Genomic DNA, 115343 nt, shown 5'->3' with positions numbered 1-115343 from the left:
TGCTGAGTCGCCAACTCCCGTACCAAGAACCATTAGCCGTGGAACGATGGCCTGAAACTGAATACCAAGATTTTTATCTTGCGCAAACAAATTGGCATATTTGGTCATGAACCAAAGCGCACGTTTAGAACTGGCGTAGCCACCCGTCATTTGAGAACCAGACTCAGCGGCACCACTAGATCCCACTAAAACTCGGCTGCCTGGATCAAGTGGTTTTTTTAATACCGCTTGAAACCAGAAAAAGGCTGCTTTGACATCGGTTTCCCAATTTATAGAAAACTCTTCCCAAGTTAATTCATCCAGAAGCCCCATTCGCGGCGCCGCTCCAGCATTTAACACAAGGACATCTGGACGAATGTCTGCAATGATACGGTGTGCCGCAGCTTCATCCGTAATATCCGCGGAAATGGTATAAACACCTAGCCGTTCAGCGGCTGCATCAAGATCTTTTACATTACGTGCAACCACAGTTACTTTTGCACCTTGATCAACCAGTGCTTCAACTAGACCTAAACCGAGACCACGACTACCACCAGTGACCACGACTTTTTTGTCTTTCAGATTCATGACGATTTCTCCAATGTCTAATAAAGTGACGTACTACTAAAACGATTGGAGCCTTGGAAAAGAGTCAAAAAGCCTCTAAATTATTTTAATTTGATCTAGCGACGTACTTTCGACTCTACTTTTTATATCCGTTGATGGGTCGCTGATCAGTCTGATCATGTGGATGTGTATTGATAACTTGCGATGATGAGGCAGGTGTGGAATCGAAAGATAGTTGAGTGATTTTTTTGGCAGGACATGATTTTTATCATCTACGCTTAAATGTGTTGAATCACTTTAAATCATCATCTACAGCCGAAAAGGCAGGATAATGTAGTGGCTACTTGGCCATACTAGGCAAAATTACAACATCGATTAGAAGGGAATATGGGGGTAGGAAAAATTTGAGCAAGATGAAGAAATAAAATAAAGCTCTCAACGGAGAGCCTATCTGTAAAATTACACATGCAATTGAATAAGTGACATTACTCAATTTTGAGATGTGCCATTTTTTAAACAACAAAAATATATGATTTTAATTTCATACGCTCAGCGGCAGTGTTAAGTAAATATGGTGCAATGAAGCGATGCGGAACTGTCATCATTTTCAAGGTGGGTGTTGAGAACCATTTATGACCGCGGCTAAAGAAAGAAGAGAAGATCACCTGAGATTTGATCAGGTTGATGACCATACATATTTGAATATCAACTGAATCAGAGTGAACAACCATCATGATTAAATCATCTTGCTTGATCATTGTTGCTGATTCTAGTGATTGCCAGTGTGATTCAGATTTAGATTTAAATCCCAAGGTATTCCATGACTGACTAACGATCTGATTGATTGCTGGAGGAGCATTGGCAAAAATCTCATATGCCCATTTTTCAGCGCTGTACTTTTTAGTCATCATGGGAGTCGGAATATCAATGCTAAAAGCATCTTCATAGCCAATATTTTCTAAAGGACATACTTCACGTGCTAGATCTGGAATACGGATTGCTTGTGCTTTCATGGCATTCTCCTTAAGGCATTTGGCTCATCAACAATAGCTATATGCTCAATGGCGAATGGGTTTGAGTATGATGATGAGCCTAATGGTTTATTTATTTGGGGTTAATATCAGCTCTGCATCAGCGGCAACATATCGCACATAGCGGTAATCTCGAATAAAGCTAATCTTGCCTTCTTGCCATTCCAGCCACATGATATAACTTGGTTTGAGGTCTATACGGTTTTCAAAGACAGCAATGACCTCGCGATCTCCAAGCCATGCGGGAACTAGCCAGATATGGTCAATTTTTGCGTAGGCACCAAAGAACATGGAGACATCGGCAGCGCCAACACGGACAGGATGAGTAGACTGACTGAGTTTGACATCATCAGAAAGTAATGCTTTTAGCCCATTCCAGTCGCGTAGGTTAAACAGCTTTACATAGTTTGCTACTGCATCAGATGTTGGTCGGGCAATTTGTGCTTCCTCAGTGGTTATGTTGATTTCGCGCAGTCGAGCACGTCCACGGGAAAGATGGGCTTTTACTGAGTCTACTGAGAGATTCAGTAGGGTAGCAATGTCTACAAGAGGCTCATCAAGAACGTCTTTAAGAATGATGACACTGCGCTGAAGTACTGGGAGTTGCATAAATCGTGAAACTGCCATTTTAATTGTTTCCTCGCGCATCAGCATCTCCATCGGATCAGAGGTATTTATATCTTCAATATCGTCAGTAACACTATCCACAGCTTCTGTTATTCGAATGGCTCGACTTCGAAGTAAGTCAAGTGCTCGGTTATGTGCTACGCGGAATAACCAGGCACGTAACATCTGAAAATCTTGTATTTTGTCAATCACAAGCAATGCCCGAGCAAGCGTATCCTGAACGACATCTTCACCTTCAATGACAGAGCCCATCAGTCGCGAACAGTAGCGATGCAGTTCAGGGCGAAGCTGTTCTGCCAGATTAATCAGTTGGGTCTGTTGCATGTTAGGCTTAGGATCATGGTCTTTATTCAAATTGTCTCACCATTCAATCATGGTCACAGCGGTATGGCCGCTGCAACCTAAAAGGATAATATTCATATCAATGACCTGACTGTTTTGTCATTTTGCGGTCACTGTAATTTGTTGTTGAACAAAGATTTCTATTGAGCATGAATCAAGTGCCTTTAGATCCGCCAATAAGGTTAATTTCTATCTGCACAGCACCACGTTAATGTTTTTGTTTAGATAAGCTATTACTAAAACGATTGAGGAATATAAAAAGAGTCAAAAAGTTGTAAATAATTTTAATTTTGTTTGAAGCTGCTGCAGTTATTTTATGTGTTTTATTGATATTTTGCAGGATCATTCTTTTTTATCATGAGATTTAATCAGTTATTTTTTATAGTCTGGCTCAAACTTTTTATGAGTCCGATCCTGTTTTTATTAAAAAGACGATTATAGATTTTACGGACAGAAAGAACATCGCTTATTTCTGCATTAGCGTATTATTCGTCAGCATCTGGAAGTATAAGTACCAAGAAAAAGTGCTTGGTTCTGCTTGTTATTGTGGGTCACCAGATTAAAAGCATGGATTGGTGCAGTTGATAAAACAATACACAGCAGGTCTTATTTTTATATGTAATTACTATATTTTTGACCCTGTTCTGCTTATACTGTGCAGCAATTAAGATATTTCATTTTTTGCACGTCATAAGTACTTTTGATATTGAGTACATGATTGTGTACATATTTTTAGAGTAGTGTATGGCAGTAGCTAAGAAATCCGTTAATATCAACAATATACGTAATTTTTCGATTATCGCTCATATCGACCACGGCAAGTCGACACTTGCAGACCGTTTCATTCAAATGTGTGGTGGATTGCAAGACCGTGAAATGCAGGCTCAAGTCCTAGACTCTATGGAGCTTGAGCGTGAACGTGGGATTACCATTAAAGCGGCTTCTGTAACCTTGTACTATACCCATCCAAATGGGCAAGAGTATCAATTAAACTTTATTGATACACCGGGGCACGTGGATTTCTCTTATGAAGTATCGCGTTCTCTTGCTGCCTGTGAAGGTGCATTGTTGGTTGTCGATGCTGCACAAGGGGTTGAAGCGCAATCTGTTGCAAACTGCTATACCGCAATTGAGCAGGGTCTAGAAGTACTACCCGTCCTGAATAAAATCGATTTACCACAAGCAGAACCTGAACGTGTTATTCATGAAATCGAAGAAATTATCGGTATTGAAGCAACACATGCACCAACATGTTCGGCAAAAACAGGTCTAGGTGTAGAGTCTGTTTTAGAGACATTGGTTGACATTATTCCAGCACCGCAAGGTGACCGTGACGCGCCTTTACAAGCCTTAATTATTGACTCTTGGTTTGATAACTATTTAGGTGTGGTATCACTTGTTCGTATCAAACAAGGTCGTGTGCGTAAAGGCGATAAAATGTTGATGAAATCAACAGGTCAATCGCACATCATCACTTCTGTTGGTATTTTTAATCCAAAACATACCGATACAGGTATTTTAGAAGCGGGTGAAGTTGGCTTTATCATTGCAGGGATCAAAGACATTTTTGGTGCGCCAGTTGGTGATACGATTACCTTGGCAACCACACCTGATGTTGCAACTTTACCGGGTTTTAAAAAGGTAAAACCACAGGTTTATGCGGGTTTATTCCCAATTGATGCCAGTGATTTTGAACCATTCCGTGAAGCGCTACATAAGTTACAAATTAACGATTCTGCGTTGTTCTTTGAACCTGAAAGCTCAGATGCTTTAGGTTTTGGTTTCCGTTGTGGCTTCTTGGGAATGCTACACATGGAAATTGTACAAGAACGTCTAGAGCGTGAGTATGATTTAGACTTAATCAGTTCAGCGCCTACCGTAATCTATGAAGCATTGATGAAAAATGGTGAAACGATTTATATCGATAGTCCATCTAAAATGCCTGATGGTTCAACGGTTGAAGATTTACGCGAGCCGATTGCTGAATGTCATATTTTAGTGCCTCAAGAATACTTGGGCAATGTCATGACCTTATGTATCGAGCGTCGTGGTGTGCAAAAAGATATGAAATTCTTGGGTAATCAAGTATCGATTACCTTTGAAATTCCAATGGCAGAAGTGGTTATGGATTTCTTTGATAAATTGAAATCTTGCTCACGTGGCTTTGCTTCATTGGATTACAATTTTGTACGTTTTGAGAGTTCATCTCTAGTTAAGGTCGATGTGTTAATTAATGGTGATAAGGTTGATGCTTTGGCAATGATTTGTCATCGTAATGATGCACGTCACCGTGGTATTGCTTTAGTTGAAAAAATGAAAGACTTGATTCCGCGTCAAATGTTTGATGTGGCGATTCAAGCTGCAATAGGTGCACAAATCATTGCACGTTCAACAGTTAAAGCGATGCGTAAAAACGTATTGGCTAAATGTTATGGTGGTGACGTTTCTCGTAAGAAGAAACTGTTATCGAAACAAAAAGAAGGTAAGAAACGCATGAAGCAAGTGGGTAGTGTTGAAATCCCACAAGAAGCGTTCCTTGCTGTGTTAAAAGTAGAAAGATAAAAACTAGAGGTTTTATTGCTCATGGATTTTGATTTTAATTTAATTCTCGTTCCTGCAACGCTTATATTTTTTGGGCTATGGTTACTGGATAAGTTTGTACTGAAACAACGTGCAACAAAAGGTAAGGGGAATGAAAATGTCATCATTTCATGGGCATATGATTTCTGGCCTGTTCTAGCAGTGGTTTTGGTGTTGCGTTCATTCTTATTTGAACCGTTTAATATTCCTTCTGATTCTATGGTACCGACTTTAGAAACAGGTGATTATATTTTGGTGAATAAGTTCCAGTACGGTGTGCGTTTACCAATCACCAATACCAAGATAATTGATATTGGTGAGCCACAACGTGGTGATGTTGCTGTTTTCCGTTATCCAGAAAATCCAAAAATTAGTTATATCAAACGTATTATTGGTTTACCGGGTGACCATCTTGAATTCAATAATGGTCAACTTACAATCAATGGTAAAAATGTTGAGCAAGTACCTACTGAGTTTAGTCGTGAAAAAGATATTTTAGATACGCCTAAGTCAATCTACTATTATGAAACGATGGGTACACATAAGCATTTAGTTCGTTTGCTGGAAGGTCAAAATACTTTGATTTCAGCATTTAATTATGCACAGAAAAAACAAGACCTACCTTATGTAGCAACTGCAAATGACCGCTTTGTAAAATCAAATGGTCAAAGTTGGGAAGTGACTGTTCCAAAAGGCCATTATTTTGCCATGGGTGATAACCGTGACCAAAGTGCAGACAGTCGTTTTTGGGGCTTTGTACCTGAAGAGAACTTAACTGGTCATGCAATCTATGTGTGGATGCATAAGGAACCTGGTTTAAAAATGCCTTCATTTAGTCGCAATGGTGCAATTAACTAATCGGCTACAGTTTTTAGAAAATCAAATAAAGGTCAATTTTTATTGACCTTTATTTTTATCTGTTAAAGCTATAAAGTTGTCTTGATTTATAAGAAAAATGAAATAGAACAAATGATTTAAACTAGCAACTTGATGCAGTTTCAAGGATAATAGCGCGGTAAAGTTTTTTATCACACCAGGGTTTGCAGTGGATAAAAAATTTATAACAATTGAAAATGATCAGTGGGTCTGCAGCAGTGTATTTGACTCAATTATATGATTATTTTCAATTGCGATTAAAGATTATTCATTCTGAGCTGTTGGATAAAAAAAATGCGTAAAAATCAACAAGGCGCTTCATATATTGGAATTTTATTGGGGATAATTGCTTTAGCTTTTATGTTGAAAATCATAGTTGCTGTATGGCCTTTATACTGGGATGATCGTGTGATTAATAATCAAATTGTAGAGCAGATCAAGAATAGCTCTGCTGAAATCACACCAATGAAATTTGCAACAGAAGTTGATAAACGGTTAGAAATGAACAATATCCGAGATACTAAACTTGAGGATATTGCGACTGTATCAACTAAAGATGGTTTACAAGTGACTAAAAAATATGAAGTACGAAAAAATTTCATGCTGAATATAGATTTAGTCCTCACTTTCGAGAAGAGTTTTGATCAAAGGTCAGTTGAAAGTAAGTGATCCTCGCTTACAGAGTAGAATCGGTTACCAGTTTAAACAATACGAGTTATTACAACTCGCGCTGACTCATCGCTCGGTGAGTCACAAATACAACTATGAGCGCCTAGAGTTTTTAGGTGATGCATTGTTGGGTATGATCATCGCAAACTACTTATATCATGCGTATCCTCATGAAAATGAAGGGCGTTTGACGCGTATGCGCGCAACTTTGGTACGCCAAGAAGCACTGGGTAAAATTGCCAATGATTTAAAGTTAAGTCAAAGTTTAATTTTAAGTACAGGTGAATTGAAATCAGGTGGTCATCATCGTGAGTCAATATTAGCAGATACAGTTGAAGCAATTATTGGCGCAATTTACACTGAAACGCGGGATTTGCCTTTGTTGGAATCGATTGTATTAAAATGGTATGAACCCTATTTAGATCATATCGAACCGACAGATCAACTTAAAGACCCGAAATCACGTTTACAAGAATATCTACAAGCTCGTAAAAAGCATCTCCCAGTTTATGAGGTCGTAGATATTCAGGGTGATGCACCTAACCAGCATTTTAAAGTAGAATGTACAGTAGATGGCTTGCCTAAAATGATGGGTGAGGGATCAAGTCGCCGTTTTGCAGAACAAGCAGTCGCGGCGGATTTTTTAAAGATATTGGAGCAGTAAACTGCATGAGTACACATTCCGATCACAATGATGCTGATCACGAGCCGTCTGAAAGCGGTAATGAGTTAATTAATCAATTTTTTAGCTCACAAGGTACAGAAATCCCTTCGGATTACCGAAGTGGATTTGTTGCAATTGTAGGGCGCCCAAACGTGGGTAAATCGACATTGATGAACCATTTATTGGGTCAAAAATTGTCAATTACTTCACGTAAGCCACAAACGACGCGCCATAAAATCATTGGTATTGATAGTCGTGAAAAGTCTCAGGCTGTATTTGTTGATACGCCGGGGATGCACAAGAAAGAAGTGCGTGCGATCAATAAAATGATGAACAAAGCTGCACATTCTGCATTGCGTGATGTCAATTTGGTTCTATTTGTTTTAGATGCCCAGAAATGGACACCAAATGATGACTTGGTTTTAGAGAAACTGCAAAATGCAGAAATGCCAGTCGTTTTGATTATCAATAAAATCGATACCTTAGAAAATAAGCGTATGATTTTACCGTTGATCCAAGAACGTGCGAAGTTGATGAATTTTGCTGAAATTGTTCCTGTTTCAGCATTACGTGGTGCAAACTTGGATCATTTGCGTGAAGCGATTGAAAAGTATCTACCATTCCAGCCACCATTATACTCTTTAGAACAGTTAACTGACCGTTCAGAACGTTTTCTTGCCAGTGAAATCATTCGTGAGAAAATTATGCGTCAGTTAGGCGAAGAGCTGCCTTATGATTTAACGGTTCAAATTGAATCATTTAAAACAGAAGAAGCGACAGTGAATGAAAAAACGGGTCGCCCAAAAGCTGCATGTACTTATATTGATGCCACAATTTTTGTTGATCGCCCTGGGCAAAAAGCCATCGTGATCGGTGAAAAAGGTGCTAAGCTGAAGAAAATTGGTATGGATGCTCGTGTCGACATGGAAAAAATGTTTGAGCAAAAAATCATGCTAACACTTTGGGTGAAAGTTAAAGGTGGTTGGTCTGATGACGAACGTGCTTTAAAAAGTTTAGGCTACAGCGATATTTAATTGACTTTTTGGGAACTGAAATGATTCGAGTTATAGCAATTCTTGCTTGCATAATCATGTTACAAGGCTGTATCACTAAAATTGTGACAGTTCCCGTCAAAGTTGCTTATAAAACCACAAAAGGTGTGGTTAAAGGCACTGCTGCGGTTGTAGGCGCTGTTATTCCTGATGGGGATGATGACGATGATAAGAAAAAACAAAAGGATGATTAAGTTCAAGCTAGATGCGTAATGAAATCTTGCATGGTTATTTAATCCATCATCGAAAATATAGAGAACGTAGTCATATTGTGCACTTATTTACACAAGAGCATGGTCGTGTCGACGGTATTCTTAGACAAACCCCACCGCCACAATACCAACCGATTACTTTGCAAGCATCGGGAAAATCCGAGCTTAAAAACTTTTCAAAACTCGAAATACTCAATCAACCGATTTTCTTTTATGGGGATGCTTTCTTTTCGGGCTTTTATTTAAATGAACTGCTGCTTCGTTTATGTCCGCTTGAAGAAATGATGTCTGAAACATTTCAGCAATACCATTTAACTTTACAACATTTACAAAAATTGGCTGAACATCCACAAGCTGATTTATTTCTTCGACAAATTTTACGCCAGTTTGAACACGCACTGTTAGAAGAGTTGGGCTATCCACTGGATTATGGGCATGATTCAAATCAACAAGAGATTATGCTGACCCAACGTTATCAATTTCAATTGGCCGAAGGCTTTACACCAGTGTCATATACCTCGTCTGGGACGTTGCTGGGCCAACAAATTCTAAGCATGGCAAATTATGAAAAGGGTAGGGATTTTAGCCCAGAGCAGTTACAATTATTGGCTAAACTCTATCGACAAATGATTACTTCACTTTTAGGTGATCGACCATTAAAAAGTCGTCAGCTTTGGGTTCAAAATGCTCAATCTAAAACGTTGAGCCGTTAATTTTAATTTATTGGTTAATTAGGAGAATGTTATGGCTGCATTGCTAGGTGTAAACATTGACCATGTTGCAACCCTCAGACAAGCACGTGGAACGACTTATCCTGATCCTGTGAAAGCTGCATTAATTTGCGAACAAGCAGGGGCGGAAGGCATCACTTTACACTTACGTGAAGATCGTCGTCATATTCAAGATGATGATGTGCGCCGTATGCGACCTGTATTGACGACAAGAATGAACTTGGAAATCGCTGTAACTGATGAAATGGTTGCATTTGCAAAAGAGATTCAACCGCATCATGTGTGTTTTGTGCCAGAGAAACGTCAAGAAATCACCACAGAAGGTGGTTTAGACGTGCTTGGGCATTTTGAAGATGTTAAAGCTGCGACTCAGGCATTAACTGCAATTGGTTGTGATGTATCTTTGTTTATTGATGCTGATTTTGCACAAATCGATGCTGCAATTGCTTGTGGTGCACCCACTATTGAATTACATACGGGTGCTTATGCAGACGCTAAAACTGCTGAAGCTCAACAGATTGAACTCGAAAGAATTATTAAAGGTACTGAGTACGCAGCATCTAAAGGTTTGGTCGTCAATGCTGGTCATGGTTTGAATTTGGACAATGTGGCTGCAATTGCTGCAATTCCTCAGATTCATGAACTCAATATTGGACATTCGATTATTGCCGAAAGTGTTTTTGTCGGTTTGGAACAAGCAGTGAAGGACATGAAGGCCGCACTTCATGCAGCTGGTTAATTTAATTTTTGATTTACGTTGTTGAATATTGATCATGTCGAATATGAATTATGATGAGCTTATGCAACCTGTAATTGCTTTTTTAGGCTGTGAAACGCCAAAGGCATGGTTGGATGAGGCATTGAACAATCTCCCATTGCTCATGCAGGATCATGCGAATTGTGAAAAGAAAGCGGCTGGAACAGCAATGAACTTGATGTTTCGCTACAGTTTTTTTACCGATTTGCAGATCAAATTAGCGCAACTTGTGCGTGAAGAAATGTTGCATTATGAACAAGTTTTAGAGTTTATGAGCAAACGTGGTCAAGAATGGAAAGGTCTGAGTGCAGGTCGTTACGCAGGTGGTTTGCGTAAAGAAATTCGTACTTATGAACCAGAAGCTTTGATTGATGTTTTGGTGATTGGTGCGTTTGTTGAAGCACGTTCTTGTGAACGATTTTATGCCTTAGCACCATTGGTAGATGATGAGTTGGGTCGTTATTACCGTTACTTGCTGAAATCTGAATCTCGTCACTATGAGGACTATTTAGCTTTGGCTTTAGATGTTGCTAAAACTGCTAAATTAAAAGATCCAGAAGAGGATATTCAGCAACGCATCGAATTGATCCGTGAAGTAGAGAAGGATTTGATTTTAACGCCTGATAAGACTTTCCGTTTCCATAGCGGTGTGCCAGTTTAACTGCTTGTCTGATTAAAAACTGAATTTAAAAAATAGACCAAAGCATTGCTTTGGTCTATTTCGTTGTGCTGTTTAAGAAAAACCAAATGGAATTGTTGCTTTAAGCAGTTTCGATACCTGTCCAGCCTGCATCTGGATAACGTTCACCTTGTATCTGATCAGGTGCAAAAAGTTGATCAAGTTGCAGAATTTGTTCAGTCGTGAGGTTAATCTGATTGGCTGCAAGGTTATCCTGTAAATATTTTGAATGTCGTGTTCCAAAAATTGGCGTGACATGAGCATGTTTGCACAGTAACCAAGCTAAGGCAATTTGTGCATTGCTGTGTTGCCATGACTGGCATAAATCACTAAATTTTTTCAGTAATAGCTGGTTTGACTGAAAGGCTTCACCCTGTAATCTGGGTAAGTTTTTTCTGAAATCATTTTCAGGCATAGTTTCTGGATTTAAATCTGCAGTGAGAAATGCCCGTCCTAATGGACTATAAGCAACAAATTCAACATTCAGTTGCTGACAAGTGTTTAATAAACTTTGTTCAGGTTCACGTGACCAGAGTGAATATTCACTTTGGACTGCTGCAACAGGCGCAATAGCACAGGCTTTTTCTAAGGATTGTGCTGAGATTTCAGAAAAGCCAAAACTTTTGATTTTGCCTTCTTGAACCAAATCTGCAAGCGTACCAGTAACATCTTCAATTGGGATTTCAGGTTGTCGTCGATGACAATAATATAAATCAATTTGTTCAATACCTAAGCGTTTTAACGAAGCCTCACAGGCACTACGGATATAATCTGGCGTATTATCAATACGGCGTTTATAGTGATTTTCAGCACGTACAATACCAAATTTAGTCGCGATTACCATTGCCTCTCGTTCAGTTCGATAGTGTGCAATAAATTGCCCCAATAACTGTTCATTGTGTCCATGGCCATAAGTATCCGCAGTATCAAAAAAATTAATACCTGCATGAAATGCTTGTTCCAAAATTTGTAATGAGTTTTGATCATTAGTTTGACCATAAAACTCACTCATTCCCATACAACCTAAACCCATTGGTGAAATTTTAAGATGTGTTTGACTTAATTTTTTCATTTTGATTGACCTTTAATGATGAGGTGATCTTTAGCCCATGAATCATGTAACCATTTTTCAGTTTTGCGGTGGCCAGGAAAACTGGCCCAGACAATATCTCTTTCAAAAATAATGGGCCGTTGATTTTTACCAATAATGACCCAAAACCAGCGACCATCATTTAAGTTGCGCATTTTGACTTTTATGCCCGCAATCTTTTGTGTTTTTCCATTGATGTGCACGTTTTCATCATGCTGATCGATCCAATGAATCTCTCGATGTTGCAGTAAGTCTGGTGCATAGTGCTGTAAAAAGTCATCACTGATTTTTTGCGCTTGCGCTTTTGTGGGTAAATGACCGTTGAGAAGGCTTTCATCTAAATATGAAAATCCTTTTAAAGCGCCTGTTTGATCCGATAAATAACTGAAATTTTCGCCATTCAGTTTGAGTAATGGTAATTTCTGATAGCGGACCAATTGCACATGCTGTTGGTCGCTCAGCACATCTTGTTGATACACTTTTTGATAATGCGAAGGTAAAAATTCAGACAAAAATTGAGTCATATTATTAACCTGCGTTCTTGTGATTATTGCTGCTGGATCATTTGCAGAACATGATGTGATCAGTAGTGTACTACTGAGAATGAATGCATATTTCATATGATTGACGCCCTAAAAAGTTGAATTTTTATTTGAGGGGATCACGGCAATAGCTTCGACTTCAACCAAAACATCTGGATGAAATAATTGTGCAACACCAATCAGGCTACTTGCTGGTGGTAATTCAGAATGAATAAATTGATCGCGAACTTTACGAATTATTGTAAGCTGATCAGGTTGTAAATTACGGACATAAATGGTTAGTTTGACCAGTTGTTGAGTACTCACATTCGCTTGATGTAATGTTTTTTCAATATTTTGAAAAACCAAGAACAGTTGTTGTTCAAGACCGGCTTGTAAGATATCGCCATTTTCTGTGATAGGGACATGCCCAGATAAGTACATCGGTTGCCCCTGTTCTACAACGATTGCTTGTGAAACATTGGGAATTGTGGCGTATGTTGGGTTGATAGGGCGTAATAAGGTATTTGGTGCTGATGCGTGCTGCTGCTGCATGGTGACCTCAGATGAATTTTTATTTTGTGCATGTGTGAGAGGACTGTTAAAGAACAGACCCAATAAAATAGCGAATATGTAAAATTGAGATGACATATTTTGAGCCTATGAAAAAACACTAGAGAGATTGTGCTTAAATTTCATTTTTTATAGAATAGTCATTATTGATGGTTTTAAATTCCAAAAATGAAATGTTGGATGATCTGAGTTTATTTATCGCAATTGTTGGGGCGGGAAGTTTTAATCGGGCTGCGCAACAACAGAATGTACCTGCTGCTACACTGACACGTCGCTTGCAAAAATTAGAAGAGAGTTTGGGGTGTAAGCTATTACACAGAAACAGCCGAGGTTTGAAATTGACTCAGGAAGGCCAGCGTTACTACGATCGCTGTCAGCCCTTAGTTCGGGCGCTACTGCAAAATACCCATGAAATAAAAGAAGAAACTACACAGGTTAAAGGTCAAATCAAAATTCTAGCACCAATGAATCTAGCCATATTTCCGTTAAAACAGTTTTGGAATACTTTTCTACAAAGATATCCAGAAATTGAACTCGAATTACAACTGGACAATGCTTTAGATGATTTAATGGTGCGAGGTGCCGATCTCGCCTTACGTGTAGGTAAAATGGCCAATAGTGCCTATATTCAAAAGCGCTTGGGGAGCATTCAAACCTGTATTGTGGCATCACCAGATTATTTAGATCGGCATCTCATTCAGACACCACAAGATTTAGATCAACAAGACTGGTTATTGGCATCTCCCTTAGAACAACTTGAACTTAGGCAACATCAACACAGTCATACCTTTAAAATTCAGTCCTATCGTTTGAAAGTGAATGAAATCAGTTTATGTGTAAATCTAGCAGAGCAGGGACTAGGATTAAGTTATGTTCCACTGACTCAATGTGAAGATGCCTTGAATTCAGGCAGATTAAAACGGGTACTTCCTGATTGGCAATTACCGATTCGAGACGTTTATGCTGTATGGCAGGCGCAAAAAGTCATGCCTGCTCGTGTACGCGTTTTTATTGAAGAGTTAGCTGAATTTTTCCAGCAACAAACATGGAATGATACTAACTTATAAAAGTGAATGGGTATTCTTGTCTATTTGTCACATGCTGTGTCTAGTCCTGAAATAAAAAAAGCCCACTTCAATGAGTGGGCTTTTAGAATTTGGCTCTCCAACCTGGGCTCGAACCAGGGACCTGCGGATTAACAGTCCGTCGCTCTACCGACTGAGCTATTGGAGAATCTGAATGCGATTATAAGGATATATCTTTATGGGTCAAGCCTTTCCTGTCATCTTTTCTTCATTTGTACACTGTATGGTTTTTATTTGAGCAATCTATAGATAATTTAAAAAAATTGATTCTGACAGTTGCAATAGTGAAACGGTCTTGTTAGATTAAAACCATAAAGAGTGTTTAAGTTTGACTTAAACAGTGTGGATTTAAAACCAACTTGCCAGCACTAAATGGCTAAATAGGAGACAGCGAATGAATACGCTTACTATTTCTCAAATTTTTGAAAATTTCTCAGTCTACCAAGAAAATTACCTTTCAATCTTGCAAGATCCTGAACAATATTTTATCCAAGTTGAACAAGCCTATTTAGATGTTTGGCCATTTACTGAAAAAAAACTGTATTTGGGCGATCTGTTGCAGCTTTGGTTTAGTGAAAAATGGCTCATTAATACACCATGTCGATTATTAAATTCATCCAGTCAGATTTCATCAAGTTCAGACACGCAAGCTACTCAAAAACCAGTTCAACGGACACAAGATTTTTATCTGTTCCAATTAAGTGGAAGTACCTTATCAGGTTCTAACCATGCGCAAATCTGGTCAGTTTCAGAACAAAAAGTGCTTTATGTTTCTTTGGATCGCATCTTTAAATATTACTGCTATTTTGAATCGATTGAACGCCCAAAAAACCATCCTCAAAATCCGTTTAAATTGTTTCAACAAGCGATTTAATCAACGCATTGAGAACGCTTTTAAGTGTGACTTTAAATCTGCTTAAAAGCTTCAATTGCTCGAATACGACTTTGTTTTAAATCCACAATTGGCTTTGGATAATTGAGCTCAATATTGGGATTTTTTGCATAAGGTTCATGAATGGTTTTTGCGTCTAAATGTGCAAGTTCTGGAACCCACTGTCGAATGTAGTCACCTTGTGCATCGAATTTCTGCGATTGGCTGATAGGGTTAAAAATACGGAAATAAGGTACGGAATCAGTTCCTGTGGATGCACACCATTGCCATCCACCGTTATTGGCAGCCAAATCCCCATCAATAAGATGTTGCATAAACCATTGCTCACCTAAACGCCAATCAATCAATAGGTTCTTGGTGAGAAACATGGCGACAACCATGCGGATCCGATTATGCATCCAACCTGTGTGAAGTAACTGGCGCATACCTGCATCGACGATAGGAATCCCTGTCTGACCAGTTTGCCAAGCGCTTAAATCATTTGCAGCATCGCGCCATTGTAGCTGCTGTGTGGGCATTTTAAAGGGCAAGTGCTTTGACACACGCGGGAAATCAAACAGAATATGCTGATAAAACTCACGCCAAAGTAGCTCATCGAGCCATATTTGTTGACCAACATCATCAATAGAAAAATGTCCAAATTGTGCTCGAAAGAGGGCATTGAAACATTGTCGAATTGAAAGGATGCCTATATTTAAATAGGCTGAAAGCTGGCTGGTGGCTTCAATTTGGGGGAAATCACGTTCGAGTTGATAATGACGGACTTTATTTTCAATAAATTCATCCAAGACATTCAAGGCATATTGTTCGCCAATTTGCCACTGTTTGTTGATCTGATTCGGATCGAATGTAAAACCAAGCTCGGCCAAAGTCGGCAGGCTATTGTTATTCAACTCGCCCACATCTATTGCATCATTTAAGGCTTGAGTCTCTGGAATAGGGAAGCATTGTGGGATCGAAATGCTCAGTTGTTCATAGCAGTATTTTTTAAATGCACCGAAGACTTGATAGGGTTGATTGGATTTATTGCGAATTGAACCGACAGGGAACAGAGTGCGATCATGATATAAAACCAAATCACGGTTACTTTGATTCAGTTGTGTTTGAACTTGGAAATCTCGATTTAATTCATTAACACCGCACTCAATATTGGCGTGTACATTTTCAATGTCCAGTTTTTGACACAGTTGATCGATCTCTGTTGCAATGTTTTCCCATAAGGGGATGCTGCGGATAATCAGCGGAATTTGAATAGAAGCAAGTTCTTGTTGAATGGCTTGAATTTGACGTAAATAGAAATCAAGCTTAATCGGTGCATCGTCATGCATTCGCCATTGTTCAGGTGAAAGAATCACCAGTGCAATTACAGGACCGCTTTGCGCTGCATGCCATAGGGCAGTATGGTCTTGAATACGTAAGTCTTGACGGAACCAAAGAAGTTGTTTTTGCATAGGATTGATAGGAATGGATTCATTCACACTAGGTTTTCATCAATTTAAACCAATACGTATAAAAAAGGCAAAGTAAAAACTTTGCCTTTTCGATCAGATCAAGCAGATCTTAGTGGTGATGACCACCTGCACCGTGTACATGACCGTGCTCTAATTCTTCTGGAGAAGCATCACGAACTTCTGCGATTTCAACTTCAAAAGTAAGATCTTGGCCAGCTAATGGGAAGTTAGCATCAACGATGATGTTGTCGCCTTCGATTGCTTTAACAGTAACGATTTGAACACCATCATCAGTTTGAGCTTGGAACTGCATACCAGCTTCAATGTTCTCAACACCTTGGAACATTTGAGCAGGAACTTCTTGAACGAGGTCAGGGTTGTATTCGCCATAACCTTCAGCAGCTGGGATAGTTACTGTAAATTTGTCACCTACAGTTTTACCTTCTAAAGCTTTTTCTAAACCAGGAATGATGTTACCTGCGCCATGTAAATATGCAAGTGGTTCACCTTGTGATTTATCGAGAGTTTCACCCTCAGCGTTAGTCAGCGTATAGTGGAAAGAAACCACGTTGTTATTTGCAATAGCAGTCATGTTATTGATCCATTCGGTAATCGATAATTTTAAGGCTACATCATAAAGTGAAAAGCAATTTTTGTAGACTAAAATTACTAAAAAATTGCATTTTCATCTGTATTTTGACCATTTTTTCATAAATATGGGCAAAAACTTAAATTTCAATGCAATTTTATTTTTGGCGCGATTTTTCGTGTAACAAAATCTTTAGCTGTTAACAAGCCTGCATGAGCATAGCCATATATCGTCGCTTGATGAATACGATATAAAGACACATACATCGATTTTGCCACGAAACCTTGAACATTGACCTGACCAAGTAGCTCACCGACCGCTTTATTTTCACTGAGTGATACCAGTGAGCCTTTGTCTGCGAACTGGAACATTGGCTGTGGTCGCCCTTTGATACGTGCATTCATTGCATCTACAAGAAACGAAGCTTGTTGACTTGCGACTTGTGCACGTGGACCAAGTGGTGCTTCTCTTGCATCTAAGATACAGTGGGCGCAATCACCAAAGGCAAAAATGTTTGGATCAGCCTGAGTCTGTAAGGTTGCGTATACGTTTAAACGCCCCATGCGATCTTTTTCAAAGCCTGCTAAGTTGGCAATTACTTTAGGGGTTTTTATCCCTGCTGCCCAAACTTTTAATTGTGCTTCTACGGATGTGCCATCACTAAAATAGACTTTTTCAGCATCTACTTTTTCAACACGTTTGCCCGTTAATACATCTATTTTCATTCGTTGTAATTGCTGTGTGGCATGCTCAGCCATTTTTTCAGAAAGTGCAGGTAAGATACGATCAGCGCCTTCAACCAAAGTAATTTTGACATTGTTTGGGTTAATTTTATTTAAACCATATTTATAAAAGTTCTGTTTGGCTTGAACCAACTCAGCTGAAAGTTCAACACCTGTTGCGCCTGCACCAATCACGGCAATGTGTAATTCACGATCAATATTTTTATTTTGAGCATCTAAATACAAGTGCAGTAAGTCCTGTTGGAAGACTTCTGCTTGTTGGCGACTGTCGAGATAATGACAAAACTCTTTAACCCCAGGCGTATTAAAATCATTGGAGACTGAGCCGACAGCCAGAATTAAGGTGTCATAATGCAGGGTGATTTGCTCTTGATTGGATTCATATTTACTGGTTTGGGTTTTGCTGAGCTCGATGGTTTTGTTATCACGATCTAAATGTTCAAAACGACCCAAGACAAATTCATAGTGATGCTTGGCTGCATGCGCATAATAATTGGTTTCTTCATCACTTGGGTTCATGGTGCCAGCTGCAATTTCATGCAGCAATGGTTTCCAGATATGGGTGAGTTTTTGGTCAACAAGGGTGATTTTGGCTTTTTTACTCTTTCCAAGCGTATCACCGAGTTGTGTCACCAGTTCTAAACCACCAGCGCCACCACCAACAATCACGATATGATGTAGATTTGACATAGAAAACCTAAATTGTTGTTATGAAAATAGAATGGCATAAATATGCCATTCTATTTAATTGTTTAGGTTTTTTTTGTATTACAGGTTACATAATTATAATAAATCTAACTAAATTGGTTGGTTTTAATTAAATTCCAAAAATCGACTTGATCCATTCCATTAAACGTTCAAACCAAGAGGCTTGTTCAATATGCACTTCATCTTCAATATCAAAACTTTGAATCAGTTGATTGTTTTGGTAAACATTCACTTTTGCCAAATGCATGATCTTTTCTAAAGGTGCGGTAAGTGATGTCTCATTCAGTTCAACATTCAAATGGGTTTGAGTTGTTGTAAGCGGTTCAACTGCTGCCAAGAGACCATTTGCCTCAGTTTTCATGATACGGCTATTTACAACATCAAAAGTCGCTAAATCAATTGGTGTCGCATCGTTATATAAAGATGTGGTAATGAGTTGAGGTTTTTTTGCTTCAACCTTAAACATTTTTAAGGTGGATTTAACTACAGGAAGCTCAGCAATCAATTGTTTGTCTTTAATTGCGACTTCATCACGGGTGTAGGCATAGCCCAAGTTTAACAGTTTATGTGCAATTTCCGCGCGTTTAACTGCACTTTTTGCACCCATCACCACCACAATTAAACGACGATCAGGAGACTCTGTAATAGCAGAAGGACGATGCGCTGTCAGTGCTAAGTTATAGCCGGCTGCTTTAGTAAAACCCGTTTTTAAACCATCTACACTTGGATCAGACTTTAAAACAAGGTTGGTGGCATGATGAAAATGTTGGTTATAACTAAAACTTGGCATCACTGAATAATGCATATATTCAGGGGTTTGTGATGTGACTGCTTGACCTAAGATCGCCATATCATGTGCTGACGAAAAATGATCAGGCATGGTAATGCCCGGAGGGTTGGCAAAATGAGTATCCTTCATTCCCAAGGCTTGTGCTTCTTGGTTCATACGAGCAACAAATGCAGGTACACTACCTGAGATACGTTCTGCCAGCGTTACTGCTGCATCATTGGCAGACATCACAATCAATCCAGCAAGAAGTTGGTCAATTGAGATTTGCTCACCTTGCTTCAGGTACATTTGAGATTCATCCCATTGCACGATCTGAACTACAGGGGTTGCAGTAATAATCTCTTCTTTTTTGATATGACCTGCTTTGAGTTCTTTCAACGCAATATAGGCGACCATCATTTTGGTCATGGATGCTGGGGCACGCTGTACATGACTATTATATTCAGCAATGGTTTGACCCGATTGTGTATCTAATATTGTCCAAGCTTCAGCTTCAACAGATTGCGGATTAATATTAAGTAAAGCGGCGTTAACAAACGTGGAGCAAACCAAGCCAGTTATCGCGATAAAAGAAGCAAGAATTTTCAACAGATTTACCTTTAAGCCAATCCTATGGCAAGAGTGCATAAACTTTGCGAATGCTATGCCTTTTTTGCACTCTTCGCTAGTCAGAATCGTAGAGAATTGCGACTAAAATCGCCTGACTTTGTAAAAAAATGCTAATCTAATTGGTAATTTCTCACTGTCTATTTTCGAATATATATTTATGTTGCATTATCAGATTGAATTTGACGATTATCGTCAGCACCTCATTCATGTCACATTGCGCTTTCTGGCGAACCCTACTCAAGTTTTGTCACTTCCTACATGGATTCCTGGTAGCTATTTGATCCGTGAGTTTTCTAAACATATCGAATCTGTGAAAGCCTATGATGAAGCGGGTCGTCAACTGCAAATTAATAAGTTTGAAAAAAATAAATGGCGTTTATATAACACCGACCATGAACTGATTACTGTTGAATATGATGTTTACGCCTATGACCTTTCGGTACGTGGTGCATATGTCGATCAAACCCGTTTATATGTCAATCCTGCTTGTATTTGCCTAGGGTTGCAAGACCAAGAAGAATCAGCAATCGAAGTTGAAGTATTTTTACCTGAAGAATTAAAGCATTTTCAAATTGCCACAGGTTTAGAGTCAAGAAGCTTGGTGAAAGGGCGCTATACCTTAAAAGCCAACAATTATGCACAATTGATTGATGCACCATTTGAATTGGCGGATCAAACCCGTTTTAGTTTTGAAGCGAATGGGATTCCACATGAATTTGTGGTTTCTGGTCAGCATACAATGAATGCAGCGCGTATGAAGCAAGACCTTGAAAAAATCTGTAGTACAGAAATTTCAATGTTTGGTTCAGCACCTTTTGAAAACTATACTTTTATGACCATGGCAACTGGCAATAGTTATGGTGGTTTAGAGCATCCGAATAGTACCAGTCTGATTTCGCCACGTGATGATTTTCCTAAAGCAAATGAACCTGTAGAGCCTTCTACGGATTATCAACGCTTCCTTGGGTTGTGTAGTCATGAATATTTTCATTCATGGTTGGTTAAATTTATCCGCCCTGAAAACTTTGCAAATTACGATTTAGATCAGGAAGGCTACACCTCACTGTTATGGATTTTTGAAGGTTTCACCTCTTATTATGATGATTTGATTCTGTATCGTAGTGGTGTGATTTCTCAAGCATCTTATTTAAAGTTGCTAAAAGGGCAAATTGATCGTTATCTACAGAATCCGGGACGTTTTATTCAATCTGTTTCAGAATCTAGTTTTGACGCTTGGATTAAATTTTATCGTCAGGATGAAAACTCAAATAATGCTGGAACCAGTTATTACAATAAAGGCTGTTTGGTTGCACTCAGTTTAGATTTAGGTCTACGTTTACGTGGTTCTAGTTTGGATGCGTTAATGCGCCGTTTGTATGAAAATACCCAAAAGGGCATGCAAGTCAATGAGCGTACGATTGTCGAACTGTGTAATGAACTGACTGGCGATAATTGGATCGAACAGATTAATCATTTGATTAATACCACAGATGAATTACCACTGGATCAATTGTTCCCTGAATTTGGTTTGAGCTATAGCTTGCAAAATGAAAAAGCACTTCCATTTGGTTTGAAAGTTGCTGAAAAAGCTGAGGGTGTCATCATTCAGCAAGCGCGTCGTGATGGTGTTGGCGCAAAAGCAGGTCTGTCTGCCAATGATGTGATCATTGCGATTGATGGTTTAAAAGCGTCTGAAAAACTTTTAAACCAATATGCAAAACAGCAAGGTCAATTTACGGTTTATGCATTCCGTCGTGATGAGTTTTTACAATTTGAGTTGCAAGGTGGTGAAGTTGCGTTGACTACGGTTGAGTTAACTGTATTAGATCAAGCCAAAGCTGAGAAATGGTTAAAGGCTTAATCAAGTTGTGTATCAAGAAAAACCGATGTTAAAAAAACATCGGTTTTTTTATGCCTAAAATTTAACTTGGTATGATCAATCAATTACCACGATATGTTGAATATCCATAAGGGCTAATCAAGAGAGGAATATGATAATGTTCAAGACTTCCATCAATCACAAAAACCACAGGAACTTCTGGGAAAAAAGCACGTTGGTTATTTTGTTTAAACCATTCACCTGTTTGAAAAGTAACCTTGTAGACACCTTTATCTAAGGCTTTGTTTTCAGGGTATAAGGATGAAATTCGTCCATTACTATCAGTACTTCCCTCATTAATTTTTACCCATTTATCTTTTTGTTGCGCTTCAAGAATGACTTTAACATTGCTTGAAGGTAAGCCATTTTCAAGATTTAATACATGTACGCTTAATGGGTTTTGGGCAAAACAAAGCCCAGAAAATAGGGTTGCTGAAATAGCTAAAGTTAATTTTTTCATCATCAATTTTTACTAAGACTAAAATCACTATGTTAAGGTCAAGTTGAAGTGTTGCCGTTAAAAAAATGTAAAATTATATTAATCGTTAAAATTTAACGATGTATGGGGAGTTAAATAATTTTTATTTAACAATTAGATAGATAATTAAAAAAGATAAAATAGTATTATTAAGAGGTTTTCAAATGAAATGGTCTCAAAACGAGCCTGTCTAAAAAATGATGCGTATTTTATTTAGATGCTTGCATAAGTGAGAAACCGATTTGACTGGATAAATACCCTATAAAAATTTTGACAGATTTAAACTTACATACTGTCCTTGGCGATTTATACGACTAATTATAATGTGATTTGAGGCAGTCAAAAAACTGAAGCAAACCTTAGCCTTGTGGTTTTTTAAATGGCATAGTCAAAGCTTATTGTTAAGTTTATATAAATAAAATATTAATCAACTATTTATAGTTGGTGCTTAAATCTAGTCCAGTATGTACTTTGTCGTGGTCTAACACGATGTGCAATCATACATTCGACAGTGAGAAGGAAAATATAATATGAAAAAATCTCTTTTCAACATTCCACGGATAGTTTTGTGTTGCGTTTTGCTATTGGCGACATCTGTTGCACGTGCAGACGGTACAGGCAAGCTACAGTTTTTATATACGGCTTATTTAGATGTACCTGCCTTAATTTCAAATATGCTTGCGTCCTGTGAGCAATTTGATCCTTCGACGAGAGTTGAGTTACAACGATTGTATGATCAGTGGAATCAAAAGCATGGACGTTATCAGAAAGAGTTGCAACAGCTCTTATTTAAGTTGCTTAGCGAACAAATGGGAGAAGCAAAAGCACAGGAGTTCATTGTCCACCTTAAAACAGAAGTTCAGAATGAGTTAGGAAATATGTATTTTCCGCAGAATCATACGTGGACTGACAACTGGTATTGTACAAAGGGACTACCTGATGAATTGGCAGGAAAGGGCTTAATGTTGGATTACGCAGACTATGTAAAGGAACTCAAGCAGAATCTAGATGAACTTAAGCAGAAAGTAAAATAACGACACCGCCCTAATTTTAAGCGGCTTTTTGATTTTGAAATCAGTCAAAGTCGCTAAGTCGATAAATCAGCAATGATTTATTTCAACCGAAATCTGCAACAACAGTAAAACGAGACAAATAAGCTAAAGCGTCATCCATTTTTATATTCATTATTCCCAGTTAAAAGAAATCAACATATTTGTCATTAAACTTTCTAACTGTATATTTTAAAATCATTCAACAATAAATTTATTCTAAATTTTGAATTCATAATACAAAAAGGTAATGTCAATGAAAAAGCGTTTCTTAAAGCTCATCACAATTGCATGTGGTTTAGGCGTAGCTCCTCTTGGATTTGCTGCAAATTGTTCAAGTACAATTAGCAATAATGCTGTGGCAAACTTAACTGTCCCAGCAGGTGCAACATGTACTTTAAATAGTACATCTGTTGATGGAAATGTGAATGTACTCAATGGTGGGAGTTTGATTTTAAATAATTCTTCAGTGAGTGGAAATGTGCAAGCCAATACAGCCAAAGTATTAAAGTTAGTCAATTCTTCTGTTGAGGGGGATGTGCTTGCAGGTCAGGTATCGTCAACATTGAGTTTAAATAAATCCATGATTTCAGGAAACTTACAATGTTCCACACTGACGAAACTACAAAGCAGTATGAGCAGTGTTGAAGGTAAAACTACAGGGAAGTGTCGTTAAAGATTAAAAATATCTGTCAAAAAGCACTCAATATTGAGTGCTTTTTGACGTTTAAATTTGTGAACGATGACTTAAGCTTCGATGGCTTGTACCGCAATTTTTTTCGCTGGATCAACTTTACGACGTACCACTGGAACAGGTTCACCATAATATTGACGATCTGCAAAATAGCTTGAACGAACCATTGGAGCAGCCCAGATATTTCTGAAACCAAGCTTGTGACCGTGTGCAGTATAACGCTCAAATTCTTCTGGTGTGACAAAACGGTCAATTGGTGCATGTTCTTTAGAAGGCTGTAAGTATTGACCAATTGTCACATAATCAACACCGTGTGCATGTAGATCATCTAACAGGGCAATCACTTCTTCTTCGGTTTCACCAATACCCACCATCAAACCACATTTTGTTGGCACATCAGGGCAGTATTCTTTAAACATTTTTAATAAGTTTAAAGAATGTTGATAGTCTGAACCCGGGCGCATCGCTTTATAGAGGCGAGGTACCGTTTCGATGTTATGGTTAAATACATCTGGTGGACATTCAGTCATGATACGCAGTGCAATATCCATACGACCACGAAAATCAGGAACCAATATTTCTAATAATGTTTTTGGACTGAGTTGACGTGCTTCTTGAATACAATCAACGAAATGTTGCGCACCACCATCTAAAAGATCATCACGGTCTACAGAGGTAATCACTGCATACTTTAAACCGAGATTGGCGATGGTTTCTGCCATATGACGAGGTTCATCAGGATCAAGTGCATTTGGACGACCATGTGCAACATCGCAGAACGGACAGCGACGGGTACAAATATCACCCATGATCATAAAGGTTGCAGTACCACCACCGAAACATTCTGGAAGGTTAGGACAAGCTGCTTCTTCACACACAGTATGTAATTTCTGTGCACGTAAAGTGGTTTTGATTCGTTGAACTTCATCAGGCGCAGCCATTTTGACACGAATCCAGTCCGGCTTTCGTGGTGCTTCAACCGTGGGAATAACTTTTACAGGTATACGAGCAACTTTTTCCGCGCCACGTAATTTGACACCCTGTTCTGGTTTACGGTTCTCTGACATATTCAACTTTTCCACTGTTTTCTACGGGGGAGATTATGCTCATTATAGCGGAAATGCAAAAAGATAGGGCAAAAACACTATTCATATACTAAATGTCGTTATCACAGAATATATGCATGCGAAATACAGAAAATTGTTTTGGTTTAGGTCATAATATCGCATAAGACAAGATATAGACTGAATTTACTATAAGGAGCTTTGAATGCCACGTAAGAAAGAAGTCGTTAGTGGGAAATTTGTGAAATACGATGCGGTCGTACTTGGCTCTGGTCCTGCTGGTGAAGGCGCGGCAATGAAGCTTGCTAAATCGGGTAAGCGTGTTGCAATTGTAGATATTCGTGAGCAACTTGGTGGTAACTGTACCCATGTCGGCACCATCCCAAGTAAGGCTTTACGTCAGACAGTTTCAAGTATTATCCGTTACCAACGTGATCCAATGTTTAAAAAAGTAGGGGATTGGAAACAATTCACTATGAAGCAAGTTTTGCGTAATGCGCATAAAGTGATTCAACAGCAAGTTGATACACATTCACGTTTTTATGACCGTAACCATATTGATGTATTTCACGGTCGCGCATATATCCAAGATAAAAATACGGTGATTATTTTTAGCGAAGATGGTGTTAAAGAAACTTTAGTTTTCAAACAGCTTGTGGTTGCAACAGGTAGCCGTCCTTATCACCCACAAGGTTTAGACTTTAATCATCCGCGTGTATTTGATTCAGATAAAATTTTAGATCTGGATTATCCAATTCATAAAATTATCATTTATGGCGCAGGTGTAATTGGTTGTGAATATGCATCTATCTTTATTGGTTTAGACCATAAAGTTGACTTGATCAATACACAGCATCAGCTGCTCAGTTATCTCGATGATGAAATTGCAGATGCGTTGTCTTATCACTTACGTGAACAAGGCGTGTTGATGCGTCACAATGAGCAAATTGATCATTTAGAAACGTTTGATGATCATGTGGTCTTGTATTTGCAAAGCGGTAAAAAAATTAAAGCTGATGCCATTCTTTGGTGTAATGGCCGTTCAGGAAATACCGATGGTTTAGGTCTTGAAAATGTAGGTATTACACCAAACAGCCGTGGGCAACTTGCGGTAAATGATCAATATCAAACCGAAGTTGAAAATATCTATGCAGCAGGCGATGTTGTGGGTTGGCCGTCCCTTGCTTCTGCAGCATATGACCAAGGTCGTTGCGCTGGTTCAAATATGAGTGGCGAAGAAAATGTTAAGCCAGTGAAAGATATTCCAACGGGGATTTACACCATCCCTGAAATTTCATTCTTTGGTAAAACTGAAAGTCAGTTAACTGCTGAAAAAATTCCATATGAAGTTGGACAAGCATCATTCCGTCATTTGGCGCGTGCGCAAATTACAGGGGATACAGTTGGTGAACTTAAACTGTTATTCCATCGTGATACCTTAGAGTTATTAGGTGTGCATTGTTTTGGCAATAATGCGGCTGAAATTATCCATATTGGACAGGCGGTGATGCAAAGTGGAAACAATACCATTAAGTATTTTGTTGAAACGACATTTAACTATCCAACAATGGCAGAAGCCTATCGTGTTGCAACATTGAATGGTATGAATCGTTTGTTCTAAACAAATATTCAGAATTAAAAACCCGTAAGTCATCTTGCGGGTTTTTTATGCCATATTTAGGGTCTGTTGACATTTCATAAATGGCTTGCGTTGTAGGTTAAAATTGAGCAGGCAAGGCATGAAACGAAGAGAATAGCGAGACTATTTTCGAGTTTCATAACGCAGACTGAGATAATTTTAACCACAACCCTTCGGGACTAGCGTGTTTTTTGCCGCTACGTCGTTACGAACTACTTATTTAGAATGACTAAATTTCGTATTTCGTGCCTAGTATCGCCTAAAAAACACACGTAGTCGCAAACTTAGACGAATTATCAACAGACCCTAAAGATTTGATGTATGAACTGCATAGTCTTAAGTGGTTCAAAGGTTTATCATAGCGGCAGTTAAACTTGTGGATGACGCTATGAAAATTGTTGCAGATGAAAATCTAGCATTTACTGAATATTTCTTTTCAGAATTCGGAACCATTCATCAAGCAGCAGGACGCAATTTGACTCATCATGATGTGAATGATGCAGATGCGTTATTGGTACGCTCTATAACAAAAGTCAATGAACAGTTGATCCAAGATACAGCACTAAAATTTGTCGGTAGTGCAACCATAGGGACAGACCATTTAGATATTCCAGCATTAGAAAAGCACCAAATCGCATGGTCAAATGCGGCTGGTTGCAATGCACAAGCCGTTGCAGAATATGTCATCACGGCTTTACTGTATCTCAATCAGGATTTTCTAGATTTAGGGAAAAAGTTTACTTTAGGCATTATTGGTTTAGGCAATGTGGGAACACGATTAGCATATATGGCTCAGTTGTTGGGCTGGAATGTCATTGGCTATGATCCCTTGGTACAACGAGAAAATGTTCAGCAAGTTGAATTTGACGCTTTATTAAAGAAAGCCGATGCGATCAGCATACATGTGCCTTTAACCCAAACAGGGCCGTTTGCAACACATCATTTAATCAATGCTGATGCATTGGCGCTAATGCAGCCTGAAACCATCTTAATTAATTCTGCGCGTGGTGCTGTTGTTGAAGAAGCGGCATTAATGGCAGATATCTTAAAAACACGTCGTAAAGTGGTGTTGGATGTATTTGAACATGAGCCTGAGATTTCACAACGTCTATTGGATTTAATTACAATTGTGACGCCACATATTGCGGGTTACAGTCTGGAAGGTAAAGCACGTGGTACTCAGATGATTTATGACGCATTTTGTAAAACATTTGCCTATACCGCGCATAAGAAATTTGAATCACAATTACCGGCATGTGAACAATATTTTTATGGCAATAACATTAAACAAACGCTAAAAAAATACTTAGCTGAAATTTACAATATTCAGCGAGATGATGAAAATTTAAGAGATTGCTTAAAGGACGGCAAGGTGGATCAAAAAGCCTTTGATTACCTTCGTAAAACTTATCCTTTGCGCCGTGAATGGGCTGCTCATGGAGGGCCAAAAGCATGAGCATAGATTTTAAACCAACATGTGATATTCAGGCGCTTAAAGCACGAGCAAAACTCTATAGACAAATTCGCCAATTTTTTATTGAGCGTGATGTTTTAGAGGTTGAAACTCCGATCTTGTCTCAAGCGGGTGTAACCGATGTCCATCTGGCTTCTGTACAGGCTCAGCGTCATCTACATGGCAAAAAACAAACGCATTATTTACAAACTTCACCAGAGTTTGCCATGAAGCGTTTATTGGCGAGTGGCAGTGGCGCGATTTATCAAATTTGTAAAGTTTTTCGAGATGATGAACATGGGCGTAAGCACAATAGTGAATTTACCATGTTGGAATGGTATCGTCCGCAGTTCAGCTTGAAAGATTTAATGTTAGAAGTCACTGATTTATTGAATGTGGTTTTGGCTGAACGTTTTGGTGAAGTTCGACCAACCGTACTCAGTTATAAGCATGCATTTATTGATCGTTTGGACTTGAATCCACTGCAAGCAACGTTGCAACAATTAAAAGATGCGGCACACCGTGTAGGACTCAATCTTGATTTGGGTGATGATCGTTTAGCCTATATTGATTTGTTATTTTCTCATATGGTTGAGCCAAGTTTAGGTTTTGATACGCCGGTATTTTTAACTGATTTTCCCCCAGAATTGGCCTCTTTGGCAAAGACCAAACTGGATGAGGATGGTGAGTTCGTTGCTGCACGTTTTGAGCTCTATATTGAAGGGTTAGAACTCGCCAATGCCTATGATGAGTTGATTGATGCTGAGGTTTTGCGTAGTCGTTTTCAAGCAGATAATGCAGAGCGTGAAAAGCTGGGCCTACATGTGATGCCAATCGATGAGTATTTGCTCGCTGCTTTACCGAATATGTCGGAATGTGCGGGTATAGCTTTGGGAATTGATCGTTTGTTAATGGTGGTGATGAACCAAATGAAGTTGGAAAAGGTGATTACATTTCCTGCGGATGTGTCTTGAAATAATGTCGTTTTGGACCATAGGTAGATATTTATTCATGCTATGGTCAATGAATGATTGGATGTTATTTAAAAGAAAATACGATATCTAAAATCTAAAAACGCCTCTCATTACTGAGAGGCATTTTTTATACCGTATGATGATGATGACCTAACTCATGCTTTAAATCAGCAATCGCTTCAATACGTTTTTGAATCAACATTTCACCAATATCAGGACCTTGAATATCTGAGGGTAAATCCGATGCTTTAATCGTGCGTACAGTTTTCATTGCATCTAATAGGTAATGCGCTTGTGGGTATTCACGATTTTCTAAACCTAAACGGCCTTTAGCATCACATTCACAGGCTTGTGCAAAAGCTTCAACACGCTCAGGACGACGTAGCACATCTAAACGCTGTAATAAACGCCATAAGGTACCTGGTTTTAAGGTAAAAGCCTGATGACATTTTAAATGTTCTTTACATACTGCTAGAGCAAGCTGTTTCGTTTGAGTAGGTACACGTAAACGATCACATACATCTGTGACAGGCTGAATCCCACGTTCTTCATGCATGATATGACGAGGTAATTCATCTTTCGGTGTTAAAGCTTTGCCCAAGTCATGTACCAATACGGCAAAACGAACATCTAAAGAATAATTGGCTTTACATGCTTGCTGTAAAGACATCAGTGTATGAATACCGCAATCAATCTCAGGATGATATTCAGGTCGTTGTGGAACGCCAAACAGGGCATCTATTTCAGGAAAGAGCACTTTTAATGCACCACACTCACGTAATACTTCAAAGTAAACATCGGCATGACGTTCCATTAAAGCACGAGAGGTTTCTTTCCAAACACGTTCAGGTGTCAATGCTTCTAACTCACCAGATTCAGCCAGTTGACGCATCAATGCAAGTGTTTCATCAGCAATACGAAAACCATATTGTGCATAACGAGCAGCAAAACGAGCCACACGCAGTACGCGTAAAGGATCTTCTGCAAAAGCGTCTGAAACGTGGCGTAGGATTTTATGTGCTAAATCATCTTGTCCATGATAGGGATCGTACACTTGACCTGCTTCATCCATCGCGATGGCATTGATGGTTAAGTCACGACGAATTAAATCCTCTTCTAAGGTGACATCTGGATCGGTAAAAAACTCAAATCCATGATAACCGTGTCCCGATTTACGCTCAGTACGGGCTAGGGCATATTCTTCTTTTGTTTGGGGATGTAAAAACACAGGGAAATCTTTCCCAACGGGTTGATAACCTTGGGCAAGAAGTTGCTCTGGCGTGGCGCCAACAACAACATAATCCTTTTCGTGATAGGGATGACCGAGTAAATGATCTCTAACGGCACCGCCTACTAAATAAACTTGCATGAAAAAACCTCTATTCTTACTGCCATCATGCAACAGAATAGAGGTTTTCTCAAGTACAGAACTTGAGTGATTGACTAAAGTTCTGCGGTATTGATGTTAAATTGACTTCAAGCTTAGCCTTCAGCTTGTTGAATCTCTGCAACGGTTAAAGCTGTCATATTAACTAAACGACGTGTTGTCGCTGTAGGTGTTAAAATATGCACAGGTTTAGCAGCACCAAGCAAGATAGGACCAATAGTCACATTATTGCCTGATGTTGATTTTAACAAGTTGAATGAAATATTTGCCGCATCAAGATTTGGCATAATCAACAAGTTCGCTGAACCTTTGAAGCGTGAATTTGGGAATGCAAAATGACGAATATTTTCATCAAGTGCAGCATCTGCATGCATTTCGCCATCTACTTCTAATTCAGGTGCGATTTCAGTCAAGATTTCAAATACTTTACGCATTTTTTGTGCACTTGGATCATTTTGATCTGAACCAAAGCTAGAGTGCGAAAGTAATGCAACTTTAGGCGTCATACCGAAACGACGAACTTCCTCAGCCGCTAAAATAGTCATTTCAGCCAGCTGTTCAGCAGTCGGGTTGGTATTTACATATGTATCTGCCATAAAGATATTGCGATCTTCAAGCATTAATGCATTAAGTGTAAAGAAGTTATTACGACCTTCTTTTAAACCAATCACATTTCTCACAAAGTCTAAATGGATATCATAACTTGCATAAGTACCGCATAGCATACCATCTGCAAGACCATGACGAACCAACATTGCTGCGATCAAGGTAGAACGACGACGTGTTTCACGTTGTGCATACTCAGGCGTTACACCTTTACGTTGCATCAAGTTGTAATAGTCATCTGCAAACTTATCGTAATCAGGATTTTTTTCTTGATCTACGATGGTAATATTTACACCGTGTTCAAGACGCAAACCTAATTTTTTGATATTCGCTTCAATGACTGCAGTACGACCAACCAGAATAGGTTGTGCCAGACCTTCATCAACAGCGATTTGAATCGCACGCAATACACGAAGATCTTCACCTTCCGCATAAGCAATACGTTTAGGCGCTGTTTTCGCTTGTGCAAAAATTGGTTTCATCATCAATGCTGAATTATAAACAAATTCAGATAGACGTTGACGATAAGCCGAGAAATCCGCAATTGGACGACTTGCAACACCTGAATCCATTGCAGCTTGTGCAACAGCAGGAGCAATTTCAAGAATTAGGCGTTGATCAAGTGGACGTGGAATTAAATAATCACGACCAAATGATGCAGATTTTTCACCATAAGATGCGGCATCCGCTTCAACATGTGCCATACGTGCAATTGCATGTACACAAGCAATTTTCATTTCTTCATTAATCGTCGTAGCGCCAACATCTAGCGCACCACGGAAGATATAAGGGAAGCAAAGCGCATTGTTTACTTGGTTCGGATAATCTGAACGACCAGTTGCCATGATTACATCTGGACGTACTTCATGCGCATGTTCAGGTAAAATCTCTGGATCTGGGTTTGCCAATGCAAAGATGATTGGATCAGCCGCCATGACTTTAACCATTTCTTTGGTTAAAATGCCTGCCGCAGAAAGGCCAAGGAACATATCGGCATCTGCAATCACATCTGCAAGTTGAGTTCCCTCAATATCTTGCACATAACGCTTTTTAGACTCATCCAAGCCTTCACGTTTAGTGGTCAATAAACCGCGTGAGTCAGCAACCACGATATTTTCTTTTTTAGCACCAATTGCACACAGCAAGTCTAAACAAGAAAGTGCCGCAGCACCTGCACCTGAAGCAACAATTTTGATTTCGTCAATTTTTTTGCCATTCAATTGCAAAGCATTGAGAAGGGCTGAACCTACGATAATTGAGGTACCGTGTTGGTCATCATGGAACACAGGTATTTTCATGCGTTCACGAAGCTTTTGCTCAATATAAAAACACTCAGGTGCTTTAATATCTTCGAGGTTAATACCACCAAAAGTAGGTTCTAAAGCCGCAACGATATCCACAATTTTGTCAGGATCATTTTCAGCAATTTCAATATCAAAAACGTCTACACCAGCAAACTTTTTAAATAATACGCCTTTGCCTTCCATTACAGGCTTAGATGCTAATGGACCAATATTACCTAGACCTAAAACGGCTGTACCATTACTGACCACTGCAACCAAGTTGCCACGAGCAGTATAAAGCGCTGCTTTTGAAGGGTCTTTTTCAATTTCTAAACAAGGCGCTGCCACACCTGGTGAGTAAGCAAGCGCAAGGTCATGTTGATTGACAAGTTGCTTACTTGGCGTAACGCTAATTTTTCCTGGTGTTGGAAATTCGTGATAGTAAAGGGCTTGCTGTTTTAAAGATTGATCATCCATCTGAATCTCGATTATTACATGTTCCAGCGAGGCTGGTGGTTTGACTAAATTTCATCGAATATAACATTTGTTGAGCGATACCGACAGTCAAAAAATAGTTATTTCAAACAAAGTAATAGATATAAAGTCTAAAAAAATTAACAAATCTTTATAAGTTTATGCTGTTCCAAATATTTTGTGCTGTCGGCAGATGACAATGCTTTGGAAAAGTAAAAGCCTTGTAAAATATAACAACCGTGTTTTTGTAAAAATAGTGCTTGTTCTTTAGTTTCAACGCCTTCAGCCACCAAGGTAATGCCGATTGCATTGCCCATAGCAATAATCGCATTGACGATTGCTTCGTCTTTTTCTTGTCCAATTTTTGAAATAAAAGCACGATCTATTTTTAAGATATCAAAAGGGTAACTGGTTAGATAAGCTAAAGATGAGTAGCCTGTTCCAAAATCATCCAAAGAAATAGAAATATGGCGATCTTTTAATTGTTGTAGAAGAAAATTGACTTCTTCTGATTTATCAAACAAAGACGATTCAGTCAGTTCTAGTTCAAGCATATCACCCGAAATATTATATTTTTTAAGGGCGTAGTCGATATCTTTGACTAACTGTCCGCGGTAAATTTGTTGTGCAACAATATTAATCGATACCCTAAAATGATCAAAACCCAAGGATTGCCACTGTTGTATTTGCTTACAGGTTTCATGCAATACAATTAAACCAATATCTGAAATGAGGCTGGTTTCTTCGGCAAGCGGGATAAAAATGTCTGGCAAGATATAACCCAAAGTTGGATGTTGCCAACGGACTAATGCTTCAAAACCATAAATGCGTTGAGTTTTAACACAGATTTTAGGTTGATAATGTACGGTCAGTTCTTTGTGCTTTATGGCTTTTCTTAATTCGTTTTCTAAGTTGATCCCTTGATTGAGCAACGGCGTTTTTTTGTTTGAATAAAAATATACGGTATTTCCGCCTAAACGCTTGGCTTCGTGTAATGCTGATTCTGCATGACCATTGAGACTGTCGAGCTGTAAGCCATGCTCTGGATATAGCGCAACGCCAATAGAAATGGTGATGGTTTGTTCTTGTTCTTTAACATCAAAAGGTTGTTTAAATGCATCTAAAATATGTTGCGTATGTTGATGAATATTGATGTTATTGCTACTTAAATTATAGATCACTGCAAAATCATCATTATTTAAATAAGCGATCAGAGAGGCATTTGGACAACATAATCTTAATCTGTGAGCGACTTGTTTTAATAATTCATCACCTTCTTTATGGCTCATAAATTCATTGAATAATTTAAAACGGTCAATGTTGATGCGTAAAACTGCAAAATTTTTAAATGAATCAGAATAGTGAATTAAATAATTATGCAGTTGTTGTTTGAAATAAAAGCGATTTGGTAAATCGGTCAGGATGTCATAATGTTCTAAATACGAGAGTCGTTGTTCTTGTTTTTTACGATCAGTTAAATCGGTAATAATGCCGACATAGTTGGAAAATTTATTTTTTTCATCATAAATTGCATTGATGTGTACCCAGAGTGCAAGTTTTTTCCCAGAGGTAAAATCAATCTGTAATTCAGACTCAAATTCTCCTTTTTGAATTAAACTTTGGGTAATCACATTATACATTTGTTGGGTACGAGAATTATTGTTGATCGTGATATCAAATAAATGATTTCCAACGATATTATGTTGTTTATAATCTAAAAGTTTTTCAAAATAAGGATTTACTTCTAAGTAGCATAAATTATTATCTAAAATGAAAACACCTTCAGCCACTTGTGCTAATACATTTGCTGCGAGTTTTAGCTTTTCTTGGTCAGTCTTTTCTTTTTGAATATCGCGTTGGATTCCCACCATTCTAAGCGGTTTGTTATTAATGTTCTTAGAAACCACTTTGCCAATGTCTTGTATCCAGCACCATTGACCATCTCGTTTAACACGGTAGATTGCCTCAAAGCGCTCAGTTTTGCCTTTGAGATGTTGTTTCAGGATGGTTTTATAATTGACAATATCATCAGGATGAACATATTCATCTACGCTATTGTGTTTTAGATTAAGTTGTTTGAATTCTGCACCGCTTTTTGAGTCGGAAATCTCAAAAGTTCTTTTTTCAATATTCCAGACCCAAGAATGAATACCCGCGGTTTCATGGGCAAAAGCTAAGTTGGCCTGATGATTTTCTAAACGGTCATTCATCTGTTTAAAATCGAAAATTCGTTCTTTTACTTTTTGTTCTAATAAATGATTATGTAACTGCAATTCACTTTTCATGACCTGTGTTTTTGAGATTTCATTTTTAAGTTGTATTTCTAAGCCTTTATAGTTTGCAAGTTGTTCTTGTGATTGCTTAAATAAAAACTTATTTTTCAGGTCTAATATTTCAGAATTAATATAAATTTTATGTGAAGCATAAGTGCTAAAGAATAATAAAGAGAACCAAACAATGAAAATGGTGCTATAGATTTCGTTGGTGTTTTGAGGGAAAAGCAGAGGGAGCGTGAGCACCGGAATCGCAGATGGAACAAATAAAGCAATAAAATAACTAAATCTTTGATTGAGAAAATTCATTGCTAAAACATATGAAAAACTCAGCAAAAAGCTAGATAACAGAAATGAAAAAAATGGGTCAACCACATTTGGCATCATCATAAATTCTAAATTGATGATATAAACGCCAATCCCAAATAAGCTTCCTAAGATCAAACAAGAAAACTGAAAGAAAAGATCAATATTTTTAAATACTTGAACTTTATTTTGTTGTAACAGATAGGTAGAAGACAAAAATCCCGATAATATAAATAAAACAGTCAGAATAAACCAACCGCTTAATAATTCAGAGGAGGTTTTAAATAAGTAAAGATAAATTAAAGCGTCACAGATACACGTAAAAAATACCCAAATAAAAAATATCCGGATATCTTTGGTTATCTTTCTGATGTTCGACGAATTCACATCATATGAAAGAAGCTCTTCCTGAACATCATTCATTAGCGCTTGCACCTCTGCTATTTTTAGAATGTGTAGGTTTAACGGAGCAACTATTTAAAATTTGCTAATTAATAGTTTCTTTGGAATTAAAATACTGTGAAATCATCCAATTTGCAATTATTTTACATGACATACATCACTTTTTAAAGCTTTGATAATTCAAAATTGATAATGCAACTACAGGTGCTGTTTCAGTTCTTAAAATACGATCACCGATGCACCAATTTTTAAATCCATATTGGTTGGCCTGATCAATTTCAGCTTCATTTAAACCACCTTCAGGGCCAATTAAAAGGGCAATATCTGGGCATATGTCTTTCAGTACATCTGTCTGCTCTTTTTCAGGCGCAAGGACAAATTTACTCTGCGGTAATTCAGTTTTGATCCATTCATTTAGACTTAATGGCGCTAAAATCTGCGGAACAAGATTCATACCACACTGTTCACAAGCTGCAATCGCTATACCTTGCCAATGATCTAATTTTTTTTGATCTCGATCATATTTTAAACGCATTTCACAACGTTCTGATGTGAGCAGTTGAATTTGAGCTACGCCCAATTCCACAGCTTTTTGAATCGCATAATCCATACGATCGCCCTTACTCATGACTTGTCCAAGTAGCGCTGTAAAAGCAGGGGTACGGTTATCTGGATTAAATGAATTGACTAAAACAGAAGCAGATTTTTTAGCGACTGCTGTTAAAGTCACTTCATATTCACCCCCTTGTCCATTGAACAAGGTGGCTTTTTCACCCACTTGTGCACGCAATACTTTGACCCAATGATGAAATACTGTTTCAGTGAGTTCAACCGTAGTTTCGACAGCTAAATCAGTTTCAATATAAAAACGGGGCATGCAGTATTACTCACAAGTTGATGATGCAATTTTGATTTAAGCTAAACCGAGATCAAGTACCAATTGGCGGTTTGGCTCAGTATGATTCATGCTATAGAAGTGCAAACTTGGTGCACCTCCTGCAATAAGGCGTTCACACAGTTTGATCACAACTTCATGTCCAAAAGCTTTGATACTTGCAGTGTCATCACCATAGGTCGCAAGTTGCTTACGAATCCAGCGTGGAATTTCTGCACCTGTCCCATCTGCAAAGCGGATTAAATTGCTGGCATTGGTAATTGGCATAATTCCTGGCGCAACAGGAATATCAATTCCTTGTTTTTGGATACGCTCAACAAAATAGAAATAGGCATCTGGATTAAAGAAAAATTGAGTGATGGCTGCATTTGCACCAGCTTTGACTTTTTCTGCAAAGTGCTTAATGTCTGCATCAAAGTTGTCAGCTTGTGGATGCATTTCAGGATATGCCGCAACTTCAATTTTAAAATGATCACCGGAGTGTTCGCGAATAAAACGAACCAAATCAGTCGCATAAGGAAGCTCACCAAGGCCGACTTGACCAGAAGGTAAGTCACCTCGAAGTGCAACAATACGATCAATCCCTTGAGCTTTATAGATATCGAGTAATTCAGCAATACGTACTTTGTCATCACCAATACATGAAAGGTGAGGGGCAACAGGTGTGCCTTTACCATTAAAGTCAGCAATTGCGGCTAATGTACGTTCACGCGTCGAACCACCAGCCCCATAAGTAATCGAGAAAAACTCTGGATTTAAAAGCTGTAATTCTTGATGAACAAGCTTAAGTTTTTCCGCCCCTGCATCAGTTTTGGTCGGGAAAAACTCAAACGAAATTGGAACACGTTTGGTCATGGTTAAATCCTTTTTTATTCATACTTTTTTAATTTGTTCTAACCTCTTCGAAGTCCTTTCCTAAAAGGAGAGGACTTCGCCTTTATATTCATTAATCTGTAAATGAATATTCTTTCTCCCTAAGGGAGAAAGCGAAGGAGAGGGGGTTAAAACTTAGTACTTATAAGCCTCAGATTTAAATGGACCTTCAACTGCAACGCCCAAGTAATCTGCTTGAACTTGAGTCAATTGCGTCAATACACCACCAAAACCAACTACCATTGCAGCAGCAACTTCTTCATCTAATTTCTTAGGAATCAGTTCAACACGGATCTGTGCTGCTTTTTGATCTTCTGGAAGATCAGCAAATTTTTCTGCGAATAAGTGCATTTGACCTAATACTTGGTTTGCAAAAGAACCATCCATCACGCGTGAAGGGTGACCTGTTGCATTACCAAGGTTAACCAAACGACCTTCTGAAAGAAGAATCAGATAATCATTTTCATTTTCTGTACGATACACTTGGTGCACTTGAGGCTTAACTTCAACCCACTTATAACCACGTAAATAGTTTGTATCGATTTCAGTATCAAAGTGTCCGATATTACACACCACTGAACCTGCTTTTAATGTATCTAACATTGCAGAATCACATACGTGGTAGTTACCTGTAGTTGTTACGATCAAATCAGTATTTTGAAGAAGGTCTAGGTTAATGTCTTCTTTTTTACCTGTTTGTACACCATTTTTATATGGAGAAACAACTTCATAACCGTCCATACATGCTTGCATTGCACAGATTGGGTCAATTTCAGTTACACGTACAATCATACCTTCTTGGCGAAGAGATTGAGCAGAACCTTTACCAACATCACCATAACCAATTACTAGCGCACGACGACCAGATAACAACATATCTGTACCGCGTTTGATGGCGTCATTTAATGAATGACGGCAGCCATATTTATTGTCGTTTTTAGATTTTGTGATTGAATCATTCACGTTAATTGCAGGAACTTTTAAAGTACCATCACGGAACATTTCGTTTAGACGTTGAACACCCGTAGTCGTTTCTTCTGTAATACCATGAATTTTAGCAATAAGTTCAGGATATTTTTCATGAACAACAGCAGTTAAATCACCACCATCATCAAGAATCATGTTGGCATCCCAAGGTGTGCCATTAACATTGATTTGTTGTTCAAGACACCACATGTATTCTTCTTCAGTTTCACCTTTCCAAGCGAATACTGGAACACCAGATGCTGCAATTGCTGCTGCTGCATGGTCTTGAGTTGAGAAGATGTTACATGAAGTCCAACGTACTTCTGCGCCTAATTCAACCAGTGTTTCAATTAAAACAGCAGTTTGAATGGTCATATGAATACAACCCAGAATTTTTGCGCCAGCAAGAGGTTTTGCTGCTGAATAACGTTTACGTAAGCCCATCAACGCTGGCATTTCTGCTTCAGCAAGTTTGATTTCTTTACGACCGTAGTCAGCGAGGGAAATATCTGCAACTTTATAATCTGTAAATGAAGCATTAACCGCGTTCATCACGATCTCCTTTATATTAAAAAAATATTGATCATTCAGTTCGCGGATGCCGTTGTTGATCAGCACGAAAGTCTGACCGAATCGTCGAGCCTAGCGATTTCACATTTATGTGCCTGTGAAAAAGTCGCAGCATCCCTCGACTGGCGACTATTGTACCTAGATTTTAATAGAGTTCAAATGTAGTTGGTTAATATTCAACTAAAAGATAGAATTGTTTTTGAATCGCTAAGCTATGCAAAAATATGATCAGTATTTACTGATATATAAACAGAAATAAAATCAAGATGATGCATTTAAGCGTTTGCCAAGTGCTAGAGCTGTGCCACGATGATTGCTGTATTTTTGATTATGCTGCGTGCTTTGCTTTTTTTATCTCTAGGTTTTTTTGTTTAAAAAAGTGAATATCGGGGAGATTAAATTGATGGATATTGTAAAAATAATTGATCAGCATAGCTTTGCATTGCGACAAGCCATTGAGCAGGCTTCGCTTGAACAGCGGAAAAGTTTGGTGAAAGCTGTTTTTGCTTTTTATGAAAAATTACCGAACTTTCAATCTGCTATCGAACAAAATTATCAAATTAAAATTGATAAAAAACAATTATTTCAGGATATTGATCAAGAAAATTTAATTGATTATCAAAAGCGAATTCGACAATCAAATGCTTGCGTAGATGAATATGCCGATGATTATGAGGAATTAGCGGCCATTGAGGTGATTTCTTTGGATGCCTTTTTCTTGATGGTATCAAATCAAAACAAAAGCCAGCATTTAGTGGCTTTGTTTAATGCGATGATTGAAGTACTGGATTATTATGAGAATTTTTCAGAAAACTCAATCTATTGGAATGAAGTTTTAGAAAAAGAAATTCTTTTACAAGAGCAGATTATCAAACAGATTGCTACACATATTATTTTTGATGAATCCATTTATTGTGTGCATTATCAAACAATAGAGTTTCCTGATTTGGATTAACTGATTTGGATTAAAGAGAATGAAAAAAATCATATTGATCACATCGATTCTGACAGCGACATCAGCTTTCGCCAATGATTCTACAGGCTATGTGGGAACAGGGGGAATTGAGTACCTTAAAAATAAAAATATTGCCATGCAACGTGAAGACTTATTCATTAGTAAAAAATTAATTAAGGTCGATTATCAATTTAAAAACCTCAGTAATCAGGATATTACTGAAACTGTTTTGTTCCCTTTACCACGAGTTGATAATGCTTTTGAATCCGATTTTGCCCACACTGAGGATTTATTAAAAAGTTTTAAAATTCAGGTTAATGGAAAAGCAGTTCAACCGACAATGCATGTGCAGACATTTATACAAAGAGACGAAAAGTCTAAAGCGATTGATGTCACTGAGTTATTTAAACAGTGTGGTTTTTCACAAACTGAAATGTTAAATCCTTGGAATCGCAAAAGTGATGAATATGGGGTATTTGAAAAGAAACTGAAAGGCTGTTCAAACCCTAAAGTAAAAAGCATTTTGCCTAAAAATCCAGATGAAGTCATCAACTGGTCATCACAAGTGGTTTATAGCTGGAAGCAAACTTTTAAAGCCAATTCAATTACACAGGTAAAACATCAATATAAACCTTTAGTGGGTGGTTCGGTTGCACTATATCCAGATGAATATAATCAACAATTTTGTATGGACAGTAATTTTAAGAAAGGCTTGAAAAAAGCACAGTCGGAACATTCGCCTTTTAATGCACTGAGTTATATTTTGACTACTGGGGCAAATTGGGCAAAACCGATTGAAAACTTTAAATTGACCATTGAACGTGATCCGGGAGAGTTGGTATCGTTTTGTTGGAAAGGTAAAGTCAATAAAATTAGCCCGACACAATTCCAAATGGTTGAGAAAAACTTTGTACCCAAACAAGATTTAGATGTAATTTTTGTACATTTACGTAATTAAATAAGTGAATCAAATTTAAGCCCATTTTATATGGGCTTAAATTTATAAATTATGCTGAGGTGTCTTCAGCTGACTTGGCTTTTTCAGCCCAAAAATCAGCTTTTTCTTCATCAACCTCAACGCCCATCCCGTGTTCATAAATACAAACAAGATCACGCATGGCTTGAACTTCACCCAGTTTTGCTGCCTGCTCAACCAGCTCTACTGATTTCAGTAGATCTTTTTCAACCACATCACCACGGCGATAGAAATTGGATAACTCTAAAATCGCAGCCGGATGTTGATGTTTGGCCGCTTGCTCTAACCAGCGATGGGCATGTTCAAAATAAGCTTTGGCTTCTTTAGGATCTTCTTCAAGGATATCTTTTGCATAATAAGCATAGCCTTCACCTAACCAATACATGGCTTCAACATGGCCTAATTGTGCTGCTTTGAGTGCCCATTCTTCTGCAAGTTGATTGTTATCTTCATCTTCACTTTGCATATATATTTCAGCAAGTTCAAATTGTGCAGCTGGATTGCCCATTGCAGCACGATTGAGTAACTCTGAAGGGATTGAAAGTGGTTTAGACATAAAAATACCAATACAAGGCAATAAATTTGATAGAAAAAAAGCCAATCCGCAGATTGGCTTATGATTATAACTGATTTTTGTGAAACAGTTTAAATGAGTAGCATCACACTTGTGATTAAGCTGATACCCACACAAAAGCTGGCAGCCAATTTCATTTTTAAACTGTAATAGCTTAATAACACCCCAACAAATAATGCTGAAAAGGTCAGTACTCCAACCCAAATGCTGAGCATGCTGCTCAGCTGCCCTGACATGACACAAATGATCAGTGAAATCAGCAGTAAAGCCCAACCTGTAATAGAAGCAAGTTGGGTTTGTTTGAGGCTTAGTTCATGTCCATAGATCTGTTTTTGATGCTTCGACATTGCGCTGGCAAGCGCGATAAAAGCCAAGCTAGACAAAGACCAAACCAGTAAGAAGAAAATCACGCTGAAATCTCCTTATTTGAAGGTACATTTCTGGCTTTTTTGACAGGAAGCCCTTTATGTTTTTTAACTTTATAAAATGAGTAGAAAAACAAAATTGCAAGCGCCCATGTCATTAAATCAAAAGACGCAATCATCCATTGGCCATTGGCAATACTGTTCCAAAGTGCTTGACCACCCGTAATAAAATTGACAATAGGCAATAGGGCAAAAGCAACACCAGAGAACAATAGAAGTTCTAGCCAAGCTTGACGATGTGGGCGAAGCGCTGCATAAATTAACGTAGCTAACCATACAATAAAGAAGGCTCTAATTTCCCAATTTAAACGTGTTTCTATTTCAAATGGAATGAAACGATTGGCGTAGAAGTAGGCGGCACATGCAATAGGTAATCCAATCACAGCGGCAATATTCATCACTTCAACAAAACGATAACCAAATGATTTATAGCCTTGTTTTTGTTGTTGCGGTGCACGTTTGACGCACCATAAGATCAGCCCCGTTGCAACCATTAAGGTGCCCATTACACCAGAGAAGAACAATAACCAGCGGAAGGTTAAATCAAGACCACGTGCTTCATGCAATACAGTCACCACATTGTATATCCCCATTGGAATAGAGGCATTGTTTGCTTGAGCCGCTTCGCTGATGTCTTTGCCAGTCACGCCATCGAATTTTAAAATGGGGTAAACACCACGCTGAACTACACTCTTCGCATATAAAGCGCGAAGTTCAATGGTGGCATTGGATGTATTTGGCGCAATGATTTGAATAGAAGCAATCGGATTTTCTTTCCACTGCGCTTGTGCGGTTGTAATAAGCGGGGTTAAGTCGCTGAGTGGCGCAGGATGACCAACATCTTGTTGATGTTGTTTGCCTCTTTCCCCTCGCGAGCGTTGTTCATTTTGACCTTGAGTTTGACTTGTATTTGCAGAACCAGTACGGTTTTCAGCATTTCTATTGCGAGCATTATTTTGCTGAACTGCACCTCCGCGCATCTCTTGAAAAAACTCTTGTCGATCTTTATAGACTTGGTTGATTCCCCAAGGCATAAACATAAACATTAGTAATAACAAACCACTGAAGGTGATCATGATATGAAAGGGAAGGGCAAAAACAGCTGTGGCATTATGTGCATCTAACCAAGAGCGTTGTCCTTTACCTGAACGGAAAGTAAAGAAATCTTTAAAAATTTTTTTATGGGTAATAATGCCACTGATAATTGCCACAAACATCAACATGGTGGCTAAACCGACGATCCAGCGTGCCCAAATACGATCAAATCCATACAGTTCAAAGTGAAAGCGATATAGAAAGCCACCACCACGGGTATCTCGTGCTTCAATAACTTGTCCAGTTGCACTGTCTATGGTGATTCTTTCCCCACCACGACGTGCTTGTAGATCTTCACCTTGTTTACGAATATTTAATTCAGTTGTGGTCTGTCTAGAATTGGGTAATTGAATCGTCCAACTACCAGCATCAGGATAGTTCTTTTGTAGATAATCTAAGGCAACTTGGGTTTGCTGTACTTGAGAATCACTTGGAACGGATTGATGTATTTCTGGTTTCATCCAAGCCGTTATTTCAGACTGAAAGAAACTCAATGTTCCTGTCAAAAAAATTGCATAGAGTAACCAACCAAGAATTAAGCTTGCCCATGTATGTAACCATGACATGGATTGGCGTGGACCTTCAACTTTTGCATCTACGCGCATCTTAATTCCCCATCATTTTATAAATGGCAAATAAAATGATACTTGGAAGAAGTATGCCTAAGCTGGCTTTTAATGTCTTGTTGACCATAAAAACCCAAATGAATGCAGCGCAGTGAATACAGAAAGCAAGTAGCGTTGCACTCATTGCAGCCGTGGCACGATAATCAGCAAATGTTTTTGCAATCACTATAGCGGACAAGGACGCAAGCAGATAACCACCAAGAATTGCTAGAGCAAAACGGTAAGCAATCATGACGCGATATTGTATGAGAGAGGGTGCGGATTTAGCTCGTGTTGATACAGTCGGAGTTGAAACTGATGCGTTTAGTACATCGAGTTCAGTCTGGCTATTCATAGGCAATCAAATACGGAAAGGTTAAAAATTAAGTAAATAATAACAATTATCATTTACTTTTTAAATACAAAAGTTAAATTTGATTAAAATAAAGCACTGGATTTATTTCAATTTTTATGTACAGGCTTGGTTACAAGTTTATCCAGAATAATTGAAAAAATTTATATAATTTTAGATGGTTACACGATTTTATCGTGACTATATTTTTGAGCATGTGCCTTCGAACATAAAGCATACAGCGTATTTGGATATTTATTTATATCTTGTAGTGAGATCTTCGAAAACAATAATATGGAAATTAAATAATGTTTATTCACGCTGAAGACGCGAAACGATTGGCAGCCAATTCAAACTTAAATATAGAGCTATATAAAGGTCGTTTGGCTCAAATGATTGAAGAGAATGCCAAGCAGGGCAATACTGCTGTTTTTACAGTTTTGCCTAAACATCTAGCTTTAGAGGATATTCGTGGACTTTCTTCTGAGTTAAGCCAATTGGGATATCACATCCGCTTTGAAGTGGATGAGTTTTTTTATAGTTTTAATGTGTTTTGGAATTAACTCGGCAATATAGGCCATAGTTTTGAGCATGGCCTATATTGAAGAATTAGCAGGTATTGCTTGTTTATGATTCTTTTTGATATTCATTGATGACTTCGAGCGCGGCACGAAATGCTTCTTGGGTTGTGGGTGCGCCACAGTAAGGTAGGCTGTGTAGTAACACTTCCTGAATTTCTTCAACTGTTGCACCATTATTCAATGCACCACGAATATGACCTTTTAGTTCGGTTGGGCTTTTTTGTGCAACTAAAAATGCAATGGTAATCAAAGAGCGGTATTTACGTGGTAAAACACCCTCACGTTGCCAAGTTGAACCCCATGCATGCTCATTGATCCAGTCTTGCAAAGGTCTTGTAAAAGCAACAGTGTTGTCTTGAGCGCGTTTTACAAAACTTTCCCCCATTACTTCTGTACGGACTTTTAAGCCATTTTCATAATCTTGTTGAGACATCGTCTTTTTTCCTCAGCTGTTATATTTTTAACACTATACCGAAATAGGCAAATAACCCATTGGCAATATGTCTATGTTAAAAAACAGCGATGGTGAATCGCTGTTTATGGTTAAGGTTTTATATTGCCTTATCTGTTAAATGGCATTTACCAAATCGAGTTAAGTTGAGTGAAGATGAGGATTTTCTAATACCAACACCTGCTCTAATTTTTCATCAAAAATATCTGTGAGCATACTGTCATAACGAAGTGCATTATATTGGGTTAATTTTGTGGCTAAATCATCGCTGATTAAGCCACGAGTGACTGCATCCTGTATGCGCTCTTCAAATGTTAGCCCTTGATATTCACCTTTAGATTCTGCTTTTTTAAAGCTGTTCCAATCGTCTTCAACAGTTGTGAGTAGATTGAAGGTGGCTTCCATTCGTCCAAAAGCATCATTCGGATCAACAGTATAATAAACCTGCGTTTTTAAATAATCTCGGAACGGGTTGTCTTGCATGAGCAGTTCCGCTGCTTCACTCTTTTGACGATCGCTCGGTTTCTTGATTGGTCGACCAAATGGGAAACAAACAAATTTAACCAGACTTGATGCAATTTGAATCGGAAAATTATCAAATAAGCCATAAAATGCTTCTTGGGCATCATAAAGCGTTTCGTCTAATGCAAGTTTGGCATGTACCTGTTCTTGCGAGGATCTCTGACCATTTTCATAAAATTTGAGAATGGCTGTCGCAATAAACATTTTGGAGTGAATGTCAGCTAATCGCCCTGAGAGCATTTCTTTACGTTTAATATCACCGGCTAACAGTCCAAGACACATATCTGCGGTTAGGGCGAAGTCAGTACTGAATCGATTGATGATTTTATAATAAGGTTGAGTAAAAGCATCTGATGAGTCAGGTCGTTGACTACTTGCCCCAAACCATCCATAAGTGAACGCACGCGCGCCACGGTTTAAGGTGTAGCCTAAATGTTGATATAACATGGTGTTAAATGTATTTAAGGCAGAGGCTTTATCTTCGGCCTGTAACAGTTGTAATTCCTCAAATAAATAAGGATGGCAACGCATTGAACCTTGACCAAAGATCATTAACGAACGGCTTAAGATATTTGCCCCTTCAACTGTTATCGAGATCGGAATAGCTTGATACATATTGGCAAGAAAGTTACGCGGACCTTGTTGAATACCACGACCACCTGTGATGTCCATACCATGATTGACGATTTTTCGCATCGTTTCAGTGGCATAGTATTTTGCCATCGCGGTCATAACAGCGGGTTTGCCACCTTGATTTAAACCGCAAGTGACTAAATAGCGAAAAGCTTCCAGCATATAGGTATGGCTGACGATGTCACTACTAACTTCTTGCACCCCTTCAAACTTACCTACTGATAATTTAAATTGTTGACGAATTTTAGCGAATGCACCTACAGATAAATATGTCATTTCACCTGCGGCTGTAGACAGTGCAGGAAGTGAAATACCACGTCCAACAGCCAGACATTCCATCAGCATACGCCAGCCATTCCCGGCATTTTTTGCGCCACCAATAATCCAGTCAATTGGAATAAAAACATCTTTACCTTCAACTGTACCATTCATAAATGGAGAACCACCCGGATGGTGCCTTGGTCCAACCTCTACGCCTGCATGAGAGGCGGGTATAAGTGCACAGGTAATACCATACTCAGTTTTAGTTTTATCTCCCAATAAGCCATCTGGGTCATACAGTTTGAAGGCGAGACCGACTACTGTTGCAACGGGTGCTAAAGTAATCCAGCGTTTTGAGAAATTCATTGTTAAGCCAAGCACTTGTTGACCTTCGAACTCTCCATAACAAACCACGCCAGTATCTGGAATCGCCCCAGCATCAGAACCCGCTTCAGGGCTGGTGAGTCCAAAGCAAGGAATTTCTTCACCCTTGGCTAAGCCGGGCAAATAACGATTTTTTTGTTCGTCTGTACCATAATTCAGTAAAAGCTCACCCGGTCCTAATGAGTTAGGCACCATACAGGTTACAGCGGTGGTTAATGAACGTGAAGCAATTTTGCTCATAATGCGACTTTGTGCAAAAGAGCTAAATTCACGACCACCATAAGTTTTAGGGATGATGAGTCCAAAAAAGCCATTGTCTTTAATAAATTGCCATGTCTCAGCGTTCAGGTCTTTATTTTGATGAATTTCCCATTCATCTAGCAACTGACAGAGTTGTTCAACCTCATGATCTAAAAAAGATTGCTCTTCATTGCTAAGCGTCGGGTAGGGGTAATTGTTAAATTTTTCCCAATCTGGCGCCCCCATAAATAATTCTTTTTCCCACCAACTGGTACCCGCATCCAATGCTTCACGTTCAGTGGTACTCATGCTTGGCATTGCATTGGCTAATGTTTTATAGGCCGGTTTAGTCAAAACTTGCATTCGCAGTGGTTCAATCAGTAACACTAAACTGATGAGAATAAGCGGTAGACCAAGGATGAGAGACCATGGGCTGATCACTGCACTCAGAATTGCAATGATAATCGTAGTGATACTTCCGACTGTTCGATGAAGTGCAAAAAAGAACACGGCCCAGAGTGAGATGATTTGAATAAGTATTGCGATGAGTAATAGCATTAACATATTACCTCTACAGTTTTAATATTAATTTTGGGATCGGAAATACATCATTGAAGCTTATTCTTTCATCAAAGATGTGATGAAAAATTAAACATGTAATTTATTAATAACGATTTTTTCACTTACTATTCAAGGTAAAAGTATTGTTGTTTTGTGAGTATAAGTTAACCAAAGCATATTTATTGTCATATCGTGACCAGAGTATTGGGGGGTAAATAAACTTTCCATTCATTTGCGTATTCACTTTTTAGACAGACTTGAATGATTTAAAATTTAAACAGTATTTAGCTGATTTTTGTTTGTGCTGTTTGGCTTGTTTTATATCGCTGAAGCGCGTCGATGTGTTTTCAATGGCTTTCAATTTGCTGCTCAGTCTGTAAGAATCAGCAAGATAAAATTTTTAATCTTTAAAACAATACAGCACAAGACGGCATGGATTGTTGTTGCTCTTGGTCGGAATGGCTATTTTTACAAGAAAATGCTTAATTTTTGTACAAATATTGATATTAATGCAATATTTGTGATGTACCATTTTTTTACGAAATGTCGTTATCACAGATCTTACGTTGACTGTAATACCAGGAAGGCTGATACTCTTGGGGTTAAATTTAAGCAAGTCGGTTCGTAAGGGCTGGGTCACAAGCTCGGTTCTCAAAACACAATTTAAAGCAAGGGGCTATATATGGCTGGTGGAAAGTCAACAATCATTTACACACTGACTGACGAGGCGCCATTGTTGGCGACTTATTCGCTACTGCCGATCATTGAGACCTTTACTAAGCCAGCTGGCGTAGAGATTGTCAAAACTGATATTTCTGTAGCTGCTCGTGTTCTTGCAGAATTCGCGGAATACTTAAGCGATGAACAGAAAGTATCTGACAACCTTGCGCATTTAGGGCGTCTTACTCAAGATCCAGACACTAACATTATCAAACTCCCAAATATCAGTGCATCTGTTGCTCAGTTGAGCGCATGTATTAAGGAACTTCAGTCAAAGGGTTATGCAATCCCAGACTATCCTGAAAATCCAACAACTGAAGAAGAAAAAGCAATTAAGGTACGTTATAGCAAGTGCCTTGGTTCAGCGGTGAATCCAGTGTTACGTGAAGGTAACTCTGACCGTCGTGCACCTGCAGCAGTGAAAAACTATGCGAAGAAACATCCACATTCAATGAGCGAATGGAAACAGTGGTCACAAACACATGTTTCGCATATGGATGAGGGCGATTTCTATCACGGTGAAAAGTCAATGACACTTGACCGTGCGCGTAACGTAAAAATGGAACTGATCACCAAAAATGGTGAGAGCATTGTGCTTAAGCCAAAAGTTGCATTACTTGATGGCGAAATCATCGATTCAATGTTTATGAGCAAGAAAGCGCTTTGCGATTTCTATGAGAAAGAACTTGATGATTGCCGTGAAGCAGGCATTTTATTTTCGTTGCATGTAAAAGCAACCATGATGAAAGTTTCACACCCGATTGTATTCGGTCACTGTGTAAAAATTTACTATAAAGAAGCATTTGAAAAGCACGCTAAGTTATTTGATGAGTTAGGTATTAACGTCAATAACGGTATGGCTGGTCTTTACGAGAAGATTGCAACTTTACCAACATCATTACGTGAAGAGATCATTGAAGATCTTCACGCTTGCCAAGAACACCGTCCTGCACTTGCAATGGTGGATTCAGCGAAAGGTATTACTAACTTCCATTCACCAAATGATGTGATTGTGGATGCATCTATGCCTGCGATGATTCGTGGCGGTGGTAAAATGTGGGGTGCTGATGGTAAGCAGTATGATTGTAAAGCTGTTATGCCAGAGTCAACATTTGCACGTATTTACCAAGAAATGATTAATTTCTGTAAGTGGAATGGTAACTTTGACCCACGTACTATGGGTACTGTGCCAAACGTTGGTTTGATGGCGCAAAAAGCTGAAGAATACGGCTCACATGACAAAACTTTTGAGATCACTGAAGCGGGTGTTGCAAACATCACAGATCTTGAAACTGGTGAAGTGTTGATGTCACAAAACGTTGAGGAAGGCGATATCTGGCGTATGTGTCAGGTGAAAGACGCACCGATTCGTGACTGGGTAAAACTTGCGGTAACGCGTGCGCGTAACTCAGGTATGCCTGCAATCTTCTGGCTTGACCCATACCGTCCACATGAAAATGAATTGATCAAAAAAGTACAAAAATACTTGAAAGATCATGATACGGCAGGTCTTGATATCCAAATCATGTCACAAGTACGTGCAATGCGTTATACGCTTGAACGTGTTGCTCGTGGTTTAGATACAATTTCAGTGACTGGTAACATTTTACGTGATTACTTAACTGACTTGTTCCCAATCATGGAATTGGGTACTTCTGCGAAAATGTTGTCTATCGTTCCGTTAATGGCGGGCGGTGGTATGTACGAAACAGGTGCGGGTGGTTCAGCGCCTAAGCATGTACAACAGCTTGTAGAAGAAAACCACTTGCGTTGGGATTCTCTTGGTGAATTCTTGGCCTTGGCTGTTTCTTTAGAAGAGCTAGGTATCAAAGAAGACAATGCACGTGCTAAGTTATTGGCGAAAACATTGGATCAAGCAACTGGTCAATTGTTGGATAACGACAAGTCACCATCACGCCGTACAGGTGAGCTTGACAACCGTGGTAGCCATTTCTACCTTGCGAAGTTCTGGGCTGAAGCACTTGCTGCACAAAATGACGATGCTGAATTAAAAGCGAAGTTTGCACCACTTGCAAAAGCATTGGATGAGAACGAAGACAAAATCCTTACTGAGCTTGCTGCTGTTCAAGGTAAGCCAGCGGATATCGGTGGTTACTATGCAGTTGATACAGCTAAGGTTGAAGCTGTAATGCGTCCAAGTGCGACGCTTAACGCTACGCTTGCTACTGTTTAAGTTTTAAAATGCTATAAACCAACGATCTTGTTGGTGAGAAAAGCCGATGCATACGCATCGGCTTTTTTATTGATGGCATAAATATTTGTTTAAGTTATTTATTTGCAAGGTTTTGTATGAATCAATTTAAATGATGAGGGCGAGATTGGTCTTAATTGGTCTTGAGTTTTTTAGTTATAAAATAAAAATGCCCAATGAAATTCATTGGGCATTTTTACAATAAGCGGCAATTGCTTTATAGCTGAGAAGGATTAAATCCTAGCGACCATTACGTCCACGGCCACGTGGTGCTTTGGTATTTGGGCGGGTGGTACCATTGGTCTTACGACGTGGTTTTTCACCATCTTCCATTTGCCAGATACGTTTAGTTCCAGATTTCTTTGTGGAACCATCTTTATTCTTACGAACAATTGGTTTTCCACCTGTACCGCCAGGTTTCTTCACATAAGAGCGTGAGCGGTAAGGTTCATCTGCTGGAATATTTTGGAAGTCTGGATAAAGTAATGGTTCAATTTCTTTAGTTTCACCAGGTTGTAAACCCATTTGCACCAAATCAATTGCACCAATCTTGGTACGGATCAAACGTAAAGTCGGGAAACCAACAGCCGAAGTCATACGACGGACTTGACGGTTACGGCCTTCACAAATAGAAATTTCAATCCAAGATGTTGGAATATTGGCACGGAAACGTACTGGTGGATCACGATCCCATAACCATTCAGGTTGTTCAACTTTATTCGCTTGAGCAGGTAAAGTCATACCATCTTTTAGCTCAACACCTTTACGCAACTGTTCTAGGGCTTCTTCAGTCACATCACCATCAACTTGCACCAAATAAGTTTTAAATTTCTTATTGGCAGGATTGGTAATGTATTGATTTAAACCACCATGATCAGTTAAAAAAACTAAACCTTCAGAGTCCATATCGAGACGACCCGCCAAACGCAAAGTCGAGTCATCTACGAAGTCAGACATCGTCATATGTGCTTCGTCTTTACGAAACTGGGAGAGGACGTCATAAGGTTTATTAAGAATGACAATTTTCACTTTAGACCACTAATAAATATCAATAAAATTTTTGAGTTTGATAAAGTTACCCGTTTGAAGAGAGTTGGGTAAAGATAAAGACTACGATATGTGCGCTACTATATCAGATTACGCTTTGTATTCTTCAACTTTATTTATTTACCTAGGCTGAGTTGTAAATACATTTTTCTTAGGCGGGGGATTGGTGGTTTTATCTTGCTAGAATTTACCATTGCGTGAAATGGAGATAGGCAACTTGAAAACAGCATCTATTGAAGCTAAGCCTAATAATAATAAAAAAGCTGTACCACCTTTGGGTAGTACAGCTTTTTTGAATAGCGTAGATCTCAAGTTTTAATCAGTGATCACAAGCTATTAGTTGGTTGATCATGTTGTTTAGTGGTCATGTTTTAGATATTCAGGTTCTTTCGGTAATTTAAAACTACATAAGAAACAGATCACTAACATGACAATCACATAAAGGAAGAAGGTGCTTTCAATACCCGCTGCTTTGAACTGTAGTGCAACAGACGGTGCAGAACCACCAAAGATTGCATTACCCATAGCATAAGAGAAACCAACACCCAATGCGCGAACATGTGGTGGGAACATTTCTGCCTTAACCAATCCGCTGATAGAGGTATAGAAGCTGAGCAACATCATGAGGAAAATAAGTAACAGAGCAACCATCAATGGCGAATAACTGAAATGTGGCATCCAGATCACCATGACTGGATAGATGAAAATCGCCATAGTACCACTGAAGGCAAGCATTGCAGCACGACGGCCAATACGGTCAGAAATAGCACCAAACACTGGTTGTGCAAGCATAAAGATAAAGAGTGAAGCTGTCATAATGAATCCGACAGTTTTACTATCTACACCCATATTGGTGAGGTAGGTCTTTGAATATACTGTAATCACATAGAAGGTGAGGGAACCCGCAGAGGTATAACCAACAACCAATAAGAAGGTTTTCCAGTGATTTTTAAACAGTTCACTTAAGCTTCCAGATTCTTCTTTATCACTGTCTTCGCTAGATAATGTTTCTTCCAAACGGCTACGTGCAAGTAGGGAGATAATTGCAGCAATACCACCAATGACAAAAGGAATACGCCAGCCACCATCAAGCAATTGCTGCTCTGATAGGAATGCCAACATAATAACACCGAGCAAGCTTGCTAATAACTGACCACCTGACAAAGTGACATACTGGAAAGAAGCAAAAAAGCCTCGTTGACCTTTTAAGCCAAGCTCACTCATATAGGTTGCTACAGCACCATATTCACCACCTACAGATAAACCTTGTAGCAGGCGAACAAGTAAAAGTAGGAAAGGTGCTGCCATTCCAACTTGTTCGTAGGTTGGGAGTGCGGCAAATAAGAAAGAGCTTACTGCCATAAGACAGATGGAAATGACCATTGATTTTTTACGGCCATGTTTATCGGCAATTCGTCCGAAAACCCAGCTACCAATTGGTCGCATAAAGAAGCTGGCTGCAAAGACACCCCATACATAAATTGCTTGAGTACCGGAGTCCATATCAGGTGCAGTTAATGCTTTAGTGAAATATGCCGCAAACACAGCATAAATATAAAAATCAAACCATTCTACTAAGTTTCCTGAAGCTGCGCCGACGATACCGCGTATACGACCTCGCTTCTCTTCTTTAGTGTAAGTTTTATCCATTATTTACATCCATGAGATAGGTTGAATCACAATAAATTCAAAATTCATTACGATTTAAAAAACAGGAATAATGTTAAAGATTTTAAGACTAAATAATAATTGCAAAGATGGTTAATTTGATTGGAGACGATAGGATAGGCAGAAAGAATTAAAAAATGAATTTTGATTTATTTTTTCATTAAAATTCATGTGAAAACATATAGTAAAAGTGAATTACTTTTGTAATTAATCTTAACTTGATTGTGACCTTGTGAAAATTATTTTTTTAAAATATAAATCAATGGCAAAAAACACCAATAATAAAAATAAAATTACCGATTTTTGTTTGTGATCTATTGTGGTGCATAATTTAATGTAATGAAATATATGAATATATTGTGGTTTTAAGGTGGCTGGTTTGGTCATTAATCTATTGTCAAAATGTTGTAGATTTTTAAATTAAATGGCGAATATAAAATCAAAAAATTAGAAATCATGTTTATAGTGAAAATGTATAGTAAGTCTCACTTTTAAAGATCTGGCTCTTGGAAAATTTATGTGTATGGAAAAGCAAAGCTAATATTTTTATTTTAAGCATTAGGGATGATTGAGCTTGTCGATTTATATAAAAAATGATGGTTTGAATGATATTAAATAATGAAACATTGTGCTTTATTCAGTAGAGAAATGTTGTTATTCCTCGTATAAATCTCAAAAAATGTACGAATTAGACTAGACTGATATGCGCTAAGAAGGGTTAGAAGTATTGTCTATTTGGCAATTATTTTGGATTTGCCAACTATAATAAAAGGGAGAACCTGAACAATGGGTTATCAGAAGATCGTAGTACCTGCCGATGGTAGCAAAATTACTGTAAATGCAGACTTGTCACTGAATGTTCCAAATCATCCAATCATTCCTTTTATTGAAGGGGATGGTATTGGTGTTGATATTACTCCAGCCATGAAAGCTGTTGTAGATGCCGCAATTCAAAAAGCATATGCTGGCAAACGTTCGATCGAATGGATGGAAGTTTACTGTGGTGAAAAGGCAGATAAAATCTACGGGACATATATGCCTGAAGAAACTTTTGAGGCACTGCGGGAATTTGTGGTTTCGATTAAGGGTCCATTAACTACGCCTGTGGGTGGTGGTATTCGTTCATTGAATGTCGCTTTACGCCAAGAACTCGACCTTTATGTTTGTGTACGCCCTGTACGTTGGTTTGAAGGAGTACCGTCACCTGTTCAACACCCTGAATTGACTGACATGGTGATTTTTCGTGAAAATTCCGAAGATATCTATGCCGGTATCGAATGGAAAGCGGATTCTCCTGAAGCGAAAAAAGTCATTAAATTCTTAAAAGAAGAAATGGGTGTAACCAAGATTCGTTTTGAAGATAATTGTGGGATTGGTATTAAACCAGTATCGAAAGAAGGTACTCAGCGTTTAGTGCGTAAGGCGATCCAGTTTGCGATTGATAATGATAAGCCAAGTGTAACTTTAGTGCATAAAGGCAACATTATGAAATATACCGAAGGCGCGTTCAAAGAGTGGGGTTATGAACTGGCAATTGATCGTTTCGGTGGCGAGCTGATTGATGGTGGCCCGTGGGTAAAAATTAAAAATCCAAGAACGGGTAAAGAGATCATTATTAAAGATGTGATTGCCGATGCCTTCCTACAGCAAATCTTAATGCGTCCTTCTGAATACTCTGTGATTGCGACACTTAACTTAAATGGTGACTATATTTCTGATGCCTTGGCAGCTGAAGTTGGTGGTATTGGAATTGCGCCGGGTGCAAATATTGGTGGTGCAATTTCTGTATATGAAGCAACCCACGGTACGGCACCAAAATATGCAGGCCAAGATAAAGTCAATCCAGGCTCTATTATTCTTTCTGCAGAAATGATGCTTCGAGATATGGGGTGGATTGAAGCTGCTGATTTGATTATTCAGGGCGTATCGGGAGCGATTGCTGCGAAAACTGTTACCTACGACTTTGAGCGCTTGATGCCAGGTGCAACTTTGCTTCGTTGTTCTGAATTTGGTCAAGCAATTATTGATAACATGGATAATTAATCTAAACACAACATAATCAAAGGTCTGCCAAGTGCAGACCTTTTTGTTATTTATGGTTTGTCTATTTTATTCTAGAATCTAAGTATATTTATTAAACTTTAGGCTGTGAGTAATTGCACCAACAACTGATTACTGTAGACTGTTTTTAGCGGTTGTTTGAAAAAATATTAATTATATTTTAAGGAGTTAATCGAATGAACATAGAAAAAGATCCTAAAATACTGGTTGCTCCACTTGATCAATTAAATTTTTTACATGAAGCCAAGCAATATATTGATAAAAATCTTACCAGTACTCAAGCCTATTATCTAATGACCAGTAAGCCGCCAGTTTGGTTGAGAGCTGCGTTTAAGCTAAGAGATTTTTTAAGCCAGCATTTAGGTGGTGTGCAACCTATTCAAGGCTTTGGTGAATCAACTAAACCGCTTCAAGTCGGTGGGAAAGCAGATTTTTTTGATGTGGTCAAAGTCTCGGATCGTGAGCTTTTTTTACAGTCAACCGATAAACATTTGAGTGTATTGTTGGTTTTGCAAATCGAGGAATATGATGAGCTTAGAAATGAATTAACGATATGTACCAGTGTAGTGACATATAATCTTTTTGGGAAAATTTATATGCTACCTGTTTCTATGGTTCATGGTTTTATTGTTCAGCAATCACTTAAAAACCTTCAAATTAAATCTTGAAACGCCAAGGCTTTGAACTATGACAAAATGCTGTAAAACTTGGCAAAAAAAGTCATATTTATACCTTAATTGTAGATGAAAACTCCTGTGAATAAGAAAACTCCTGTGTAAATAGCAATTTAAATCATTTGTTGATATTTTGTTGAAACTTAAATGGAGTGTTGGTTGTGAAAAAAGTATTGTTGGTTATCTTAGCTTTAGGGATTTCTCATCATGTATTTGCTAAAGACGTACACAAATGTGTGGTAAAAGGTTCGGTAACTTACCAATCTAGACCCTGTGCTGGAACTGCTACAGTAAATCCACAGCAACAACTTCAACAAAAATTAACTCAACGAACTGCAAACCAAACTTCGATACAACAACAAAAAACTCAGTCTGAAATGCATCAGTATTCTCAGCAGCAACATCTGCAACGCCACTCTGGAAACGGAACATCTAATGAGATTCCAGATACTGTTGAAGGTAAAAAGAAAAGTTTGGCTATAGCGCAAGAAGCTTATAAACAAACAAAGAATCGATAATTGTTTTTTAAATTTGCTTGGACCTTTTTTGTTTTATGGGCAACTGGTTTTTATTAAAGCGGATTCTATTAAAGCGGTTTGGAGAATAAGCTCAATATAACAATAATTTGATGGATGAAGAGTATTGGTGGAAGTGATTGCTGAAGCTTCTAAATCACAAGGTGATATGCTTTTTACTTAAGTTTTTCGCTTTCAATAAATAGGGGATTGTAATCCTATGGCTGTAGGCGAGTAATGTATTGGATGGGATTATTCTGTTATATTAACCAGCCTAGTTAAATTTATTGAAAGCCTTGAATTTATGTCACAGACAAGTTCGAAAAAATTTTATATCTTTGCGACATTAGCATTATTATTTCCGGTATTTTTAGTTGGAATGGCTTTTCTTGCGGCTAAAAGTGATGCCGAAACCAAACGAGAATATGATCAAATTCGCCAAGAACATGCTGAAAAGATTGAGTTGCAAAAACAACAGCAAAAATTAGAGCAACAAAACTTATCGCAGCCTGAAACGAAGAATGCAGTGTCTTGATAAGCAATCTTTAATGAAAAGTCATTAAGGCTAAAGCTAAAAAAACCGCCAATTTGGCGGTTTTATTTTTCATCAAAAATTATTTATTTTTGTCTTTCAACTGAGGGATCGCAGATCCTGTACCGACAGCCAATAAACCAGTATTGGTATAAATACCAAGTTTTGCACGGGTGTCCGTGATATCAAGATTACGCATAGTCAATTGGCCGATACGGTCAGCAGGACTAAACATTGAATCACCTTTTTCCATGGTTAAACGCTCAGCTTCATAAGTGAGGTTCTCTGATTCAGTGTTCATAATCGTGTAGTCATTACCACGACGAAGTTCTAAAGTCACAGTACCTGAAATTGCTTTAGCAACCCAGCGTTGTGCTGTTTCACGTAGCATCAATGCTTGTGAATCGAACCAACGACCTTGGTACAATAAACGACCTAGACGTAAACCATTGATACGATATTGTTCAATAGTGTCTTCGTTATGAATACCAGTTACAAGACGCTCATAAGCAATATGAAGAAGTGCCATTCCCGGAGCTTCATAGATGCCACGAGATTTTGCTTCAATAATACGGTTTTCGATTTGGTCAGACATACCTAGACCATGACGACCACCAATGCGATTGGCTTCAAGAATGAATTCAACAGGGTCTTCAATACGTTTGCCATTTAATGCAACAGGGAAACCTTCTTCAAAAGTTACAGAAACTTCTTCAGCTTCAACTTTTACGTCTTCTTTCCAGAACGCAACACCCATAATTGGCTCAACGATTTTGATGCCCGCATTGAGGTATTCAAGATCTTTTGCTTCGTGAGTTGCACCCAACATGTTTGAATCTGTTGAATAGGCCTTCTCTTTCGACATTTTGTAATCAAAACCATTGTCGATCAAGAATTGTGACATTTCAGCGCGACCGCCTAATTCATCAATAAATTGCTGATCTAACCAAGGTTTGTAAATTTTAAGTGCAGGGTTGGTTAATAAACCATAACGATAGAAACGTTCAATATCGTTCCCTTTATAGGTTGAACCATCACCCCAAATATTAACATCATCTTCTTTCATTGCTGTAACAAGCATTGTACCTGTTACTGCACGACCTAATGGTGTTGTGTTGAAATAAGGAACACCACCAGTGCTGATATGGAATGCACCACATTGAATTGCAGCAATACCTTCCAATGCAAGTTGTAAGCGGCAGTCAACCAATCGGGCTTTTACAGCACCGTAGTTTTCAGCTTTACGCGGAATTGCATCGTAGTCATCTTCATCAGGTTGACCTAAGTTTGCTGTATAAGCATAAGGTTCTGCGCCTTTTTGTTTCATCCACAATAAAGCTGCTGAAGTATCTAGACCACCAGAAAAAGCGATACCCACTTTTTTGCCTACTGGTACATTCTGCAAGATCGTTGCATTATCAGTCATTGCTCGTCCTAACTATTTCGAAAGAGGCACCACATACATGGGTGGCCAAAGAGAATTTTATAAACGCAGTATTGTAGCACTTTTTCAATCAATGTTTTATTGGATTTGAAGGTTAACATTGAAAAAAATAACAATTTATAGAGTGAAATGAATTTACTTAAATGACCTATGCACCTCAGGTAAAAACTTATAAGAAAAGTCAAATTAACGAGGTGTGAAATTTAATAAATTGATATAATTTTCTAATTATTAAAAACTTTTAATCCTATGCAATTAAATAAAACGCTCTACTATACGCATAATACTTTGTTTGGCTTTTACGGTATTTTGTTGCTTATATTAATTTTCTGTGCACTAACTTCGGGGTTTAATTCCACTAGTTTTGTAGGTGTAGTATTTGCTTTTGCGGTGTTGTTTGGTTTGGCATACTTACATTATAAAGCCGCTATTGAAGTTGAAAAGGGGAGTGAAATAGGGAGATTGATGTCTACCATTATTGGATGTTTATTCTTGATTGGATTTCCAATAGGTACTTGTATAGGGCTGCTGATTTTGCTGAATGTGCGTAAGGCCAAATGGCAGGCTGCGGATTGACCTATGTTAAAAGTAAGATAAATTGGATGTTTAGGGTTAACTCAATATATCTGATTTGTTCGGGATCATAGCTGATCATTTAAACCAATAAACTGCTTTTCAATCGGGGTAAATACATGTTCACTTCGTGCAATCAGATAGAATCCAATATCTCGATATTGTTCGGGTGTTTCTCGATAATATTGAATATTAAATTTTTTAATCAGTGACTTTGCAATCATTGAAATTCCCATACCCAATTGAGTGAAATTGACTAAGGCTTCATGATCATAAATATGGGTTAATTCACCTTTGGTTAAATGATAATCTGTATAAATATGATCTAAAGTGGTTGCATAACAGCATTCTTCTGAGGCAAGTAAAATATTTTGATGATTGAGACAGTCTTCAAGGCTGTCATGGTTGATGACATTTTTCCCAATAATCACCAATTGATCATCTGCCTTTTGAATATACTGAATATTTTTCTGTTTTGGGTGACCTAGAACATAAGCGATATCTAAGTTTCCGCGTAAAATTTCATCTTCAATATAGCCTGTAGCACCTGTTTTCATGGTGATTGAAAGCTCAGGGTAGGTTTCATAAAGTTGACTAAAAGATGGGTAGAAACGCATCCCGCCTAAACTGGTGTTGGTACCAAAGCGTAAATATTTTTCCTGTTGATAGATTTTATTTTCTGTTTCTTCCCACGTGAAGATCATTTTTTTATATTGTTGATATAAATTCATTCCTGATTCGGTCAGCTCAACACCTTTGGGTTTTCGGATGAATAGTTGACGTTTATAGTGATTTTCAATCTTTTTTATTTTTGCAGTCATATTCGATTGTAAATAATTGAGTTTATTTGCTGCTGCGGTAATGCTTTTTAGTTCAGCAACAGTCACAAATGATTTGATATCACCCATATCGATATTCATTTCAATTCCTCAATAATGCATTGAATACGTGCTGACACTAAAGTATCTGCTTTAGCATCAAAAAAAATGATGTGTACATTAAAACATAGCATTATTCATGATGTCATTTATTTTCTATACTCTATGTACTTTCCATCTGTTGAGTACAGCAAATGAATCTTCGAGTGATTGGTGCAATTGTATTATTGTGTCTCGTCTGGGGATCTTTGTGGGGATTGGTCAAACATAGTTTGCAAATATTTCCGCCATTCTTATTTATTTCTACGCGTTTAATCTTAGCTGCGCTTACCCTTATGTTGGTTCAAGTACTGTTAAGAAAATCTGTTTTACCTGCAAAAGGTGAATGGCAAAAACTGATGATCTCAAGTTTGATGATTTGTATTGGTTTTTATGCAACACAAACCTTTGCCATGCAATTTGTTGATTCAGGATTGTCTGCGGTTTTAGTGTTTACTATGCCTATTTTTATTGGTGTATTGGCGCATTATATTTTAAATGAGCGTTTAAATAGCCAAAAAATGATTGGGTTGGTTCTTGGCACATTGGGCTTGGTTGCGATTCTTTGGCCACAATTACATCATATTCATTTGAATTTATCGTTAATTGGTCAAGCTTTCTTAATCTTGTCAGGCTTCTTCTGGGCTTTAACCACAGTTTATATCAAACAGAATTTTGCGACTTATGACAAAATCAAATTGACCTTTTGGCAATTGCTGATGGGTGGGGTGGTGATTTTGATCGGTGCTTTAATTTTTGAACCTGTAGATGTTAAAGTTTGGATGAATCCACTGAATGATTCAATCCTGTTCTATATTGCTGTGATTGGGACAGGTTTTGCCTTTGCCTTGTGGAATTGGATTGTGAGTCAGGTGGATACCTTTGTTGCGTCTATTTCAATCATGTGTATTCCTATTCTAAGTTTATTTTTTGGTTATGTGATTTGGCATGAGCCGATTACAATCAACATTATTATCGGCGCAGCATTGATTTGTTCAGGAATTATTTCAAGTTCTTTAAATCTTAAAATTAAGAAAAAACCTGAAACCTTATTGAGTTGTGAGCATCGTTAAATCAATGAATGGGCATTGTTGAAGTAATTTATAGTTGATTAAATTTATATAATTTTCAATTAAAGTAAAAAGCAAAATCAGTGAACATTTATTGGTTTTGCTTTTTTTCTTTCTATTTTTACTTGATATTTGTTTGTTTAAGGCGATGCCTTAACGCTTATTTTAACTGATTTTTAAATTGGTCTGACTAATTTTGGTTTTTCAGTATTTCTAAACCCGATAATAAACTTAAATCAGTGTTACTAAAAAGTGTATGAAAGAATAGCGTACGACTAAAGTTGTATAAAATTAGTTTAATTTAAAAAAATATAATATAAAACAAATGAGTTATTCGATTTTAAACCCTGAAATCTGAAGGATTGATCTGTGAATCGACTGAATTACTTGCATTATTGGTCATACCAAAATAATTAATTGAGTGCCAACTATTGATCTTTAAATCAGCAAAAATTAATATTAAGTGGCAGTTAGTGCAAAATTTTTTAATTTAAAACTAAATTGGTCATACCAATTATTGAGAAATAAATGGATGATTCAATGACATTCCACGTTCTAGCAAGCATTTCAAGGAGATGACAATGCTTCAACATTGGCAACAGATTTATGATCCGATGGGCAATATCTGGGTATCCAGTGCCATTGCACTGATACCAATTATCTTTTTCTTTTTAGCCCTTGCTGTATTCCGCATGAAAGGAAGTGTTGCGGGGACAATTACAGTTGTATTGGCTTTACTGGTTTCATTATTTGCTTATCAAATGCCAACGATGATGGCATTGGCATCATTGGTCTATGGTTTCTTTTATGGTTTATGGCCAATTGCTTGGATCATTATTGGTGCAGTATTCCTATATAAAGTTTCAGTAAAAACAGGGCAGTTCGATATTATTCGTTCTTCGATTTTGTCGATTACTGAAGATCAACGTCTGCAAATGCTTTTTGTTGGTTTTGCTTTCGGTACTTTCTTGGAAGGTGCTGCTGGCTTTGGTGCGCCTGTTGCGATTACCGCAGCGTTATTGGTGGGGCTTGGTTTTAAACCACTTTATGCGGCGGGTCTATGTTTGATTGTGAATACAGCACCTGTAGCATTTGGTGCAATGGGGATTCCAATTATTGTGGCTGGACAGGTTTCTGGTGTAGAAACAATGGAAATCAGTCAGATGGTTGGACGTCAGTTGCCATTTATGGTTCCAATTGTGCTGTTCTGGATCATGGCAATTATGGACGGTTGGCGTGGTGTAAAAGAAACTTGGCCTGCTGTGATTGTCGGTGGTGGTTCTTTTGCGCTTGCACAATATTTGACTTCAAACTTTGTGGGTCCAGAATTACCCGATATTACCGCTTCAATTGCGTCTTTGGTTTCATTAACGATTTTATTAAAATATTGGCAGCCAAAGCATATCTTCCGTTTTGCAAATGAAGATGACAGCATGAGCGAAAATCTTGCTGAACAGAAACAGCAGAAATACAGCCTTGCTCAAATTGCCAAAGCGTGGTCACCATTTGCGATTTTAACTGTGATGGTTACGATCTGGAGTGTAAAACCATTTAAGGATTTATTTACCAAAGATGGCGCGCTGCATGATTTAGTGATTTCTATCAAAGTGCCATATTTGCATCAAATGATTCAAAAGATGCCACCTGTTGTTGCTGAAGTAAAAGACTATGATGCAATTTATAAATTTGATTGGTTCTCAGCGACGGGTACCGCAATTATTATTGCTGCAATCATTACCATTATTTTCTTAAAAATGAAGCCAAAAGAAGCAGTGGTTACTTTTGCTGAAACCGTTAATGAATTAAAAATTCCAATTTATTCGATTGGTATGGTGTTGGCATTTGCTTTTATTGCTAACTATTCAGGGATGTCTGCAACCTTGGCTTTGGCATTGGCACATACGGGGCAAGCATTTACATTCTTCTCTCCATTCTTAGGATGGTTAGGTGTATTCCTTACAGGTTCGGATACTTCTGCAAATGCTTTATTCGGGGCATTACAAGCCACAACTGCACAACAAATTGGTGTCCCAGAAGTATTACTGGTTGCTGCAAATACCAGTGGTGGTGTCACTGGGAAAATGATTTCTCCTCAGTCGATTGCAATTGCATGTGCGGCGGTGGGGCTGGTAGGTAAAGAGTCTGATCTGTTCCGTTTTACGGTTAAACACAGTATAACGTTTACTGTAATGATCGGTATTATTATTACACTACAAGCTTATGTGTTCCCATGGATGATTCCATGAGCATAAAACGTCACTGAATGAGGAAAGCAGATGAAAGTCTCTGACAAAGTGGTACAAAGCCTTCGTATGTTAATTGAAGAAAAAAACATGCAAGTCGGAGAACGTTTACCTGCTGAACGAAAGTTGTGTGAACAACTGGGCGTATCCCGTTCCTCTTTAAGAGAAGCGATTTCTCAACTGACCAGTACTGGAATGCTGGTCAGCAAAGGCGGGGCGGGGACCTATTTACAACAATTCCCGGTGAATTGGTCACAAAACCAAATTGTTGAATCTCTAAGTAATTTGATTGATGAAGACCCAGCATATCGTTTTGATGTGCAAGAGGCGCGAACAATCCTTGAAGGTGGTTCAGCTTGGTATGCGGCACAACGTGCAACACCTAAAGATCTGGCTCAGATTCGCGAATATTATGATCAGATTTCATATTTTCAGTCGATTGGTGATGATGAGCAAGCTTCACTTGCCGATGCTAAATTTCATTTGGCGATTGCTGAAGCATCGCACAATTTAGTGTTGATACAGATGATGCGGGGCGTTTTTGATCTGTTGCAGTTTAACGTGCTCTTGGGTAGACGCAAAGTGTACTCAGAAACACATCGATTTGATCAATTGCATGATCAGCATTTTAAAGTGATGGATGCAATTGAACGTCATGATCCAGATGCTGCAAGAGATGCGGTCTGTGGACATATAGAATTTGTAGTACAGCAAGTGCGTATGATTGATGAGGAAGAAGCCCGTCGTCAGCGTGCGAGCCGATTAAACAGGATATGAGCATGATTATTTCTTCTGCGAATGACTATCGTGAAGCCGCGCGACGTCGTTTACCCCCATTTCTTTTTCATTATATTGATGGTGGTGCGTATGCGGAATATACACTAAAACGAAATGTAGAAGATTTATCAAAAATCGCTTTAAGGCAACGTGTTTTAAATGACATGTCACAGCTAAGCCTAGAAACAAAATTGTTTGATGAAACTTTATCTATGCCAGTTGCATTGTCTCCTGTTGGATTAACAGGGATGTATGCACGTCGTGGTGAGGTTCAAGCTGCTGTGGCGGCAGATAAAAAGGGCATTCCTTTTACTTTGTCGACCGTATCTGTTTGCCCGATTGAGGAAGTTGCACCAGCAATTAACCGTCCAATGTGGTTTCAGTTATATGTGCTGCGTGATCGTGGCTTTATGAAAAATGCTTTAGAGCGAGCCAAAGCTGCCGGTTGCTCAACTTTGGTGTTTACTGTTGATATGCCTGTACCTGGTGCGCGTTACCGTGATGCGCATTCTGGTATGAGTGGTCCAAATGCAGCGATGCGTCGTTATATGCAGTCATGCTTCCATCCGCATTGGGCTTGGAATGTCGGTTTGCTGGGGCGTCCACATGATTTAGGCAATATTTCCAAATACTTAGGAAAGCCGACTGGACTTGAAGATTATATCGGTTGGTTGGGCAGTAACTTTGACCCGTCTATTTCATGGAAAGACCTTGAGTGGATTCGTGAATTTTGGGATGGTCCGATGGTGATTAAGGGGATCCTTGATCCTGAAGATGCCAAAGATGCAGTACGTTTCGGTGCCGATGGTATTGTTGTATCAAACCATGGTGGTCGTCAGTTAGATGGTGTCTTATCGTCTGCGCGTGCACTTCCGCCAATTGCAGATGCCGTCAAAGGGGATATTAAAATCCTTGCTGACTCTGGTATTCGTAATGGTTTGGACGTGGTTCGTATGCTGGCATTGGGTGCAGATACCTGCATGCTTGGACGTGCTTTTGTCTATGCATTAGGGGCAGCGGGTGGTGCAGGCGTTTCTAATCTACTTGAATTAATTGATAAAGAAATGCGTGTCGCAATGACTTTGACGGGCGCCAAAACAATTGCAGACATTAACGCCGATTGTTTAGTCAAGTTAGACAAAGCATTGGATGCGTGATGTATTTTTGATACGTCATCAAGCTAAATGACAGTGTTCAATTTGATAGATGCAAATGTCATCCATGCAAATTTCATCTGTAGTGCTTTGAGGCAGAACGACCTTATAACATGATGTATTTGCAAAGCATCAAATGAAAAGATGTGATTTAACAAGTTTTGCGGATAAGCATGGTTCAAGCTACTTTTCATCAAAAAAGTAGCTTGAACTGATCGTTGATCCCTCAATACAAATAATATTGAAAAACGCTGTCGGAATGAATGCCTTATTGAATGAGATTGAATAAGGGTTCATCAATAGGATAGGGAAAATGCAATCTAATATTGATTCACAACACACCATTCAGCAATTGATCAACATCGTCGGTCAGCAACACGTTTTAACTCATGATCATGCTACCCGCTTGTATCGTCAGGGTCGTCGTTATGGCTCAGGGCAAGTGCTGGCTGTTGTGGTTCCCGGAACCTTGTTTGAACAATGGCAAGTGCTACAAGCTGCTGTAAATGCAGACTGTATTGTGATTATGCAAGCTGCAAATACTGGCCTTACGGGTGGTTCAACACCTTTTGGTGATGATTACGACCGACCCGTTATTTTAATGAGTACACGTCGTTTGGCGGGTATACAAGTGATTAACCAAGGTCAGCAAGTGATTTGCTTACCTGGTGCAACCTTAGATCGTCTTGAAAAAGAGTTGGCACACTATAATCGTGAGCCGCACTCAGTGATTGGTTCATCTTGTATTGGTGCATCGGTTTTAGGTGGAATATGTAATAACTCAGGTGGAGCATTGGTCCGCCGCGGTCCTGCATATACTGAACTGGCACTTTATGCACAGGTCAATGCGTCAGGTGAGTTAGAGTTGGTCAATCACTTGGGGGTGAATCTGGGTGACACACCTGAAGAAATTTTGACAAAACTCGAAAATAAAAACTATCAACTCAATGATGTTATTAATAATGCGAGTTGTTGTGCTTCTGATCATCGTTATGCACATGATGTTAAACAGGTTGATGAAAATACACCTGCACGCTTCAATGCGGATCCATCACGTTTATTTGAAGCTTCAGGTTCTGCGGGTAAAGTCTGTGTCTTTGCCGTACGTTTAGACACCTTTGAAAAAATTCTAAGTCAGGTATTTTATGTGGGGACCAACTCACATGATGATTTGACGGAAATCCGCCGTTTCTTACTCAAAGATTTGCCAAGATTACCGATTGCGGGTGAATACATTCATCGTGTTGCCTATGATATTGGTGCTGAATATGGCAAAGATACCTTTATGTTTATCGAAAAATTTGGTACGGCAAAAGTGCCTGCTGCATTTGCATTAAAAGATAAAGTGGATGGATATCTCGAAAAAATCGGCTTACGTAGTTTGTCTGATAAAATGTTGCAGATGGTGACAAAGCTGTTGCCCAATCATTTACCAAAACGGATGAATGAGTTTCGTGACTTATATGAACATCATTTGATGATTCGTATCGAAAATCAAGATGTTGAGCAAGTCGAACGCTTTTTAAAAGAATATTTTCAACATAAAACATCAGGTGATTTTTTCCATTGTACGGATGAAGAAGGGCGTAAGGCTTTTTTACATCGTTTCGCAGTGGCAGGTGCGGCAATTCGCTATCGTGATACGCATCGTTCGGAAGTTGAAGATATTGTTGCGCTGGATATTGCTTTACGCCGTAACGACCGTGAATGGGTAGAAACTTTACCTCAAGAGATGGATGATTTAATTACCCATAAATTGTATTACGGACATTTCCTCTGCCATGTGTTTCATCAAGATTATATTGTCAAAAAAGGGGTAGATCCTTTGGCGATGGAACATCAGATGTGGCATTTGCTGGATAACCGTGGTGCAGAATATCCTGCGGAACACAATGTAGGGCATTTATATATTGCGAAACCTACTTTAAAAAATCATTATCAAAAGCTTGATCCAACCAATAGCTTTAATGTCGGCATTGGGCAGACCAGTAAATTAAAATACTGGAAGTGATGATATTGCGTCGTGTTAATTTGATTTGTTTGTGGTGATTTATCAGATAAACAGTCTTTTAAAAAAGTGCTAGATGATGAACTGATTTATTTAATGAAAATAGCCATGCAAAAAAGCATGGCTATTTTTTTATTTCTGTTCGCCTAATTTAGAAGAAATAAATCCAAGCACAAAAGCACTGATAAAGAAGGTAACAACCGTGTAGAGTGCAGATTGTGTGGTAAACCAAATTGCAATGGTTAAGATCGTAACGATCGCTGTACAAATCCAAATCGCCAATCCAGAAGTTGCTAAAGCTTGTTGAGATGGAGCAGGGTCAGTTTGATCTGGTGTGGATTGATTTTCTTTGATATTTAAATCGTGAATAGGGGCATGTAGATTCACACCATAAAAGAAATAAGGATGATCATCAAAACGTGCAAGCTCAATACGTTGCATTTCAATAAAAGAAATGTGTTGTGAATGATCCTGTGCTGTATTTTCAATGTGTTGTAGCAATTGGGTTAAGAAATGGGCATCATTTAAATCCAAGGGTAAACCACTGGTACGCAATAAAACATACTCAGGATAATGTTGTTCGATTAAAGATTTAAAGTCATCAAAATGGTAGCTATTTTCTACCCCAAAAATTTCTATAAATAAGGGTTTACGCGCTACTAAATTGACGAGTGCTTGCTGTTGATCAATAACTAAATAAGCATACTGACTCTCACCAAAGTCCTCTTGGCGTTCTTCAAGATCAACTTGGTTGCGTTCATCGTTGATATCAAGATCATCTATATATCTTGTCCAGAAAATATTTTCTTGCTTAAACAGCATAAACCATAAAATCGGAATGAATGCATTTGCTTCGAGTTCAAAAGATGCACTTTGAAAAAACTCAGCCCATTGATTTTGACTACCTCTTGGCATATGGCTAAAGGTAGAACTGGTTAAAAATACTGGGTGGCTCATAAGGTTGATGCCTTTTCTTATTTACTTTTATTCAGCAGTTATATTGCAAAATAACGAAAATTGACACAGAAGATTGTTATAAAACTGTATAACACTTTTCTTTTAATTGAGTCATATCAAGATGTGTTGCTTCTTGCTGTGGGTAAGGCAGATAGAATTGACACTATCTACGATGAAAATATCAAAAATTGCCATCAAAAAAAAATTAAAACTCGATAAAGTAGTATGCAACAAGTTGCAAAGCCAAACTTAAAGGATTCATCATGACAAATAGCTATGCAAATATCTTAAAACCACTCCATCTGGGATTTACGACCATTAAAAATCGTGTCGTGATGGGTTCAATGCACACAGGTTTAGAAGATCGTTTTTATAACTACCCAAAACTTGCTGCATATTTTGGAGAACGCGCCAAAGGTGGTGTTGGGCTAATTATTACAGGGGGGATTTCCCCAAACCGCCAAGGTTGGTTGTTGCCAGCCGGTGGTACGATGAATACTTTAGGTGATATTGCACCACATCGTTTAGTCACACATGCTGTACATAAGCATGGTGCAAAAATTCTGATGCAAATTCTGCATGCAGGGCGTTATGGTTATCAACCGTTTGTTGTATCTTCAAGCCCAATCAAATCACCGATTTCGATGTTTAAACCACGTCAGATGAGTGACAAACTGATTCTTGAAACCATTCAAGATTATGCTGAAACAGCTAGTCTGGCAAAAAAAGCCGGCTATGATGGCGTAGAGATTATGGGTTCAGAAGGCTATTTACTGAATCAATTTTTAAGTCGCCATGTGAACCAACGTGAAGACCGTTGGGGCGGGCCAATTGAAAACCGTATGCGTTTGGCAGTCGAAATTGTAAAAGCGATTCGTGCCAAAGTTGGCGAAAAATTTATTATTTGCTTCCGTTTGTCGATGCTCGATTTGGTCCATGACGGTAATACCATGGATGAAGTGATCACTGTTGCACAGGCATTAGAAAAAGCAGGTATTACTTTACTCAATACCGGGATTGGTTGGCATGAAGCACGTGTACCCACGATTGTAACCTCTGTCCCGCGTGCTGCATTTGTAGATTACACCGCGGAAGTGAAAAAGCATGTCGCTGTACCTGTCATTGCTTCCAACCGAATTAATATGCCTGATACTGCTGAGGAAATTTTGGCAGCAGGTAAAGCTGATATGGTGCAAATGGCGCGCCCATTATTGGCAGATGCTTTTTGGGTAAGTAAAACCGCAACCAATCGTGTTGATGAAATCAATACTTGTATTGCATGTAACCAAGCCTGTTTAGATCATAGTTTTCAAAATAAGCGTGCAAGTTGCTTGGTGAACCCACGAGCAGCGCATGAAACTGAACTGGTTTATCTCAAAACAAAAAAACCGAAGAAAATTGCGGTTGTTGGTGGTGGTGTTGCTGGAATGTCAGCAGCTACTATTGCGGCAAGTCGTGGACATCAGGTGACTCTGTTTGAAGCCTCTACTGAGGTCGGTGGGCAGTTTAACCTTGCTAAAGTTGTACCAGGTAAAGAAGAATTCCATGAAACCATACGTTATTTTAAGGTTCAGATTGAAAAAACTGGTGTGGACTTACGTTTAAATACCAAGGTGAATCGTGAGCAATTAGAACGTGAAGGTTTTGATGATGTGGTGATCGCAACAGGTGTGATTCCACGGGGTCTAAATATTGAAGGCAGTAACGCACCGCAAGTATTGTCTTATGCGGAAGTCTTGCGTGGCGCACCTGTTGGCAACAGAGTCGCTGTTGTTGGTGCAGGTGGTATTGGTTTTGATGTGTCGGAATATTTGTTAAAACCTGAGCATCAGCCGCAACCACAACCTTTGGCAGATTGGCAACGCGAGTGGGGTGTAGACCCAAATCCAAACTATATGACTGAAGGCGGTTTTGTTCCTGCTGAGGTAGAGCAACCAATTCGTCAAATATATTTGATGCAACGTAAAACCACACCTCTGGGTATTGGTTTAGGTAAAACCTCGGGTTGGGTACACCGTGCACAATTGAAAAAACATGCGGTAAGAATGATGCGTGGCGTGCAATACAAGTCTGTCACCAATGAAGGATTATGGATTGAAAGCAATGGTCATGATCAATTGTTACGAGTAGACACGATTGTGGTGTGTGCAGGTCAGGAATCCGTTAAGGACTTAATGCCTCAAGAGGGTGAGTCAACTTTAGCAAATTACCATATTATCGGTGGTGCAAAATTGGCTGGTGAGCTTGATGCAAAGCGTGCGATTCGTGAAGGTGCTGAAATAGCAGCTAAACTTTAATCAAAATCATCTATTTTGATGAAACAATATGCATTTGAATGGTTTAAGTCTATTTTTTTCTTGTCAGAGTTGGAAAAGCTTAGTATTCTTGCGCACATGGAAGCGTGGCAGAGCGGTTTAATGCACCGGTCTTGAAAACCGACGAGGGTGTGAGTCCTCCGTGAGTTCGAATCTCACCGCTCCCGCCAAATAAAAAGGGAATCAAACGAATAGTTTGATTCCCTTTTTATTTGGCACAAATTTGGCACTATTCGAAATTTTAGCTGATGACTACTCAAGTCCATTGACGGTGCTACACAACATTTGTCTGCTATTGTATTGATCGCGATCTCAGCGAATAGCGGCATCCAGAGCCATTCCAAACTGGACAAAATATTTTTCCATCGATTTTAGTTGCAGGCTTATTCATATAAGAATCATCGTGCTGAATAAGCCTTTAGAGATAGGTTTGTAATAAAACCGTTTCTAAGCAAAATGCTGCTTTAAAAAGGGTATTACGCATTCTGAATATTGTTCAGGGAAATCTCGATAAATATAAGTATGTTCTGCATCCGCGAAGATTTTAATTTCTACTTGTGTTACATGGTCGAGCCCTACTTTAAGCCGGTGGCCAAACTCGGGTGGGGTATAGATATCTTTTTCTCCATACATTAATAAGATGGGTGGTTGATATTTTACCTGTGTAGATTTTGCTAACGGATTGAGTTCCTGATTAAGTTTTGGTAGCACTGTATTTGATACCTTGAGTATTGCATGAGCGACTGGATAATGTTTCCAGAATTCTGGTAAGGTCGGAAATGCGCCTTCAAATACTGCAATTTTATATGGGTGTCCATCTTTTGCTAATGAGCATAGTCCCCAAGCCGCACCAAATGACGCACCAATTAAACCTACATTTAATTCGGGTGTCCGCTTTTGAGCATATATCCCTGCATGATATACATCATTGGGATAGTCAAATGAGAATCCTTCACTTTCTCCAAAACCATTAGCATCATAAATAAGTACGTTATAGCCATTTTTTAAAAATAGATCCGCATGTCCGTAACGAAGCCAAAATGCTTTAGCCGCTTTTCCCATTGGATGAGCAAGTACTAAAGTTGCTTTTGCTGCTGGTGCACTTTTCCAGTAGCCTGCGAGTGTTTGCTGGCCAGTTAAGGGAATAGTGACAGCCTCCCAGTCTTCTTTAGAAATAGCTTGAGGCCAAATCCAAGGTACTTCGAATCTTCCAAAAAATGGCTTTCGCAGAATTTGGTGAGCAATTTTTTTCATTTTGGTTATCCAATATTTTTCAAAGTTTATAATACATAGTAAAGTTCCTTTTTGGAACTCGTAATTCAAAATGTATTACTTATTGATTTCCTTTATGGAAATTGGATATCGCTCATATTTTTAACCATTTTAATGATACATCGGACTAACATGACGAATACGTTGAAATTAAGAAATGGAATAGATCAATTATCATTTTATTTTTTAATTACATATAGAGCGCAATAGCTATAATTCGAGTTGATAAGCCAAATTACTGAAAATAGATTCTGCAACAAAAAAATTGCCGTGGTTTAAAGTCCAAGAAGTGTTTCTGGTATACAGTTGTTTTGCCTTTATGCAGATTAATAAAGGCAAAATCATCATTTGGGGTATGAACCAGTAAATTATGTTTTTGTTAGTGCTAGTATCCGAGACTACAACCAGAATATACAATACGACAAGGCTGTAAATTTTCACTTAAACAAAACACTAATGCACCTTTTTTAGCCCCATCCTCTGAAAAATCCAGTAAAATTTTTGATTTTTGACCATCATTAATTGGATCAGCTATAGCAACACAGCGATTAGAATAGGTTTTAGATACTTCACATTTTTGTCCGCCATCCTGTTGACACGCTTTTAATGCTTTTGCTTGTGCCTCATCTTTAGATTTAAAATTTCTTGTAAAACCAATTGGACGCCCTTTTAAGCCTTTACTTTTATCCTCTGCAATCGCACCCCATAATGTTTCAATCATAGGATACAAAGTTGGATTTTGATTCGTATATCCACCACTTCCTCCACCTGGAATAGGTGCGCAACCTTGAACACCTTGTCCACCTACAGGATAATAGCCTGAAGGACAATTCCCTTCAGCATGTACATTCTCAATAGTTAAATAAATGATAAAAATAAAGAAAATAGATAAATTAAAAATCTGATTATTTGTCAATATCATTCTATAAACTCCTTTAAAATCATTGCTTAATAATAAGGAAAGCTATGAATTATTCTATATAATTCCTATATTTTAAAATGATAATAAGTTCTTTTGTGTTTTTAAATGTCAGTGCATTCTCTGTAGAAAGGATAGCACCTAAATTTTTTAGTTCCGTCTTTTAATACAATAATTTGGTGAATTGATGTGCCATTAAAATAAACATTGGCTTTCTTTTTTATAGAAAAAATCAAATTGTTCGGAAAACCCCCATTTTAAGTTGATTGAATGAGTAGAAAGCCAAAGTCCTTATACTGTGATCATATGCTGCAGATCGCTTTATAAACGCTCATATAATTTTGGCTGACTAAAATATCATTTTCATGTCACTTTAAAGTTTGGCAAATTATTTTATTGTAAAAGTCAACAAACTTAATCTGAGAGAAACTCATGAAAAATGTACTTAGTCGAAGTGTAACAACTTTAATCTGTATGGGTGCTTTAATGACCACAGTTCAAACATGGGCACATGAGGATGAAGACAAAGTGTTGACTAGAACAGCCGATGAACAGCCAATAGACAAAAAACAAAAGAAATGTGAAAAAAATTGTAAAACAAACAAGGATTCTAAAACTCAATCAAATAACTCAACGCAACATCAGCATGGAAACGCCTCAGAAATGTCACAAATGGATCATTTAAAAATGACCAATATGCCTTCTTCGATGAAGGATATGGATCATTCAAATATGGAGATGCCAAACAAAACAAATAAGTAATTCTTTGAGAAAAATGATGAGTCTTTTAGACTCAACACATTTCATTGTGATCTCCAAAAGCTCATCAAAAGATGAGCTTTTTAAAACATAAAGTTTGTGTATGAACTATGCTTATTTTAAAAATGTCATCGCTTAGACACGATATTTGAGTATATTAGAAGAAATTTTCACAAAATAAATGTGTATGCCTGTTCAAGAAACGACTTCTCCACGTATTCCCAAATATATTGCCATTCGAGATGCTATTGCCCATGAGATTGAGTCTGGGCAATGGAGTGCCAATACCAAACTCGCTTCAGAGCGTGTGTTGATGGAACAATTTGCTACCACACGTGTCGCAGTTCGAGAAGCATTATTGGCTTTGGAAATGGATGGTCTGATTTATCGTTTAGATCGCCGTGGTTGGTTTGTTCGTGCACCACGAATTATTTACCGTCCGCAATCGACTAAAAGTTTTAACCAATATGTGACTGAGCAAGGGGGTGTACCAAGTACGGAATTGATTTCTGCGGAATTGCTGCAAGCGACCTCTTGGGATGCAGCACATTTAAAAATTTCGGTGGGTGATGATATTTATTCGATGTGGCGACGTCGTAGTATCAATGGTCGTCCTGCGGTAGTTGAACATTTACGTATCAATGCAAGTTTATTTCCTCAATTCTTAGAACAACAATTAGAAGGTTCTATTACGATATTGATGGCAGAGCATTATCAACGGCAATTGATCCGAGCGCATATTAATCTTTATCCAACGGTATTGTCAGAACAACAAGCCAAAGCTTTGCATGTCAATGTTGGTAGTATGGGGTTATATATTTGCCGTACCAACTGCGATCAAAATGGAGTGATTACCGATGTTGACCAAGAATATTGGTTACATGATGTACTCGATTTACATTTTGAAGCGTCATAATAAAGAATGAAAATAATTAATCTGGTTTAAACCAGATTAATTAAATTGTCATAAACTTTTGTTGAAATACAGGCTATCAAGAAGCAGCATTCGTTAGGAATGTCATAATGAGTCCGTATCTGAAACAGCAGCAAAAAAAACTCCTCGCCATGGGCACAAGTATTCTCTTTGCTTGTGTCAGCACGGCATGCACCACGTCTTCAACCTCGAATGATGCTGAGCAAATCACGGTCTATACCGCGGTTGAAGCGGATCAATTAAAGCGTTATCAATGGGAATTACGCAAAGCACATCCTGAATTAAAAGTAAAATGGGTACGTGATTCAACAGGTGTGATCACTGCAAAATTATTAGCAGAACAAAAGAATCCACAAGCCGATGTAGTGATGGGACTTGCTTTGACCAGTTTATTGGTCATGGAAAAAAAAGACTTATTGCAACCGTATCGCCCGAAGCATGTCGAACAACTTAAAACTGATTTTTATAGCCAAAAAGACATTCCAACATGGACAGGCATGACCGCTTGGGAGTCGGTTGTTTGTGTCAATACTGTTGAATTGGAAAAGAAAAAACTACCGATTCCGCAAACATGGCAAGACCTGACTAAACCAATTTATAAAGGGTTAATCGTGATGCCAAATCCGGCATCGAGTGGTACAGGCTATTTGGATGTGACTGCATGGATGCAAATTTTTGGTGAAAAGCAAGCTTGGCAATATATGCAGGCACTCGATAAAAACATTTCTCAATATGTGCATTCAGGCTCGAAGCCTTGCAAGATGGCGGCTCAGGGTGAAACTGTCATTGGAATTTCGTTTGGTTATCCGGGCTTTAAGTTGAAATCACGTGGTGCGCCTTTAGAAATTGTCTATCCGAAAGAGGGGCTAGGTTGGGAAATGGAAGCCTCAGCCATTGTCAAAGGTACGAAAAAACTCAGCAGTGCAGAGAAGTTTATTGATTGGAGCATTAGCCAAGCTGCCAATGAAGCTTATGCACAAAACTTTTCAATGGTGGCACATCAAAATGTTCACAGCAAAAACCAAGACTTCCCAAAAAATCTTGCGCAGCAATTGGTGAAGAATGATTTTTATTGGGCAGCTGAACAGCGTGAATCAATTCTAAAACAATGGTCAGCAAAATTTGAAAAGTAATTGAATCATGTACACACAACAAGCTATTCAGAATCAGTTATTCAAAATTAACGATTAAAAACTAGGTGCAGTATGCAAATTCCATCGCATTTACAAAATAGTAGGACAGGGCAAGCCATGCCAAATTCGGCAGGGCATCTGCTCTCAACTTTAAGAACGTTTAAAATGGCAGAATCAAAAACAGTGCTTGAAGTGATGGATATTCAAAAATCTTTTGGTTCAAGCCGTGTCTTGGAACACATTAACCTTGACCTGAAAGCAGGTGAATTTGTTAGCTTTTTAGGTCCATCAGGTTGTGGTAAAACGACATTGCTACGCATCATTGCTGGGCTTGAACAGCCTGATTATGGCAAAGTGATTAAACAACAAATTGATATTACTCATTTTAATACTGCAAAACGTAAATGTGGCATTGTTTTCCAAAACTATGCACTCTTTCCAAACTTAACAGTGGCGGAAAATATTGCATTTGGTTTGCATAAAAAACACTGGTCAGCGCAAGAGATTCAATTTCGTATCAATGAATTATTAAACTTAATTGAATTGCCCAATATTGCAGAAAAATATCCCAATCAATTGTCAGGTGGTCAGCAACAGCGTGTGGCTTTAGCCCGTGCGATTGCGCCCAATCCTGATGTTTTATTGTTGGATGAACCTTTGTCCGCTTTGGATGCGTTGGTACGTTTAAACCTCCGCCAAAAAATTCGTACCATTCAATGTCAATTAAATTTGCCTGCGATCATGGTTACGCATGATCAGGAAGAGGCGTTAAGTATTTCTGACCGTGTGGCGGTGATGAATAAAGGTGTGATTGAACAACTCGATACACCACATAATATTTATTACAAACCGCAAACCCGTTTTGTAGCACAGTTTATTGGTTCGATGAATTTTATACAGACAGTGGCGGTCGATACGCATCGTTTAAAAATGAATGAGCATTCTTTTATTGAATTTCTACATTTAAACTTTGCCCAAGATGAACATTATGAAATTGCTTTTCGACCTGAAAATGTCAAATTAGTTGCTGGAAATGAATCTTCTACTGAATATTTAAATTTAGCTGTACGTATTGTCAATACTGAGTTTTTAGGCGCAAAACGTCGTTTATTCTGCATGGTACAAAACCAAAATCAGGCCGATGACAATATATTGCAAGTTGATGTGGATCATCAACATATGGCGGTTGTGCAAGATGCAATGTATCTGCAAGTGCCGATTCGTGACTTACATGTGTTTGATTCACGAGGGCATGCGAGATGTTAAATCAGTCTGCCGCAGATGCTTTATTAAGTAGTCAAACAGCACATCGTTTTCGTTATTCATTGCGTTCAAGTGCGGTGTTGTTTGTCGCAGCAATTCTATTCACCTTGAGTTTGATTGCACCCTTAATCGTATTGATGCAAAGCGCATTTTTAAATGAACAGCATCAATTTGTCGGGTTGGATAACTTTACAGCTTATTTTTCTAATCCGGCCTTAATCTCATCGATTTTTAATTCGATGTGGATCGCCATTACAGCCATGTTGATTACGGTGAGCTTGGCAAGTGTTTATGCTTTTGCATTGATCAATTGCAATATTCGAGGCAAAGCTTTCTTTAAAACCGTGGCATTTTTACCGATTCTTGCACCTTCACTTTTGCCTTCATTGGCTTTGGTGTATTTGTTTGGTCAGCAAGGTGTTTTTAAGGGCATGCTGGGCGAGGTGGAAATTTATGGTCCACTAGGCATTTTGATCAGTTATTGCTTTTGGCTATTTCCTGCCATGGTCATGTTGATGATGGGTGCATTTCGCCATATTGATCAACATTTGATTGAGGCTTCTCATGCTTTAGGAAAAAATACACTACAAACCCATTGGGCTGTGACTTTTCCTGCGATTCGTTATGGTTTAGTCAGTGCCTGTCTGGTGGCATTTACTTATGTCATTACCGATTTCGGGATTCCTAAAGTGATTGGCGGCTCATTCAATATGATGGCGTTGGATGTGTATAAGCAGATCATTGGTCAACAAAATATGAACATGGGTGCCGTCATTTCGATTTTGTTGCTCTGTCCTGCGGTGTTGGCATTCATTTTTGATCGATACCAAAGTCGTCATCAGGAACGCTATCAAAATTTCCAAATTCAGCCTTATCGTTTGCGTGCCAATCCTCGAATTGAAAAAGCATTAACTGTATTTTGTGGGGTGATTTCAGGCGGTATTTTACTGATTATTGTGACTGCGATTCTCGCATCATTCATTCGCTATTGGCCCTATGATTTGTCAATGACCTTAAATCATTATCGTTTTGACTATGTTGATGGTGGTGGTTGGGCAAGTTATTTTAACTCAATCAAACTGGCATTGTTCAGTACAGTTTTCGGTACGATGATAATTTTCATCATTGCCTTATTTAGTACCCGTTTTAAAGCACATCCTTTACTTAAAAACTATGTAAAAGTCTTGGTGTTATTACCTTTGGCTGTGCCTGGCTTGGTGTTGGGTATTGCTTATATCTTGTTCTTTAATGCACCGCAAAATCCTGTGTCTTTCGTTTACGGTACGATGACGCTGTTGGTGATTTCAACCATTATTCATTATTACACTGTGCCACATTTGACCTTAACGCATGCGATTCAACAGATCCCGAATCAACTTGATCATGCTGCACAAAGTTTAGGATCTTCACATTGGACAATGTTCCGCAAAGTATATTTGCCTTTAACCTTTCCTGCGCTGTGTGATGTGTTGGTGTATTTATTTGTCAATGCTATGACTACTGTTTCAGCTGCGATTTTCCTTTATTCACCTGATACCAATTTGGCATCGGTGGCGGTGCTGAATATGGATGATGCAGGTGATACCGTGGCAGCTGTGGCGATGAGTATTTTGATTTTACTCACCTCATGTGCAGTCAAGTTGCTGCATTGGTTATTCACTCGGAAAATGATGGTGTCAACACAACGTTGGCGTGAGCAAACACATTCATAACAAATTGATCTTTCAGTCAATCTTTTTAATTAACTAAACCATTTGAATTGAACGCTTTCTTTTAGGCGCTGGGGATTTTGCGTGCTAAAAAAAGTAGATAAGGTGGAAAAGACAATGAATACAGCACAATTCGACTTAATTATTGTCGGTGCAGGCATTTTAGGATTATCGGCTGCGATCCAAGCGGCAGAGCAAGGCTTAAAGGTACAAGTCTTTGAAAAATATGTACAACCTATAGGTGCGACTCGCCGTAACTTTGGCATGGTTGGGACTTCGACGCTAAGCCGTCCTGATGCGAAATGGCGTGAATATGCTTTGGCAACCCGTGAATTTTATCAACGGATTCAGGCACAAACCGATATTTCATTTCAACAGCGAAATGGCTTGTATCTTGCGAATACTGAACTTGAATGGCAAGTATTAAACGAGTTTGCTCAAGCTGCAGCTGATTATCAGATTCCTGTAAGTCTATTGTCTAAGAAGCAACTGTTTGATCAATATGCTTATTTAAACCCAGAGACTGCGCTACGGGGCGGTATGGTATTTCATGAGGATTATTCAGTTGAGCCACATTTGGTGGGACTGCGTTTGTTGCAATATGCCGAAAAACTTGGTGTACAAATTCATTGCAATGCCTCTGTGGTACTGACGCAATTTAACCAAGGTATGGCGCATATTCGCTTGGCATCAGGTCAAACATTTACCGCAAATAAAGTCATGATTTGTCATGGTGAAGAGACACAATTGTTGTATCCCGAGCTCTTACAACAAAAAGGTTTATTGCGTTGTACTTTGCAAATGGCATTAACCAAACCGCTAAAAGTCAATCTCAAAGCTTCGATTTATTCAGGATTGTCGATCTCTCGTTATCCCGCTTTTGAGATTTGCCCAAGTCATCAAGATTTACGCAATGAATCGCAAATCGGTTTAGTTGAAAAATACGGTATTCATATCCTGATCAAACAAAATGAATTCGGACAAATTATTTTGGGCGATAGCCATGAATATTATCCAATTGAAGACCTACCACAATTTAATCAACGTGAAGAAATTAACCAATTCATTTTGCAATATTGCAAAGAAAATATTGGCTTAGAACTACCTGAAATTGAATCTCGTTGGAACGGTTATTACCTGACTCATCCTACGGAATTGGCTTGTGTGATGGAAGCTGAAACCAATATTTTCCTTGTCAGTGCGATTGCAGGCAAAGGCATGACCACAGGCGCAGGATTTATGAAAGAAATGTTAGAAAATTATATTTTGTAATCTGGTTTAAACCAGATTTATTTATACTGTATGAAATTGAATAAAGGTTAGGCGAAATGAACGCACAAATTGAACTTGCAAACACAATTGAACACGATGTTGAAAATAAATACTTACTGTTGACACCAGGACCATTGTCTACATCGAAAAGTGTGCGTCGTGTGATGCAACGTGATTGGTGTACTTGGGACAAAGAATATAACGCATTGGTTCAGGAGATCCGCAGTCGTTTGGTGGCGTTGGCAACTGCAAAACCTGAACAATATAGTGCTGTGTTGATGCAAGGCAGTGGGAGTTTCTCTGTAGAATCCGTGTTAGGTTCGGCGATTCCAAAGGATGGCAAAATTTTAATTATCAATAACGGGGCATATGGCGCACGCATGGTGCAAATGGCTCGGTGTTTGAAAATTCACGTGGTGGAATTACGTTACCCTGAAATGCAAATCCCTCAACTGGCTGATATCGAAAAAGCACTTGAAGATGACAATATCACTCATGTGTCATGTGTGCATTGCGAAACCACCACTGGTTTATTAAACCCAATTCAAGCGATTGGGCGCATTGTCAAAGCTAAAAACAAAGTGTGGATTGTCGATGCGATGAGTTCTTTTGGTGGCGTGCCAATGGACATTGCAGAGCTCGAAATTGATTTCTTGATTTCAAGTGCCAATAAATGCATCCAAGGCGTACCTGGCTTTGGTTTTATTTTGGCAAAACGTGAGCAATTACAAGCGTGCAAAGGTTTGGCTTGTTCAGTCAGTTTAGACCTATATGACCAATGGAACACCATGGAACAGCATAATGGTAAATGGCGTTTTACTTCGCCAACTCATGTGGTGCGTGCTTTTTATCAAGCACTTTTAGAATTAGAACAAGAAGGCGGAGTAACCGCACGTTATCAGCGTTATTTCAATAATCAACAACGTTTAGCCGCAGGTATGCAAGCGCTTGGTTTTGAAATGGTCTTAGATCAAGATGCACCACAATCTCCAATTATCACTACATTTTTATATCCAAATGAAGCCGATTTTAGCTTCCAAGCCTTGTATGAAAATCTGAAACAAGCAGGGTTTGTAATCTATCCCGGCAAAGTCACCAACTTAAATTGCTTCCGTATCGGCAATATCGGAGAGGTTTATTTAGATGATATTGAACGGCTTTTAACAGCGATTGAGCACTATCGTATTTGATTGGAATTCACAGCTCCTTTTCTTATGCCATTTATGGCTCAGGGCGGAGGTTTGGATGGGGAGGTTATAAGTCCTCTCCCTAGTTCTCCTTTTAAAAGGAGCGGGCGCTGCCATTAGAAATTAAATATTACGCAAAACTTAACTTACGCAAGACAGCTATTTTTAACTTTGAGAAATGAATAGGATAACCTTATGAACACTTCAAATTCAGCATTACAAGCCGTGGTTTTTGATTGGGCAGGTACAACAGTAGATTTTGGTTCACGCGCACCAATTTTGGCATTTATGGCTTTATTTGCAGATAATAAAGTTGAAATTTCAATTGAAGAAGCACGTGCACCAATGGGTTTGGAAAAACGCGATCACATTGCGGCAGTTTTGAAAATGCCACGTGTTGCAGAAGCGTGGAAGCAGGCACATGGTGCTGAAGTGACTGTGGCGGATATTGACCGTTTATATCAGGACTTTATTCCATACCAATTGAAAAGTATCCCAAGCTGCTCAAAATTGATTCCGGGGGCATTAGAGGCATTTGCTGACATTCGTGCCCGTGGTGCAAAAATTGGCAGTAATACTGGTTATGCTTCGATGATGATTGGTCAATTGGTGCAAGATGCAGCTGATCAAGGTTATGTGCCTGACTGTACTATCACAGCCAGTGATGTGAAACATGGTCGTCCATATCCTGAAATGTTGTGGAAAAACCTAATTGAACTTGATGTGTTAGATATTAAAACTGTGGTGAAAGTGGATGACACAGTGGTCGGCATAGAAGAAGGTTTAAACGCTGGTTGTTGGACTGTGGGCTTGGCCGTCAGTGGGAATGAAGTGGGGCTAAGCTTCGAAGAGTGGTCTGCACTTTCAGCGTCTGAACAACTAAGTTTAAAAGAAAAAGCATACGCAAAAATGAATGCTTCAGGTGCACATTATGTAATTGATAGTATTGCTGACTTACCTGCGGTATTGGATGCGATTGAACAGCGTTTAGCAAATGGTGAAAAGCCTTAATAGATGATGAATACCAGTCTTTATGACTGGTATTTTTTTAGAGCTGAAATATAAAATCTTTTTTGTTAACTCCCTCATACTACTTGAAAATGATGAATTCCTGAGAAATAGTTTAATCAGCATGAGTGTATACTGGGTTGTTTGTAGTGAACAAAACTAAGATTCAAATCTATTTAATTAGAAGATGAGTACGGGTTTCCAAAATTATTTTTATACAACCTATGTTGCCGAATAGCTTCCATTCAATGTTTTGCAATGTAAGCTGCCCTACAAATAGTGATGACTATTCACATGTATTTGTTTAGGTGGTATTTAACCAACGGGACGATTTTCTTGGCTTCACACAGCATCTCTAAAGTTGTATCTCAGCTTTTTCAGTAAAATGAACTGATGAGTTACTTTTCATTCTTTTCATATCCAAAACAACAAAGTCATCAACGCCCCGTAATATGATTGAGGAATATTTTAAATATTATCAATGGGCTTTCTTGAATATGAGAAAGCTGCAAAACCTCTTTCTTTTGGGTGAAGAGGCTAGCGATCTAATTAGATAAGTAAGCGACTTACAAAATTTACACAGTTAAGTGAATAAACGTGATAGATCATGAAAATCTTTCAGCTACTGAGTAAGCTCAAAACTGGAAAAATAACTTAATGTGCTTTTAGAAAGGCCGAAAAGAAGAAATTCAGCAACAGTCAAAACTAAAAGATATAAGGACACTGCGTGATTTAGTCAAACAAATGCAGTCATTTCATTTACGCAATCAACCAGAATAAATGTGCCTACACAACTTTGAATATATCCATAACCAAGGAGGGTAAATAGGATTGAGTAAATAAGGCTTTTAGATGACAGCTTTATTTATGAGGAGCACTATGCAAAAAAACAAAAAATGCATGGTTATAGAGGATTTATAACGTGAATGATGCTGATTTCTAAAGAAAAGAAATCAAGATAGCAGGGAAATATATGAAACAGACTTTACTCACCGCTAGTATTGTGGCTTTGGCCACATTGGCTATGCCAGTTTTTGCTTCTGGTTTACAGAGCGTTAGCAGCAATTATGTGGCTTCTGATTATGCAAAAACCAAATATCCAGTGGTATTTAACCATGGGATGTTTGGTTTTACCCGACTCGGTCCGACAGCTTTTGGGATGGATTATTTTTATCAGGTTCTTCCCGATTTGGCACGGAATGGTGCGACGGTTTATGCGACACAGGTTTCTCCACTAGAATCCACCGAAGTTCGTGGCGAGCAGTTGCTACAACAAGTAGATGAAGTTTTGGCACTCTCAGGAAAGTCAAAAGTTAATTTGATCGGTCATAGTCATGGTGGACCAACCATTCGTTATATAGAAGCCATTGCACCTGAAAAAGTCGCCTCTCTCACTGCTGTTGCTGGAACGTTTAAAGGATCCAAAGTGGGGGATGATATGTTGGATAATCCTAGTGAGAAATTTTTATTTACAGTCCTAGGACAGTATATCGTTGCGCCAGTGGAACTACTCCTACAAGGTAATCCTGATTTGCCAATTAGTCTGGATCGCTCATTGAAATCATTAAGTGAAAAGGGTTCTGCAGAATTCAATGCAAGATTCCCAACTGCGGCAATCCCATCTGATTGTGGCAATGGTCAGAAGATTACCAGTAATGGGGTTTATCATTACTCGTGGACAGGTAAAGCTCAAGCAACCAATCTACTTGATGTCATTGATGTTGCCATTTCCACCATGGCACCGAGATCTTATAAAAATAATGACAATGATGGTTTGGTTAACCGTTGCAATGCACATTTCGGCCAGGTGATTCGAGACGACTATAATCAAACTCACCTAGATGAAATCAATCAGATTTTAGGGTTAAAAGCATGGTTTGGACCAGATCCTGTGTCACTTTATCGTCAACAGGTCAATCGTCTAAAACTTGAAGGCTTATAAGGGAATATTATAAGCAATAGACTCTAATATTTTCAAAATTAATATTAAGCGTATCATAAGGGAGTCTGAATATTCAGGCTTCTTTTATTTTATTTAGAACACAATGATTGGATTTAGGTTTAATCTTTTCTAAAAATTTAGATTTTTTTATCTATGAATAGAAGGCTGATAATGATTTATTAGAGATCCTTGCAGAAGGGGAAGATGACATCCATGTCGATCATTACACTTGTCTTTAAGACTAGCTTTATGCTGATATCCTTATATAGATCATACTGGTATCGACTTTATAAAAAATCCACTTTTCCAGTTTTTACATCATAAATACCACCCGCAATGCCAATTTCACCTTCTTCGACCATCTTTTTCAGTACTGGGCTATTTCTTAAGATATAGGCAATATTATTTTGCACATTTGCAATGGTCACCGCCTGAATGAAATTACTGGTGAGTTGGTAATCAGTCATTTCTTTATGCACGTTTTCTGCCGCCTGCATAATCGGTTTAAGAAAATATTGTACATGTGGGGTTTCGCTGAGTTGAGTGATATCCTTTTTTTGTTCATACATCTGACAAGCTGCTGTCACTGCACCACAGTCTGTATGGCCCAATACTAAAATTAATTTGGAACCCTTACTCTTACAGGCGAACTCTAGAGAGCCCAATACTTTTTCGCCCGCAATATTTCCAGCAATGCGTAGACTAAATAAGTCACCAATACCGACATCAAAAATCCGTTCTGTTGGCGCACGTGAATCCATACAGCCTAGAACTGCTGCAAATGGATGCTGTCCAGATTGTGCAGTGACCTGAATTTGACGAGCAATATTATGATAAATCCGTTCATGGTTAACGAATCGTTGATTGCCTTCTTTGAGTAGCTGAAACACTTGTGCAGGCGTAAGTTGTCGTTGAATTTCCTGAGTACTGACGTCAATATCCAGTTCTTCTTCTTTAATTTCAGGATAATGTATTTTAAAGCCAATTAGTTTTACATCGATGCCATTTTCTGCAGCTGTTTCATCTCTAAAATCTTTAATCACTTGATATACATCCGGATCAATATAATAGGTATTCGACGCATCGATCACTACAGTATCACCACTGACGATTTTCTCTAAGGCAGAAACCAACGCTGAACGATTTAAAAAACTAATATTGGGTGCCAGTTCAATACGGGTAATATTTCCATGTAAATGTGCTTCGTGGATGATACGAACACCACGGAATAAATTATTTTTTAATACAATGATAAAGCTAATCAACAGCCCTAACAAAATACCGATAAGCAGATCCGTCGCGATAATTGCAACAACTGTTACAATGAAGGGTAGAAATTGCTTCCATCCTTGAGCATAGATTCGTTTAAAAAGTGAAGGGCTGGCTAATTTTACGCCAGTTAAAATTAAAATAGCGGCAAGGGAAGATAATGGAACAACATTGATTAATGGTGTCAGAAATAAAACTGCAATAATCAATAAAATACCGTGAAAAATTGCAGAGAATTTAGTCTTTGCACCACTTGCTGCATTGACTGAACTTCGAACAATCACTGAGGTAATCGGCATACCTCCAATTAAACCAGACATGGTATTTCCGATACCTTGGGCCACTAACTCTTTGTTTGGCGGAGAGGCACGCTTTTGCGGATCCATTTTGTCCGCAGCTTCTAGATTTAATAGTGTTTCAAGCGAGGCGACGATCGCAAGCGTAATAGCGCCTGTATAAATAATAGGATTATTCCATTGAGTGAAGTCAGGGAAACTGATAATTGATTCAACACCTGAAAAGATATTGGGAAGATTGACCAGATGTTCAGTGCTGACTGCGAGGCTGGAATGGGTACTGATAAAAAAATAGTTTAAGAGTCCAGCAAAAATAACCGCAATAAGTGCAGAGGGTACAACCAGTTTTTTTAAAGGTGTTTTATCCCACAATAAAATAATGAATACACTAGAGATACCAATGATTGCCGCACCATAATCAAGATGCTGTAATAGGCCTGTCCCTTCGGACCAACGTTGTTGAAGAATTTCGGTTTTAATCCCAAAGAGTAGAGGAAGCTGATTGATAATCAAGATTAATCCGATGGCAACAAGAAGCCCCATAATCACATTGGTTGGGATAAAATTTGAATATGTCCCCAACCGAAATAACCCGAAAAATAATTGGATGAGACCCGCTAAAACTAAACAAAATAAAAAAGCTTGGTAGTTGCCTTCAAGTTTATCCAGTTGCGTTAAAACAATAGCGGTAAGCCCAGCAGCGGGACCTGACACACTGATATGAGAACCACTCAAATAACCGATAACGATTCCACCAATGACACCCGCAATAATACCGGAAATCAAGGGTGCACCTGAGGCACTGGCTATACCTAAACAGAGCGGTAGAGCAACTAAAAAAACAACTAAACCTGAGAGCAAATCATTTGTATAAAACTTTCTTCTGGGAACCAATTCCTGTTGCATAAATATTCTCGGCAAATTTATAAGTTTGATATGCATTCGGATACAGCCTGTTTCATGCTGTACACCAAACTTGCCTAAGTTAGATGAGAATGTGTCGGTAAACTTTAATAAAGACCAAATGACAACAGATTATGAAAGAAACTCTATATCAGCTTTACAAATGATAAATTTTTCTGAATATTAAAGAAATTCTTAAATATTTATTCGAACAATTTAGTTAAATTATAAGTATTTTAATACGTTAATTTTAATTTGATTTTTAGGTTTTTGGCTAAAAAGTGCTGATTAAGTCTGTATAACTTATGGCTTGAGCAATAAGGAATGGTGATGTATTTGTTTTTTAATAGGTAAGTTTTACTTGCGAACCGTGAGATTTTTTTCCAAAAAATGATTCAGATGTAAAACTTATATTGTTTTTATATTGGGTTTTGTAGGGTTTATGAAATATTTTAGAAAATATGTTTTTTCACGTGAATTTAGTTGTTTGTTTGAATGAGTAAAAATGAGTATTGTGGTGTTTTAACTACACAATCCTTGCGGATATATTTACTTTATCTACTCATCTGTTGGTGCTATATCATGTGAAAAAACATGTTATATTTCATTTATTTCTGAAATGGATTTTCAAATAAAACGGTTTGTTGAGTACAACTCGCTTAGTAGGGTGCAGGAGCTGATACAATTTCATTAAAAAATACTTTTTACCTTCATGACTATTTTTAATATTATTCACAATATTGATTTTGAACACTTTTGAGCTATAAATGTCAAAAAATATAAATGGATGGATTACTAGATGGATAATTATTTAAGGGACTAAACTGAAGACGACATTCGTTTTTTTAAAGCTAATCAAGCATATTAACAAGTCAGATATTTATAAATTATAAATATTTTTAATAGCTTAGTGTTTATTGATGTGATTCTGAAATTGTGTATAAAAACAATGCGGATACTTGATCAATAAATATTTGTAATGGGGGGATTTATGGTCGTTTTATCCTATTTAAAAAACCAAAACAAACATTTCAACGCCGTAAAAAACCAACAAATAACGATTGCAGCTAAAGCAAACATTATTATCTGTATCGCATTTTGCCTATTTTGGACAATATATTTTAGCTTTGCTGAGATGTGGTTCATTGTTTGTATTGATATTTTTTTTACAACAATGTCTATCTTCAGCTTATTTTTGATTTATATACATCGGATTTCAGCGGGCATATTGGTTTCACAAATTGTCCTCTTTGTTTTTCCTGTGGTTTTTTGCTTAATATTTGATGTCGCCACAATAGATCACCCCAGAGTTGCGCATTTATTTCTTCCAGCAGGAGCCATATTGGGATATTTGAATTATCGAAGAGATCCCAATGCTTTACAGTTAATTTTAATTATCTTATCCATTGCCGCTTTTATCTTTTTTAGCGGGAGTGCGTTTACTTTAGATGGAGCAATACCTTTAGCTGAAAGCATTCGAGCTTATGGTGGTTGGATTGCAATATCCGTTGCCACTTTAATGATTTGTATCTCAATTTTTGTGATGCAATTGGAGTTGCAAATTGAAAACAAGTTGGTGCAGGATCTACGTTTAGCGCTTTCAAAACAACAGTTTGAGCTCTTTTATCAACCTCAAGTAAATTCTTCTGAAAAAATTATAGGCGCTGAAATTTTGCTACGTTGGCGTCACCCGACGCTTGGTTATATCCCAGCAAAAGATTTTATTCCTGTAGCGGAAACTTTGGAGTTAATGCCTAAAATTGGAGATTGGATACTGATTCAGGCAAGCAATGTATTACAAGACTGGCGTAAAAATGAATCTACAAAAGATCTTACACTTTCAGTCAATATAAGTGCTGATCATTTTATGCAAGAGAATTTTGAGCAAATCGTGACCTCTATGGTGCAGAGAAATGCAGTGCTTCCATCCCAACTCATATTAGAAATAACTGAAAGGGTTGCGTTAAATAATATTGAAAGTGTTATAGAAAAAATGGGCTTTCTGGATAAAAATGGCATTCAGCTTGCTTTAGATGATTTTGGTACAGGTTATTCGTCATTAAGCTATTTGCAGAAAATGCCAATTAGCCAAATCAAAATTGATCAGAGTTTTGTGCAAGCGGCTTTAGATGATGAGCGGTGTAATAAATTGGTATATGGGATTGTTAAGATTGGGCTTGATTTAAACCTGCGTGTTTTAGCAGAGGGGATTGAGACCGTTGAGCAATTTAATCGCTTTCAAGAAAATGGTTGTACTGAATTTCAAGGCTACCTATGGGGATGTCCTATGCCTTTAACGGATTTTATGAACAAAGTAGCTGAGGAAAATCATTAAAGTTTGCGAAAAGTGATCATAAGAATAAGAACTGAAATTTAGCTTTTTATTTCGAATACAACAGTTTCAAACATAGCTTAGTGCTTCGCGTTGCTGTAATAAAATTCAATAAAAGTAGGTATATAGAAATAAAACATAGAGTATGTTTTAAACTATTAACTATAAAAAAATTTAATTAATTAAATATGTTTTTCTCTGGCAACTATTTAGTTGATCTAATTTAACCTTTAAGTATTGTTAAGTTTATCTACACAGTTGTATATTAAATAGTCTGTTTTTAACATTGAATGTTATTAATGATTATTATGGCAAATCAAAAGCTTAAAAAAATATATTTTTTATCTATAATTTCGGCTTATCCACTCTGCTTATATGCCGCTGACATACCATCGAGATCAGGTATAGTGGATTTAACCCCTGAAATTATTCGTCAAGATCAACGTATCAATGAGCTTGAAAAAAAGTTAAATGATGAAAATATATTATTAACTCCAAAACAAAAAACCGAAAAACTGGGACGTAAGCATGTTGTCGTTTCCGAACAGCCATGCTTTGAAATAAAACAACTCCACTTCATCATAAATGATCCAGTACAAAGTAAAAATCAAAATATTTTCAATGGTTTGTTCTATGACTTAAATCAGTCTAACTTTGTTATAGGGCAATGTATAGGCACTCAAAGCCTACAGAATCTAGTGAAATATGCGCAAAATGAGTTGATCAAACAGGGATTGATTACCACTCAAATTGTAGTCAATCCACAAGATTTAACTCAAGGTAATTTAGTTTTAAATATACATGTAGGGCGAATTCATCAAATCTTTTCTAAGGACAAATCTGTAAATAAAATAGAGATATTCAATGCTCTACCTTTAAAAAATAATGAAATTTTAAATCTTAAAAAAATTGATCAAGGTTTAGAAAATTTAAAACGAGTTTCAAATCGAGATGTGGATATCCAGATAGAGCCCGCTGTAGTTCAAGATGGTACAGAACTCGTGGGCTATAGTGATCTTATCGTAACATCTAGACCTTATAAAAAATTAGGATTTAGTTTGGGTGTTGATAATTCAGGTTCAAAAAATACAGGAGAATATATCGGTAGTTTAGGGATTAGTTTAAACAATCCTTTGCATTTGAATGATGTGCTCAATATCAACTTAAGTCATTCATTGGATAATTGGAATGAAGACTTTAATCAAAGTATTTATATCCATTATTCAATTCCATTTGGTAATTATGAGTTATCAGCAACCCATAATGAATATAAATATGAACAAAAGATCGCGGGCTTTAATGCACCGATTTTATATAGCGGAAAAACCAAACAAAGTCATTTGACACTTTCACGTATGATTGGTCGTGGTACAGGTTATAAAACCAGCATTTATACCAAGGGTTATCATAAAGAAAATCAAAATTTTATTGAAAATATTGAAGTGGGTGTACAGCGCAGAGAAACTGCTGGATGGAATGCAGGGATTCAACATCGACAATATATTGGCTATGCATTACTAGATTTGAATCTTGATTATCGACGCGGTACAGGCGCATTGAATGCTCAATCTGCGCCAGAAGAAAGAATTGTAGATATTTTGGGTCGTCCTTTACCAGTAGAAGGATATGCTCGTGCTCCACTGTGGAGTGCTGATCTCCGTTATTCGAAACCTTTCACCATTTTAAATCACCCTGTCCAATACCGCTTAAATTGGCGTGGGCAATTTGCACCTAAAATTTTAGTTCCTCAAGACCGTTTTTATATTGGTGGACGTTATAGCGTCCGAGGCTTTGATGGCGATGTCATGCTGTCTGGGGATAACGGTCATTATTTACAACAAGAATTTAGCTGGAATTCACCTATTCCTGCGACTCAGTTTTATGCAGGGATAGATCAGGGATGGGTCAATGGACGGAATAGTTATTCTGGCCAGCGTCATCTCATCGGGAGTGTATTTGGTACACGTAGTTATTTTAAAGGTACGTATTTAGATACCTTTGTGGGTCATGGAATACAAGCGCCTAATCGCATTAAAAAAGAATGGGTTACGGGTTTTAACTTGAATTTTTCCTACTAAGCAAAAAAGGAATTAAAAAATGAATAAAAATTGTTATCGCATTATTTTTAGTAAAGCAAAAAATATGTTTATTGCTGTGGCTGAAAATATTAAAAGCCAGACAAAGACTACAGGACAAAGTGCTGGCTTAAATCGTGCAAAAAAATCAGATTACACACCTTTTCATCAAACATGGCAAGTAAAAGGCTTGGTTGCATCGATGAGCTTGTTTATGTCGTTCGCTCCTGTCTATGCGCAAATACAAGTTGCCCCGAACGCCCAAGCCTCACAAAAAGCCAGCATAGGTGTTGGGCGTAATCAACAAGGTCAAAATGTCCCTGTTGTTAATATTCAAACACCTAAAAATGGCGTATCTCATAACGTCTATAATCAATTTGATGTATTACAGCCAGGTGTTGTATTAAATAACAGCCGCAATGGTGCAGGTTCTGTGATTGTTGGGAGTGTGGGGGCTAATCCTTATCTACAAATAGGTGAAGCAAGAGTGATTCTCAATGAGGTGAACTCTTCCGCAGCATCGCAATTTAAAGGAAATTTAGAGGTTGCTGGACAACGTGCCGATGTGATTATTGCCAATCCATCAGGAATTAATATTCAAGGTGGTGGTTTTATTAATGCCAATAAGGTCATTTTCACCACTGGTAAAACACAGCTAAATCCTGATGGAAGTATTCAGCAGTTTGTGGTGGATCAAGGAAAAGTCAATGTTGGCTCAAATGGAAACAACTTAGGGCTGGGCGGTAATAACAATAATGCTGATTATGTCGATATTTATGCCAAAGCAGTTGAACTGAATGCCCAAGTTCATGCCAATCAAGCCTTACAAGTGGTTACGGGGTCAAATACGATTAGTGATGACTTAAGTTCAATTACGCCCAATCAAGACAATAGCACTACTCCAACATTTGCACTGGATGTGAAAGCACTTGGTGGAATGTATGCCAATAATATCTTTATTATCGGTACGGATAAAGGTTTAGGTGTGAGCAATGCAGGGACCATTCAGTCACCACAAAGTTTAGTCATTACCAGCGCAGGTAAAATCGAAAATACGGGTACGCTAAAAAATACCAATCCGCAGGGTAGTCTATTGAGTATCAGTACCGGTGAGGGTGCAGATATAGTCAGTAGTGGGTCGATGATCAGCAATGGTAATTTACTTTTGGAATCGGGCCGAAACATCACTTTTGATCGTGCTCGGTTAGAAAAGCAGGGAGCGGATAATCCAAATATAATTTCTGTCAGTGCTAAGGGTGATGTCAATTTTAAGAACAGTAGTAATGTCCAGAATTTTGGTCAAGGTGGAAATCTCTACATTGATGCGAAGAATATCAATCTTGATAGTAATATGAATATTGGGGTCAATGGTAGTATTCAATTGGTTGCTGATAATAATATTCGCATTCAAGACTCTGGAAATTTTTCAAGTATTAACGATATTTATATTCAAGCTAAAAATAATTTAAATATTGAAAATGCAAATATATCGGCTAATCAAGGTGATATTAATCTTGTTGCTAATGGCACTTTAAATGGAAAAAATATTGATATCAATGCTAAGCAAGGAACACTGAACATCCAGTCAAAACTTGATTTAAATTTAGTGCCAAAAAAAGAGATCACTTATGATAAAAGATTTCCAGATTATCCTTTAGACATATATACAAAAAATGTTCTCTCGGGACTCAATGGTGTAAATTTATTTTCTTCTGACTTAGGGAAAGTTAGTCTTGAGAATACAAATATAAATGCTGAAAATGGTATTATTCAAATTTATGGAGGGAATGGAGTTGATTTAAAAAAACAATTTAATAAGTCTATACAGGAGGCTGAATATGGATTTAAATTTTATCTTCCTTTTCCAATATTTGATTACAATGAATTTTCATCGAAAGGGCTTTATTTAAAAAGTAATAAAGATCTCAATATGAAATATGCTTCTATTAATACAATTGGAGGAGGAATAAATATTGAGGCTTTAGGTGAAACTACCATTATAAATTCAAATCTAAAGTCAGATAAAAATATACAAATTGTTTCAGATGATATTCTTTCAAAAGGTTTAGATATTAATTCAGGTAAAAATATTGCTTTACAGTCTAAAGGTTTAAATGTAACAGAAGGTTCAAAATATAATGCAAATGGTATGGTTTCTTTGGTTGGTGAGGGAGGAGTCGGCTTAATAGATAATGAAGTTTCTTCGAAAGGATTTTATTTAAAAAGTAATACAGCTGCAAGCTTAAAAAATACATCTGTTAATACAATAGGTGGAAAAATAAATATTGAAGCTGTGGAAGATATTTATTCTGAAAATTCAACTCTAAAGTCAGATAAAAATATTGAATTTTTTTCAGATGGAATTTATTCAAATCGTCTAAATGTTAACTCAGATCAACATATAGCCCTAAAATCTAAAGGTTTAATTTCTTCAAATGACTCAAATTTTAATGCCAAAGGTATTCTTTCTTTAGTCAGTGATGGCGTACATAGCGCATCTGAAACCAATTATAATGGTGGCGCAATATTAGTCGAAGCTAAGAAAATAAATGAAAATAGTACAGTTTCCTTTAAAACGACGAGTACAGATATTTTAAAAAATGATGCTGATTTAAATAAATTAAATGGAAACTTATCGATACAAACTGAACAAACACTGAAATTAACTCCAACCATGAATATCAATGCTTTTGGTGATTTGGAGCTGGTATCTAAAAAAGGAGACTTAGTTTTAGAAAGCCAAGGCGGAAGCAAAGGCCGAGGATCAGAAAGCTTAGTTTCATTGATTAGTAATAAAGGAGGAATGAAACTAGAAGGGAAAAATGTCAGTATTGAAGCAGCAAAAATCAATGCTGAAAAAAATATTGAAATAATATCATCACAAGGCAATTTGAAAATTGATGCAGTTAAAAACACTTTTCAAAATAGAGAAACACTTTTTAATTCAAGGGAGTTTTTAGATGATTATGAAAATTTAAAAATACAATACAGTAAAAACGATGATTCATTTTCTTTTGCAGAACAAAAATTCTTTAAAAAATATCCAGTTGTGCCTATCTATACTCGAACATTTATGGGCTATAAGTCAACGATTTTTACTCATTTCTTATCGGGTCAATTTTTGCCTGTAGATCAAGTTTATAAATTTAACCTAGATGATAAATATCCTGATTTATTTACTGATAATAATGGCTATAGTCATATAGGTAGCAATATAACAAGTAACTCAGGCAACATCTCTTTAAAATCTAAAAAGGGCATTTCAATTAGTGGTTCTGAGTTAACAGCTAAGGCGGGAACAATCGACATAGAGGCGCAAGGCCCTCTAGATCAGACTTATACTGCAACGGCTACACAAGGTGTGGGTGGTCAACCGAAAAACTTCGATGCGAGTATTATTATAGATGGAACACAAGATTTCTATGATAAAGGCAATGAAAATGATGCAAATTATAGTTTTAAAACTTTAGTCAATCCGACTGTTCTTAATGGTTTCAATGGTGTAAATCTAAGAACAGTTGGCACAAGTGCCAAAGATAACTTGGTCTTACAAGCAACAGGTATTGTTTCGCAAAATGGTAACGTTAAGATAGAGTCGTTTAAAAACATTCTTTTTGATGCGGCTATAGAACAAAGCTATGATCGTAGAACGACGACCCAAAAGAGAAAATCATGGGGTGGTTTAAAGAAAAAATATATCACCACGAAAACCGAAAATGATAATATTGATGCGGCATCAGTTGAAATACAAGCAAAAAATATTTCTATAGAAAGTAAAGAGATTAATAATCCTAATAATAGTATAGATATTTATTCAGGTAAATTTAATGCGGAAGGAAATATTTCTATACGATCAGGAGGAAATATTAACTTTTATACTGCGAATAACGTTTCAACAAGCAGGGAAGACATCACCAAAAAGTCCTCATTTGCGGGAATTAAGTACAATCGTTCAAAATCCAATTCTACTCGCACCCAAGTGTCACAAATTCCAGCAACATTGAAAGCTAATTATATCGGCGTGAAGTCAGGTTTTGATACGCGACTTATAGGCACTGAATTTAGTTATTTAAGTGGGGCTGAAATTGAGTCTGGTGGGAAAATTTTTATCGCACCTGCAATAACAAGAATTGAAGATGTTGTAAAAAAAGAAAAGAACTCTGTTGTTTGGCAGTCTATGCAAGACAAAGGTTCCATCACTGAAACAGCACAATTGCCAAGTTTTAATGGACCAACAGCTCCAACTTTCCAAGCTGATGGCGGTATTAGTGTTCAAATACCAGTAGGCGAAAAAGACCAAAATAAAGTACAAATTCGAGATGAAATTTTAAAACTGGCAAACCAACCGGGGAATCAATATTTAAAAGACTTTGTAAACCGCAATGATGTGGATTGGAATAAAGTCATTCTTGCTCAACAGGATTGGGATTATAAATCTCAAGGTTTAACAGGAGCAGGAGCGGCAATTATTGTTATTATTGTTACTGTCTTGACTTCTGGTGCCGCTTCTGGCGCTGCAAGTGCAATTTCAGGATTAACCAGTGGTACTTTAGGTGCTGGTGCAGGGGCTGCATTAGGTGCGGGGGCTGGTGCAGCTGTAACAACGCTAGCAACACAAGTAAGTATTAGCTTGATTAATAATGGTGGTGATATAGGAAAAACACTTAAAGATTTAGGAAGTAAAGAATCAATTAAAGGCTTAGTTACATCAATTGTAACAGCTGGATTATTAAAACAAGTTGGATCAACACTTAATCTAAAACCTGACAGCACATTGTTATCAGATCGTTTAATTAATAATTTTACGAACTCTATAGGATCAACCCTAGTACAAACCGCAATTAATGGCGGTGATCTAAGTGAAAATCTGAAAAAAGCTCTATTAGCTGGTCTTGCAGGGGCATTACAAGGTGAACTTGCTCAGCAAATAAAAGGTTTGGAAGGCAACTATGTATTACACAAGATAGCACATGCTGCGGCTGGTTGTGTTGCTGGTGCATTACAAAAGAGCTGTGAGGCTGGGGCTATAGGTGCAGCGATTGGTGAGATCGTTGCGGGGGCTATTCCTAGTAATAAGCCAGTAGATGAAATGACGAATGAAGAACGGATTGAATATGGGAAAAAAGTACTAGGACTTTCTCAGTTATTGGCTGGTACAGTTTCTGCGATGGCAGGTTATGATGTTAATATTGCAGCAAATGCTGCTAATGTAGCTATTAGTAATAATTATTTGACATCGAAACAGGTGGTTGAATTAGATAAAGATATAAGAAATTGTGGTGGTGATAGTAATTGCTTAAAACAAGTTGATAATAAATATTTTGGTAAAAATGGTTATTTTGCAATTAATCAAGAAGCATATTTAAATTGTAAAACTTTAGAGTGCAAATTAGAACATGAAACAGCGAGGCAAGCTGGGATTTTGACTAAAAAGAATACTCCATTTGCCGACTATAACTTACAAACCAAGTTTAATAATATGCAAGCAGCGTCAGGAATTGGCTTGTTAAAAAATGCAGATAGCGATAATGCTTTTATTCAGAGCACATCAAAAATATTAGCTTTTATTGATGTAAATTGTGGAGGAACTATAAATGCAACTTGTAATACAAAATGGCAAAACTATCAGGAAAAACAGCAATCAGATATCATGCTTTTATTGGGATTGGTTGCTTCAGTTGGTGGAGGAGTAGTTACTACTGCAGCAATTAGAGGATGTTTAGCCAATACAGCGGCTTGTAATGTATCATTTCGTGTCGCAATAGATGGTTTGTTTACAGATGGGGCAATTTATGGTCCAGGTGCGGCAGGTGTCACTTTAGCGGCCCGAAATCAAATGCTTAAAGAGGCTGATCAATTAAAAGGGCTCTATACTAACGTTGTTTTAAAACAAGAATATAAGCCATTAAATGTTTCATTATGTAGCGGTTCTGCCTGCTTTGTTGCTGGAACATTAGTAGAAACAGACAGAGGGTTAAAACCAATTGAACAATTGAGAAATGGTGATCTTGTTTGGTCAAGAAACGATTCAAATTTTAACTATGAATATAGTGCTGTCATTGGTACGAAACAGACAGAAAATCAAGTTATACATAAAATTATAGTTAAAAATGAGGAAAACCTAGAAGATACAATATTTACAACTGAAGAACATCCATTTTGGATAAAAGATAAAGGGTGGTTGAAAGCGGCCTTGTTACTATCAGGCATGAAACTTTTGGATAGAAATAATAGAATTATTGAAGTTTTAAGTCATGAAAGATTAGCATACACAGACACTGTTTATAATATTGAAGTAGAAAACACACATACATATCATGTCGGTAGCATTGGCACATGGGTTCATAATGCTTGTTGCGAAATCAAGGATAATAAATATGTATTTAATAATTTACTTCCAGAGCGCTTAGCTGATGAGATGGCTGATGCTAATCGTTTGGGTGTGAAGCCTATAGCTGTTTCAGATAAAGGATTTGCAGGAATTGTGGCTAATGATGGGCATTTAAAATATGCAGTTACTGAAGATGGACGTTTGCTTTTTATTCCTAAAGTTGTAGATGGGGTAGAAATTAAACATGCTGTAATCACTGGTGGGAAACCAGTATTAACTGCTGGAGAAGTCCAAATTGCTGCCGATGGTAAAGGGGGATTTATTGCTTTTGATTTAGACCAAAATAGCGGGCATTTTTTAAATGCAGCTACGAAACTCGAAAATCAGGTTGTAAAGGCTGTTGCTGAGGCTGCATTTAAAAACAACAATATTAAAATATATTAATCATGAGGATCTTGTAGATGCTAAATTTAAAAAAATGGAACGATTTAACAGATGAACCATTAACTCTAGAAAATGTAAAAAAAAGATATACCCATACAGGTAACTATAGAATTCAATCGAATCAATGGGATCCAGCTGATAGTATAAATGGTTTTTGGGCTCATTCATCTGGTATTACTACTTACTTTATTCAAGAAGGAACAATGTCATTTCGAAATAGAGATACTGACGAGGAAATCACTGTTAGTCCAGGGGATATTATCAAATTACCTAGAGGTGATTATGTGTTTAAAGTTGTTGGAAATATTCGAGTGGAGTTAATACAAGTAAGTGAGCTTCCAGATGGTTGGGGTTAAAAATGAAATTCTAGATGTCTGAATCTAATCTACCAAATTTTGGTTAGATTAGCCAAAAAGAGATTGGGTTTTGAATGGAGTAAGACCCAATTCTTTTAGTTTAATCTCTGTGCTTTCATGATTGTAGTCATGGGTTCAATTAACATATCAGTCTTAGCTGATAGGACTTCCCGTTACTACAATCAATGTATTTAAAATAGCCTAAGCTTGACTATTCTAAAATGATAAAAAGCTTATTTGTTCATCCATTTTTATTATAGATGTGGAGTACTAAGAAAATGAATAAAACCTTACTTGCTACGATAGCAACAGTATTTCTTTTTACGGGTTGTGCATCAGTTCCCCTTACTAATAAGGAATTGAGTGCTACTGCAAAACAGTTTAAGCAACCTGAACAGGGTAAATCTGGATTGTATATCTACCGTACTGGCGGATTGGGTACGACAATTAAAAAAGACATTAAAATCAATGGTCGTTGTATTGGTGAAACAGCCCCTAATATTTTCTTCCATGAAGAAGTTGCTAGTGGTCAGGAATATACCATTTCAACTGAATCTGAATTTTCACCAAATGACCTTAAACTTCAAGCAAAGAGTGGAGAGAATTATTTTATCAAACAGTATATCAAACCAGGTTTGCTGGTCGGTGGAGCTGGACTGAAATTGGTGGATAATGCACAAGGTCAAAAAGCGATACAAAAACTAAAACTAGCAGAAAAGGGCAAATGCGGTAAATAAAATATCGACGCTTCATCATCTGACGTCGGTTGAAAAATCATGCATTTTGAATGTTATATATCTGAAAACCTGGGCAGCTAACATGATGATCAGCTGCCCAGATTATTTTTAATGACTGCCCATTTTATTGATAATTCTAATAGGCACCACCGTATATCCTTGACCACTATCAGGTCTTGGTTCTAAGAACGCTTGAATTGGCAGGTCAGTAATAGCGTTAGCTCGCCATAATCCCACGCCATTTACAAGTTCAGTCACAGGTTTCTTTGTTTCCAAATCATTAATCCAAAATACACAACCTTCTTGTTTATTTGGATTTAATTCATAACCGACTTGGTATTTTTTATTTGGTTCAATATGGACTTTGACTAAATTGGTATAGTTATAAGAACCTTGACCACACCAAATTTGTAAATCATGTTCACCAGCGTGCAGAATTAAAGGCTCTTTGAGTTGATGGTAGCCATTCTCTACTTTCTTTTTATCTACTGCAAAGACAAAAGCAATCGTGTCTGCTAAATATTTACGATCATAGAGATCACCAATGATGGTTGCTGTTTGTGATGATGCTTGAGGCGGAGAATAGTATTCAATAGCTGGTGTATTCTTGGTTGTACTGATACAAGCAGTAAAAATGATCGGTACACTTAGAATTGAGACTTTAAAAAATAGATGCATATTCAATCCCTCTATTTATTAATAATGACTGGCATATAAATTTGTTGAGGTTGATTTACTACTGTATGAGCAAATTGCTTATCTGTGACTGCTTCACCGGTAGTTAAATTTTCAATCCAAAACTGAATACCTTGTTTATGGCTGTTTTTATCCGCTTGATTGGTTTTGATTTGATATTTTTGCCCTGTTTGAGCAGTAAAATTGAGCTCACCTGAAGAAAATAATTGCTGAGCATCAGAGGTGAAGCGAACAGTTGTCTGTGTAGGTAGAATGGAATAGGTTTTATTCCAGTCTTTTGATTGGTTTAATGTGGCTTTGCCATTGATTTGATTAATATAAATACGAGCTTTTATGAACTTTAAAGGGGTGCTCGTTTCTTGGAAACCTTGAATTGTTGCGAGTTGTGCTGAATCAATATTTTGAGGTGTTTGATAAAGCAGCTCTTTTGGGATTTCTGCAAGTGCAAATGGTGAAGAGCATAAAGCAACAAATAAGGTTATTTTGATCAATTGATTATGCATAAAATAAACCTCTAAAATGAGAACACTATTTTTAGAATTTTACTAAGTATTCTGACTTAGCAATATATTATAAAGAGGGTTGGTTTAATATGCTAAACCTATAATTATTTTAATGGCTTTTTTTGAAACTTTATTATACCTATAGAAAGAACACATTAAAATTTGGGATAAAAAATCCACTCAAGATAAACCATAAAAATTATTCAAATCCATAAAATAATTCAAAAACAGTGTTTTACTAAATTAGCTTACAATTTTAACCACAAGCGTGTCGTAAAATGCTAAGTCAGTGTCGTCTTATGTAAAGTGAACTGCATCTGCTGTGTTGTAGTTTTAATCATGATTTTTAAATATTGATAAAAATACGGCATGGATAGGGAAATGGCATTGAATAAAGCAATACGGTTTTATGAAACAGGAACACCAGATGTTTTGCAATATGAAGACATCGATGTTGGTGAACCAGTGGCAGGGCAAGTGCGTCTGCGTCATGTGGCAGTTGGATTAAATTATGCTGACACTTATTTTCGCGATGGCACATATAAAATTCCACTGCCAAACGGTATGGGCGTAGAAGCGTCTGGTGTAGTCGAAGCCGTGGGTGAGGGTGTAGATCATATTCAAGTGGGTGATCGAGTCACTTATACCGGTTTTTTAAATACTTTAGGTGCTTATAGCACTGCACGTTTAATCTCAGCTGATGTATTAATCAAACTACCTGAAGAAATTTCTTGTGAAACAGCCGCAGCAATGACCATGCGGGGTTTAACCTCGGCTTATTTAATGCGTCGTATTTATGACTTTAAAAAAGGGGACAGCATTTTATTACATGCCGCCGCTGGTGGTGTGGGCTTGATTGTATCTCAATGGGCAAAGTTACTCGGTTTAACTGTGATTGGTACAACCTCTTCAGAAGAAAAAGCACAAATTGCCCGTGCACATGGTTGTGACCATGTCATTAATTATAGCTATGAAAATGTTGCAGAACGAGTACGAGAATTAACCGATGGAGTTGGTGTAAATGTGGTCTTTGATAGTGTTGGTAAAGATACGTTTATGGCATCGCTTGATTCGTTAAAACGCCGTGGCTTATTGGTTTGTGTGGGGACTGCTTCTGGTGCAATTCCAGAATTTAACCCCGTCTTGTTGGCAATGAAAGGCTCTCTATATATGACTCGTCCAGCACTGGCAGATTTCATTGCTGATCCTATAGAAAAACAAGAACTTGCCAATGAACTATTTGACCACGTCCGACATGGACGCATTAAAATTGAAATCAATCAACGCTATGAACTCAAGGATGCAGTTCAAGCTCACAGTGATCTAGAAGCACGTAAAACCACAGGATCATCAATTTTTGTCATTTGAAGGGATGTCTTATGCAAGTTGAACAATTAAGTTGCAATATCGGTGCAGAATTGTTGGGGGTCAATCTGGCAGATGCCATTGACGATGATGGGCTATTTACTGAAATTCGTCAGAATTTGTTAAAGCATCGGGTTTTATTTTTAAGAGATCAAAACCTAAGCCGAGCTGAACATGTAGCATTTGCTGAGCGCTTTGGACAACTAGAAAGCCATCCTGCTGTTGGAAGTCATCCAGAGCATCCTGGGCTGGTACAAATTTATAAAAGCCCAGAGAGCCCAATTGATCGTTATGAAAATGCTTGGCACAGCGATGCAAGCTGGCGCAAAGTTCCGCCAATGGGTTGTGTACTACGTTGTATTGAATGTCCGACAGTGGGTGGAGATACCATGTGGACCAATATGGTGATGGCTTATGAAAATTTACCCATAGAAATCAAAACAAAAATTGCAAATTTACGTGCTTATCACAGTATTGAAGCCAGTTTTGGCGCAATGATGCCGATTGAAAAGCGTTTGTCATTAAAAGAACAGTTCCCCGATGCAGAGCATCCTGTGGTACGTACTCATCCTGAAACGGGTGAAAAGATTCTTTATGTCAACGCATTTACCACTCATTTTAGTAATTACCATACCAAAGAACACGTACGTTTTGGACAAGATGCCAACCCCGGTGCAACCGATTTACTGCGTTATTTAATTACCCAAGCCTATATTCCTGAGTACCAAGTTCGTTGGAGTTGGAAGCCGAATAGTATCGCAATTTGGGACAACCGCAGTACACAACATTATGCCGTAATGGACTATCCACCATGTCATCGAAAAATGGAACGGGCAGGCATTATTGGTGATGCAACTTACTAAGCTGAGCAGTTAACGATTTAATCCAAACCCTAATTTTAAAATACATATGGAGATGTTTATGCAATTCTTTGATGACTCATTGCACCCTGAAAACATGGACAAAGTGGTGATTACGGTAGCACCTTATGGGCCTGAATGGATGCCTGAGGATTTTCCTGAAGATATCCCGGTGACCATGCAAGAACAAATTCAAAAAGCGGTAGAGTGCTATGAAGCAGGTGCTTCAGTCCTCCATTTGCATGTTCGAGAACTAGATGGGAAAGGTTCGAAACGTCTGTCTAAGTTTAATGAACTCATTGCCGGTGTGCGTGAAGCGGTGCCTGATATGATCATTCAGGTAGGTGGATCAATTTCTTTTGCCCCAGAAAGTGAAGGTGAAGCTGCAATTTGGTTAAGCGATGATACGCGTCATATGTTGGCCGAATTAATGCCAAAACCAGACCAAGTAACCGTGGCGATCAATACCACTCAAATGAATATTATGGAGTTGCTCTATCCTGAATATTTAGAAGGCACTTCTTTGGCACATCCAGCAATTCAGGCAGCTTATGCAGAAATGACAGTACCTGCAGGTCCAGCTTGGGTTGCAGAGCATTTAAAGCGTTTAACTGAAAATGGCATTCAACCGCATTTCCAATTAACTGGGATGCATGGTTTAGAAACGCTGGAACGTATGGTGCGTAAAGGGCTGTATAAAGGTCCGTTGAATCTAACCTGGATTGGAATTGGTGGTGGTTTTGATGGGCCAAATCCTTTTAACTTCTTTAACTTTATTCATCGCGTACCTGATGGTTGTACTTTAACTTCAGAGTCTTTACTTAAAAATGTTTTGCCGTTTAACACCATGTCAATGGCGATGGGCTTACATGCACGTGTCGGAAATGAAGACACCATTATAGATCATCAAGGTCAGCGTTTTTCTTCAGTACAGCAAATTCAACAGACCGTGCGTATTGCCCATGAATTAGGTCGTGAAGTTGCATCAGGTAAAGAAGCACGTGAAATTTATCGTATTGGCGTTCAATACGACACGATTGAAGAAACTTTGTTGGAAAATGGTATGGCGCCCAATCGTAAAGCAGGTCAAAAGGGTGTTCCACAGCGTAAATAATGATTTGAGCCAAAAGGATTTTTGATTCAAACCGTGAGAAAAAGATGATTACGTTACTGTGAAGTCGGGTAGTCATCAAAAATGAATGAGAAATTATAAAAACACAAGGAGAACGTATGGATGCGCATCAATATTCAAGTCCTGCGGACGGTGTAGATACTTCGTTTGGCATTCCACGTAAATATGCATGGTTGGTTTTTGCACTGACATTTGGTTTGTTGATTTCTGACTATATGTCACGGCAAGTCTTAAATTCAGTATTCCCACTGATCAAAAGTGAATGGGCTTTGACAGACAGCCAACTTGGATTATTAAGTGGGATTGTGGCCTTGATGGTGGGTTTATTAACCTTACCTTTGTCGATCTTGGCAGATCGTTTTGGCAAAGTAAAAAGCTTAACTTTGATGGCTGTGTTGTGGAGTATGGCAACCTTAGGCTGTGCAGTTGCTGAAAGTTATCAACATATGTTTATTGCCCGATTTATGGTGGGTGTTGGCGAAGCTGCCTATGGCAGTGTCGGGATTGCTGTTGTTGTATCGGTTTTTCCTCGTGATATGCGTGCAACTTTAGCAAGTGCTTTTATGGCAGGTGGTGTGTTTGGCTCATTCTTAGGCATGGCTTTAGGCGGTGTTATGGCTGAACATTTTGGCTGGCGTTGGGCATTTGGTGGAATGGCCGTCTTTGGGCTGATTCTGGCATTTTTATATCCTATTGTGGTTAAAGAAAACAAGATAGGAACCGTTCAAGGCAAAATTAAGACCCAACAGAAACAGGATAGATCGGAAAGTCCTTTACGATCGATTTATTCAAGTCGGTCTGTGATCGCCACTTATATTGGCAGTGGCTTGCAATTGTTTGTGGGTGGCACGGTCATCGTTTGGCTTCCCAGTTATCTCAATCGATATTACGGATTGGGTACAGATAAAGCGGGGTTGGTCGCTGCAATGGTTGTACTCAGTAGTGCAGTTGGCACGATTTTATGTGGGATGTTATGTGATCGTTTAGGACGAGATCGACCAGACCGAAAAGTCAGTTTAGCGATTGCATTTTGTTTGATCGGTTGTGTGTTGCTATCCATCGCTTTTGCCATGTCTGTCGGAAATGCTCAATTGATCATGATTTGTATTGGGATGTTTATCGCATTGGGTACCAATGGACCATCCAGCGCAATGGTTGCCAACCTGACACATCATTCTGTACATAGCACAGCATTTGCAACATTAACTTTGGCAAATAATTTTCTCGGCTTGGCTTTAGGACCTTTAGTGATTGGAAAGCTATCTGACGTGATTGGTTTACACCATGCTTTTCAATTGATGCCTCTGATGAGCATTGTGGCTGCTGCCGTATTCTTCTATGCAAAACGCCATTATGCCCATGATATTAAAAAATTTAATACACAAACAGCACGACAAGGTCAAACAGTACAAGCACAGTCATGCAATATGGGTAATCAGTAATGACGCGTAAAATGAATATTGAAGTTTTTTTTGATTTTATCTGTCCTTGGTGTTTGATTGGAAAACGTCATTTACAGACTGCGATTCAAAAATTAAAACAAAGTGATCCAGATGTTGAGGTCAATATCCAGTGGCGTGGTGTACAGCTTTTACCCCATATTCCGCTGGTGGGTGTTCCTTTTGATGCCTTTTATTTACAAAGATTAGGCAGTTCAACTGCTGTTCGAATGCGCCAAACTCAAGTTCGTCAAGCCGCCAAAGCGGTCAATGTCGATATTGATTTTGATCGAATTCACCGTATGCCAAACACAGCTATGGCACATCATATTTTTGCAAATATTTCAAAAGTATATCATTCAGATCAAAGTGAGCGATTTTTAGATGCGCTATTCACAGCCTATTTTCATCATTCGGAAAATATAGGCGAGTTCGCAACATTGCAGAAAATAGCCATGTATTGCGGTTTTGCGGATGAGGTGGTTGAAGGTATTTTAGCAAAACCATTTGTTCCTTTTATCTCAGCAGATACAGGCGGTAAAGGGGTACCGTATTTTGTTTTTGATGGCAGTTTTGCAATGGCTGGGGCACAACCTACAAGTGCACTTTATCAAGCAATGCTGGATACGCTTCAAGTACAAGGACAAATGGTATGAGCTTGCGTTTTCAAGTTCCTCAAGAAAAAATCCCAACTTTAGGCAATCGATCCTTTTTGATGATCGGTGACCGATCTCTAATTTTATTTAATATTGCCGAACAATTTTATGCGATTAATGACAGTTGCCCACATCAGGGTGCCTCATTACTCAATGGGAAATTAGAAGGCAGGGTAATTCAATGTTGTGCACATGGTTTACGTTTTGACTTGGCAAATGGTTATTTACTCAATTCAACACAGCTACAAGTTCAATCATACCCAGTAGAAGTGATTGGCGAAAATGTTTTTATTGGTTTGGATTGTGGAGTAGCGCTAGATGAGTAAATTAGATTCTATGGCTTGGCAGCCACGGCTAAGTGCGCTTATGCCCGGATTTATTGTCAGTACTGTGGTTGCCGCTGCGGCCTGTTTTTTATCTGAGCATTATGGTGCGCCAGTGATGTTATTCGCTTTGTTGCTCGGGATGGGTGTGAACTTTCTTGCAACAGAAGGAAAGTGTAAAGCGGGTATCGAATTTACTGCGCGAGAAGTACTGCGTTTTGGGATCGCCTTACTCGGAATGCGAATTACCCTTGAGCAAATGACTGCGTTAGGTTGGCAGCCCATTGTTTTGGTTATTTCATTGGTCGTCATTACCATTCTTGCTTCAGTCATCGCAGCAAAAGTGCTCGGGTTTAATAAGTTTTTCGGTATGCTGACTGGTGGCGCGACAGCGATCTGTGGAGCTTCCGCAGCCTTGGCCTTGTCTGCAGCTTTACCCAGTCATCCACAAAAAGAAAAAGCAACCTTGTTCACCGTCATTGGAGTATCTGCACTTTCAACTTTAGCAATGATTGTTTATCCCATGATTGCGCGATGGTTGGAATTAACACCGCAACATGCAGGGATTTTTTTAGGTGCAACCATTCATGATGTCGCCCAAGTAGTGGGGGCAGGTTATAGCATGTCTACAGAAACAGGCGATACTGCAACTCTGGTGAAATTGATGCGAGTCGCCATGCTTTTACCTGTCATCATCTGCGCAGCCATGATTACCCGTATGCAAGGTGTACCCTCTACGGGCAAAAGACCGCCATTATTGCCTTGGTTTGCAGTAGGATTTTTAATTCTTGCCTGTATAAATAGTACTGGATGGGTCCCTACAGTTGTTCAAACTGGAATGAATGAATTATCTCGTTGGTGTCTGATTATTTCGATTAGTGCGCTAGGGATGAAAACACAATTAAAAGAGTTAGCAACGGTGGGTATTAAACCGATCCTGCTGATGATTGGAGAAAGCGTTTTTCTGGTATTGTTGGTACTCAGCCTGATGCATTGGTTATTTTAGTCGGGCTTTGATTTAACAAAAGTTTTGCAAAGTACAACCTTAAAGTTAATTTCCGCAAAACTTTTGTTTTAAGTGGCTTTTCTTATTATTATTTTGATGTTAATACCAAGTTAGTCGTACCTTGATTGAATTTATATCGTATGTTCATCAATGATCTCAGCCTTATTGTGGGTACGCCAAGCATTGGGTGTTATACCAAATTGGCCAATAAACCATCGCGTAAAAGAGCTCGGCATAGAGTAACCGAGAATATCTGAAACTTGTGCCAGTGAATAATTGATATTTTTTAAATAGCGAAATACCAAATTTCTACGGACATCATTCATTAATTCACTAAAATTTGTATGTGCAGCTTCTAGACGCCGTTGCAGCGTTCTGACATTGACTTCATGGGTCTGCGCGACTTGATCAATTGTGGCACGTCCCATCGGTAAAAGCAGATAGATACTTTTACGGATATCAAAAATAAGTGATGACTCATTGTCTTTTTGTAAGATGTCAATATCGAGATAGCGCTGTGCATGGTTTGCCATTGCTGTATTTGCTTGAGGATTGATTTTATCAAGTTCTGATGATGAGCAGACAATACCATTAAACTCGCTACCGAATTCAAGTGAACTTCCAAAAACACGTTGATGCACTGTTAAGTCTTTTGGTGCATCATGGGTAAAATGAATACTTAATGGGTGCCATTTTTGAGCTAATAATGCAGCACAAAAACGATGGGTAATCCCCAAAGCCAATTCAATCGCTTGGCGGCTATACTTTGCTGAAGTAGAAATCACTTCCACCCGAATAATCACCGTTTTTCCAACTTCCTCGATATATATTTCAAGCGCGTTATTGATGATATTTCGGTATCTTACAATTGTTTTTAAGGCATCACGTAACGTTTGTTGATAGCTTAATAATAAGCTTAGCTCACCAAAATCAGCAATTTGACGTTGTTCGGCCATATGTAGACCAAACACTTCACAACCACTGATTTGAGCAGATTGCTCTAATAATGCCATGACTTTATCGACAGAAATGCGTTGTTTTGAATCATTTAATTGAGCAGAATAAATTCCAGCATCAGATAATAAATGGTATGGATTGAGGTCTAATTGTCGGCTCACATCCAGATAATTCTTGAGTACCGCTGTATGTGCAAGAGGAACCAATTTACACTCTCCTTGTCTTTTTATTAACCATCCTGGTCAATCATCATTGTTTGAAGACTTTGCCAATACGCATTTATAAAAGTTTTTGCGTATGTCTAATTTCAATAATTTTATCAAAATTTCTTAAAAAGTATCTCAATTCATTACACATTGAGACCATAGAAATAGAGTATCAAATTTGTTTAACAAAGAGGAGTGTTTTAAAAGGACTGCACTTTATGGAGTAAAGAACAGCCTTTTAAAACGTATTAATGTGCGACACAACTTAGGGATATTGCTTACACATTAATTCTTTTAGATGGGGCATTGCGACTCATATCGGATTGTAGATATTTAGTACACAATATTTTTAAAATTAAATGGTTGGTAGATGTAGGGCTACGATCAATCCATTTAATTAAAAACGATAGCCTACCCCAAGATATGTGACCAAAGGATCTAAATCAATTTTTGTCGTGGACTTGATCAATTGGGTACCTGTCGATGTATCTGTGACAGTCACAGTTGCTACATTATTAAAGTTTGGCATATAACTTAAAGATCCAGTGGTAAACCAACGATCGGTTAAATCAAAGGTAAAACCTGCTGTGAGTACTGGTGCAAAGGCATCACTGGTTTTAACTTTAACTTTTGGTGTCGCTGTTGAACTGCCTTGACCACCGTGCAATGCTTCACCCGCTCGATCATTGAGGATATTATCAATCATATAACCTGCTTGAATAAGGTCTTGTTCTACACCGTCATTAAGCTTTAACTTATTAAAATGACCATATACAACACCCGCGCCAACAAAAGGTCGGAACTTAGTTTGTCCTAAAGCGCCAAAATGATATTTAACTGTTGCTGCAGGCGTCCATGCAGTCACTTCTGCAACTTTGCCATGTGCACCAAGATCGGTAATTAAGGTATCTTTTAGCAGTTTTAAACCATTTAAATAGGTCGGTGGTGTACCTTTTCCGGGAGTATTGGCAGTGGAGAGTGCCGAAGCTCTAATTTCTCCAACGCCATCAATATCAATTTTTGGTGGGATACCACCGACTAATTCAAGAGATACATGATCATTTACAAAGTAGCTTAGAGTTAAACCCAATGTATCGGTATCCGCGACTTCCATCCCACCTTGAGCGGTATAATCAGAAATACCAGTGATATCCGATCTGGCTCCAGTGGTTAGACTTGCTGGAACTTTATAATTGGGGTCTGCTTTACCATTTTTGATAAAAGTATTTAATAAAAGCCCACCCATTCCCTTAATTTCAGATGCATTGGTTTCGTAGTTGGCAATATCGCTTCCCCATAATGATGATCCAACGCCATAGCTGCCACCTTCTACAACACTGGTTGTTACATGTGTTGAGTTGGCTTTGCCTTGAGGCATGACATGCATCCAGCCGGCACTGACAGCCCAGCGTTTAGAGGTTGTAGAATCCGCATAACATAAATGAGTTGTTAATAGACATGCCAATGGCACAGCTATTCTACAAATTTGATTCATTTTAATTCCCTTGTAGTTCACTTTTTTTTATGGTTTCAGCGGATCCTTTCTGAAACACGGCCCCATTATTAAAGTTGGCATTGGTTAAAGCAATCTCACCCATTTCATCAATAATATTCAAAATTTTAATGGAAAAATCAGTTAAATTTAAAATAAAACAATAAAATCAATTTCTTATGTGTTTTTTGATGCATGCTCGAATGCTGTATTGGAGCGGTCATTTGTCATCAAATGAAAAGAGGTTGTCATCAAATGTACATCACCAAAATCAACTAAACCGTATTGTGAATAAGCAATTTATAGAATTCATCTTCATTCATTCACTTAAAATTAAAGGTAGATCAATGGAAAAAATACAGACAAAGGCAACCGTTTTAATTGTTCCAGGTTTACGTGACCATGTTGCTGAACATTGGCAAACCTTATTGGAGCAAAGGCTGGTCAAGGTACGATCTGTCCCTGCATTAGAAACAGACAAACTCAACTGCATAAAAAGAGTTAAAGCGATCCAAGCACAACTTGAAGAAATTGATGGTCCTGTGATTTTAGTTGCACATAGTGCAGGGGTATTAATGACCGTTCACTGGGCAGCGATCTATCAACACAATATTCAAGGGGCTTTGTTGGTGACACCACCCGATTTATCGGCCAAATGGCCTGAAAACTATCCAAGTTCTGCAATGCTAAAACAGCAAGGATGGGATCCTTTACCTAACAAGTTTTTGCCTTTTCCAAGCATTGTGGTCGCAAGTACCAATGACCATTTAGCCAGTTACGAGGCCGTTAGGACTATGGCAAAAACATGGGGCAGTCAATTGGTGAGTTTAGGTGAGGTGGGGCATCTTAATCCTGCTGCTGGATATGGGTATTGGGCACAAGCTGAACAATTTATTCAACAATTAGACCAAGTGGATGATTCGATATGTATCGCTTAGTGCTTAGACTTTATATAGCGGAATTTATTGAGAAGTGACTTGGTTCAATTTCCCCGCCGTTTTAAGACAGCATTGCTCATTGGTTAGCAGTATTCATAACAGATTAAACAATTAAAAAATCATGCATATTTCAAAATAGTCAATATGGCTATTTATGGAGTTAAATCGAATTAAATCATATCGATATGGAGATCGAATGATGCAAAATGTGATATGTAGCAATAACGCGAAACACACGATTATTTTCACTCAAAAGCTGAGTGTCTGTTTAGTGCTGAGCTTAAGTATTTCAAAAGTCTCCGCAACCAGTGTTGAGATCAATGAGGATTGGAAATTTGAAACCAGTACCATGCTCAGCCTAGGTGCAAATTGGAGTACTCAAGATGCTTCAAATCAGTTGGTGTATAAACCTGATGCAAATCATATCGGAAAGGACGGTTTAAGCGTTGATGTGAATGGCGACGACGGGCATGTGAACTTTAGTCAGAATGATAACATTTCCCAAATTATAAAAGGGTTGACTGAGTTTCGTTTAAAAGGGCAACAACAGGGTGCAGTACTCAGCACTAAATATTGGTATGACCATGCTTATGAAACTGGTCGTGGAGATTTAAAAGCCTTTGATGATTCTGCGTGGCCTAGATTAGCTAAATTTAAGGGCATTGATCTTTGGGATGCCTATATCTGGAAAAATTTTGCTTTAGAAAATGGCCAAAATGCCAATCTAAAATTAGGCAAACATACTTTAAATTGGGGGAAATCGCAGTTTTTCCAAAATGGTATAAATTCAGTCAGTGCCTTGGATTATGCTGCAATCAATCGGCCGGGAGGAGAGGCAAAAGAACGAATAATTCCTGTCGAAATGTTTTCATTTGAGGCTGGAATAACGCCAAATCTTAAACTGGATGGTTTTTATCAGTTTAAGTTTAGACCTTCTGTGGTGGACGGGTGTGGGACGTTTTTTGCAATTTCTGACTTTGTTCCAGAAAACTGTGGTCCGATTATTTTGACCGTTACACCAGGAGATAAGTTGTCTGAAAGTGCTTTAGATGCACAGACTTATATTCCAAGAGCAGAAAGTCGATATGCCAAGAATAGTGGGCAATATGGTTTTGCTTTAAAGCAAACTTTACCTCGTTGGAATAATGCTGAACTTGGCGCATATTTTGCGAACTATCACAGTCGCAATGCTAATTTTGATGGTACAGCGGTAACTGCATCAGGGCCTGCATATTTTAATACAGCTCGATTTTTTTCAATTTATCCAGAAAATATTAAAATGTATGGATTAAGCCTAGCAGGAAAAGTAGGGACAACCGCTGTTTTTAGTGAATTAACCCATAAACCTAATCAACCCTTGCAATTAAATGGAACAGATATTGTCTATGCCCAAGTTTTAGACAAAGATACGCCCCTTACACCTCCAGGAGTTGCGGCTGAATTTGGGCAATATTTACAAGGTTATGTAAGAACGCCTGTAACCCAATTTTCACTGGGTGCGGGTGATCATTTAAACAATATATTGGCTGCAAATACATTGAATTGGGCGGCAGAGTTTGCAGTGAATCATATTGCAGATATTGGTAATCATCGTTTTGGACGGGTCGGTGCATTTGGGCGGAGTGAGCTTTCATCTGGTGCCTATAATCCTGAAACAGGTGAATACAAATGTACGCCTTATGGCACCGCACACCTTGCAAATGATGTGATTGATGGTATGAATGAGCGCTTTTGTAATCGTGATGGTTTTTTTACGCAATGGTCATATGGCTATCGTTTACGAGGGGCTTTAAGTTATCAAGATATTTTACCTGCGACTGTCATCACACCAAGTGTAATCTTTCGCCATGATATAGCTGGATTTAGCCAAAACTTTCAAGAAGGTCAAATGAGTATTGCAGCCACTATTTCAGTGAGTTATCAGCAAAACTATACAGCTGAACTTGCATATACCAATTTTTTTGGTTCGAATGATTTTAGTACCCTCGATGACCGAGATTTTGCTTCGCTGGTATTAAAAGCTAATTTTTAACATTGAGAAATTGGATGCCATGTTTATTGGAGCGTTTGGCATCCAACATAAAACGCATCTTTTTAATAATAAATATTTAATTCATTTATACAGAAAATGCTTATACAGCTTTGGCAAAAACTGACTTTTCTGTTGTTTATGGTATTTAATTATTCAATCTTATCGATATTGATGTTATTGGAGCTGCTAAGGATATTGAAGGGCATATGCTTTATCATCACTATAAATATGACCTGTTCAATTGATCAAAAATTGCATTTGTTATTTAATGATAAATTACATGAAATATGTATTAAATTATAATATTTGCATTCTATTTAAAAGTTGGTTTTTAAAAATTATATAAATTTAAATGTTTATTTTTTTAAAGTATTTTTTTATTAATTATGTATTTAATTGTGAGTAAAAATGGTGTAGAAGTTTGCAAAACAGAATAAGTAATGATAAAAAAAGTGCATTATCTGAATAACGTAAATGTTTGCTACAGATAGATTGAATGATAGAAATATGAATGTTGGATATAAATAAATAATGAAAGTTTATGAAATGGTGTTTCATAAAGGCATAGACGAAAGCACTCATTTTTTTTATAGTGAAAATAGCTATGCTTCACGTCAGCATTTTATCGAATTAATACGTTTAGATATTGACGCTGAATTGAGTAATTTTAAGATGACATGCTTAAGTGATGATCAGTATGATTTAAAAGCATTGTTTGAAGAAGTTCATAAAGAAAGCCATTTGCATGTAGATAAAATGGAAGCTGAATTTATTCGTAATGCAATTGCTACATTTGATCAATGCATTTGTTTAAGAGTTAAAGAACGGGATGTTCTTAAACCGAGTGGAAATACTTTTCATATTTAGTCATGATCCAAACTGTATACAGAGATTCACGATTTTCGGTCGACATGTTAAAGTGTCATATCGTATCCCATTCTTCACCCCAGAACGAATGGGATTTTTTTTATTTTTGATGAGTAGATAAAATAACCGCTAAGTGTTAACTTTTATTGATTAAATCATATTCTTAATAATGTCCTCGCCACTAATTTACAACCTCATTATCGTGATTAATCTAGCAATACAAAGCCATTGTGAGCAATGATTGTAAAAGATTAATTTGGGGTATTGGTCATGGTTACTTTGTTATCACGAGTTTATTTAAAATTAGAGATTTTGAATTAATCATCATATCTTAGATCAATTGAATGAAATGAGATCTATAAAAAATTGTGAAGCTAATAATTAAATCTAAAAGTCTATTCTAAAATTTTTTAGGCAAAAATTTAAAATATAGATGAGCCGGTAAAGCATTTTTAATAATAAGTTTTAATCTTATAAAGAATAAAAAATATTTAAGTTTATCTTTGTCATATTGAGTTTGGTTTAATCTGTGGAACATAAAATTTATCAAGTAAAATTTTGAAATATAGGGTTTAATTTTGTTTTTATGAGGCTTGATCAAGATAAAATACGATATTGCCTAAGCGAAATTTTAAGTCCTTAGATTGGCATATTTAGCTTGATGTTATTTAAATGAAAATTAAGTTAATTTCACTTTTTACTTTGTTAAATTATCAAGTGAAATGTATTTTTTGGTGTTTTAAATATAATAATAATTTAATTCTACAATTCCAATAAAATTTTGAATTAATACAAGTAATTAAGTTGGTTTTGTGCTGCTTATTAGTTGATTTATTGAACACTTATTCATCACATGTGATTATGTAAATACTTTCACACTTCTTGTGTAAAAGTTTACGAATAATACAAATCATGGGAATTAATATGAATATTTTTACAAAATTAACACTAACTGCATTATTAAGCACGGCTTATATCGCGACTGCACAAGCAGCTGTTACTGGTCAAGTTGATGTCAAGCTGAATGTTTCGACAGGTTGTACTGTTGAAGGTTCTACTGTTACTGGAAATATGAACCAATTTGGTACATTAGATTTCGGTAAAACTTCTGGTCAGTGGTCAAACGTTTTGACTGGACAAGTTGCTTCTTCAGCGACAGGTGGTCATCTCGCTGTAGAATGTGACGGTGCAAATCCTGTTGACTTTACTGTTGCAATTGATGGTGGTGTACGCGCTGATCGTAGCCTTAAAAATACGACTGCTGCGGATACCGTGAATTATAACGTCTACCGTGATGCAGCACGTACCAACCCATATGTCATTAATACAGCTCAGACTTTCACTGCTGCGGCAGGTGTAGCTCAAGAAGTTCCAATCTTTGGTGCAATTGCTGCAAACAACGGCACTGCAAAAGCACAGGGTGATTATACAGACACTTTATTGGTGACTGTTAATTTCTAATCAGTATACGTAACAGTGAACAGGTTTGTTGTTGAACAGGCCTGTTTTTAGGAGGAACGTATGCACCTGTTACTTAAACAAAGCGTTGGATTGCTACTTTGTAGCATTGTATCGTCACTCACCAGTGCTGGGCAGTTGGGCGCTAAGTTAAATATTCAACTTGAACTAGAGCCATCCTGCAAGATCAACAATGAGACCGTGAACAACGGAACAAATGGCTTGAATTTTGGACAGCTGGATTTCGGAGAAACCACAGCTGCATTTAATCAGGTGATAGAGACCAGTTTAAGTCAGGGTTCTACATCAGGTTTGACCATTCAATGCCCTGGCAATGCCCCAATAAAAGTTACTTTTGGTGCGGGGCAAAATGACAGCAAGGTTCCAGCACCTTTTGGTGCAAATTATTTTCGTGCAATCAGTAATGGCACAGATTTCCTTGCCTACAACATCTTATATGGAACTGCTCGCGAAGCGTTAAGGCCTAATCAAATCATTACTTTGACCAACAATGGTCAGCCGCAAACGCTTAATCTCATGGGGCAAACTGTTAATAATGGTCGGTCAGTCTCGCTTGGACAATATACCGACACTATTCCAATTACCATTGAATTTTAAAGAACAAAATCATGAAAAAAATAGGTTTAAGTGTTCTGCTGATTTCGATTGTTCAAAGTGGGTTTGCTGT

General features: G+C 38.0%; 95 protein-coding genes and 2 tRNA genes (2 of these 97 running past the window's edge). 60 read left to right on the top strand and 37 right to left on the bottom strand.

What is annotated here, in order from left to right:
• The 3 genes from MTO68_RS16405 to MTO68_RS16395 all read right to left on the bottom strand — a co-directional run.
• On the bottom strand, positions 1 to 567 hold the 5' portion of the coding sequence (locus MTO68_RS16405) for an SDR family oxidoreductase (RefSeq protein ID WP_244013499.1). Its footprint begins 183 nt before the window's first position; only the first 567 of its 750 coding nucleotides appear in the window; its start codon is at positions 565 to 567; its stop codon lies off the left edge, out of view.
• A gap of 491 nt (positions 568 to 1058) precedes the next feature.
• Complete coding sequence (locus tag MTO68_RS16400) at positions 1059 to 1559, bottom strand: hypothetical protein (RefSeq protein WP_244013497.1); 501 nt, start codon at positions 1557 to 1559, stop codon at positions 1059 to 1061.
• 87 nt (positions 1560 to 1646) lie between these two features.
• Complete coding sequence (locus tag MTO68_RS16395; protein WP_244013496.1) at positions 1647 to 2558, bottom strand: sigma-70 family RNA polymerase sigma factor; 912 nt, start codon at positions 2556 to 2558, stop codon at positions 1647 to 1649.
• A gap of 732 nt (positions 2559 to 3290) precedes the next feature.
• Between MTO68_RS16395 and lepA the strand changes: the two genes are divergently transcribed.
• The 9 genes from lepA to MTO68_RS16350 all read left to right on the top strand — a co-directional run bounded on the left by lepA (position 3291) and on the right by MTO68_RS16350 (position 10748).
• Positions 3291 to 5108: a translation elongation factor 4 gene (lepA, locus tag MTO68_RS16390; RefSeq protein WP_004717093.1), complete on the top strand. Its 1818-nt coding sequence runs from the start codon at positions 3291 to 3293 to the stop codon at positions 5106 to 5108.
• 21 nt (positions 5109 to 5129) lie between these two features.
• On the top strand, positions 5130 to 5984 hold the full coding sequence (lepB, locus tag MTO68_RS16385; RefSeq protein ID WP_034616309.1) for a signal peptidase I: 855 nt from the start codon (positions 5130 to 5132) through the stop codon (positions 5982 to 5984).
• Between the two features lie 312 nt (positions 5985 to 6296).
• Positions 6297 to 6671: a DUF4845 domain-containing protein gene (locus tag MTO68_RS16380; RefSeq protein ID WP_004717090.1), complete on the top strand. Its 375-nt coding sequence runs from the start codon at positions 6297 to 6299 to the stop codon at positions 6669 to 6671.
• The gene (rnc, locus tag MTO68_RS16375; RefSeq protein ID WP_004717088.1) at positions 6643 to 7335 is read left to right on the top strand and encodes a ribonuclease III; all 693 of its coding nucleotides are present in this window, start codon (positions 6643 to 6645) and stop codon (positions 7333 to 7335) included. Before MTO68_RS16380 ends, rnc begins: the two co-directional genes overlap by 29 nt.
• Before the next feature lie 5 nt (positions 7336 to 7340).
• Complete coding sequence (gene era / locus MTO68_RS16370) at positions 7341 to 8369, top strand: GTPase Era (RefSeq protein WP_004717086.1); 1029 nt, start codon at positions 7341 to 7343, stop codon at positions 8367 to 8369.
• A gap of 20 nt (positions 8370 to 8389) precedes the next feature.
• On the top strand, positions 8390 to 8581 hold the full coding sequence (locus tag MTO68_RS16365) for an NF038104 family lipoprotein (protein ID WP_004717085.1): 192 nt from the start codon (positions 8390 to 8392) through the stop codon (positions 8579 to 8581).
• 11 nt (positions 8582 to 8592) lie between these two features.
• Positions 8593 to 9312, top strand: coding sequence for a DNA repair protein RecO (gene recO, locus MTO68_RS16360; protein ID WP_004717082.1), 720 nt, complete (start codon positions 8593 to 8595; stop codon positions 9310 to 9312).
• A gap of 31 nt (positions 9313 to 9343) precedes the next feature.
• Positions 9344 to 10069 (top strand): pyridoxine 5'-phosphate synthase, encoded by a 726-nt coding sequence (gene pdxJ, locus MTO68_RS16355; RefSeq protein WP_004717080.1) that lies wholly within the window; start codon positions 9344 to 9346, stop codon positions 10067 to 10069.
• A 34-nt stretch (positions 10070 to 10103) separates the two neighbouring features.
• Positions 10104 to 10748, top strand: coding sequence for a tRNA-(ms[2]io[6]A)-hydroxylase (locus tag MTO68_RS16350; RefSeq protein WP_034616324.1), 645 nt, complete (start codon positions 10104 to 10106; stop codon positions 10746 to 10748).
• A 100-nt stretch (positions 10749 to 10848) separates the two neighbouring features.
• On the opposite strand, the gene MTO68_RS16345 is transcribed toward MTO68_RS16350, so the two are convergent.
• From MTO68_RS16345 to MTO68_RS16335, 3 genes are all read right to left on the bottom strand, one after another.
• Complete coding sequence (locus MTO68_RS16345; RefSeq protein ID WP_244013494.1) at positions 10849 to 11838, bottom strand: aldo/keto reductase; 990 nt, start codon at positions 11836 to 11838, stop codon at positions 10849 to 10851.
• On the bottom strand, positions 11835 to 12380 hold the full coding sequence (locus MTO68_RS16340; protein WP_244013492.1) for a hypothetical protein: 546 nt from the start codon (positions 12378 to 12380) through the stop codon (positions 11835 to 11837). The genes MTO68_RS16345 and MTO68_RS16340 overlap by 4 nt, the downstream gene beginning before the upstream one ends.
• A 108-nt stretch (positions 12381 to 12488) precedes the next feature.
• Positions 12489 to 13028 carry a RidA family protein gene (locus tag MTO68_RS16335; RefSeq protein ID WP_227548088.1) on the bottom strand — a complete coding sequence of 180 codons (540 nt, stop codon included), beginning with the start codon at positions 13026 to 13028 and terminating at the stop codon, positions 12489 to 12491.
• A 71-nt stretch (positions 13029 to 13099) separates the two neighbouring features.
• On the opposite strand from MTO68_RS16335, the gene MTO68_RS16330 reads away from it, so the two are divergent.
• The gene (locus tag MTO68_RS16330; protein WP_096734753.1) at positions 13100 to 14017 is read left to right on the top strand and encodes a LysR family transcriptional regulator; all 918 of its coding nucleotides are present in this window, start codon (positions 13100 to 13102) and stop codon (positions 14015 to 14017) included.
• 90 nt (positions 14018 to 14107) lie between these two features.
• Here the strand turns inward: MTO68_RS16330 and MTO68_RS16325 are convergent.
• A tRNA-Asn gene (locus tag MTO68_RS16325) sits at positions 14108 to 14183 on the bottom strand.
• Positions 14184 to 14429: 246 nt separating this feature from the next.
• Here MTO68_RS16325 and MTO68_RS16320 point away from each other — a divergent pair.
• Positions 14430 to 14909 carry a hypothetical protein gene (locus tag MTO68_RS16320; protein ID WP_244013490.1) on the top strand — a complete coding sequence of 160 codons (480 nt, stop codon included), beginning with the start codon at positions 14430 to 14432 and terminating at the stop codon, positions 14907 to 14909.
• Positions 14910 to 14941: 32 nt separating this feature from the next.
• Here the strand turns inward: MTO68_RS16320 and MTO68_RS16315 are convergent, their stop codons facing one another.
• From MTO68_RS16315 to MTO68_RS16300, 4 genes are all read right to left on the bottom strand, one after another.
• A complete protein-coding gene (locus MTO68_RS16315) occupies positions 14942 to 16378 on the bottom strand; it encodes a deoxyribodipyrimidine photo-lyase (RefSeq protein WP_244015988.1) in 1437 nt (478 codons plus the stop codon).
• Positions 16379 to 16487: 109 nt separating this feature from the next.
• The gene (locus MTO68_RS16310; protein ID WP_004717066.1) at positions 16488 to 16970 is read right to left on the bottom strand and encodes a peptidylprolyl isomerase; all 483 of its coding nucleotides are present in this window, start codon (positions 16968 to 16970) and stop codon (positions 16488 to 16490) included.
• A 143-nt stretch (positions 16971 to 17113) separates the two neighbouring features.
• Positions 17114 to 18400, bottom strand: coding sequence for an NAD(P)/FAD-dependent oxidoreductase (locus MTO68_RS16305; protein WP_004717064.1), 1287 nt, complete (start codon positions 18398 to 18400; stop codon positions 17114 to 17116).
• A 127-nt stretch (positions 18401 to 18527) separates the two neighbouring features.
• Positions 18528 to 19796, bottom strand: coding sequence for a D-alanyl-D-alanine carboxypeptidase PBP6B (locus MTO68_RS16300; RefSeq protein WP_239045235.1), 1269 nt, complete (start codon positions 19794 to 19796; stop codon positions 18528 to 18530).
• 178 nt (positions 19797 to 19974) lie between these two features.
• Here MTO68_RS16300 and MTO68_RS16295 point away from each other — a divergent pair, with 178 nt between their 5' ends.
• Positions 19975 to 21678: a M61 family peptidase gene (locus tag MTO68_RS16295; protein WP_244013489.1), complete on the top strand. Its 1704-nt coding sequence runs from the start codon at positions 19975 to 19977 to the stop codon at positions 21676 to 21678.
• Between the two features lie 79 nt (positions 21679 to 21757).
• Here MTO68_RS16295 and uraH read toward each other — a convergent pair whose 3' ends face one another.
• Entirely contained in the window at positions 21758 to 22159 is a 402-nt protein-coding gene (gene uraH / locus MTO68_RS16290; protein ID WP_081407419.1) for a hydroxyisourate hydrolase, read from the bottom strand.
• Between the two features lie 545 nt (positions 22160 to 22704).
• On the opposite strand from uraH, the gene MTO68_RS16285 reads away from it, so the two are divergent.
• Both MTO68_RS16285 and MTO68_RS16280 read left to right on the top strand, forming a co-directional pair.
• Positions 22705 to 23208 carry a hypothetical protein gene (locus tag MTO68_RS16285; RefSeq protein ID WP_244013487.1) on the top strand — a complete coding sequence of 168 codons (504 nt, stop codon included), beginning with the start codon at positions 22705 to 22707 and terminating at the stop codon, positions 23206 to 23208.
• A gap of 271 nt (positions 23209 to 23479) precedes the next feature.
• On the top strand, positions 23480 to 23899 hold the full coding sequence (locus MTO68_RS16280) for a hypothetical protein (RefSeq protein WP_239045238.1): 420 nt from the start codon (positions 23480 to 23482) through the stop codon (positions 23897 to 23899).
• Positions 23900 to 23970: 71 nt separating this feature from the next.
• On the opposite strand, the gene lipA is transcribed toward MTO68_RS16280, so the two are convergent.
• Positions 23971 to 24984: a lipoyl synthase gene (gene lipA / locus MTO68_RS16275; protein WP_004717052.1), complete on the bottom strand. Its 1014-nt coding sequence runs from the start codon at positions 24982 to 24984 to the stop codon at positions 23971 to 23973.
• 202 nt (positions 24985 to 25186) lie between these two features.
• Between lipA and sthA the strand changes: the two genes are divergently transcribed.
• From sthA to epmA, 3 genes are all read left to right on the top strand, one after another.
• Complete coding sequence (gene sthA, locus MTO68_RS16270; protein WP_004717049.1) at positions 25187 to 26602, top strand: Si-specific NAD(P)(+) transhydrogenase; 1416 nt, start codon at positions 25187 to 25189, stop codon at positions 26600 to 26602.
• A 406-nt stretch (positions 26603 to 27008) separates the two neighbouring features.
• Positions 27009 to 28076 (top strand): 4-phosphoerythronate dehydrogenase, encoded by a 1068-nt coding sequence (locus MTO68_RS16265; RefSeq protein ID WP_239045239.1) that lies wholly within the window; start codon positions 27009 to 27011, stop codon positions 28074 to 28076.
• Positions 28073 to 29047 carry an EF-P lysine aminoacylase EpmA gene (epmA, locus tag MTO68_RS16260; RefSeq protein WP_239045240.1) on the top strand — a complete coding sequence of 325 codons (975 nt, stop codon included), beginning with the start codon at positions 28073 to 28075 and terminating at the stop codon, positions 29045 to 29047. The genes MTO68_RS16265 and epmA overlap by 4 nt, the downstream gene beginning before the upstream one ends.
• Before the next feature lie 127 nt (positions 29048 to 29174).
• Here epmA and MTO68_RS16255 read toward each other — a convergent pair whose 3' ends face one another.
• The 6 genes from MTO68_RS16255 to ahcY form a co-directional block, all read right to left on the bottom strand.
• The gene (locus MTO68_RS16255) at positions 29175 to 30416 is read right to left on the bottom strand and encodes a multifunctional CCA addition/repair protein (RefSeq protein ID WP_239045241.1); all 1242 of its coding nucleotides are present in this window, start codon (positions 30414 to 30416) and stop codon (positions 29175 to 29177) included.
• A gap of 113 nt (positions 30417 to 30529) precedes the next feature.
• Positions 30530 to 32800, bottom strand: a complete 2271-nt coding sequence (locus MTO68_RS16250) for an NADP-dependent malic enzyme (protein WP_004717035.1) — start codon at positions 32798 to 32800, stop codon at positions 30530 to 30532.
• Positions 32801 to 32937: 137 nt separating this feature from the next.
• Entirely contained in the window at positions 32938 to 35799 is a 2862-nt protein-coding gene (locus MTO68_RS16245) for an EAL domain-containing protein (protein ID WP_347814806.1), read from the bottom strand.
• 136 nt (positions 35800 to 35935) lie between these two features.
• Positions 35936 to 36655 (bottom strand): 16S rRNA (uracil(1498)-N(3))-methyltransferase, encoded by a 720-nt coding sequence (locus MTO68_RS16240; protein WP_244013485.1) that lies wholly within the window; start codon positions 36653 to 36655, stop codon positions 35936 to 35938.
• 36 nt (positions 36656 to 36691) lie between these two features.
• The gene (gene metF / locus MTO68_RS16235; protein WP_034616209.1) at positions 36692 to 37528 is read right to left on the bottom strand and encodes a methylenetetrahydrofolate reductase [NAD(P)H]; all 837 of its coding nucleotides are present in this window, start codon (positions 37526 to 37528) and stop codon (positions 36692 to 36694) included.
• 153 nt (positions 37529 to 37681) lie between these two features.
• Positions 37682 to 39064, bottom strand: a complete 1383-nt coding sequence (gene ahcY / locus MTO68_RS16230; RefSeq protein ID WP_004823092.1) for an adenosylhomocysteinase — start codon at positions 39062 to 39064, stop codon at positions 37682 to 37684.
• Positions 39065 to 39572: 508 nt separating this feature from the next.
• On the opposite strand from ahcY, the gene MTO68_RS16225 reads away from it, so the two are divergent.
• Positions 39573 to 40037: a hypothetical protein gene (locus MTO68_RS16225; RefSeq protein WP_239045244.1), complete on the top strand. Its 465-nt coding sequence runs from the start codon at positions 39573 to 39575 to the stop codon at positions 40035 to 40037.
• Between the two features lie 19 nt (positions 40038 to 40056).
• Positions 40057 to 40995: a DUF4424 family protein gene (locus MTO68_RS16220; protein WP_244013483.1), complete on the top strand. Its 939-nt coding sequence runs from the start codon at positions 40057 to 40059 to the stop codon at positions 40993 to 40995.
• A 49-nt stretch (positions 40996 to 41044) separates the two neighbouring features.
• On the opposite strand, the gene MTO68_RS16215 is transcribed toward MTO68_RS16220, so the two are convergent.
• The 4 genes from MTO68_RS16215 to MTO68_RS16200 form a co-directional block, all read right to left on the bottom strand.
• Complete coding sequence (locus MTO68_RS16215) at positions 41045 to 41569, bottom strand: tetratricopeptide repeat protein (RefSeq protein WP_244013482.1); 525 nt, start codon at positions 41567 to 41569, stop codon at positions 41045 to 41047.
• Positions 41570 to 41658: 89 nt separating this feature from the next.
• Entirely contained in the window at positions 41659 to 41997 is a 339-nt protein-coding gene (locus MTO68_RS16210) for a DUF3325 domain-containing protein (protein WP_244013480.1), read from the bottom strand.
• Complete coding sequence (locus tag MTO68_RS16205) at positions 41994 to 43712, bottom strand: PepSY-associated TM helix domain-containing protein (RefSeq protein WP_244013478.1); 1719 nt, start codon at positions 43710 to 43712, stop codon at positions 41994 to 41996. The genes MTO68_RS16210 and MTO68_RS16205 overlap by 4 nt, the downstream gene beginning before the upstream one ends.
• 1 nt (position 43713) lies before the next feature.
• A complete protein-coding gene (locus MTO68_RS16200) occupies positions 43714 to 44067 on the bottom strand; it encodes a hypothetical protein (protein ID WP_244013476.1) in 354 nt (117 codons plus the stop codon).
• Positions 44068 to 44372: 305 nt separating this feature from the next.
• On the opposite strand from MTO68_RS16200, the gene MTO68_RS16195 reads away from it, so the two are divergent.
• The gene (locus MTO68_RS16195; RefSeq protein ID WP_244013475.1) at positions 44373 to 44627 is read left to right on the top strand and encodes a hypothetical protein; all 255 of its coding nucleotides are present in this window, start codon (positions 44373 to 44375) and stop codon (positions 44625 to 44627) included.
• 64 nt (positions 44628 to 44691) lie between these two features.
• On the opposite strand, the gene MTO68_RS16190 is transcribed toward MTO68_RS16195, so the two are convergent.
• Positions 44692 to 45078 (bottom strand): carboxymuconolactone decarboxylase family protein, encoded by a 387-nt coding sequence (locus MTO68_RS16190; RefSeq protein ID WP_004823072.1) that lies wholly within the window; start codon positions 45076 to 45078, stop codon positions 44692 to 44694.
• 159 nt (positions 45079 to 45237) lie between these two features.
• Positions 45238 to 47694, bottom strand: coding sequence for an acyl-CoA dehydrogenase (locus tag MTO68_RS16185; RefSeq protein ID WP_244013473.1), 2457 nt, complete (start codon positions 47692 to 47694; stop codon positions 45238 to 45240).
• Between the two features lie 685 nt (positions 47695 to 48379).
• Here MTO68_RS16185 and MTO68_RS16180 point away from each other — a divergent pair.
• The gene (locus tag MTO68_RS16180) at positions 48380 to 50611 is read left to right on the top strand and encodes an NADP-dependent isocitrate dehydrogenase (protein ID WP_244013471.1); all 2232 of its coding nucleotides are present in this window, start codon (positions 48380 to 48382) and stop codon (positions 50609 to 50611) included.
• A 258-nt stretch (positions 50612 to 50869) separates the two neighbouring features.
• Here the strand turns inward: MTO68_RS16180 and MTO68_RS16175 are convergent, their stop codons facing one another.
• Positions 50870 to 51658, bottom strand: a complete 789-nt coding sequence (locus MTO68_RS16175) for a pseudouridine synthase (protein WP_004823066.1) — start codon at positions 51656 to 51658, stop codon at positions 50870 to 50872.
• Between the two features lie 375 nt (positions 51659 to 52033).
• Complete coding sequence (locus MTO68_RS16170; protein ID WP_244013469.1) at positions 52034 to 53326, bottom strand: MFS transporter; 1293 nt, start codon at positions 53324 to 53326, stop codon at positions 52034 to 52036.
• An 804-nt stretch (positions 53327 to 54130) separates the two neighbouring features.
• On the opposite strand from MTO68_RS16170, the gene icd reads away from it, so the two are divergent.
• The 4 genes from icd (at position 54131) to MTO68_RS16150 (ending at position 57129) form a co-directional block, all read left to right on the top strand.
• Entirely contained in the window at positions 54131 to 55387 is a 1257-nt protein-coding gene (icd, locus tag MTO68_RS16165; protein WP_034616235.1) for an NADP-dependent isocitrate dehydrogenase, read from the top strand.
• Between the two features lie 194 nt (positions 55388 to 55581).
• Positions 55582 to 56073 carry a DUF2867 domain-containing protein gene (locus MTO68_RS16160; protein ID WP_244013467.1) on the top strand — a complete coding sequence of 164 codons (492 nt, stop codon included), beginning with the start codon at positions 55582 to 55584 and terminating at the stop codon, positions 56071 to 56073.
• A gap of 167 nt (positions 56074 to 56240) precedes the next feature.
• Positions 56241 to 56597, top strand: a complete 357-nt coding sequence (locus tag MTO68_RS16155) for a hypothetical protein (protein WP_034616240.1) — start codon at positions 56241 to 56243, stop codon at positions 56595 to 56597.
• Between the two features lie 301 nt (positions 56598 to 56898).
• The gene (locus MTO68_RS16150; RefSeq protein ID WP_004724907.1) at positions 56899 to 57129 is read left to right on the top strand and encodes a hypothetical protein; all 231 of its coding nucleotides are present in this window, start codon (positions 56899 to 56901) and stop codon (positions 57127 to 57129) included.
• A gap of 79 nt (positions 57130 to 57208) precedes the next feature.
• Here the strand turns inward: MTO68_RS16150 and argG are convergent, their stop codons facing one another.
• A complete protein-coding gene (argG, locus tag MTO68_RS16145) occupies positions 57209 to 58552 on the bottom strand; it encodes an argininosuccinate synthase (RefSeq protein ID WP_004724905.1) in 1344 nt (447 codons plus the stop codon).
• Positions 58553 to 58819: 267 nt separating this feature from the next.
• Between argG and MTO68_RS16140 the strand changes: the two genes are divergently transcribed.
• Positions 58820 to 59146, top strand: coding sequence for a hypothetical protein (locus MTO68_RS16140; RefSeq protein WP_244013465.1), 327 nt, complete (start codon positions 58820 to 58822; stop codon positions 59144 to 59146).
• Between the two features lie 65 nt (positions 59147 to 59211).
• Here MTO68_RS16140 and MTO68_RS16135 read toward each other — a convergent pair whose 3' ends face one another.
• Entirely contained in the window at positions 59212 to 60063 is an 852-nt protein-coding gene (locus tag MTO68_RS16135; RefSeq protein WP_004724903.1) for a LysR family transcriptional regulator, read from the bottom strand.
• Between the two features lie 152 nt (positions 60064 to 60215).
• On the opposite strand from MTO68_RS16135, the gene MTO68_RS16130 reads away from it, so the two are divergent.
• The 5 genes from MTO68_RS16130 to dld all read left to right on the top strand — a co-directional run bounded on the left by MTO68_RS16130 (position 60216) and on the right by dld (position 67315).
• A complete protein-coding gene (locus tag MTO68_RS16130; protein ID WP_244013463.1) occupies positions 60216 to 61133 on the top strand; it encodes a DMT family transporter in 918 nt (305 codons plus the stop codon).
• A gap of 572 nt (positions 61134 to 61705) precedes the next feature.
• Positions 61706 to 63376: an L-lactate permease gene (gene lldP, locus MTO68_RS16125; protein WP_171066882.1), complete on the top strand. Its 1671-nt coding sequence runs from the start codon at positions 61706 to 61708 to the stop codon at positions 63374 to 63376.
• 30 nt (positions 63377 to 63406) lie between these two features.
• A complete protein-coding gene (gene lldR / locus MTO68_RS16120) occupies positions 63407 to 64150 on the top strand; it encodes a transcriptional regulator LldR (protein WP_034618110.1) in 744 nt (247 codons plus the stop codon).
• Positions 64151 to 64152: 2 nt separating this feature from the next.
• Positions 64153 to 65307 (top strand): FMN-dependent L-lactate dehydrogenase LldD, encoded by a 1155-nt coding sequence (gene lldD / locus MTO68_RS16115; protein ID WP_096734727.1) that lies wholly within the window; start codon positions 64153 to 64155, stop codon positions 65305 to 65307.
• Between the two features lie 310 nt (positions 65308 to 65617).
• Positions 65618 to 67315, top strand: a complete 1698-nt coding sequence (gene dld, locus MTO68_RS16110; RefSeq protein ID WP_244013461.1) for a D-lactate dehydrogenase — start codon at positions 65618 to 65620, stop codon at positions 67313 to 67315.
• A 129-nt stretch (positions 67316 to 67444) separates the two neighbouring features.
• On the opposite strand, the gene MTO68_RS16105 is transcribed toward dld, so the two are convergent.
• Complete coding sequence (locus tag MTO68_RS16105) at positions 67445 to 68269, bottom strand: hypothetical protein (RefSeq protein ID WP_244013459.1); 825 nt, start codon at positions 68267 to 68269, stop codon at positions 67445 to 67447.
• Between the two features lie 263 nt (positions 68270 to 68532).
• Between MTO68_RS16105 and MTO68_RS16100 the strand changes: the two genes are divergently transcribed.
• The gene (locus tag MTO68_RS16100) at positions 68533 to 70566 is read left to right on the top strand and encodes an NADPH-dependent 2,4-dienoyl-CoA reductase (protein ID WP_004823046.1); all 2034 of its coding nucleotides are present in this window, start codon (positions 68533 to 68535) and stop codon (positions 70564 to 70566) included.
• Positions 70567 to 70664: 98 nt separating this feature from the next.
• Positions 70665 to 70754, top strand: a tRNA-Ser gene (locus MTO68_RS16095).
• 277 nt (positions 70755 to 71031) lie between these two features.
• Here the strand turns inward: MTO68_RS16095 and MTO68_RS16090 are convergent.
• Positions 71032 to 71838 carry an alpha/beta hydrolase gene (locus MTO68_RS16090; protein WP_244013458.1) on the bottom strand — a complete coding sequence of 269 codons (807 nt, stop codon included), beginning with the start codon at positions 71836 to 71838 and terminating at the stop codon, positions 71032 to 71034.
• A 403-nt stretch (positions 71839 to 72241) separates the two neighbouring features.
• Positions 72242 to 72778, bottom strand: coding sequence for a DUF4189 domain-containing protein (locus MTO68_RS16085; protein WP_004822976.1), 537 nt, complete (start codon positions 72776 to 72778; stop codon positions 72242 to 72244).
• Between the two features lie 429 nt (positions 72779 to 73207).
• Here MTO68_RS16085 and MTO68_RS16080 point away from each other — a divergent pair, with 429 nt between their 5' ends.
• The 9 genes from MTO68_RS16080 to MTO68_RS16040 all read left to right on the top strand — a co-directional run bounded on the left by MTO68_RS16080 (position 73208) and on the right by MTO68_RS16040 (position 83982).
• Positions 73208 to 73537, top strand: a complete 330-nt coding sequence (locus MTO68_RS16080; protein ID WP_244013456.1) for a hypothetical protein — start codon at positions 73208 to 73210, stop codon at positions 73535 to 73537.
• A 184-nt stretch (positions 73538 to 73721) separates the two neighbouring features.
• Positions 73722 to 74450 carry a UTRA domain-containing protein gene (locus MTO68_RS16075; RefSeq protein ID WP_244013454.1) on the top strand — a complete coding sequence of 243 codons (729 nt, stop codon included), beginning with the start codon at positions 73722 to 73724 and terminating at the stop codon, positions 74448 to 74450.
• Between the two features lie 119 nt (positions 74451 to 74569).
• Positions 74570 to 75601, top strand: coding sequence for a putative 2-aminoethylphosphonate ABC transporter substrate-binding protein (locus MTO68_RS16070; RefSeq protein ID WP_244015987.1), 1032 nt, complete (start codon positions 74570 to 74572; stop codon positions 75599 to 75601).
• 72 nt (positions 75602 to 75673) lie between these two features.
• Positions 75674 to 76867, top strand: coding sequence for an ATP-binding cassette domain-containing protein (locus tag MTO68_RS16065; RefSeq protein ID WP_244013452.1), 1194 nt, complete (start codon positions 75674 to 75676; stop codon positions 76865 to 76867).
• On the top strand, positions 76861 to 78576 hold the full coding sequence (locus MTO68_RS16060; RefSeq protein WP_244013450.1) for a putative 2-aminoethylphosphonate ABC transporter permease subunit: 1716 nt from the start codon (positions 76861 to 76863) through the stop codon (positions 78574 to 78576). Before MTO68_RS16065 ends, MTO68_RS16060 begins: the two co-directional genes overlap by 7 nt.
• Positions 78577 to 78690: 114 nt before the next feature.
• Positions 78691 to 79845, top strand: coding sequence for a TIGR03364 family FAD-dependent oxidoreductase (locus MTO68_RS16055; RefSeq protein ID WP_244013449.1), 1155 nt, complete (start codon positions 78691 to 78693; stop codon positions 79843 to 79845).
• 56 nt (positions 79846 to 79901) lie between these two features.
• Positions 79902 to 81035: a 2-aminoethylphosphonate--pyruvate transaminase gene (gene phnW / locus MTO68_RS16050; protein ID WP_244013447.1), complete on the top strand. Its 1134-nt coding sequence runs from the start codon at positions 79902 to 79904 to the stop codon at positions 81033 to 81035.
• A 192-nt stretch (positions 81036 to 81227) separates the two neighbouring features.
• On the top strand, positions 81228 to 82043 hold the full coding sequence (phnX, locus tag MTO68_RS16045) for a phosphonoacetaldehyde hydrolase (RefSeq protein ID WP_244013445.1): 816 nt from the start codon (positions 81228 to 81230) through the stop codon (positions 82041 to 82043).
• A 970-nt stretch (positions 82044 to 83013) separates the two neighbouring features.
• Positions 83014 to 83982, top strand: coding sequence for a triacylglycerol lipase (locus tag MTO68_RS16040; protein WP_004822959.1), 969 nt, complete (start codon positions 83014 to 83016; stop codon positions 83980 to 83982).
• 287 nt (positions 83983 to 84269) lie between these two features.
• Here MTO68_RS16040 and MTO68_RS16035 read toward each other — a convergent pair whose 3' ends face one another.
• Positions 84270 to 86453 carry a solute carrier family 23 protein gene (locus tag MTO68_RS16035; protein WP_244013443.1) on the bottom strand — a complete coding sequence of 728 codons (2184 nt, stop codon included), beginning with the start codon at positions 86451 to 86453 and terminating at the stop codon, positions 84270 to 84272.
• Positions 86454 to 87441: 988 nt separating this feature from the next.
• Here MTO68_RS16035 and MTO68_RS16030 point away from each other — a divergent pair.
• The 5 genes from MTO68_RS16030 (at position 87442) to MTO68_RS16010 (ending at position 98725) form a co-directional block, all read left to right on the top strand.
• Positions 87442 to 88785 (top strand): EAL domain-containing protein, encoded by a 1344-nt coding sequence (locus MTO68_RS16030; protein ID WP_244015986.1) that lies wholly within the window; start codon positions 87442 to 87444, stop codon positions 88783 to 88785.
• 404 nt (positions 88786 to 89189) lie between these two features.
• Complete coding sequence (locus MTO68_RS16025; RefSeq protein ID WP_244013441.1) at positions 89190 to 90860, top strand: ShlB/FhaC/HecB family hemolysin secretion/activation protein; 1671 nt, start codon at positions 89190 to 89192, stop codon at positions 90858 to 90860.
• Positions 90861 to 90879: 19 nt separating this feature from the next.
• Entirely contained in the window at positions 90880 to 97632 is a 6753-nt protein-coding gene (locus tag MTO68_RS16020; RefSeq protein ID WP_244013439.1) for a DUF637 domain-containing protein, read from the top strand.
• A 17-nt stretch (positions 97633 to 97649) separates the two neighbouring features.
• The gene (locus MTO68_RS16015) at positions 97650 to 97988 is read left to right on the top strand and encodes a cupin domain-containing protein (protein ID WP_244013437.1); all 339 of its coding nucleotides are present in this window, start codon (positions 97650 to 97652) and stop codon (positions 97986 to 97988) included.
• Positions 97989 to 98266: 278 nt separating this feature from the next.
• Positions 98267 to 98725 carry a DUF2846 domain-containing protein gene (locus MTO68_RS16010; protein WP_244013435.1) on the top strand — a complete coding sequence of 153 codons (459 nt, stop codon included), beginning with the start codon at positions 98267 to 98269 and terminating at the stop codon, positions 98723 to 98725.
• Between the two features lie 108 nt (positions 98726 to 98833).
• Here the strand turns inward: MTO68_RS16010 and MTO68_RS16005 are convergent, their stop codons facing one another.
• Both MTO68_RS16005 and MTO68_RS16000 read right to left on the bottom strand, forming a co-directional pair.
• Positions 98834 to 99403, bottom strand: coding sequence for a hypothetical protein (locus MTO68_RS16005; RefSeq protein WP_244013433.1), 570 nt, complete (start codon positions 99401 to 99403; stop codon positions 98834 to 98836).
• Between the two features lie 11 nt (positions 99404 to 99414).
• Positions 99415 to 99924, bottom strand: a complete 510-nt coding sequence (locus tag MTO68_RS16000) for a hypothetical protein (protein ID WP_244013431.1) — start codon at positions 99922 to 99924, stop codon at positions 99415 to 99417.
• Between the two features lie 381 nt (positions 99925 to 100305).
• Between MTO68_RS16000 and MTO68_RS15995 the strand changes: the two genes are divergently transcribed.
• From MTO68_RS15995 to MTO68_RS15965, 7 genes are all read left to right on the top strand, one after another.
• The gene (locus tag MTO68_RS15995) at positions 100306 to 101292 is read left to right on the top strand and encodes a quinone oxidoreductase (RefSeq protein WP_244013429.1); all 987 of its coding nucleotides are present in this window, start codon (positions 100306 to 100308) and stop codon (positions 101290 to 101292) included.
• 11 nt (positions 101293 to 101303) lie between these two features.
• Entirely contained in the window at positions 101304 to 102152 is an 849-nt protein-coding gene (locus MTO68_RS15990; RefSeq protein WP_244013427.1) for a TauD/TfdA family dioxygenase, read from the top strand.
• Between the two features lie 58 nt (positions 102153 to 102210).
• Positions 102211 to 103263 carry a 3-keto-5-aminohexanoate cleavage protein gene (locus MTO68_RS15985; RefSeq protein ID WP_004724790.1) on the top strand — a complete coding sequence of 351 codons (1053 nt, stop codon included), beginning with the start codon at positions 102211 to 102213 and terminating at the stop codon, positions 103261 to 103263.
• A 116-nt stretch (positions 103264 to 103379) separates the two neighbouring features.
• Complete coding sequence (locus MTO68_RS15980; RefSeq protein WP_244013425.1) at positions 103380 to 104723, top strand: MFS transporter; 1344 nt, start codon at positions 103380 to 103382, stop codon at positions 104721 to 104723.
• Positions 104723 to 105376, top strand: a complete 654-nt coding sequence (locus tag MTO68_RS15975; protein ID WP_244013423.1) for a DsbA family oxidoreductase — start codon at positions 104723 to 104725, stop codon at positions 105374 to 105376. The genes MTO68_RS15980 and MTO68_RS15975 overlap by 1 nt, the downstream gene beginning before the upstream one ends.
• Positions 105373 to 105702: a Rieske 2Fe-2S domain-containing protein gene (locus MTO68_RS15970; protein ID WP_056513865.1), complete on the top strand. Its 330-nt coding sequence runs from the start codon at positions 105373 to 105375 to the stop codon at positions 105700 to 105702. The genes MTO68_RS15975 and MTO68_RS15970 overlap by 4 nt, the downstream gene beginning before the upstream one ends.
• A complete protein-coding gene (locus MTO68_RS15965) occupies positions 105695 to 106705 on the top strand; it encodes a putative sulfate exporter family transporter (RefSeq protein ID WP_244013421.1) in 1011 nt (336 codons plus the stop codon). The genes MTO68_RS15970 and MTO68_RS15965 overlap by 8 nt, the downstream gene beginning before the upstream one ends.
• Before the next feature lie 131 nt (positions 106706 to 106836).
• Here MTO68_RS15965 and MTO68_RS15960 read toward each other — a convergent pair whose 3' ends face one another.
• Both MTO68_RS15960 and MTO68_RS15955 read right to left on the bottom strand, forming a co-directional pair.
• Positions 106837 to 107868 (bottom strand): AraC family transcriptional regulator, encoded by a 1032-nt coding sequence (locus MTO68_RS15960; protein ID WP_244013419.1) that lies wholly within the window; start codon positions 107866 to 107868, stop codon positions 106837 to 106839.
• A 397-nt stretch (positions 107869 to 108265) separates the two neighbouring features.
• On the bottom strand, positions 108266 to 109363 hold the full coding sequence (locus tag MTO68_RS15955) for an OmpW family outer membrane protein (protein WP_035371206.1): 1098 nt from the start codon (positions 109361 to 109363) through the stop codon (positions 108266 to 108268).
• A 344-nt stretch (positions 109364 to 109707) separates the two neighbouring features.
• Between MTO68_RS15955 and MTO68_RS15950 the strand changes: the two genes are divergently transcribed.
• From MTO68_RS15950 to MTO68_RS15925, 6 genes are all read left to right on the top strand, one after another.
• Positions 109708 to 110298: an alpha/beta hydrolase gene (locus MTO68_RS15950; protein ID WP_244013417.1), complete on the top strand. Its 591-nt coding sequence runs from the start codon at positions 109708 to 109710 to the stop codon at positions 110296 to 110298.
• A gap of 196 nt (positions 110299 to 110494) precedes the next feature.
• Positions 110495 to 112330: a DUF1302 domain-containing protein gene (locus tag MTO68_RS15945; RefSeq protein ID WP_244013415.1), complete on the top strand. Its 1836-nt coding sequence runs from the start codon at positions 110495 to 110497 to the stop codon at positions 112328 to 112330.
• Positions 112331 to 112861: 531 nt separating this feature from the next.
• Entirely contained in the window at positions 112862 to 113197 is a 336-nt protein-coding gene (locus tag MTO68_RS15940; RefSeq protein WP_244013413.1) for a hypothetical protein, read from the top strand.
• 924 nt (positions 113198 to 114121) lie between these two features.
• On the top strand, positions 114122 to 114658 hold the full coding sequence (locus MTO68_RS15935; RefSeq protein WP_004822928.1) for a spore coat protein U domain-containing protein: 537 nt from the start codon (positions 114122 to 114124) through the stop codon (positions 114656 to 114658).
• Positions 114659 to 114718: 60 nt separating this feature from the next.
• Entirely contained in the window at positions 114719 to 115273 is a 555-nt protein-coding gene (locus tag MTO68_RS15930; RefSeq protein WP_166782167.1) for a spore coat protein U domain-containing protein, read from the top strand.
• Positions 115274 to 115284: 11 nt separating this feature from the next.
• Positions 115285 to 115343 carry the 5' end (the start) of a spore coat U domain-containing protein gene (locus MTO68_RS15925; protein WP_096734691.1) on the top strand. Its footprint extends 457 nt past the window's final position, so the window shows 59 of its 516 coding nt (coding positions 1-59); it begins with the start codon at positions 115285 to 115287; the stop codon falls past the right edge of the window.

Origin of the sequence: Acinetobacter sp. NyZ410 (assembly GCF_022828975.1) — a bacterium.
GTDB lineage: Bacteria > Pseudomonadota > Gammaproteobacteria > Pseudomonadales > Moraxellaceae > Acinetobacter > Acinetobacter guillouiae.
This window is presented reverse-complemented; position numbering and strand designations above follow the sequence as displayed.

What these genes read in the sequence shown, in the direction of transcription:
- MTO68_RS16400 (WP_244013497.1), bottom strand. Translation starts at nt 1,559, where the DNA reads ATGAAAGCACAAGCAATCCGTATTCCAGATCTAGCACGTGAAGTATGT.
- lepA (WP_004717093.1), top strand. Translation starts at nt 3,291, where the DNA reads ATGGCAGTAGCTAAGAAATCCGTTAATATCAACAATATACGTAATTTT.
- lepB (WP_034616309.1), top strand. Translation starts at nt 5,130, where the DNA reads ATGGATTTTGATTTTAATTTAATTCTCGTTCCTGCAACGCTTATATTT.
- MTO68_RS16380 (WP_004717090.1), top strand. Translation starts at nt 6,297, where the DNA reads ATGCGTAAAAATCAACAAGGCGCTTCATATATTGGAATTTTATTGGGG.
- era (WP_004717086.1), top strand. Translation starts at nt 7,341, where the DNA reads ATGAGTACACATTCCGATCACAATGATGCTGATCACGAGCCGTCTGAA.
- MTO68_RS16365 (WP_004717085.1), top strand. Translation starts at nt 8,390, where the DNA reads ATGATTCGAGTTATAGCAATTCTTGCTTGCATAATCATGTTACAAGGC.
- recO (WP_004717082.1), top strand. Translation starts at nt 8,593, where the DNA reads ATGCGTAATGAAATCTTGCATGGTTATTTAATCCATCATCGAAAATAT.
- pdxJ (WP_004717080.1), top strand. Translation starts at nt 9,344, where the DNA reads ATGGCTGCATTGCTAGGTGTAAACATTGACCATGTTGCAACCCTCAGA.
- MTO68_RS16350 (WP_034616324.1), top strand. Translation starts at nt 10,104, where the DNA reads ATGTCGAATATGAATTATGATGAGCTTATGCAACCTGTAATTGCTTTT.
- MTO68_RS16345 (WP_244013494.1), bottom strand. Translation starts at nt 11,838, where the DNA reads ATGAAAAAATTAAGTCAAACACATCTTAAAATTTCACCAATGGGTTTA.
- MTO68_RS16340 (WP_244013492.1), bottom strand. Translation starts at nt 12,380, where the DNA reads ATGACTCAATTTTTGTCTGAATTTTTACCTTCGCATTATCAAAAAGTG.
- MTO68_RS16335 (WP_227548088.1), bottom strand. Translation starts at nt 13,028, where the DNA reads ATGTCATCTCAATTTTACATATTCGCTATTTTATTGGGTCTGTTCTTT.
- MTO68_RS16330 (WP_096734753.1), top strand. Translation starts at nt 13,100, where the DNA reads ATGGTTTTAAATTCCAAAAATGAAATGTTGGATGATCTGAGTTTATTT.
- MTO68_RS16320 (WP_244013490.1), top strand. Translation starts at nt 14,430, where the DNA reads ATGAATACGCTTACTATTTCTCAAATTTTTGAAAATTTCTCAGTCTAC.
- MTO68_RS16315 (WP_244015988.1), bottom strand. Translation starts at nt 16,378, where the DNA reads ATGCAAAAACAACTTCTTTGGTTCCGTCAAGACTTACGTATTCAAGAC.
- MTO68_RS16310 (WP_004717066.1), bottom strand. Translation starts at nt 16,970, where the DNA reads ATGACTGCTATTGCAAATAACAACGTGGTTTCTTTCCACTATACGCTG.
- MTO68_RS16305 (WP_004717064.1), bottom strand. Translation starts at nt 18,400, where the DNA reads ATGTCAAATCTACATCATATCGTGATTGTTGGTGGTGGCGCTGGTGGT.
- MTO68_RS16295 (WP_244013489.1), top strand. Translation starts at nt 19,975, where the DNA reads ATGTTGCATTATCAGATTGAATTTGACGATTATCGTCAGCACCTCATT.
- uraH (WP_081407419.1), bottom strand. Translation starts at nt 22,159, where the DNA reads ATGATGAAAAAATTAACTTTAGCTATTTCAGCAACCCTATTTTCTGGG.
- MTO68_RS16285 (WP_244013487.1), top strand. Translation starts at nt 22,705, where the DNA reads ATGAAAAAATCTCTTTTCAACATTCCACGGATAGTTTTGTGTTGCGTT.
- MTO68_RS16280 (WP_239045238.1), top strand. Translation starts at nt 23,480, where the DNA reads ATGAAAAAGCGTTTCTTAAAGCTCATCACAATTGCATGTGGTTTAGGC.
- lipA (WP_004717052.1), bottom strand. Translation starts at nt 24,984, where the DNA reads ATGTCAGAGAACCGTAAACCAGAACAGGGTGTCAAATTACGTGGCGCG.
- sthA (WP_004717049.1), top strand. Translation starts at nt 25,187, where the DNA reads ATGCCACGTAAGAAAGAAGTCGTTAGTGGGAAATTTGTGAAATACGAT.
- MTO68_RS16265 (WP_239045239.1), top strand. Translation starts at nt 27,009, where the DNA reads ATGAAAATTGTTGCAGATGAAAATCTAGCATTTACTGAATATTTCTTT.
- epmA (WP_239045240.1), top strand. Translation starts at nt 28,073, where the DNA reads ATGAGCATAGATTTTAAACCAACATGTGATATTCAGGCGCTTAAAGCA.
- MTO68_RS16255 (WP_239045241.1), bottom strand. Translation starts at nt 30,416, where the DNA reads ATGCAAGTTTATTTAGTAGGCGGTGCCGTTAGAGATCATTTACTCGGT.
- MTO68_RS16250 (WP_004717035.1), bottom strand. Translation starts at nt 32,800, where the DNA reads ATGGATGATCAATCTTTAAAACAGCAAGCCCTTTACTATCACGAATTT.
- MTO68_RS16245 (WP_347814806.1), bottom strand. Translation starts at nt 35,799, where the DNA reads ATGAATGATGTTCAGGAAGAGCTTCTTTCATATGATGTGAATTCGTCG.
- MTO68_RS16240 (WP_244013485.1), bottom strand. Translation starts at nt 36,655, where the DNA reads ATGCCCCGTTTTTATATTGAAACTGATTTAGCTGTCGAAACTACGGTT.
- metF (WP_034616209.1), bottom strand. Translation starts at nt 37,528, where the DNA reads ATGACCAAACGTGTTCCAATTTCGTTTGAGTTTTTCCCGACCAAAACT.
- ahcY (WP_004823092.1), bottom strand. Translation starts at nt 39,064, where the DNA reads ATGAACGCGGTTAATGCTTCATTTACAGATTATAAAGTTGCAGATATT.
- MTO68_RS16220 (WP_244013483.1), top strand. Translation starts at nt 40,057, where the DNA reads ATGAAAAAAATCATATTGATCACATCGATTCTGACAGCGACATCAGCT.
- MTO68_RS16215 (WP_244013482.1), bottom strand. Translation starts at nt 41,569, where the DNA reads ATGTCTAAACCACTTTCAATCCCTTCAGAGTTACTCAATCGTGCTGCA.
- MTO68_RS16205 (WP_244013478.1), bottom strand. Translation starts at nt 43,712, where the DNA reads ATGCGCGTAGATGCAAAAGTTGAAGGTCCACGCCAATCCATGTCATGG.
- MTO68_RS16200 (WP_244013476.1), bottom strand. Translation starts at nt 44,067, where the DNA reads ATGAATAGCCAGACTGAACTCGATGTACTAAACGCATCAGTTTCAACT.
- MTO68_RS16195 (WP_244013475.1), top strand. Translation starts at nt 44,373, where the DNA reads ATGTTTATTCACGCTGAAGACGCGAAACGATTGGCAGCCAATTCAAAC.
- MTO68_RS16190 (WP_004823072.1), bottom strand. Translation starts at nt 45,078, where the DNA reads ATGTCTCAACAAGATTATGAAAATGGCTTAAAAGTCCGTACAGAAGTA.
- MTO68_RS16185 (WP_244013473.1), bottom strand. Translation starts at nt 47,694, where the DNA reads ATGCTATTACTCATCGCAATACTTATTCAAATCATCTCACTCTGGGCC.
- MTO68_RS16180 (WP_244013471.1), top strand. Translation starts at nt 48,380, where the DNA reads ATGGCTGGTGGAAAGTCAACAATCATTTACACACTGACTGACGAGGCG.
- MTO68_RS16170 (WP_244013469.1), bottom strand. Translation starts at nt 53,326, where the DNA reads ATGGATAAAACTTACACTAAAGAAGAGAAGCGAGGTCGTATACGCGGT.
- icd (WP_034616235.1), top strand. Translation starts at nt 54,131, where the DNA reads ATGGGTTATCAGAAGATCGTAGTACCTGCCGATGGTAGCAAAATTACT.
- MTO68_RS16160 (WP_244013467.1), top strand. Translation starts at nt 55,582, where the DNA reads ATGAACATAGAAAAAGATCCTAAAATACTGGTTGCTCCACTTGATCAA.
- MTO68_RS16150 (WP_004724907.1), top strand. Translation starts at nt 56,899, where the DNA reads ATGTCACAGACAAGTTCGAAAAAATTTTATATCTTTGCGACATTAGCA.
- argG (WP_004724905.1), bottom strand. Translation starts at nt 58,552, where the DNA reads ATGACTGATAATGCAACGATCTTGCAGAATGTACCAGTAGGCAAAAAA.
- MTO68_RS16140 (WP_244013465.1), top strand. Translation starts at nt 58,820, where the DNA reads ATGCAATTAAATAAAACGCTCTACTATACGCATAATACTTTGTTTGGC.
- MTO68_RS16135 (WP_004724903.1), bottom strand. Translation starts at nt 60,063, where the DNA reads ATGAATATCGATATGGGTGATATCAAATCATTTGTGACTGTTGCTGAA.
- MTO68_RS16130 (WP_244013463.1), top strand. Translation starts at nt 60,216, where the DNA reads ATGAATCTTCGAGTGATTGGTGCAATTGTATTATTGTGTCTCGTCTGG.
- lldP (WP_171066882.1), top strand. Translation starts at nt 61,706, where the DNA reads ATGACAATGCTTCAACATTGGCAACAGATTTATGATCCGATGGGCAAT.
- lldR (WP_034618110.1), top strand. Translation starts at nt 63,407, where the DNA reads ATGAAAGTCTCTGACAAAGTGGTACAAAGCCTTCGTATGTTAATTGAA.
- lldD (WP_096734727.1), top strand. Translation starts at nt 64,153, where the DNA reads ATGATTATTTCTTCTGCGAATGACTATCGTGAAGCCGCGCGACGTCGT.
- dld (WP_244013461.1), top strand. Translation starts at nt 65,618, where the DNA reads ATGCAATCTAATATTGATTCACAACACACCATTCAGCAATTGATCAAC.
- MTO68_RS16105 (WP_244013459.1), bottom strand. Translation starts at nt 68,269, where the DNA reads ATGAGCCACCCAGTATTTTTAACCAGTTCTACCTTTAGCCATATGCCA.
- MTO68_RS16100 (WP_004823046.1), top strand. Translation starts at nt 68,533, where the DNA reads ATGACAAATAGCTATGCAAATATCTTAAAACCACTCCATCTGGGATTT.
- MTO68_RS16090 (WP_244013458.1), bottom strand. Translation starts at nt 71,838, where the DNA reads ATGAAAAAAATTGCTCACCAAATTCTGCGAAAGCCATTTTTTGGAAGA.
- MTO68_RS16085 (WP_004822976.1), bottom strand. Translation starts at nt 72,778, where the DNA reads ATGATATTGACAAATAATCAGATTTTTAATTTATCTATTTTCTTTATT.
- MTO68_RS16080 (WP_244013456.1), top strand. Translation starts at nt 73,208, where the DNA reads ATGAAAAATGTACTTAGTCGAAGTGTAACAACTTTAATCTGTATGGGT.
- MTO68_RS16075 (WP_244013454.1), top strand. Translation starts at nt 73,722, where the DNA reads ATGCCTGTTCAAGAAACGACTTCTCCACGTATTCCCAAATATATTGCC.
- MTO68_RS16065 (WP_244013452.1), top strand. Translation starts at nt 75,674, where the DNA reads ATGCAAATTCCATCGCATTTACAAAATAGTAGGACAGGGCAAGCCATG.
- MTO68_RS16060 (WP_244013450.1), top strand. Translation starts at nt 76,861, where the DNA reads ATGTTAAATCAGTCTGCCGCAGATGCTTTATTAAGTAGTCAAACAGCA.
- MTO68_RS16055 (WP_244013449.1), top strand. Translation starts at nt 78,691, where the DNA reads ATGAATACAGCACAATTCGACTTAATTATTGTCGGTGCAGGCATTTTA.
- phnW (WP_244013447.1), top strand. Translation starts at nt 79,902, where the DNA reads ATGAACGCACAAATTGAACTTGCAAACACAATTGAACACGATGTTGAA.
- phnX (WP_244013445.1), top strand. Translation starts at nt 81,228, where the DNA reads ATGAACACTTCAAATTCAGCATTACAAGCCGTGGTTTTTGATTGGGCA.
- MTO68_RS16040 (WP_004822959.1), top strand. Translation starts at nt 83,014, where the DNA reads ATGAAACAGACTTTACTCACCGCTAGTATTGTGGCTTTGGCCACATTG.
- MTO68_RS16035 (WP_244013443.1), bottom strand. Translation starts at nt 86,453, where the DNA reads ATGCAACAGGAATTGGTTCCCAGAAGAAAGTTTTATACAAATGATTTG.
- MTO68_RS16030 (WP_244015986.1), top strand. Translation starts at nt 87,442, where the DNA reads ATGGTCGTTTTATCCTATTTAAAAAACCAAAACAAACATTTCAACGCC.
- MTO68_RS16020 (WP_244013439.1), top strand. Translation starts at nt 90,880, where the DNA reads ATGAATAAAAATTGTTATCGCATTATTTTTAGTAAAGCAAAAAATATG.
- MTO68_RS16015 (WP_244013437.1), top strand. Translation starts at nt 97,650, where the DNA reads ATGCTAAATTTAAAAAAATGGAACGATTTAACAGATGAACCATTAACT.
- MTO68_RS16010 (WP_244013435.1), top strand. Translation starts at nt 98,267, where the DNA reads ATGAATAAAACCTTACTTGCTACGATAGCAACAGTATTTCTTTTTACG.
- MTO68_RS16005 (WP_244013433.1), bottom strand. Translation starts at nt 99,403, where the DNA reads ATGCATCTATTTTTTAAAGTCTCAATTCTAAGTGTACCGATCATTTTT.
- MTO68_RS16000 (WP_244013431.1), bottom strand. Translation starts at nt 99,924, where the DNA reads ATGCATAATCAATTGATCAAAATAACCTTATTTGTTGCTTTATGCTCT.
- MTO68_RS15995 (WP_244013429.1), top strand. Translation starts at nt 100,306, where the DNA reads ATGGCATTGAATAAAGCAATACGGTTTTATGAAACAGGAACACCAGAT.
- MTO68_RS15990 (WP_244013427.1), top strand. Translation starts at nt 101,304, where the DNA reads ATGCAAGTTGAACAATTAAGTTGCAATATCGGTGCAGAATTGTTGGGG.
- MTO68_RS15985 (WP_004724790.1), top strand. Translation starts at nt 102,211, where the DNA reads ATGCAATTCTTTGATGACTCATTGCACCCTGAAAACATGGACAAAGTG.
- MTO68_RS15980 (WP_244013425.1), top strand. Translation starts at nt 103,380, where the DNA reads ATGGATGCGCATCAATATTCAAGTCCTGCGGACGGTGTAGATACTTCG.
- MTO68_RS15975 (WP_244013423.1), top strand. Translation starts at nt 104,723, where the DNA reads ATGACGCGTAAAATGAATATTGAAGTTTTTTTTGATTTTATCTGTCCT.
- MTO68_RS15970 (WP_056513865.1), top strand. Translation starts at nt 105,373, where the DNA reads ATGAGCTTGCGTTTTCAAGTTCCTCAAGAAAAAATCCCAACTTTAGGC.
- MTO68_RS15965 (WP_244013421.1), top strand. Translation starts at nt 105,695, where the DNA reads ATGAGTAAATTAGATTCTATGGCTTGGCAGCCACGGCTAAGTGCGCTT.
- MTO68_RS15955 (WP_035371206.1), bottom strand. Translation starts at nt 109,363, where the DNA reads ATGAATCAAATTTGTAGAATAGCTGTGCCATTGGCATGTCTATTAACA.
- MTO68_RS15950 (WP_244013417.1), top strand. Translation starts at nt 109,708, where the DNA reads ATGGAAAAAATACAGACAAAGGCAACCGTTTTAATTGTTCCAGGTTTA.
- MTO68_RS15945 (WP_244013415.1), top strand. Translation starts at nt 110,495, where the DNA reads ATGATGCAAAATGTGATATGTAGCAATAACGCGAAACACACGATTATT.
- MTO68_RS15940 (WP_244013413.1), top strand. Translation starts at nt 112,862, where the DNA reads ATGAAAGTTTATGAAATGGTGTTTCATAAAGGCATAGACGAAAGCACT.
- MTO68_RS15935 (WP_004822928.1), top strand. Translation starts at nt 114,122, where the DNA reads ATGAATATTTTTACAAAATTAACACTAACTGCATTATTAAGCACGGCT.
- MTO68_RS15930 (WP_166782167.1), top strand. Translation starts at nt 114,719, where the DNA reads ATGCACCTGTTACTTAAACAAAGCGTTGGATTGCTACTTTGTAGCATT.